Source organism: Natrialbaceae archaeon AArc-T1-2, from assembly GCF_030273315.1.
In the GTDB taxonomy this organism is placed as follows: domain Archaea; phylum Halobacteriota; class Halobacteria; order Halobacteriales; family Natrialbaceae; genus Tc-Br11-E2g1.
In genome coordinates, this window is the sequence record NZ_CP127175.1 from 1 (window position 1) to 115343 (window position 115343).

Consider the following 115343-nt stretch of genomic DNA (forward strand, 5'->3'; position numbering starts at 1 on the left):
AATTTCTTCGATGGTTACTGATCGTGATTGCATGGTTCGACTAGCGGGCCAGGACCGCCAAATCATGACACTCAATATACCAGTAGATATTCCACCAATATAAAATTTCCCTAGTTTAGTGCTAGAATGTATCGATAGGGGATTTCTATAAGTAATGGGGTGTGGCAGTCGTGCTGAGTCACTTGAACGTTGTTGATCCGCGTTCTTCAGTGCCTTGCCGACCAGTCAGCGAGTCGACCTCAAACGCGTGCCAGGAAATCTCTCTGTCTGATCCCTCCTGACGAACAGGCGTGTCGGTCTGGGCAGCTTGATTAAAGTAGACTGCGGCTGCCCAGGTAGCGACTTCTTCGTCGGAAAGCGATACTAATGATCCTGTCGCGATGGCACTTTGCCAGTTATCGTTAGAATCGTAGTCGTAGGTGGTGAGCGTGACAGTCTCGCTCGTCTCGAAAAACGATCGTTTCTGGCTCTCTGGCTCGGAGACAAGCTGTATGACACACCGGCTGGTCGTCGGATCATACCCATACGAAATGGGAATTCCGTAGCCGGTGTTTTCGTCTGCGAGCGAAAGAACTCCATGCCCACGGCTCGCAAAGAACTGTTCAGCCATTTGTTCGGCCATGTCTTCACCTATATCTCCCATCGTAGCTCACCACGCATAACTGAAGATTCGCTGTGAATGTGTAGGTTTCCTGTAATGAATTCCTAGCGAGTGCCAGAATCGGTGGACAGTGGGTTGGGGGACGGGTTGAAACAGACACTCTGGTTGATATTATAGACTGTCCAACAATAAAGGTAGTGGCCAACTAGCCCTTCGTCTCTTGTCGTCGGGTAGATCTACAGAGAACAGAGCCAGCTCTGATTCGTCGACAAATCACGCTTCACCGCCAGTTAACTAAGGCTGATTTGTGAGGTACTGAGCATACCGGATGATGACCTGACAGGAGCAATTATCTACTAATGACTTTCTGAAGTGCTGAGGCTTCTGCACCACCGCCTAACAGCCGTTGCGAATACGGTGGTCAGGATTCGTCGGAGTCGGGACACTGACCGTCCGTCGGCCGGTCCTGGTCTCCCTTCTTGCGGACCTTCCGACCCTTCAGGACGAACTTGCTGGCTTTCTGGGTGAACTTCGTCCCCTTGGCCAACACGACCTTCGTGCCTTTCCCGAGCTTTACTGCTTTCCCCACCCGAAGAGCCTTCATCCCGCCGACGAGCGCTTTGCCGGTCTTCGCGGCCTTGAGAAAGGGGATGGTCAGAAGGATATCCACCCATCGGTCACGAAGGAACTCGCGGTAGGTTTCATAGAGGAAAAAGCTCAGCAGAATCTCGCTTACGAAGTACGCCAGCAGCAGGTACTGCAGGTGTGGCTTGAAAGCGTACAGCGGATTCGCACTCGAAGCGAGGAGCTCGAGATACAGGTACAGCGGGATGACCAACAGAACTACCACGAGTAGGTCATCGACGCGTTTTTTCACCGAGTAGACCCTCGAATCCTCCAGCTCTCCTACGTCGGCGGCGTCAGTCGTCACATTGTTCCCTTCTATCGGCGTCTTCTGTCCCCAGAAATGATAAGGTTGCTCCATCGAAGCGATCTAGTCCAAGCTTCAACCCCACGAGGGTTCGGCCGTCGGGGTGATTTCTGATTCCATTGCTCTGTTGAATAGCGATCTAATCCGCCGATATCACTAGCTTAGAAGGATGAAGCCGAGGAATTCGATTCTGCCTATGGAAATCGATATTCTCGACTTCGTTGAGCAGTGTCGTGACCTAGCTAAACAAGCGTTGGGGAAGCACGCGGGCGAGCCCGCCAGCGGCGGGTTCGCCCGCTGGGTCCATGTCGTCCTACACTGTTTTCGGCTCGAAGAGGGCCACAGCTACCGTGAAACGCCGAATCGGCTGAAGTATATGGCCGAGGTTCGTGACGTACTCGGTCTCGATCAAGAGGATCTCCCTGACTATAGCACGATCTACAAATCGTTCGACCGGCTGAAAATGTGAGTGTGGCGGGCGTTGCTGCGCGTTTAATGCGTGAGATATCTTTTGTAAGTTGATGCTCGTGATAGGACAATGGGAAACAGTCGTCGAAAAGACATAGCCTATCACCTTCCTGAGGAACGGATCGATGAGTTACATCGTGAAGCTGAAGATGAACACCGGCTACGACGGCTTGGGTTTCTGAAGAACCTCTACCAAGGAGACACAATTCCGGAGGCCGCCGACCGGAAGGGCGGTCGGCAGCCACCGGTGATCGGTGGGCAGAGTCGTGAAATGAAGGGGGTCTGGAGGCACTTATGCCGAGTTTCGGGGGCGGACGACCCCCGAAACTCGACGAAGACGAACAAGACGAGTTGGTTGAACTTCTCCGCGAAGGACAACCGTGGAAATCCCAGGAGATCCAGCACTTACTCAAGGAAGAATTCGATGTTGAGTATCACCCGGATTACCTCGGAACATTCCTCCGTGGCCTCGGATTGTCCTACGCGAAACCACGGCCAAAGCGTCCATATCGTCCGGAGAACCCAGAAGGGATTCTCGACGAGCGCGTCCGCGACGCGCTCGACGAGGATCCAGATGACGACCCACACAACAAACGCGAGGGAGACGACGAAGAAGGCTGGGTCGTTGACGATGATGTCTGCACAGACGGTGGCACCGTCGTTGGATTTCTCGATGCATCACAGCCACAGCCGTACGATAATTCGCGGCGTGTCTGGTACGTTGACGATCCGCACGTGGAGCGGCCGTTAGTGAAGACCGAAGACTCTGCGGTTGGATTCTACGCGCTGAATGGTGAGAGCCTGGTGAAATGGACCGAGGATGAGACGAAAGAACGGATTTGCGGCGTGTTAGAGAAGATCCGCGAGCAGAATCCCGGCAAGCGGATTCTGCTCGTCTTGGACAAGCACGGATCACACGTCTGTGAATACACGCGCAGGCGCGCCCATCAACTCGGCATCGATCTCGTGTTCCTTCCATCCGGGTCGCCGCATCTCAACCCGATCGAATAGGTTTGGAAGCATCTGAAGTGGACAATGTCACCGATCATCGTCCAAGACGAAGACGAGTTTCACGAACTCGTCAAGGACGTGTTCGAACAAGTGACACAACGGGTCAGCTTAGCCAAGAAGTGGGCAAGAGACTTTCTTGACTTTCAAAAGTTATCTTGATCATTACGCTCGCGCAACTCATCATGAGGGAAACGCTCTTTGAATCCGATCAACAATCACTGAATCCGGTGGGGAGTAGTCACACTATCCACCGGATTTCTCTGACTGGTAGTCTCAACGATATCTAATCAGACAACGGTACACTCTGCTAAACTAGAACGGATGCACATTTTACAGATGGCACATTGACCGCTCAAACATCCACGGGGAGTCTATTGGATATCTGTCATTGCGACGAGCGGAACGACGAGTTGCTCTCTACAGGAGCGGACTGCCCGCGTGCTCGCATCGATCGGTGCGCTATCAACGTGGTCGGTTGCGTGGCTGGCGTTGGAATAGCTGTTCAAAAGCAACGCTTCGGCTGATCAAACGACCCAGGTTATAGGATATCCAACGTGCAAAGCCGAGTATGTTCGAAGACTTCGAGGAGACGCGTATCGACGTTGGCGAGGCAGAGATTCACGTTCGTAAGGGCGGCGACGGACCCCCATTGCTGTTGCTTCACGGATACCCACAGACACACGTGGCTTGGCACAAGATCGCACCGAAACTGGCCGAAGACTACACGGTTGTGGCGCCCGATCTCCGCGGGTACGGGGACAGTACAGGGCCACCCGATCCCGAGACGAGTCAGTACTCCAATCGGGTGATGGCTGAGGATATAGTCGTAGTCATGGAATCACTGGAATTTGGTGAGTACCGAATAACCGGCCACGACCGCGGTGCCCGCGTCGGCTATCGGTTCGCACTCGACCATCCCGAGCGAGTGGAGAAGTTGGCGCTGCTCGACATCATCTCGACGCTCGAAACGGCCGAACGAATGGACTACGAATACGCTCACGCTATGTATCACTGGCTGTTCCTGGCCCAACCACATCCGACCCCGGAAACGTTGCTCGCCAACGAACCGTCCTTCTACGTCGACCACCTGATAGACAACTGGGCGGTGTACCCTGAGCGCCTCAATCCGGAGGCGGTCGCTGAGTACCACCGTTGTTTCGAGAACGAACGGGTCATCCGGGCGAGTTGTGAGGACTACCGGGCCGGGCTGAGCGTCGATCTCAAGCACGACCGAGCTTCACGGGAGGCTGGCGACCAGATCGAGTGCCCGGTGCTGGCGCTCTGGGGCGACGCCTCGGGAACCGTCGACTTCGATCCGCTCGACATCTGGAAGCGGTGGGCCACCGACGTCAGCGGCCGAGGGCTGTCGTGTGGCCACTTCCTGATGGAAGAAGCCCCCGAGACGACCCTCGCGGAACTCGAGTCGTTCCTGAAACGGTGACCGTGTCGCTACTCTGGAACGTTACTTCGAGGCCTCCAGTTTCTGTAGGACGATCGATCTTTATGTGGGTTGGTAACATAGAATGTTGGTATGCCATCCCGGATCGAGCCAATAAGCCCTGGTGAGTCGGACGACGAAGACGTCAACGAGATCCTCCGGGCGAGTGAAACCGGCTGGTACAGGGACTCCGCGTACTTTGGTGCAGTTGCTCATCAGCCACGACTGCTAAAACGGCTCGTGGAGACGTTCCGGCTCTTCCCTCGGAGCGACTCGATCGATGCAGAGACACTGGAACTGATGCGGCTGCGGGTTGCTGCCGTCCATCGGTGTGCCTACTGTGGCACCGTTCGTACCTGGGACGTGAAAGATGCAGTCGAGCCGAAAGAGGACGCAGTTTTCTCCGAGGAAATCGACACGAGCACACTCACACGGCGTGAGGAGCTCGCGGTTCGCGTGGCAGACTACATGTCTCGAGATCCACAGGAGATACCTGACGAGTTCTTCGGTGAACTGAGCGAGGAATACAGCGACGAGACTATCATCGAACTCCTGTTGTTTGCCGGACTCGAGGTTGGGCTCGACAGGTTCTGTATCGCATTACGGCTAGATACCACCGAAACAAGTCCGTATCCGACCGGACTCGAGTATCCGCTCGAGCGAGAGACGTAGTCTCGAATCGACGGTTTCAGGCCCACGGCCAGAAGCCGGCCGCCATCAGATAGCCGGCTGCGCCGGTAACGATTCCGACGAGCGCGGTGAACCACGCAATCGGGCTGGTATACTTCTGCATTTCCAGCCCCAGCAGCACCCAGAAGGTTGCCCAGAGGACCGCCCAAGTCCACCAGAGACCGGCAAGCCCGAGGTCACCGTCGAGAAACACCAGGTACCCTGTCGGGATGGCAAGCACGGTGACGAGGATGCAGTACCAGCCAAACGATCGCTGATCACCGATGCCACGGATTGCGTTCGCCCCGATCCACAAGTACGTAAACGAAAACAGTAACGTTCCAGCTGCTACGAACGCATCTCCGGACTCGTATTCGCCGAACGCCCACAGCTCACCGAACGCCCACCACATCGCGATGATGAACGTGAGTATCCCGACGAAGAAATTCAGTATCGCGACGTCGCTGTCCGTCCCTTTGCCGAGCAGCCATATCCCGTTCACTACTAGCACGGCACCGACGAAAATCAGCCCCATGCCCAGGATCATGTACAGTGACATTAGCGTTCACCGTTATTGCGTGTTATTACCACGCAAATCCCACTTCACCGGACGAAATAATAGTTCTGACCACAGGACTCGTGAAATATCACCGGTTGAACACTGTCTCGGACTGATAGACGAGCGAAGAGAACACCAAACTTCGACGAACGACTACTGGCCACATGCAACGGTTATGTGTGAGGATATAGTTGAGACGGTCACGGATGTCGAAGGATACGATCAATCCTAACACAGAGAGAGACAGGCTGTCACCACAGATGCTCACTGACCGGTTCGACAGTCTCAGCGTCGGTGACGAGATTAGCTTCAACGATCGAGACACGGTGTACGAGGTCGTCGAGACGGACAAGTACTCGGTAACGGTCGCCGATCCGAACGACAACCATATCAGGCTCTCACAGAACCTACAGACCGGTGGCTGGGTCGCCCACGAGGAGATCTGGTGGATTGATTCCAAACAGGAGTAACCCGTCTCGCATCGAACGGCAACATCCGAGAGTGTTGGCGTGGCACGGATTTCGGATCCTCGATTGATCAGACGGTCTGCAGAAACAACCGAAACTCGAGATCGTCTTTGGACGTCCCGACGACGTCGGAAAACCCCTTTTCGAACGACCGTTCGAGGATGGTCCGATCGGTGATATCGGGAGTGCACAGGTGGTCTGCGATCCGCTGAACGTGGTCGGCGTGCACTCCCGAAGCCCGCAGTACGATTCCCGCGACAGAGTCGTCCCGGGTGAGCGCGGTCGCTGCCGTCGTCGCGACGGACTCGACGTCGTCGTGGTCGAAGACGAAGACGCTCACGAAGTTCTCCTCGTCTCGTCTCAACAGTTCCACGTTCGATCCGTCGGTTCCCGGTTGGCGATCCGTTGCTTGGTCCGTGACTAGCCGATGGAACGTCTCGGCCCGTTCGGCGATGTGTTCTCGCCATCGCGTGGGACTCTCGTCCGGGAAACAGCGAATGCGGTACCGCTCGTCGTCTATTCGGTCGATGAGGCCGTACGCAACGAGAAGGGTAAGACGGTACTCGACGTCGGACGCGGACGGTTCGTCGTCCACGTGATCGGCGAGATTGACTGCCGAGAACGGGTTGTCACCGAATGAAGCGTATGCCGCGAGGTACGTCTCGATGCAGTCGTCGATCGCTGGAAGTGAACCGAGCGTCGCCATTGAATCTGTACCGTACTCGGCGACGGGTGGACAAAAAACAGTGTCGGGTACTCTCGGTTATCGAACCGTATCGAACGCCTAAACGATTCCGCACCGAAGTGCTGTGCGATCAGTTCACGACGCTCGATTAATGCCACTTAGACCCCATTGTAATAATTAGTTTGATCCAACCCATCAAACAGTTATAAATACTATTGCGTTGGGCGTCAACACGTACCATGCCCGAAACGATATTCGAGGTCGATGTCGATGCCTCCATCGACGACCAACCGGATCCGATAGTGAACCGCTGGCACCCGGACGTGCCACCGGTGGCGACGATCGAACCCGGTGAGAAGGTCCGGATCGAATGTCTCGACTGGACGGGGAATCAGGTGAAAAACGACGACAGCGCGAACGACATCCGGGACATGCGGCTTGACCCCAACCACCACCTGAGCGGCCCCTTCGAGGTCGACGGCGCCGAACCCGGTGACGTGCTCGTGATCGATATCTTGGATCTCGGGCCGTTCCCGGACAACGAGTGGGGGTTCACCGGCATCTTCGAACAGGATAACGGTGGCGGCTTTCTCACCGATCACTTCCCGGAAGCCCGCAAGGCGATCTGGGATGTCGACGGCGTGATGACTCACTCGCGTCACATCGACGACGTCAGGTTCCCCGGCTGTGTCCATCCCGGCATCGTCGGGACTGCGCCATCGCACGAACTGCTCGAGCGGTGGAACGAACGTGAGCAGGCACTCATCGAACGGGGTGCGGACGCCGAAACTGCAGTCAATCACGAAACTCGAGAAGACGATCCGCCGCTTGCCCTGCCACCGGAACCGAACGAGGTGTTACTCGGGGACATGGACGAGGAAGACGTCGAGGAAGCAGCGGCAGAAGCCGCCCGAACGATCCCGCCCCGGGAGAACGCAGGCAACTGCGACATCAAGAACCTCGGTCGCGGCTCCCGGGTCTATCTTCCCGTCTTCGTTGACGGTGCGAACTTCATCACCGGGGATCTGCATTTCTCCCAGGGTGACGGAGAGATCACCTTCTGTGGGGCCATCGAGATCGCCGGCTGGATCGACATGAAGGTGGACATCATCAAGAACGGGATGGAGCAGTTGGGAACCGACTACGCGATGTTCAAACCCGGATACCAGGACCCCGACTTCTCGAACTACGTCGTCTTCGAGGGCTACTCCGTCGACGAGGACGGGACCCAACACTACAAGAACGCGAATGTCGGTATGCGCCGGGCGTGTCTGGACGCCATCGACTACCTGACGAACTTTGGCTACACCGAGGAGCAGGCGTACATGCTCCTCAGTACGATTCCCGTCGAGAGCCGCATCGCAGGAATCGTCGACCTGCCGAACACCTGTGTGACGGTGTCGGTCCCCAACGAAGCCTTCGACATCGACATCGATCCAGATACGCTTACCGACGAGTACGCGTCCGTCGGCGGCAAGGGCGACGTTGCCAAGCCCTCCTGACAATACCTCTTATCGTTTCACCGATACACTTCCTTTCCCAAGGAAACCGGTGGGGAACTCCGCTGGGTCGAACGCCGGGTCAGTGCCCCATCGAGTGGCCAACGGCCCACGGGTATCCGTCGGTACTTTCGACGACACCACCCGGACCGTGCTCGTGGTCGTGGTCGTGTTCACCTGCGTCCTCCTCATGAGACACCGCGACGACCTCGTCGACGCGGACGAGCAGATTCGCGGCCTCGGTCGCGCTGGTGATCGCCCGCTCGGTGACCGCGAGGGGTTCGAGGATCCCACCCTCGACCACGTCGCCGATCCGACCCGACTCTTCCTCGAGTCGTAATCCTGTCGCGTGATCGCCGTCGTGATGTCTCGCTCGTAACTCAACGACGACATCGATCGGACTCATGCCCGCCGACGCGGCGAGAGTCCGGGGGATCTCTTCCAGGGCGTCCGCGAACGCCTCGACGGCGAGTTGTTTCTTCCCGGGGACGTTCGACGCGCTCTTGCGGAGATCCCTCGCGAGATGGATCTCCGTTGCACCCCCACCGGGGACGACGACGCCGTCTTCGATCGCACGTGCAAGGACGTGAAAACAGCCGTCGACGACTCGCTTCGTCTCGTCGGCGACCTGCTGTGTCCCACCCCGGAGGAGCAACGACACCTGATCGCCGCCTGTTCCGCCGTCGACGATCGCGACCTCGGTCGGGCCGAGATCACGGCGCTCGACGCGCTGTGCCAGTCCGGTATCCGCAGCCGTCAGATCGTCGACCGGGCCGACCGGATTCGCTCCTGTCGCACGACCGACCTTCTCGAGTTCGTCCCGGCGTGTTCGTTCGACGGCGAGAACGCCAGCCTTCGTCAACAAGTACTGGATCATATCGTCGATCGACTGCTGGCAGAAGAGGACGTCTGCACCCGCGTCAGTGATCCGGTCGACGTACCCCTCGTAGACCTCCCGCTCGTACGCTTTGAGATCGCGTAGATCCGCCGGAGACTCGAGGGTGACCGCACCCTGCCCAGTCGCCGTTTCAATCGTCAGCTGGTCATCGACAAGGGCGACGGTGGCTGATTCGAACACGTCCGGGAGGCCGAGCTCGGGCGACACCGGTGTCGTGGACGACGATTCCATGTCGATGACGAGCCCCTCGACGACCGCCGAGTCGTAGTAGGAACGCCCCGGGATCGCCTTGCGCGTGATGCGTTTCAGATCGACGGTCCCGTCCTGTTCGATCGACTGGACTGCGTCGACCGTTTTTTCCGCCAGGAACTCACTCGCTTGGCGATCCCACTTCCCCGTGACCGACGTCCGTGCGACGGTTCGAAGCCGAGAGCGGTCGTCGGGGTCGACCGGAATCGCCCGTTCGCGTAGCGTCTCACGTGCACGTTCAGCAGCGAGGGTGTATCCCCGCGCGATGGTCGTCTCGTGGAGCCCCATCTCGAGCAGCGACTCGGCCTCCTCGAGCAACTCACCGACGAGTACGAGCGCTGACGTTGTCCCGTCACCCACCTGTGAATTCTGTTGTGCCGCGATTTCGACGATCGATCGTGCGGCAGGATGGCTGATATCCATCCGATCGACGATACTTGCCCCATCGTTGGTCACCACGATCGTTCCGTCCGAGCTTATGAGGAGTTTGTCCAGTCCCTTTGGACCGAGCGTCGTCTTTATCGCCTTCGAAAGCGCTTTCGCAGCCGCGACGTTGTCCGACTGTGCATCGCGTCCGTCGAGCCATTGAAACTCGCTGCCCCGAGAGAGTACCTGGTATGAATTGGTACCGTTTGTCATGGACTAATTCGAATGTGCCTCTCACCAAGTGCGACCAAAAAGCTACTGCGGACTTGCAGTACGTGTTCCGTGTCGTGTCATCGTCCCCCAGGCGTTCGGTTTGAGCTTCGAGTTCATCCCGGACGACGTCGTAGTCGAGGCCGGCCTGCACGAGCATATTCATGTCCTCGATATCGTCGTCGCGGCCTGCGACCAGTTTGAACAGGAAGATATCCTCGTTGCTGACTAACCGGATCGTCAATCGATCCGTGTTGAGGAACGGCTCGCTGCGCTCTTGCATGCCGTCGGTGAGGACGAGCTTGTTCGCGACCTGCTGGTTGAAGATGTCGAGGCGACACCCATCGGCGTTCTTGACGCAGCTCGTCGCACCTAATGCCCGGTAATCTGGATCCAACGACTGCACTTCCGCATACCCGAGGTCCAGCAGGACGGCCCACAGCTGTCCGTACGCGTCGCCATCCGGGACGACCAGGTCGATATCTTTCGTCGCCCCCTTTTTGAGGTCGCGCAGCGACATCGCGCCACCACCGATCAGGCAGACTAGAAGTTTCGAGTAGTGTTACAGTCAGCAGGCACGGGAGTCGCCCCATCGTTTTAACCAACAAAACTATGGATTAGCAGGTTGTGTTGGTTAACACGAGAGCAGCCGATGTCCTACGAACCCCCGACCCCACCGGCGAACCTCCCGACGGAGATCGTCAACACGCTCAACGAGTCGACTCCGGAACGGCTCCGAGACGTTGCGACGTACGCCGAAGCACTATCCGAGCACAAGGAACGTGAGGCGCGTCTCGAGGAGTCGGCTGACGAGGAAGCAGTAGAGGAGCGACCAGACGACCTCCCGGACGATGTCCCTGCCAAGGCAACGATCACGATCAAGGAGATCAACGACAATCGCTACTACTACTGGCAGTGGCGAGATGGAGAGAAGATTCGCCCACAGTACAAAGGCCCGGTTAACCCGGACGAGTAAAACTCGAGGAGGCAGGACACCCACCCCACGTTTCCGTCGTATCGAGGAATACACTCGTGACCAGGGGTGTGCGAAGCCCTGAAACGTGAGCTAGGCCAAATCCTCCAGCCGGCTGTCCCGAAGTACGGATTTCAACACGATGCCAGTATCCTGAACCAGTCGATGCTCGAGATAACTGCCTTCACCCCGGCCACCACCAGTTCGAGTTGATTCTACGACGCCGAGGAACGCCTGCTCTTTCAACAGCTCGTAGACACGGTGCTCGCTGAGAGTCTTCGCATCAGCCTTCTCTGTCGTCGCCTTATAGCGTTCGTAAATGCGGTTAGTCGAGAACCCCTCCTCGTTCGGATTCTCCTCAGTGAGCAGCGCGAGTGAATAGAGGATCAGTACTTCACAAAGCCGCTTAGTTAGAACGTCTGCTTGCTGTGAATGTGCCTAGCAAACAGCAGCAAGCAGACAGTGAAATGCACGAGGACCAGCTCCTTAACTTTCTCGTCAACGTTCTCACCGGCGCATTTACCCTAACCTCGGAGAGAACGCTGAAATCGACCCAGAGGACATTTTCGAGGTCCTCGTCGGCGCGACCGCCGACGGGACCTCGATCTCTTCACTCTGCGAGAAGAGCGAAGACGCACCCTCTGGCAACGATGTTCTCTATCACCTGCGCACCAAGTTCGACCTCGAAACTGTCGAATCAACCGGGAACACGCTTCTCCAGCAAGACGTCCTCGAAACGCTCCCCCAGCAGGTGGAGGTCCGCGACGACCTCCACCTGCGGCCCTACTACGGTGACGAAGACGAGACTGACGGCCTCTACTACAGCGAGACCAAAGCAGGAACGACTGCGTTCCACGCTTACACCACACTCTACGCCCGCGTGAACAACAAGCGATACACCTTGGCGGTGCGCCGTCTTACCGACGGCGACACCGCCAGCGACGTCCTCGCTGAGTTCCTTGGATTGCTCGAAAACTTCGAGTTCGACATCAAAGCGGTCTATCTCGACAGCGGTTTCTACGACGGCAAGTGTCTCACGTTGCTCCAGGCCCACAATTTCGCGTACATCGTTCCTGTGATCAAGTGGGGCAGCAAGATCAAGAACGAACTCAGCACCGGTTGGAGTCGTGAGATCACTCCCGATCTCACGACATCCTACGGCGAGAACGAGTGGACCGTCGAGTTTCCAGTGATGATCGACTGTACCTACAAGAACGGGCGATACGGTGAGCACGGGGTGGCGCGTCACGGCTACGCCGTCGACGCGCCGTTCGTCGATGAACCTCGACAAGCCCGATCCCACTACAGCAAACGGTTCGGGATCGAAGCGAGCTACCGGCTCTCCGAGTCAACGATCATCTCGACGACGACGCAAGATCCAACGAGACGGCTGTTGTTCGTCGTGCTCAGCCTGCTGATTCAGAACGTCTGGCGGTACTTGCAGTGGGAGTATGTGGCGACGCCCCGCCGAGGCGGGCGTCGCCTCTGGTGGTGGCCCTTCGAAGAGTTCGTCGACATGGTGACTCGGGCCACCCGTTATCGCTTTAGCTCCAGATGGTTGACCGAGTCGGCAGTTTGAGTTCAAGCACTGCTGTTGAATTGCGAGACGTAACACACGCCAGATCGACGGCGTTGCCACTCACCGCTGATGCCGCCGGCCCGGCTGAGTCCGTCAGCCGGGCCGGATCGTTGCTAGTTCGCCGTCGTTGGTCAGGTTCGGATCGACACTGCCGTGAGCCACGCGCTCGGTCAGCGCGTGGCGATCTACGTTCGGATCAATCGCCCCTTCCAGAATCACCAGCCCGACATCGTCCCACGGATAGCCCAGTTGTTCGGCCATCGTCTCCAGGAGATTCCCGTTGAACTGCTGAAGGCGCTTCGAGAACCGCCTTGGTTGCACTCCGGTCGTTTCCTCAACGGAGTCGGAGTCGGCGGGTCCGAGCCGTGCTCGGACTCGCCGCAACAGATACCGGCTCAGCAACAGCATCAGAACTGCAGCCAAGAGAAAACAGTTAACTGCGGCTTCCCGGCGAACCGGAATTACCTCCAGCCCGAACACCTCCTTGAGTTCTTGGATAACCGTCTCGACACTCCATCTGTTGCTGTACAGCGCCGCGATTTCTCGCGGCGCGAACCTGTCTCTCGGGAGATTCGTCGCGTAGAGGTGGTACTTGTGGTCGGCTTCGACATCGTCACGATACGCGGGAGCGTCCTCATCGTCCTCGTGGCGAACGCCGATGACTCGGAGGTCGTAGGGAAGGTGCGGATCGTCCTGATCCGCACCGACCCGTGCCGTGACATCGGTGGTTTGCCGGTAAAGGTCGGGCAGCACCTCTTGGAGGTGCGTGCCCTCCAGATCGATCGAGTTCCCACGCACGGTTCGTGGTTCCTTGATAACGTGCGGATTCGCATCGGCGTTGAGTCGGGAGACGAACCAGCCGTCGTTGTCCTCAATGCGTCCTAACCGCTCGTAGTCGAGGTAGCCGAGATCGAACAACGTGAGCGAGTCTTCAACCCAGGTGTCAATCTCAAGCTGGGTGGTTTCCTGGGTTCGAGCACTCGTGATAGAGTCAAGGAACGGTGCGACCGATGCAAGTGATTCGACCACGTGGAGCTTCGCTCCAGCGTGGTCGTTCCCATAGCCAGGGAAAGCGTCGATCGCTTCCGGCGAAAGCGTGCAGATAGTCGCATCCGCGATGAAGACGTCCTGGAAGCGACTGAACCGCCCACCAAGCGAGGACTCGGTTCGGCCGAGTTCGACGCTGACGTAGTTGACGAGATCAGTGAGAAGCTCGGTCAGCTCGGGGGTGATCCACTGCTGGATCGACGAGTAGGCGACATCGTCGCCAGTGAACGTCTTGTAGTAGTCGTGAGCGGCACTGACCGAGCCGTTGGGCTCGGTCGTGCCGACCAAGAAGCTCCAGAGAAACGGCGTCGGGTTGATGTGGCGACTCCGTTCGATGAGGCCGGTGGCGCGACTGTGGTCGCGCACCGGCTGGGGAGGAATCAGATTGTTCAGCTCTTGGCAGATACGGTGAAGCCATCGATCCATGTCTCCGCGTGTACGCGGGCGAGAGTTGCAACTACCGTTTGCGCTGAATCCTTAAGCGATAACGGGTGGTGCGAAGCAGGGTTCGTCGGTCGGTTCGTTGATACCTATTTTCTTTCATTCACGACCCCTCAATTCGGTAGAGGGTATCGGTCCCGTTGGTCAGTAACACGTCGTCGATGACGGCGACGTCGACGCCCGACCACCCGTCGAGTTGAGTGTCGTACACGACCGTCCCGTCGACAACTGCAAGCGCCGAGAGCATATCTGTGTTATCGCTTACCCAGACGCGGTTACCATCTGGAACTGGCGGGTTCGAGATCGTCGCGTCGAGTCTGGTCTGCCAGCGAGTTAAGCCAGTTTCAGCATCGAGGGCGACGACGTAGCCGGCATCAGTGCCAACGAAGACCGTTTCGCTGCCGATCGCGAGCCCACCGCTTGGCTCTAAATCGAACGGCTCTCGCCACCGCTCGGACCCGTCAGCCATCTCGAGGGCGATGAGTTCGCCAGGGACCTGCCGATCGTAGCCCACGAATAGTTCGTCGTCGGCGACACTGCCCGTGAATCCGAGGTGGATGTCTAGTTTGTCGACGACGTCTCCGGTCGCCAGTTCGTATACGTATACGTGATTGCCGACGCCAGCGTACACTCGCTCGTCGGTGCTTCCGGCTTCGAAGACGAACGCCTCGGTGTATTCGTGTTCCCACCGCTGTTGCCCGCTTTCGGCCTCGAGAGCACGAATCACCGAATCTTGGTCGTCGTCGGAGCCAGAGGTATCGCTTCCGTACACGATGGCTCCGTCGGCGAGGGTTACGTGCTGAATCCGCGTTCTGGTCCCCGTAGAGTCGGTTTCTTCGACCCATCGTTCGGTGCCGTCGCTTGCATCGAACGCGTATAGCCGCGCGTCGTCTCCGTCGTTGTTTCTGGATCCGACGTAAAGACGCTCGCCGTCGCTTGTGAGCGTTTGACCCGGATTCAGTCGGTACTCCTCCGGTAGCTCGACCAACCACCGCTGGCTCCCGTCCGGGTCGCGCACCGAGACGCCATCGAACCCTCGGGTCAAGAAGACTCCATCCGTCTCGCCGACACTCCGGGGTGCTCGCTCGAGGGTCGTCATCTCCGAGAGACTGAGTTCGTCGATCTCGTCGACCGGCGGAGGATTCGACGCTTCGTTGTCATCGTCTACGCTGTCATCGTCTGCGCTGTCGCCATTGTCTCCCGCACTGGCCCCATCGCCGCTTCCGGCCTCAAGATTCAGACAGCCGGCCGTCGCAAACCCCACGCCAGTCACACAGAACAGCCGCCGGGAGACTGATCCAAGCGCTCGAGAGGTGGTCGACTCGTCGACGTTGCCTGTCATCGTTCGATCGAGTACGTGATCGGTTCGGCCTCGGTTGCGAGCACACCATCGGTCACCGCAAGCTGGAGCTCACCCTCGTCGTAGTCCGGAGTGAGCGTCCGATGGTGGCGAATGTCTCCGTCTCTTTCCTCAAGCGCATACAGGTCCTGTTGTTCGTCTGTGACCCAGACCAGTCCATCTTCAGCAACAGGTCCGGTGGCGACCGATCCCTCGAGACGTGTTTCCCAGCGTGTGTCTCCGGTCTCGCGATCGTAGGCCAGCACGTAGCCTGCCTCGGCACCGACACAGACCACCTCGATACCGACTGTCGGCCGACTCTCGATGTCCTGTACAGTTTCCGTCGACCAGCGCTGTTCCCCTCGATTCATATCGAACCGAGTAAGTGCGTTCCCAAAATCGTCTGCAACATACAGTTCCGAGCCCTCGTACGCGAGGGCATCGAACGTTGGTGTTACTGAATACGTCTCGAGTTTGTCACCGCTGGCCAGGTCGTATGCGATCAATTCGTTCGAAGCTGCCGTGTAGACGGTACCGTCGTAGACCGCGAGGCCGGTAACGAACCCCTCGTCAAACTGGTGGTCCCACAACTCGGTCCCTGAAGCGTCGAGTGCGCCCACACGCGGCTGCTGATCACTGCCGGAGCCATGACTCCCAACGCCGTAGACGACGCCGTCGTCGCTCGCAGTAAGCTCCCAGACGACATCTTCGTGTCCGGTTTCAGCAGCGTCGTAGTGCCACTCCGACTGACCCGATTCGAAATCGAACGCATAGAGACGCCCACCATCTTGGTCGGTGTGGTACGAATCGGCACCGACGTAAACCAGCGATCCATCAGTGTCGATCGGTCCATCGACCAGCAGTTCGTACTCGTCCCGACTCACTCGTTCACTCTCCCAGTCGACGGTCCCGTCGATGTCGACTCGGTTTACCCAGCCCTCTCCGTCTGGAGGGGCTTCCTCCTGGAAATAAAACTCATCATCGACCGCCGTTACCCAGCGTAAACTTCCGGCGGTATCGATCGTAGCTGACTCAGTGAGTGACACGTCATCGACGTGGACCGTTTGTTCTTCATCCGCTGTCTGTTCGTCGCTGTCGCCATCTGCTTGATCACTTTCGTCCTCTTCGCCCGCCTCAAGTAGGGGCTGGAGACATCCGCTTAATCCACCCAACCCACCAGCGAACGCAGCCGAGAGGACGGTTCGTCGCCGCCTCTGTGACCGGCTTGACCCCATGTACTAAATATCAAAAATCGGTATATTATTATATTTTCGGATATACCAACCTGACGGAGATTGCACGGCCAAAAATCATTAAATGTTGAAGTTCAAATTTGGTGACTGATAGGTTCTGCACCGCTCAGCATCGTCCGTTACGGGTTCTATTCAATCTTCGACCCGTCAGAGATTGTCTCCAGCCGGTCGGCGGTCTATGTGCGGACGCGACGGGGCCGACTTAGAGAGTCGGTTAGGTTGATTGCGTTTTATTTCTTGAACCTGTTTTTGTACGCGGTTCCGCTTACGTACGCAGGATTCGGTGCGACGGGAGAGCTTCAACCCCACGAGGGTTCGGCTGAAACACGTTTGTACACCTCCGAAAACGGAGTTTATAAAGGCTTCAACCCCACGAGGGTTCGGCTGAAACAGTCCACAAACGCAGCCACATCGCGTTCATGACCTCGCTTCAACCCCACGAGGGTTCGGCTGAAACGATCGAAGCCTCGAATCCCTCGCGCTTTCATCGGCCGCTTCAACCCCACGAGGGTTCGGCTGAAACACGTGGAAAAAGCGGTTATGTCGGAAGCCTTCGAGCTTCAACCCCACGAGGGTTCGGCTGAAACTTTCGGTACGATTATGCCGTCGATTATCAACTAAGAGCTTCAACCCCACGAGGGTTCGGCTGAAACCGGTACCGGAAAGATCACCGGGATTAAATCTGTCCATGCTTCAACCCCACGAGGGTTCGGCTGAAACGGGAATAATCGGTATCAAAAACCGGATGGATCATTTGGCTTCAACCCCACGAGGGTTCGGCTGAAACTCGTCCCAGACTCCATGTGTGCGTTCTCCAGAGACCGCTTCAACCCCACGAGGGTTCGGCTGAAACACCCCCACGACTCGATACGGTCGATCTCCTCAGCCCGCTTCAACCCCACGAGGGTTCGGCTGAAACGCGTCTACGCGACGAAAGAGTGGGTCAACGACGGCGGCTTCAACCCCACGAGGGTTCGGCTGAAACGATTGGTCAGACATGTTTTTCTTCCACCTCCAGTTGCTTCAACCCCACGAGGGTTCGGCTGAAACTCGGCCTTCAAGAGGCGTTGCGTTATCGCTGGCAGCCGCTTCAACCCCACGAGGGTTCGGCTGAAACCGGCGTACTTGGTGTATGTAACCTCGTCGACGCTCGCTTCAACCCCACGAGGGTTCGGCTGAAACCCTTCGAGGAGATGACCGTCACCAACGACATCGACGGCTTCAACCCCACGAGGGTTCGGCTGAAACTTGGTCAAATGGGGGATCGAACACGACCGTATCGAACGCTTCAACCCCACGAGGGTTCGGCTGAAACCGTACGTCGTCGGCGAGGAGGACTACACGGCCGACGCTTCAACCCCACGAGGGTTCGGCTGAAACTACGTTAAAATATCACTTCTGCGATAACAGACCAAAAGCTTCAACCCCACGAGGGTTCGGCTGAAACAGTCCATCAAGATGGAAACGCTCCAAGGGCTTGGAGAGCTTCAACCCCACGAGGGTTCGGCTGAAACGCTGGACGCTTGAGGAGTCGCTTGACGATCCAGTGGCTTCAACCCCACGAGGGTTCGGCTGAAACGAGCTGTTCGCTCGGAGAGCCGCCGAGGATGTGAACCGCTTCAACCCCACGAGGGTTCGGCTGAAACACAACCGGCAGCGAGAACGGCCACAGCGGACCCGAGCTTCAACCCCACGAGGGTTCGGCTGAAACTCGCTCGAGATCGTGCTGACGACCTTCGCGAGTGGGTGCTTCAACCCCACGAGGGTTCGGCTGAAACAAGCGATGGTAGAGGCACTCCGTCAGACCAAACTCCGCTTCAACCCCACGAGGGTTCGGCTGAAACCATGGAGCGGGACAGTCTGACAATCAACCTCAACGCTTCAACCCCACGAGGGTTCGGCTGAAACCTTCGGTGGCATGGATGCCGGTATTGATGCTCGGGAAGCTTCAACCCCACGAGGGTTCGGCTGAAACAATTTATCAGGTTTATGGACCTGATAAATGGGTTGATGCTTCAACCCCACGAGGGTTCGGCTGAAACGGGACTGATTAGCAGATCGGGAGTGAGACAATAATGAGCTTCAACCCCACGAGGGTTCGGCTGAAACTAGTGTGAACGCTTCCGGCCTAATCAACCAGTTGGTGGCTTCAACCCCACGAGGGTTCGGCTGAAACTGTTCGTCGTTGATTTCTCCGGTACGGCGTTCACTCGCTTCAACCCCACGAGGGTTCGGCTGAAACATTTGGAAGGACTCACAGACGGAATGCGTTTTAAGCGTGCTTCAACCCCACGAGGGTTCGGCTGAAACGCGACAAGCACCGTTCAATCTAGTCCCGCGAGAGTCTGCTTCAACCCCACGAGGGTTCGGCTGAAACGTGGGGTATGTCAGACGATATATGCGGCCACACTAAGCTTCAACCCCACGAGGGTTCGGCTGAAACCACTTTATCGTCCGCGTCAAAACCTGTGCCGACGCTTCAACCCCACGAGGGTTCGGCTGAAACCGAGATCCGGAATCGGAGCGCCGAAAGCGCTGCCGACGCTTCAACCCCACGAGGGTTCGGCTGAAACGAGGACTACGAAACCGACGGCGTGGCGACGGCGACCGCTTCAACCCCACGAGGGTTCGGCTGAAACCGTCGGATCTCGAAACCCTCCCTGGTGAGCCAGGCGCTTCAACCCCACGAGGGTTCGGCTGAAACGCCTTCGTCAGCTAATGCTGTCCCGGAGTTTGATCCGCTTCAACCCCACGAGGGTTCGGCTGAAACACGTTCGTGATTTCCTTACTCATGGTTTATCGGACGGCTTCAACCCCACGAGGGTTCGGCTGAAACTATCGAGATACGCGAAATCGTGGTGACCTAGATATGGCTTCAACCCCACGAGGGTTCGGCTGAAACTTCAAAAATCACTTCTATATCACTCCGCCCTACGTCAGCTTCAACCCCACGAGGGTTCGGCTGAAACATTCCTCCATTCCCTCAAGGTCGCTTTGCGTCTCGGCTTCAACCCCACGAGGGTTCGGCTGAAACGGTTGGCCGTGGGACTAGTGGAGAACGATTTGACGCTTCAACCCCACGAGGGTTCGGCTGAAACGTTCTCGAGGAGTTGCTCGCGGACGCACCACCCGAGCTTCAACCCCACGAGGGTTCGGCTGAAACCCGAAGCGGACGTGCTCGCCGTCGACGTCGAACCAGCTTCAACCCCACGAGGGTTCGGCTGAAACTAGCCGCCAGCCGAGCCGTACTGTCCCGGCGTCGCTTCAACCCCACGAGGGTTCGGCTGAAACGTCGGCGGGCAGGTCGTCCCCGCCGGCGTGCTCGAGCTTCAACCCCACGAGGGTTCGGCTGAAACCTCCTCGAAGTACCGTTCGTCAAGGATTTCGACGCGCTTCAACCCCACGAGGGTTCGGCTGAAACTCGTCGGGATGGGTATCGGTGGCTGACATGGGTGGAGCTTCAACCCCACGAGGGTTCGGCTGAAACTCGCCCCAACCGTACTACACGCATTTCGACGGCTGGCTTCAACCCCACGAGGGTTCGGCTGAAACAAACTGCTGACGCAACATCATGACAGACGTAACGAGGCTTCAACCCCACGAGGGTTCGGCTGAAACTCGACGTCGAAGCGGCAGAGATCGGTTTTGTTCTGGCTTCAACCCCACGAGGGTTCGGCTGAAACCATTATCCCGAAAAGTGCCAATGCTGCGGTTCAAAGGCTTCAACCCCACGAGGGTTCGGCTGAAACATCCTCGAAACCACATCACTAAATTGGTAATTAGGGAGCTTCAACCCCACGAGGGTTCGGCTGAAACCGTCCGTGGGATCTCGTGCCAGTCGGGCCGGTGGCCGCTTCAACCCCACGAGGGTTCGGCTGAAACATTCTCTCACTGTTCTCTCACTGTTATGGGACAGTGCTTCAACCCCACGAGGGTTCGGCTGAAACCATCGCCCGCACGCGGTCGTTCTTGAACGCTTGCGGCTTCAACCCCACGAGGGTTCGGCTGAAACACAGTACTCCTCAAAGTTCGGCAAGTCCGTCGATCGGGCTTCAACCCCACGAGGGTTCGGCTGAAACGACGTGAAAACCGACGGTACCGGCTGGCACGCCCGTGCTTCAACCCCACGAGGGTTCGGCTGAAACGCGCGCTCAAACTGTCGGTACGGATCGACGGTGCTTCAACCCCACGAGGGTTCGGCTGAAACCTGTCCGGGCTGACCCTCGGTCACACGCCCGCGGATGCTTCAACCCCACGAGGGTTCGGCTGAAACATGCGACACTCGAGGCGTTCGGGCTGACGCCGGCGGCTTCAACCCCACGAGGGTTCGGCTGAAACGAACCGCCGCGAAATCCGAACGCGAGCGGAACGGATGCTTCAACCCCACGAGGGTTCGGCTGAAACCAGCACGAACTCAAAGACAAGATTCTAGCTGCGAGCGCTTCAACCCCACGAGGGTTCGGCTGAAACCAGCGACCCCCACAGTCAACGCACTGCTGTACCGGCTTCAACCCCACGAGGGTTCGGCTGAAACGGTCGTCCCGCCATCGGTGTAGGTCACGTCGGCGGTGCTTCAACCCCACGAGGGTTCGGCTGAAACTCGCGGAGGAGGCCGACGTCTCACAGCCGCTTATCGCGCTTCAACCCCACGAGGGTTCGGCTGAAACGATACGGCGGTGTTGCCCGAGCGGTACCTGGAGATCGCTTCAACCCCACGAGGGTTCGGCTGAAACCGATCCCTGTGCGGTCGTCTGTTCGGCCTGTGGCGCTTCAACCCCACGAGGGTTCGGCTGAAACACCCGCGACAGGCCGGGATCGAAGCGGTCAACCTCCGCTTCAACCCCACGAGGGTTCGGCTGAAACGCGAAGGTCGCGTGGGCTCGAGCACGCCGGACAGGCGCTTCAACCCCACGAGGGTTCGGCTGAAACGCGAAGGTCGCGTGGGCTCGAGCACGCCGGACAGGCGCTTCAACCCCACGAGGGTTCGGCTGAAACGATATTCACCAACCGATCGATTTGCCGAAACGCCAGCTTCAACCCCACGAGGGTTCGGCTGAAACCCTCGAGTGCCGCCGAAACCCGTTCCGCCCCGAGTGCTTCAACCCCACGAGGGTTCGGCTGAAACCATGCCCGGTTTCCGGGCTACAGGCCCTACATGGCACGACTACACCAAAGAACTTCCGTCGACCTCCAATAACCAGTCACCCCCCTGAGGTCGACGGTAGCGCTCTCTCACAGAAACCGCTGGTCTTCTGTAGGGTCTTCACCATAGACCGTTCGATTGAGAAGTGTATCGGACGACAGCTCGTAGATGATCGTCGATTCACCAGGCTCGAGTAGCTCGTCGATCTCCCCACGCAGATTCTCGAGGTCGCCTTCCGAGATCTCGCCCTCAAGGACGGAGTTCTGGACGTGGGTCAGGTAGCGACGTCCGATCTTCAGTGCTTTGTGTGTGCGTTCTGCTCGGAGATCGTACACCATAATCACGTACATATTACCACCATCGCTTGAACGAATCGTAGGATTCACCGGTCAACAGGTGCTTTTTGAGTTTATACGCCTCGAGTCGGAGCAGGTACTGGTAGCTAACCTTTCTGTTCAGCTCCGGATGCTCTACGGTTCGTTCGAGCGTCTCTTCGAACGCTTTCGAGTAAGTTTGTCGGCCCCGTTCGTTCAGTAGACACGAACCGAGTTCGGTCTCGAAGTCGTCTCGATCAATCTGTCCGCGATTGACGAGACGGAACAGTACGCGGTCGGCCAGAATTGGCTTAAAGAGATCGGCGAGATCCAGGGACAGCGAGTAGCGCCGTTCACCGGGTTCGTGGAGGTAGCTGATGGTCGGATCGAGTGCAGTCGCTCGAATTGCGGAGACACAGTTCGCGTAGACTAGCGAGTTGCCAAAGGAGATCAGACTGTTGACCTCGTTCGGCGGCGGGTTGTACTCCCGTCTCGAGAGCCGGAACTCTTCGGGGAGGATTTCGTTGAACGATCGGTAGTACGCTTTCCGAGCGCTCGCCTCGACCCCCATCAGTTCGTCGACGGGAAGCTCGTCGTCAACGCGAGCAGCGGCTGCCTCGAGGTCGGCGATCTCGGCCTCAAGGTCGCGGTCGCGGCCGTCGTAGTAGACGGCGTTCGTTCGCATGTTGTGGATGCTTCCAGCGACGATCGATGCGGCGAGTCGTCGCCGATGGTTCTCGTTCTCGTAGGCTCTGACCTGTGAGACGACCGTTCGTCCCGAGGTCTGGCCTCGCTCTGGCATGATCGAGCCGGAGTAATAGTCTTCCCAGCCAAACACGTGCATGGCGACGCCCTGATCGTTCAGAAACGACATCAGGCGCGTGTTGAAATCGATCTGCCCGTGGAGAAATAGTGCCTCGGCGTTCTCGACTGGGACGTACTTCTTCTCACCGTCGTCGGTGACGACCCGGACCGTATCGTCTTTGCGTTCGATGCGACCGTCCGAAAACACGTGGTAGTTCCTATCCATGGGTCAACACCAGCAAAAGTCGTGGTACGCACAGGCATCGCAGAACGGCTTTTCCTCCGCGGGCGGTGGCGACTCTCGAGTCACCACGTCGTAGATTCCGCGGATGGCGTCCTCGACTTTCTCCGCACGTTCCCCGGTGAGTTTGATCGGCTCCCGCTTTCGTTCGCGGGGATGGGCAAGCACACCGTCCCGCTCGACGTCGGCGACGTGCTCGAGATACCAGAGGTAGTACGACAGCTGCATTTTGGCGGGTTCAGTGAGCGTCGAGGATGGTTTGACCTCGACGACACGACCGTCCTCCAAGACGTCGAGCGAGATCATCCCGAGGTGGAGGTTGCGGCGTTTCTCGCTGTAGGCGGTGTCGTCGACGTGAGTACCCCGGACGACCGTAGGGTTCTCGCGATCGATCTCGAGGTTGCGCGACTCGAACCAGAGTTCGCGCTTACAGACGTGGTAGTACTGCATCATCACGCCGGTGACGCGAAACGGCTCGTCAACGGGGTTCCCGCGAGCGGTCTCGAGAAGACGGGAGACGGGATCGGGGTCGGTCACAGGAACCTCCGTTCGACGGTGTTGTCCGGGACGACGAAGCCGGTCGTCGGATCGAAGAAGTCCACGAACTCTGGCCTCGAGGGATCGACGTACCGAACGTCCGCTTTGGGATGAACCGGTGGGAGGTCTCCGAGTTCTCGTGCTTCCTTCGAATCGGCACTGTAGAACGGAACCGATACCTGTCTCGTCCGGAGGTCGTCCATTTGCCGGTTGACCTCGTCGAACTCGTAGCGATCTACAGCATCCTGAATAGCCTCTACGGCCGCCCGTTCCTCGTCCGTTCGACATACGACGACGTCGATGGCGTTTCGCTGGTCGATGAGCGAAAGCCCCTCGAGTTCGTCGCCCCGGGCCTCGTCGACGTAGCTCGCGTACGTCTCTTTACCGACGTTTTTCTGCTGATGAAGTGCCTCGTAGTATTTTTCGACAGCGTCCTTTGCGACCGTGGTTTCCTCGAGGAACCTCCCGTCGCCACGAACGGACTCGAGGGTCCGCGCGGCGACGGGCAGGAGTGAGACACCGCGATTGTACACGGCTTCTGCAGGGGTCTTCTCCTGCTCTTCGGGCGCGTCGAGCCACCAGACGGTGACCTCTCCCCGATCCCGTTCGAACGACCGGTTACACCTTCCGGCGGCTTGGACGATGCTGTCGATGGGCGCAAGATCGCGGTAGACGCGGTCGAAACTGATGTCGACGCCAGCTTCGACGAGCTGGGTCGAGACTGTGAGAAGCGGGTGGCCGCGTCCGGTCAATTCCTTCGCCGCCTCGATCAGGGTGAGCCGATCGATCGGGCGAAGCCGAGTCGAGAGATGCAGGAGAGACCGGTCCCCAGCGGTTTCGGCCCGTTTGGCAACCGCCGCTGGATCGACAGTCTCCGGATCACCCACGGCCTCGAGTTCGGCGGCGTAGATCTCTCCGATATCTACCAGCCTGGGAGATCGTTCCGCCACGAGCTCGGTCAGTTTTCTCGCGCTGTCGATCGTGTTACAGACCGTGAGCGTGGCGTCGCCCCCCTCAAGGGTCTCAAGCAGTTCCGTGGCTGCGTCGTCGTAGGACTTCGCGCCGTCTTGTTCGTCGATGTACCGTTCCGTCGACGGATCGAGGCGATACCGGACGCGTTCGGTCGCCTCGAAGTACGCAGTCGGCTCGTCGACGAGTTCGACCGCGCCGTCGAACAGCTGTGGCTGTGTCGCGGTCATCGCGATGACCGTCGCGTCGTATCGTTCCGTTAGCATCGTCACGAGACGGGGAACGAGTTTCCACCAGTCGAGCGGAAGGCTCTGTGGCTCGTCGAGGACGACGACGCTGTTTCGGAGCGCAGGAATCTTCATCGACTGTTTGTTCGCCGGACCTGCCAGACTCTCGAACAGCTGGACAAACGTCGTCACGGTCAGGCCGGCCCGCCAGCTCTCGGCGAGCATTCCGGCGACGTCGTCATTTAAGTCCGCATCGTCGGCGCCACCATCGTCTACGTCTCGAATCGTCGTCTCTGCGAGATGGTGATGGGCAGTGAGCAGACGGCCCGCAGTATTGGTCTCGTAGATGTCCTGGGCTTCGTCGACCACCTGATCGATGATACTGGTAAACGGGAGCGCGTAAACGATCCGTTCGCCACCGATTCGGTCCCGGGTCGTGAGTGCCGCTGACAGCCCGGCGAGCGTCTTTCCCATGCCTGTTGGCAACGTAATCGTCGCGACGCCACCGCCGTCGTCGGCGAACAACTCCGCGTTCTCGAGGACGGTCGACTGTGCCCGCGAACGGTAGTGGTTCAGCCGTTCGCTCCGTGTTCCCTCCGGGTCAGCGCACGCGTCAGCCTCGAGGTCGTCGATGTACTCGTCCAGTCGCTCGAGGGTCGGTTTCTCGGGTCCATAGGTGTCCTCGGAGAGTTCCGACTCCTTCGAGGCCGAGGCAGCGCTCGTCTTGTCGGCGAGCACGAGCGAGCCCCAGCACTCGAGGACGAGTGCGTAACATGACTCCGACAGCGATTCCCGGTCGACGCCGACGCCGGTTCCGGAGGCTGCGACGGCTGACTCAATCCCACCGAGCAACTCGAGGAATCCGTCGTGGAACTCCTCCCACGAGCCGTTCCCGTCGGTCGCCTTTTCGAACACCGTCTCCCCAAGTTTGGGAGTGTTGTCGTCGATGTCCTGAAGTTGCATCGCGATCGCCCCCTGTTGTTGCTCGTTGGCGTTCTGGGTGCCCCTCGAGACGCCGTCACGTCGGTGTGACCGCTCGAAGACGTATTCGGCGACGTCCGGCAGGGTTCCGTGGTGTTTCCCGACGGCGACAAAGCCCGCGAGACAGGTCTCGGTGTCATATCCACGGGCATCCAGTGCGTAGTAGGCGGCGAACGCTCCGATCGGGGCATGATACCGACAGCGAGTGTCCGGCGGCGTCCCCGATTCCATACCGAGGTACTGCTGGAAATACGTCGTTGCCTTCCCGAAGTCGTGGACGTACGCAAGCGTCTCGACAACGTCTCTCACTGGTTCTCCCGCCGACGTCCGGGCGTCCGCCGGCACCACGTATCGGACGCGTTCGGCCACGTCCTCGAGATGATCTCGGAGAAAGACGCCATCGTGACCTTCCTCCGGTGGATGGGAGTACCGAATCGTCATCTCAGACGAACACCACGGTTCGCCCGTCGACGCGGGACGGCTCGACGTTTTTGACCGTGAGAGAACCGGCGTCTGGATTGTACGTATAGGCCGTAAAGCCGGCAGTCGTCCGACCCCCGGAATCAGCGGTCATGAACGCAGGTGACTCTTCGACCTGACACCGCGTCCCGGGCTCGAGTACGACATCCTCGACGGCGTCGGGGACCGCTGAATCTACCTCGACCGAATCGCCGCTCGGCCCGGGTTCCATCTCGAACTCGCCGTGGTACTCAATCTCTGCGAGGTGCTCCGAGAGGCCGAGACTGGGGACGTAGTGACTCTTGCCGGCCTCGAGTGTTTCCCGAAGTTCTCGATACCGCTCTTCGTCAGATAGCCAGACGTCGATGCGATAGGCTGGATCGACGAGAACCTCGTAGTTGTGTTGCTGGCGAAGCGTCGTCGGATCGGGGAGCTTCATGCTGAGTTTTCCCCGGCCGTTGAGCGACTGGAGGTTCCCGTCAGCTGTCGAGAGCGTGTTCATCGGCATGTTGATCGTCCGGATCTCGCTGACGGGCTCGATCGCCACCGCGGACTCGTCGGGCGCGAACAGGTCGTAGTACCCATCGCGTTCGATACCGAGGACGGCGGCGAACAGTCCGGCGACAGTGGTCCGCGGGATGATCCGGTAGGTCTGTTTGACGACGTTCCCCTCGATCCGCCGAAAGTGACCCCACGACCCACGGACGGTGACGGAGAGACAGCGTTCGGGTGAGACGGCATCACCACTCTCTGTGTTATCCTCGTCGTCTCCTGCCCACTGTTCGAGCGATTCCTGTCCCATCGTCACTCGGCGTTCGGCAGCGTCGTGGTGTGTTCCTCGTAGACGTCAACGACCTCGACGGTCCCCGAACCGAGCGCGTCCTCGAGTGCGTCGTACAGCACCTTGGGACCGCCGACCTCGTCGTCGTGGGATAGCTCGAGGACATCACTCGCGACCATGCGCACGCGCTCGATACGTCCGCTCGCGTTCGCCAGCCGATCGACGAAGCCGTCGACCTCGAGGGTCAGATCCCGGACTGTCCGGAGTTCCTCTTCGGGCTCTGAGCGTTCCTCGTCTAGCTCGAGGTCCCGATCGAGGCCGCCGAGATGGAAGCTTTCCTCGGCGTACTCGACGCGACAGTACAGCCGCGGTTCCTGGCCGACCTTGCTTCGGCTAATAGTCTGGTTCTTTATCGCCCGCCAGCAGAGCGTGTCGAGTCGTTTGACGTCATCTGCGGTGAGCTTCGTGTCCTCGGCCCCGTGTTCGTCCACGAGCCCGTGGAATCGGATGAGCCCGTACTGGATTCGGTGGTCGTCGAGATCGAACCCACCCTGTTCTTTCCCTTCCTGGGTCGCGATTACGCTCGTTAAGCTGTCGTACTCCTCGTTTTCGTTGACGGCGTGGATCGACTTTCCAGGCGAGAACTGAACGGGTCCGGTGAAGTGATCGGGAAGGTGTTTCGCGTACTCGTCGTCGGTGTCGACTGACATCGTTGCGCCGAAATAGCGAACGTCAACGCTGTTCTCGAGGAACTCGCCGAAGACGTCCTCGCGGAACTGATCGGCTTCCTCGTCGTCCCCGAGGTCGTACTCATCGTAGTCGACGGCTTTCAGCCGGTCCTCGAGGAGTTCCCCGCGGGTGTACTGGGTCCCCTCCTCGTTGACGTTCCGGATGTAGACGCCGTGACCATCGTCGTCGAGCTGGTCACGCAGGTAGCGTTTCAGACGGACGTCGGTGACGATCGCCTGCTGGGTCTGGGGGTCGATCCGGGGTCGGTTCGCGCCGCTAAGGGGGTTACCGTTCGGGTTCGCGTCAACGGCGTCGTACAGGAAGACGATTTCGGAGCGGTTCTCTACGGTGTCGGATGCGTCTGTCATCTTAGTGTTCCTCCTTGAGGTCGGGTTGGTCGTCGGACTCTACGTTGTCCCAGTCTGGGTGGTCGTTCATGCCGTAAGTAATCCCGAGCGCGTAGTAGAATCGGAGATCGTCAGTGTCGATCTCCCACTCGTCAGGATCGGGATCAAGGATCGTCTCCCGGAGTCGATCGACGATGTAGTCCGCCTTGGTTCCGGGATAGGATCTCCCCTCTTTCTTTTCCTGACGCGTGTAGGTGAGCGTCTTCGCGATCGTCTCCTGGGTCACCTTCTTGATCCGTGAGCGGGTGATCGATTTCACGGGATACTGATCGACCAGCGTCGTCGACCGATCTTCGCTGTACTCCTGGTAGCTCCCGATGTCGCCGACGAGTGCGCCGAGCAAGAACGCGCCTCGACGTTCGGCGGTGACAGACGGCCCGTCGGAATTGGGTGCGAGTGCTGGAGTTTCCTGGATGAACGATTCGAGTTTCGCGTCCGCGGGGTGTCCCCCGTCGGTGGCTAATATCTCTGTTACTGTTGGCATCGTATCTACGTCGTCGTAGGTCGGTTCGTACGTGATCGGTTCTTTCTCCGGGTCGGACGTGGTGAGTAACTCGAGGTCGCCGTCGGCGAGTGCACACAGCTGGGCGAACTGGCTTGCGACCAGAAACGACGGGAACCCGTCGTACTCGTCGTCGGTCTCCTCGCTGCTGATGCGGGAGACGAACTCCTCGAGCAGTACGTCGACGGCGATCGGTTCGCCGCTCAGGACGTTGACCAGCGCCTGGATACGCGGATCGTCCGCGTCGGCGTCGGTGTCATCTCGTCCGGCGAACGTCTGGTAGAAGTACCAGCCCGTCGAGACCGCGTGGAGCCGGTTGTCGTCACCCGCGAGCAGTTCCCATTTCTCGTTCGTCGGCATCGGTGCCGTCCAGTCGTCGCCTTCCTCAGTCGCGAACGCCGAGGCGTTCTCGACCAGTCGATTGTGCGTAAACGCAAGTTGCTTCGGGTAGTGCAACTGGCCGTTCAGCGTCTCTCCGAAGACGTCATAGCGGGACATCTGGTGGGGCATCACGGCCGAAATGTAGAACCGGAGATAGTCTTCGTCGAACAACTCTTCCCGGTTCTCGTAGGCCCGCTCGACCGGCGTCAGGTCATCGTCTGTACTGGCGGCATCGTGGAGAACCCGGTATAGATCACGGGCTTTCTCCGGTGTCGGTCGACCGAAGAAGTACGGCAGGTAGTACACCTTCGCACCAAACGTCCGATACGTACAGGCCTCGACGAACACCCCCGCGTTCATCACCGTCACAGCGGCATCCTCGGAAATCGGGTGGGATCGCCACGCCTCCTCGATGTCCAGCCCTGGGAACTTCTCGAGTTGCTTGCCGAGGAAGTAGTTCTGTGGGTCTTCCGAGGTCCCCACCGTCCGGGACGGCTCTCGCGTGACGAGGTCTGTCGCGTCCCCGGAGGAGTCGTCGGCCTTGTTCTTCGTGACGAGTTTCGAGAGCTTCCGTCGGCGCATCGCCTCGAGGAAGACGTCGATCTCGCCGGGCCAGCGGTACTCGCCGTCCGACTCGGTCTTCACCTGGACGGTCAGGAGGGCTGTCGCGGATTCGCCGCCGAGACTTTTCTTCACACCCTCTTCGATAGTCTCGAGGGCGTCTTCGCTGAGTTCGGCGAGTCGTTCGACGATCCAGCCGTCTTCGTGGGCGTCCGCGGCCTCCCTTACCACACCGTCGGTAGCCCACTTGGTCAACCGTTCTTTGGCGTAGCGGGCAAGCTTCTCGGGATCGCTGTTGCGGCCGGCCTGGTGGGTAACGCTGTGGTCGATCCCGCGTGCAGCCGGGTATTTACAATGGCTGACCTGCTGGACCAGCCCTTCGGTATACCGAGTTAACCAGACCGGTCCGAGGTGATCGTCGGCGAGCCGTGGCTCCGGCCCCGAGATGTCGACGCGGACGACGATCAGGCTGTCGTCCGTGTCGATCAGATCGCCTGCGGCATCGGGCGTCAGGTACGGCGCGTACTCCCCGCCTCCGGTAGTGGCGAGCGTGTAGAGTTTCCCATAGAGGTACTGTAAGTCCCGAAGCGAGCCGGTCGGGGAGTCCGGCAGCTCCTCGGCTAACTCCTCGTCGTCGTAGGCGTCGCGAAACGCCTCAGGCGAAAGCATCCTCTCCCTCGAGTTCGCTTTCCCCCGGCCGGGTTCGGTCCGTGACGTTCACGAACCCCAGCCCGAGCGAGTTTCGTTCTCCGAGTCCGACGTCCAGCGCGAGGTTGAGATGCCTACGGTGGTGGTCGTCTCGGACGCTGTATTCGAACCGCCACTTGCTCAGCACGTAGGTCATCTCCTGGCCTTCGGTCACCGTTACCGGCACGGCAAACGTCTTGATCAACTCATAGCCGTCGAACAGGTCGCCGTCGACCTCGCTCGGCCCCGGAAGGTACTCCGGCGCGAACAGCCGGTGTTTCTTGTCGAGGTTCGCCTCGAGTTGCTCCACCAGCGGCTCGGTCGTGTGCTCGGGTCGCCAGAAGACGGCCGTATCGCCGCCTGGATGACTAATGCCGTACTCCTCGCACTTCCAGGGTGGAATCCGCACCAACAACCCGGTCCCCGTCTCGAGAACGCCCCGCGTCCCCGGTTCGCCGACGTCAGGCTCGAGGGAGCTCACGTCCTCGACGCGAAACGGCATCTCGCCGATATTCAGTTCCCGGTTCACGAGCAAATCCTCGGCGACGTGTGCGAGCAACTCCTCGTCGTGTGAGGCCACGAGCAGCGTTCGCTCGTCATCCTCGCGCATATCCCGGGGCGGAAAAGGATTCGACATCACAAATCCTGGTGGATCGTCCGTGTCGTGGATACCATCGTAGCCAGTCCCCTCAAGCGCCCGCCAGATCCGCCCCCGAAGCTTGTGGTGATAGGTATCGTCGTAGGCAGCGTCCGCTCGAGCGGACAGATGTGCCATAATACGCATTGTTAACCCCCACCATTATCTGCTATCTTCATAATGTCCTGATTGTTCATCGGAACATCATAAAGCTACTGCCCTCCCCCACCCCAACAATCGACTCACGGATAGAAGAAAAAAGATGTCTTCATCCTCAAGCAGACGCCCATGACCAACCACGATCCTGACGCCCAATCACGCAAAACAACAGCCTGCCCGGTCTGTGGAACCGATGACACGACCCTCGAGCACCCCGACACTACCGACGACGTCTTCGTCTGGAAGTGCACCGCGTGCGACCCGCTCGTCGAAGAACACCCTGACAGCGACGAGCTAGTCGCCCCGCCGGAGTCACGACTGCGGGCCGGCGGGCTACTCCTCCTCCTCGAGATCCCCGTCGGCACCGCTCGTCTGGATCCGTCAGGAATTCGATTCGGAAAGCTGCAGTCACAGTCCAAGAGGGGGATGGGGAATGTGAATGGGTATGGGAGGCACTCCCCAATCCCGAATATAACCTTGCCAGTCTAATACCTTCACAGAAATAACAAGTTTTGCGCGAAGAGGTATTCACTCCAGACATGAAGAGGGGGAGGAAGACGAAATCCCTTCGCCACCCGGGAAGCGACGAAGGCGATCCCATGGGAAGGTGCATCCGCGATCCGGGAGCATACCCACCCGAGGCAGTTCGGGTCGAACCGCGGAACGTTCTCCCCACAGTGAGAAGCTTCTGGTTGAACCTATACCTGACGGAGACGGTGAAACAAGGCAGGTAGTTGTGAGATCGCGGCTCTCTGCGTGAGTGATACAGAGCGGGTCTCTTGTGTTCTGGTTCCGACTGGAGTCCGACGTATTCGTCCCTAGATCACTGGGCGAATACGATACGAGTACACAATTGCATCGCGGGGATTCCCACGCAACGGAGGGGCGATACCTTCGTTATCGAGGAGGCGATTTTCGAGGTCACGAACGCGAGCACCGACGGTTGGGTGAGCTCACCGACGAGGATGCCCGCACAGAGGGATCGTCGAACCTCGAGGCGTACAAAGCGCCGCATCGAAGCGACACACGACACCGAGCGGGACGACGAGAGCGAGACGGTGTGACACGAGTTCGAGCACTCCTATAACCTGTCGTGTTGAAGAGCGCTCTCTGAGAGCGAATTCACGAAACTGAATTAAGGATCAGCACCAAGAAGCCATGAACGACTCTGTCTGAGGAAGTGGCTGGACTCAAACGCCGCTCTTCAACAGAGCACTTGTCTTGAGTTCGTTGTGTAGCGGAACGGTCACACGTCGTTGATCGTCCGGGTTCGTCGGATGGCGATAGTACAGTTGTGCATGATCTCCTGTCGTTCGTCGCCATTCGAACCCACCAACGTTGACAAGTACTTTGACGACCTCTCGTCCGGAGCACGTCCGTCGTCCCATCCCTACTTCAGCGTATCTGGCAGCTCCTGGTCACCAGTTGTGTTCGACTCGGGATCGATACCGAACTCTCGAAGCTCCTCGTCGGTTGGCTCACCTCCAATTTCATCGTTATGAAGCGCAACAGCCTCGTCGAGGTTCTCGAGCGCTGCTCTTCGTGACTGTCCCTGCGTCGTGACACCGGTATCAATGTCTTTAGCGATCCACCAGTCACCTTCACGCCACAGATGGATTTCATCCTCGTGAGCGTTTCCGCCGTTTACAGAGCTAGCCATCCTACTGTGCGCAGGTTGTCCGACAAGCAGTATAAACATTCGGCCGGGAGGGAACTCGAATCGAGAGATATCCCAGAGACACCTGTCGTCTCCAGACGTTCCGTCGAACCCTGTCCGTCGTACTGACCACCGACGACCACTCGAGGAGGACACCCGAAGCTACCCAACCCTGCACCCACCCGCGGTCGTGAGATGGATTCGTTCGTTCCCTGAGATGTTCGACCTCTCGTCTCACCTCGAGTGGAGTCCGCTGTTGTACCTCGAGTCGAGGTCGTGGTTTCTCCCGGAATTTCGACGTCCGCCGGGAAGACGAGGCGGCGTTCGGTGTACTCGAGACCGTTCTTTCGTTCGGTGCGTTACTATCGTTCGCCTCGCGAGTCGAATATCAAAATTCCTCAAAAAGAGCATCCTCATCGGCAGCCGAAAACCGATACCCATCGGAACGGCGGAGTTCGTCGCGTATCGCCGCGAGTTCGTCGGCAGTTTCGATCGCGTCGACCCGGATTGCTGCTTTCAGAAACAGTGTGAGGTCCCAGATCGGTATCCCTCGCTGTTGACCGATCGTCCCGACGTGAGCGTCATCAGTAACGAGTCGACGATTCCGTTCGGCTGCGATCGCGAGACACTGCGCATCGGTCATCGACAGCGCATGATCCTGAACGTCTTCGGCCAATTGCAGTTCCGGCTGTGTCGGGGTGAGGATAGTCAGCCAGCCACCGTTGTAGGATTTCACCTCGTCGATACGGGTGACGAACTCGTACCCGACCGCTTTTGCACGGTTGAGCTCAGAAATAACTGCTGTCGGCGTTCCAATCGCGTCAAACACCTCCGGTAGCAACTGTAGTTGATCGATCTTTGCCAGCGCGCTCAACACGTTGTTGTCGACGACCGTCATCAGTACGTCATCCTCTCACCCATCGAACTCGTCGAGTTCACGTTCCCGGTCAGCAGCATCCAGAAACCCGGCGGTCCGACTAATCCCGCGGTCAGCGAGTTCGTCCTTGAAACTCTCGGCCGACATCCCTGCCAATTCGGCACCACGGTTTAGGCTGACAGCACCCGTTCGGTACTTTTCGATCGCAAGCGACGTCCGCAGTTCCGGCCGTCGTCGTAACAGTTCACGCACCGCCTCCTCGAGGACGTCATCGGCGTCCTCGTAGCCGCCAACGGCCGCAATCGTTTCGACGTCGTTCGCGAAGGTCGTCATTAGTCCGTGGTACGGCTGAATCAGTGATAAACACTGGGGCGCATCGATTTCGTCCGGGACCAACCGGGGACACCTGTCGTCTCCAGACCCTTCTTCGAACCCCGTCCGCCGTGCTGACCACCGACGACCACTCGAGGGAGACACCCACAGCTACCCGACCCTGCACCACCCGCGGTCGTGAGATGGATTCGTTCGGTCCCTGAGACGTTCGGGCTCTCTCGAGGTCGCTGTCTCCCCCCTGTCCCCGGTTATCCGAGGACGTCAGCTGTCACCGGCACTCCCGTCACTGGTCTGTGGATCCCGTTGTCTCCCCAGGGATATCCACATCCGCCGGCAGGACGATCCGGCGTTCGGTGTACTCGAGGCCGTTCTTTCGCTCGGTACGCCTTCTGATGGCGAGGCGGTTCCTCGAGAGATCGAGCAACGGATCGATCATCCGCGAGACCAGCTTCTTCGCGTAGGCGTCACTGATGCCGGGTTCCTGTCTGCGGATCCAGTGTTTGAGATCGCTGGCCGTGACGTACGCCTTGATCCCAGCGCCGCCAGGTTCCCAGGGATCGTCGCCGACGCTCGCGTCCGTCCGTGCCTTCCAGAGTTTCGCGGCCAGTCTCGTCGGCAGGGCACTGGTCGTCGACCGAAGCATCTCCTCGTCCATCCGGGCCAGTTGCTGGATCGGCAGCAGGTCGCCGTAGGCGAGGGTCACCTCACCACCGCGTGCGAGTGGGTCGGCCTGCTCGGGCAGGCGATAATAGGTGTGGCCGTCGGCTTTCGTGATCCGCTCGAGTGTGCCCCCGGCGACCTCGAGTTCGGTTTCGTCGACGGTGTCGGCCCGGAGATGCGCCCCCTTCTCGAGTTCGCGGGCCTGGAGCTCGCGGACGCGGTCGTTGGTCGCCTCGAGCTTTCGCTCGTGGGCCTCGAGGCGCGCCTCGATCCGGGCGTCTCTCGTCTCGAGATCGTCCTCTACGTCCTCGACGTGTGCCTCGAGGTCCGCGACGCGTGCGTCCAGGCGTTCGTTTTCGGCCGTGGTCTCCTCGAGGTCGGCCTCGAGGGCCGCGATCCGCTCGTCTTTCGCCGCGAGCTCGGCCTCGAGGTCGTCGATATGGGACTCGAGAGCGGTCAGGCGGGCCTCGAGGTCTCTCGTCGGGTCCCGGCTCTGGCGCTCGAGCGCCGTCGCGCCGTCAGTTCCCATCGTCTGCACCCCCATCGGCTCCGAGTTCGTCCGTACACCCGTCTCGATCGTCCGTACACCCGTCTCGAGACGCGACCACTCCCGGCTTCGGGCCGAGCCACGACGTCGACGCGACGCCTCGAGCCCGGACCATCCCATCGTCGTCCGACAGCGCCCGGCGTGCACACTCGACTTCCGCACGGATCTCCCGGCAATGGCGCGTGAACTCGCGGCGCTCGTCGTCACTTCGGCTGGCGCTCTCGAGGAGAGCGGCCGCGAGGCGGTCGATGGCCTCGAGGCGGGCTTCGTCGGTGAGGGCGTTCGGGTCTGGTATGTGGTGGTCGGATGTGTGGTGGTCAGTCGTCTGGTCGTCGGTCGTTGCTTCGCGCGGTCGGTCGGGGTTTTTATGTCCCCGTGAATCCTCGTTCGACATGGCTTCCGTAGGGCGGATACGGGAGCTACTCGCGGACTCGGTGGGGCAAACACCGGTCCGCTATTCTGTGACTCAGCGCTTCAGAGAGCCACGTATAGCTTCCGTACTGAAGAACATACTCTCTATTGACATAAGTCTTGACAACGTTCGTCGATAGGAAAAAACAACGTTCGTATACAGTCCTTGGACAGATAGTGCTGACTTTTCTGTACCGCTGGCGCGAACTCACAAACAGATGGTAGAGCGGGTTCCCTGGATGGCTCCTGTCGACTACGAGATTATGCTCTTTTTCGATGAATACCCGATCTTGGTTTCCCCGAAAGTGCTCGCAGTGAATATCGAGTACGATCGTCAGTACGTGAGCAGACGATGTAGCGCACTCTCGGATGCGGAACTGTTGGAATCCGTCGACACCGGCCTGTATCAACTGACCGAGAAAGGACAGGCGTACCTTGAGGGCGAGCTCGATGTGAGTGAACTCGAGCAAGAGAAATAGGAGAGTATTCTCGAGAGAATAACACCTCGAAAGCCCCGAGTCGCTCGAGGGCTGCGACTCGCTGCGGTCCTCGCCTCGCTTCGCTCGGCTGTGGTCCTTACTCCGCGAGGCCTTCGGCCTCGCTGATCCCTCGCTCGCTCCGCTCGCGAGGACTTCGTCTCGCACCTCGAGCGCCTCGCCCCTTACAGTCCCACCCGTGGTGTAAGGTTAGGCGGCTATCGCCGGCGGATGCGTAGTCTGCGTTTAAATGGTCTCAATCAGATCGAGCGACGTTACCAGGTCAGTCCTTCGTAGGTGATTCCCTCCCGACGCTGGATGATCCGTCGTCCGTCGACGACCACCGGTGTCGCCATCGCATTGAACTCCTCGTCGAGCGTCGCGAACTCGTCCCAGTCGGTGACGATGACGGACCCATCGGCACCCTCGAGGGCGTCCGCTGCCGACTCCGTATACTCGACGTCGGGGAATCGTTCTTGCATTGGCTCGACCGCGACTGGATCGTAGGCCACGATCTCGGCTCCGCGGTCTTCGAGACGCTCGATCATCGGGATCGCACGCGAATTTCGGATGTCGTCTGTCCGGGGTTTGAACGAGAGTCCAAGGACCGCGATTCGAGCACCCTCGAGATCGACGTGTCCTTCGAGCAATTCGAGCATGCGTGCTGGCTGGCGGTCGTTGACCTCGACGGCGGCCTCGAGGACGGCCGGATCGTACCCTTCCTCGCGTGCGGCGGCGATGATCGCGTCGACGTCCTTCGGGAAACAGGAGCCACCCCAGCCGACGCCGCTTCGGAGGAACTGCTCGGAGATGCGGTCGTCGAGGCCGATCGCGCCCATCACCTCGTAGGCGTCGAGGCCGAACTCCTTGCAGATGTTTCCGAGATCGTTGACCAGGCTGATCTTCGAGGCGAGGAAGGCGTTGTTCGCATACTTGATCATCGACGCCGTCTGCGGGTCGGTCTCGACGACTGCCGTGTCTTCGTCAGTTAGTGGCTCGAAGACGTTCTCGAGGCGCTCCGTTGCCCACTCGGAGTTCGTACCGAAGACGAGCTTATCCGGATTCTGGAAGTCGTCGACAGCGCTTCCTTCCCGGAGGAACTCGGGATTCATTCCCACCTCGACGGCATCGTTTCCGTCCGCACCGTTTCGGACCGCCGGCCCGAGGACGTCCGTAATACTCGGTGGCGTCACCGTGCTCTTGATCACGACCAGGTGGCGCTCGTCTTTGTCGGCGAGAGCTTCGCCGGTGGCTTCCGCGGCCGCGCTCAGTGCGGTGAGGTCGATACTGCCGTCGTCGTTCGATGGCGTCCCGATCGCGAGGAAGGTGACGTCCGATTGGGGAACGGCGTCGTAGGAGGTGGTGGCCTCGAGGCGGCCGCCGATGTTGGCTTCGATGAGTTCCTCGAGACCGGGTTCGGAGATGGGGGCTCGGCCGTCGTTGAGTGTGTCGACGATCTCTTCGTCGATGTCGATCGCCGTTACCTCGTGGCCGATATCCGCGAAACAGGCTGCGATCGTCGTCCCGACATAGCCGCTTCCGATAACCGAGATGTGCATTGGTGGGGATGCTCGGGGCGACTGGTATGAACGTTATGATATTCAAATTGAAGATTATCGATAATCAGAAAGTCTTTGTAGAGGTATCCACTAAACTGTTAGCTATGCAAGCAGTCGTTCTCGCGGCAGGTGAAGGAACGCGACTTCGCCCGCTCACGGAAGACAAACCGAAAGGGATGGTAGAAGTCGACGGACAGCCGATTCTCACCCACTGTTTCGACCAGCTGGTCGACCTCGGTGCAGACGAACTCGTCGTCGTCGTCGGCTACCTCAAAGAGAAGATCATCGATCACTACGGCGACGAGTATCGCGGCGTCCCGATCACCTACACCCATCAGCGCGAGCAAGCCGGCCTGGCACACGCGCTATTGACCGTCGAGGAACACATCGACGACGACTTCATGTTGATCCTCGGGGATAACGTGTTCCATGCGAACCTCGAGGACGTCGTTCGGCGTCAGAAAGAAGATCGAGCGGACGCCGCGTTCCTCGTCGAGGAAGTCCCATGGGAGGAAGCCTCTCGATATGGTGTCTGTGACACCAACCACTACGGCGAGATCACGGATGTCGTCGAGAAGCCGGAAGACCCGCCATCGAATCTCGTCATGACCGGCTTCTATACGTTCACGCCGGCGATCTTCCACGCCTGCCATCTCGTCCAGCCCTCCAATCGCGGCGAATACGAGATCAGCGAGGCGATCGACCTGCTGATTCAGAGTGGCCGGACGATCGACGCGATCGGCCTCGAGGGATGGCGAATTGACGTCGGCTATCCCGAAGATCGGGACGAAGCCGAGGGGCGGCTGCAGGACAATGAGCAGGTTGCGCTCGAGGCTACCTCGGACTGACGATCGGATCGCGTCCGGCATTTTTTCACGCTAGGGGTGGTTCAGAGGCCTTTATAGGCTCTGTGCTGCCCGATCTAGTCACCACTACAAGTGGAATTTCCATCTTTAAATCTACTGAGTCAGGGCTTGAGACTCGTTCTGCACCACCACCATACTATATACTCCAGGACCCGGTTTGCTTAACATTCTCTGATCTAAGACGGAGCAAGGGCGGCTAATCTACTAAATCTCCGGTAGTGATCGTTAAGGAAATCACGACCAGAAATATATGTTATACTTCAACTAGCTCTTGGACCTTCATACTATGCAATTTCGCTTGAATTGGTGTTACATCATCATCTTCCCAGAGAATGATTGCACAAGACCCACGCCGAAAGTATCTTGAAAAATCAATATCTTTCAGCAATACTTCACCATCAACCTTCAGTATGAATTCATTCTCGATCGATTGTATCACGACATGATGTTCTTCATTGTTAGACATTACACAAGGCGTTTTATTTAGACTATTATGGAAATCACCATTTAGAACAATATCATAATGGAAATGATTGTCTTGGTGACGGAACCGATAACGGTTATAAAAGTCATGATATCTAAAACCAAATTGTAACTCTTTGAACTGTGACTCTCTTGAAACTACAAATTCCCATTGGAAATTACGCCACGAGTGCTCTACGCGATCAAGGTACAAGTACACCCACCTATCTTCTTTCCCTGCAGGAACATCAACCGAGAAGGCATCATCACCGTCCCATGTCAATCGCTCTTTAGGATGTTGCGTATTATCTAGGACTGTCAACGAGCGACCTTCTCGTAAAGCGCGACGATGCTCCCACCGATTGACCACTCGTTCCCAATCTTCAGTATGATATGTCCAATTGGGGTCCTGGTTTTCAAGTGGATACAGAGTCTTACCAACTGTCCATTTACTCTCACTCTTGAGACGTTTATGGAAATTTTTTCTTATAGAGTATGCATTTCGTTTTACCGTCCTTGCCCCGAACCGAAGCCCAGCTCGAAATAAGGATTTCTCCTTATCTTTACGAACTTCGTTTGCGCGGCCAATTATCTTATTCATATGAACCGACTATTTCTTGATGTAACTTAATCATACCTCTTCTAGTGTTGTTTCAAGCATGACGTGATACCGTTAAGCTACCGTACGGCCTCTAGAACAGCCTTATGGGAGGAAAGAAGTATATCGTTGATCCATCTGTGTTCGGTTAAGGCCAAACCTCCGTGATGAAGGCTTGAGCCACTCGTTTATCTAAGGTGAGGCGTGATCTCTCTGGTTGGCGAGCCTCACGACGCCAATTCGGGAAGGTTCGGTGGTGGATGTCCCAGAGCAAGTGCGAGCTCTGCAAGCACTGGCTGGGCGGCCGACCGAACGTTGCATCGGCGATCATCGTATCGCGGAACTGGGTGAGTTGCGGTGCGATGGTGTGCGGAACCGCGACCTCCTTATACTATCGGCTAAAAGTTTTTCAAGAAAGAGAGACATTGATCGAATATGAACTCTCTCGACAACGTCTCTACTGAAGACCTCCGCCAGGTCTTGGCGGAGGTCGAGGGAAAGAAGCCAGCGCAGCGGCTGATGGCGGCAATCAATTACCTCGAAGAAGACGACGCGACGTTAGAAGAGGTCGCTGAACGCTATGGATATACCGCTGGTTGGCTCTCGCGGTGGCTTGATCGACTCGAACGGCTCTCCGACGAGCCGTTCGAGGAGGTCGTCTACGACGAACAACGCTCAGGAAGGCCCTCAGAACTCTCCGACGAAGAGTACGAACGGTTCGTTGAAGCACTCCACAAGTCACCGGAGGACGTTGGAATTGACGCGCCTGCGTGGTCTGTTCCACTAGCTCGTCACTATCTCTCCGAGAAATTCGGCGTTGAGTACTGTGAGCGCCACGTTCGACGGTTGATGGCCGAGGCCGGGCTGTCCTGGAAGACAGCCCGGCCGGAGTTTCACAAGTCCGACGAACGAGCCCAAGAGGCCTGGGAAGAAGGGTTCAAAAAAAGCTCGACAACTTGGACGACGAATACACAATCCTGACCATCGATCAGACGCGTCAGGTTCTCTCGACGCTGATCTACGCATGGTTTCCAGAAGGGGAGCGCCCGTCACTGCCGGTGACGGGCGCGTGGGACAGCATCAAACTCCTCGGGGCAGTCAGCGACAGCGTATGAGTGTTGGAGAGAGTTCAGGTATTACAAGATCTCTCTACGCGGTTTCTGAAGATAAGCTCATCAAGACGCTGGCGTCTGTCGGTTTCGCTCCTTAACCGAACACGGATGGGTCGAATACATAAGACTTAATTATCTCCTAAATGATATTAGTGACCACTATAAAGATAATGAAAAACGAACTCAACAAGGCTGGATTTGGTGCTGCACTTGGTAGCCGGTTGGCTTTAGATCGGCTGAAAGGTAATGGGACGGCAAGAACTTCCAATGATTGTGAGAATATTGTAATTGTTGGTGGTGATCTCTGTAACAAAGGTGCACAGGCAATGACATACACTTTAGTTGATCAGTTATCTAGACGCTTTCCACAAAAAGAGATATACCTGTTTTCGTCTCGAGATTATTATAGGGACACCGATCAGAATAGAAAATTCACATTCAATATACTACCTTGGGGTGTGGAGTATCGATCGAAAATCCTGGCTAGAAAACTCCCATCGAATGTGGAATTAGAAGAGTATGAAGAAATAAAGAGAGTTCTAAATGATTGTAAATTCATGATAGATATTAACGGATATGCTTTATCATCTCAGAGAGGGTTTGCCCGTTCTCTTTTATATATGTCAAATATTTCTGTTTGTAAAAGTTTATCTATCCCTATGTATATTTTCCCGCAATCAATTGGACCATTTGATTATGGCATGGGAAAAAGCAATATAATGGATGCATTTTTAAATTTGTATTTAGACTATCCTCAAAAGATATATTCTAGAGAGCAAGAAGGCGTTACCTATGCGAAAAAATACACGAACAATGATGTTGAGAAGAGCTTTGATATCGTATTACAATTTGACGAATATCAGACTGGAAATATATTTAAGAACCCTCCAGACCTACGAAAAATCGAAATAGCTGATAATGCAGCTGGTATTATTCCAAATTCTAAAGTAAAAGATCGGATGAATGAAAAAGAATTTTATAATATGAACAAAGAAATTGTGAATAATCTTCTGGATAAAGGAAAAGATGTATATATAATACGTCATGCGGAAGGTGATAAAGAGATTTGCCAAACGATATCACAAATATTTTCCTCAGTAGATGGAGTTCACACGTTAAGTCAAGATTATGACCCAATTACATTAGAGACTATTATTGGTGATTTAGATTACATAATTGGTTCGCGGTATCATTCGCTTATTCACGCATATAAAAACAGTGTGCCTGCTGTTGCGATTGGATGGGCAACAAAATATCGCGAGCTCCTTAGTGAGTTTGATCAGCTTGAGTACTTTTTCGAATCAAGATATAGCATTGATATTAAGACTCTTGGTGATGCTATAGAGAAGATGGAATCAAATTACAAGAATGAAAGTGAAATTATAGCGAAGAAAAGGAAAGAGATACAGAGTCAAAATATACTGAGTGAACTTCCTAGTTAGACATAGCCTATTGCACCTTCAATATTAGCTGGGTATCAGTAGCTATATCTGTACACTGATGGTAGGATTTGTACAGCAAAAGCGGCGAAATAGGGGTTGGATCCGCACTAATTTTGAAGACGTGCAACGGGCTATGAACAGGTGGAGTCAGGCGAGTTCTGGTAACGAACTCGCCTGACGAGACGGGCTGGATCGCCCGGACTGGTCAGCGACGGCTCTAGAACGGGGCGCACTCACGACCGCGAGTGCGCCGCCTTCGACGGGAGACATGACCAAGAACCGGCTGGTTTGCTGGAACAGCAGCTATCTCGGAATGATCGCGGTCAGACTCAACGCAATTTCGGCGTGATCGCCGTCTCAGTCAGCCGCTAAGCTAGAACGGATGCCTTGTAACCAATCAGACTCGTTAAGTATATCCGAATCCCCTGTAACACCTAACTAATGGGGTTGATTGAAAGGCTAGGAAAGAGATTTAGAGCAGAATTTATAAGTCGAATAGTCACAGTCATTGCTGGAGGTGCTCTACTTGTTATATTAGCTCGTTTATTAGATCCAGATAACTATGGTCTTCTTTTCCTTGCAATCTCTATACTTGAGGTTACAAAATACATAAGTAGATTAGGTATTGGAAGCTCTGCTGCAAGATATATTGCTGAGTATAAGGAAACAAATCCAGGTCAACTTCCGCACATTCTGCGATTCTCGTTCTTATTAAACATAATATCTATAATTGTGGTATGTTTTATACTATTTTCAACCCATGAAAAGATTGCTATTTTAATAGGTGAATCTGATCTTATCCCTCTCTTACTTATTGGGATTCTATTTGTTGCTTTCGCCACCATTTTAAGATATGTTCGGAAAACACTGCAAGGGTTTGAATCAATCGAAGCCAGTGCTGTCTTATATTCAACAAACTCTATAATTCGATTTTTACTTGCAGTTGGGCTTGTGATGCTCGGATATGGTGCGATCGGTGCCCTTATTGGATATATAGTTGCCTTTGCAGTGACTTCTCTAGTTGGCCTGATGTATCTATACATACACCACTACCGAAATACTGAATCAGAATGTCGAGAGCCTAATCTACGGCGGCGGATTGCAGAATATACCATTCCACTAACCGCAACAGACACAGCAACAGTTATTGACAACCGTTTTGATATACTTCTAGTTGGGTATTTTCTCGGTCCCCTCGCTGTAGCTTATTATACAATCGGGAAGCAGATCGTTACTTTTCTTGAGGCACCGATGTCAGCACTGGGCTTTACTCTTTCTCCTTCTTTCGAGGTTCAAAAAGAAAAAGGAAATGTAGAGAAGGCGGCTCGGTTGTACGAACAAGCACTCACACATAGTTTACTGCTATACATTCCTGCTGCTGCGGGACTGATACTTGTTGCAGAACCAATGTTAGAGATTGTATTTGGTGAAACGTATACAGGAGCAGCACCCGTTTTGCAAGTGCTAGCGATCTATGCAGTACTCCAAGCAGTGACAAAACTAACAAGTGATAGTTTAAACTTCCTTGGCCGGGCACGGTCACGAGCTATTGCGAAGGGAATAACCGCATTTGCAAATGTTATTATGAATATCCTTCTAATTCCATTAATAGGGGTTGTTGGGGCAGCAGTTGCAACTGTAATTAGTTATTCGTTCTACACTCTTGCAAACGTATACATTATGCAGTTGGAATTTGACATTCGAATCGATTGGCTACTCCACCAATTCATGATCATAATTATAATAACTGTGGCAATGTCCGTACCAGTCTATCTAACTGTTAGTTACATTTCGGGGTTTGTATCATTATTTTTGGTAGTGATTATAGGTATAGTGATGTGGTTGGTGCTAGTGATTGGAAGTGGAATGGTTGACCTTCGACGCGCTGTTTCAATATTGAAATAATCTCCTCCGACAACCATAAAAAGTGAATTAATAATAAATTGCAATTGACATTTCAACCGATTGGTATCGCCGGCCCAAGTCATTACAATGATATAGTGATTCGGTAAAATATGATGAATGGATGATGGGTGGTGTCTCCAGACCTATTCATCTTGGGTCGACACCAACCCCTCGTACATCGTAATTACAGCGTTTATTTATTTTCGCTCACCATACTCTATCCAACGATGCAGGTACGATCAGTTCTCCTCGAGTTCTTCGGGCCACCCGGTGTAGGAAAGTCGACAATTGCGAGAGAGGCAGAAGCGCGATTGCGCCAACGAGGATATCGTACGACAAATGTGATCTGCGATAATTCAAGAATAGATAATCCAATCCACAGAAATATAGACAAGCTCAAATATATTTTACTTTCCCATAGTAGAGGAATAACTAGTTCGAAAGGGTTGTATGATGTTTTGAAAGTAAGTAATCAAACTGAACGAGGTCGATTCTGGAACCTGTACTTGTACAGTCATTTCATACGAGGTGTGAAACAGTCCGTTCACGGGACTCGCGGCGTTCATCTCCTCGATCAAGGCGTACTACAATTCTGTTGGGCACTTCAGTACTCTGGTCGAAAGAACGTCTCTCCCGCCGAGCTCGTGGAGTACTATCCTACGTTCGATGAACACGTAGTCGTCTTCGTCTCGGCGGACACCGAGACACTGTATCAACGCCTGGAGGGACGAGATATCGGACGGTCAAAGGTAGAGGACGAGGAAGTGACCAAACCCAAGATCGAGGCGATCAAACACGATATGAGCGCTTTGTTTGACTTTGTCGAGTCTGAACGTAGAATGACCAGTATTCGACTGGACAATGATAAGCCTGTAGATGTAGTCGCCGAGTCGCTAATAGGGAAACTGAAAAGCCAGAGCGAAGTTGAATAGCCGTGCTCTCCACAACATGTTAAAATGAAACCAATGTATTGACTGCCATGCTCATCGGCTGTTGATCGGTGTCCTACTATCACAGTATTTATAATTCCGCGTGAATTCTATCTGGGTGATGGGAAAAGCCGTTTCAGAGGACTTTCGGTTACCGCTTATCATTGCTTTTCTCGGCATAGCGGGGATGTTTTTTGCCGGCCACCAGACGGGGCGCATCTACCCAGCTGTGCTATTCATTTTCTTCGGTACCGTTGTACTTCTACTCGGTATTGCGCTCTTCGGAGGGTCGCTTTTCGGCACCGTCTCTGGAGCGATACTCGTAGCGATTGGATACCGATTGTCGATATTACACGTCCCAGCCACGACTATTGGTGAGGCAACTACTCGAAACGCTGTTTGGATGGAGGATGTCGTTAGCGAGGGAACAACCGCGGTGATCCCTTCGCCCTTTTATCGTGAAGCACCTCTACATATCCTCCACTCGTCGGCTTCAGCGATGATTCTCGATATTCACTCCCAGCAGACGTTTTATATATATGCTATCCTTCTCGCGATAGCACTCCCGTTAGTGGCCATCATCTTGGCCCGGTCGATCGGCGTCACTCAACGGCGTGCACTTGCTGCGGCCGCTCTTCTCGCTATCGCAACTACGGAAGGTATTCGACGGTCGTACTGGGTTATCCCGCAAGCCCATGCAGCGGTCTGGTACTGGCTGATTCTACTCTTCCTGATGAAGATGGTCACTAAACCAGACAAACGCTTTTACGAGATTATTCTCGTTTTGACTGTTGCTATTGCGTTTACGCATAAATTACCGTTATTACTGATTGCACTGATATTTGTCGCACTGTTAGGCTTGTACTTTACCGATCGACTGATTTGGAAAGACATTGCGGGGCTCACCCCTACACAGCAGGTCCTCTCACTGGGTGCGCTGATAGGGAGTGTGACGTTAGCCCAGTGGCTGTATATCGGCGGACATATAAATCATGTCGTCGCTCGCGTACTGAGACTATTCAGAACTGATGGGCCTGTAGGTAGCAGTGGATTTGAACCTACTGCGGCTACGGAAGCTCGTACAGGAATACTCGCAAATTTTTACGAATATCCCACTTGGATGATTCTCTACGTCGAACGCCTGCATATCTTCTGGATCCTCTTAATTGGTGGAATAACATGGTTGTGTCTCCTGGTATACACGAGCGACGATCGGCATCGGCCGGAGATTTACGTCTTACTAGCAGGAGCGGCTGCTAGTGTGGTACTCATTCCGATCAGTGTGGCAACTGTCGACGCTCTCAATCCGACTCGTCTGCTTATGTTGGGAGAGCCCATTTTGATCGTATTAGCCGTCGGTATGGTAGCAAAGGCAGTCGAGATCGCACCGGACAACGTCCCCTGGGTCAAACTCTTTTTCGTGTTTATTCTCGCAACACAGGTGTTCGCTGCCTCTGCTGCGCCGGATTACGAGAATACACCGCGGTATTATCTCGACAGTACCGAGGCCCATTCAAAGACGATGCTCTGTGAGTACAGTGAAGGACCAGTATATACCGATCAAAACTATCACCGGGTAGAGGGAATCGATCGCGAAAACTGTGGTATCTTCGATCGATATTCGCGAGAGCCAACGGATGCGTTATATAACGCCAACGTGACACCATCAGAGCATCCGACGATCGCCTATAGACATGATCTTGATCTATATCAAGGGTATAACTCCAGATGGCACCTCACGTGGAATCCCGAACGGGAGTTCTCCGCCAACTACAGCAGCATATATAGCAACGAGGACGTCACGGTCTTCCACAACACTAGACAGTGATTATCGCGCCTGAAACGCTATCGGTTCGAACATACCGAAATTAGCGTATATCATCGACACTCGTTGAATACTGAAGTCAACTCTCGAGTGAGTTGTTTTCTCGTATATTGATCACGACTACTATCGGAACCAAGTTCGTCTGGTGCCAAATCAAGCAATTTCTCCAACCGTGATGTGATCTCCGTCACATCATCGTGGTTGGCAGTATATGCGTGATCGAATGGTTCAAGAATCTGCGCCAGTGCACCACCCTCTGGTGTAATTGCTAAAACTGGAATATCACATGCAATATAATCGTAGGTCTTCGCAGGAACGTGAGTCGGGTCATTTTTGCGGGTTATGATCAAACCTATGTCAGAGTTCTTAATGTTTTTAACGACGGTTGGAAAGTCTGCATAGCCGCGTTTATCAATCAGTTCGTCAAGGTCCATTCGTTGTGCCTGTTCAAAGAAGGCTCGAGTGTGTTTCCTATTCTTGTCTCCGAAATGTAATAGCGTAATGTCGTTCGAATCAGATACCGCCTTAAGAGCTTTGAGAAGCCCGTTCGTGTTGTCCCGGAACCGACCTGGATAAATTATTCGCGTCTCATCGGCTTCATCGATTGAAGAGGGAGAGACAGTATAATCGTCCGGATCATATCCGTTTGTAATCGTAGTAAACGAATCTACATACTCAGGATAAGTACTCGAGTAAAGCGCTTCCATCTCAGGCGTGTTGAGGATTACTTTGTCTGCGTACTTGACCACTATCTGTTCAGCCTTCTGATTAACCCATCTCCAGATCGGGTTTTTGACAGATTTTATACTAGAGAAGATGTCATCGTTTATATACCAGGGGTCACGGAAGTCAACGAAGTATGGGACGTCAACGCGGCGTTTCACCCATGCGACAGCTGGAAGTGAGTAAAACGGTGGCGCGGTCTGATAGACGGCGTCGATGTCGTATTCTTCAACCAGTTCCGGAATCTTCTTCGCTAAAATGGGGAGGCGTCGTGTATCACCAAGTGATCTGTCGATCGAAGATATCGGGACGTCAACATAGATGCGCTCCTCGGGAATGTCTGCTATCGAGGCATACTGGTTGTGGTTCACGTCGTCGGCCACAAATTGTTTCTGACGCTCGTGAGGAAGAGAAACGACGTACGGCTTCCATCCGTACTCGGGTAGATACTTCACGAATTTCGCGGAACGGAATGCACCGACTCCGCCGCCTGGTGGAAAATACCTTGAGACAATAAGTACGTTTCCGGTCATTAGTGGATCAAAAGTTCAAGGTCGAAATCAGTATTTCTATTTTATATACCGTGGTACAGATTCGGAGACGAATCCGTCGCTACCGCTTCGGTTCCCCACAGATCTTCTTTAGCTGGGCTGTTGTACGTTCGACTGTTTTCTGCCAAGAGTGGTTACTTAAAACTCGCTGACGTCCTTTCTCTCCCATTTGTTCACGTAGCTCTTCATCCATGATCAACTTTTCAATGCTTTGAGCGAGTGCATCTGCATCTCTCAAGGGGACGAGTGATGCGGCATCACCAACGTGCTCTTCAGACACCTCCGGAATATTTGACATTACGACTGGCGTTTCACAAGCCCAGGCTTCCATGGCAACACGGGGTACAGCAGCTTCGGTCAGCGTTGGAGAAGCCAGAATCTTACTCTCATTATATACTTGTGGCATCTCTGAATACGATAGTTCGCCGGTGAAGGTAACTCGATCAAATATTCCGTGTTCTTTACACTGTTCTATCAAGTCCGCCTTCAATGAGCCGTATCCAACTATTTTTAGGTTGAGGTCAGGATGGTTGTCAGCGACTGAATTAAACGCCTCGATTAAATAAGACGGACCTTTTCCTTGCTCCAGCCGGCCAACGAAGAGGATCTGGTCTTTTTCTTCAATCTCGGGATCCGGCTTGAACATCTCACAGTCAATTCCGTTTGAAATCACAGAGACGGGTGCCGATACACCTCGGTCTCGGAGTTCCTGTTTTGCCAAATCTGTGTAGCAGAACACGCGATCCGCAGTATTTAGTGTTGGACGAGCTACTGTCGGAATGAATACCTTTTGCAACAATTCTGGAGCAGTCTGTGAAAATAGCCCATGATTAGTTACTGCTAACGGAATATCTGTGAATTTACCAAATAGTGCAGCCATATTTGATGAAAAGTACAGGTGAGAATGTGCATGGACCACGTCGTACTTGGGTATTAGTTTTCGAAGTGAGTTAAGAATCCCCGGGATGATACTGTTCCCAGCTGGCCGAACGATCTGTCGATGGCGGATAATTGAGTATCCGTCCCTTTCTTCATACTTTGGGAGCGAGCGGTCACCATTATCAGATGTGAGAATTGTCACATCGTGACCCATACCCGCTTGCATACTAGACATCTGATGGACATGTAGACCAACGCCTCCGGGTTTTTCTGGATGGAGGCTACTTGCAACTCGTAGTATTTTCATAGTATCTGACCTTTAATCTTTCACTTGAACTTCTTTGCTCTCATTTACCTGCATGTCAAACAGCATGGCAAACATCACGAACATGCTGCCCATCGTGAACAGCATCATGCTGACCGACGCCCGGATGAACAGCCCACTCCCGAGCACGAGCGTCGCGTACAGTGACCACAATCCACCAAGAATACCCAGCCCCGCCGTCGCCGCCCCGAACAGGTAAAACAGCGCGAGCGGGTGGAAATCCAGCACGAGGTACTTCACCTTCAGTCGCCAGAAGAAGTTCCGGAGCAACATCCCCGACACCTTCCGGATGTAGGTCGTGTAGTCGATCGAGGACTCCTCGTCGCCGTACACCGCCGGTATCGCGACGTCGGCCACCCGCATCCCCTTGGCGTTGAGTTTTACGAGGATGTCGTTACAGTAGCCGTAGTACTCGTACATGTTCTCGATCCCGACGTTCGCCAGCGCGTAGTGCGAGATCGCCGTGTACCCGTTCTGTGGGTCCATTGTCTTCCAGTAGCCGGAGGCGATCTTCGTCAGGAACGTCAGGATGGAGTTGCCGAAAAACCGGAACGGTGGCATATCCGACCGGAACTCCTTGTACAGCAACCGGTTGCCCTTCGCGTAATCGGCCTCGTCCTCAACGATCGGATCCAGCAGTTTCGGCAGCTGCGAGAGGTCCATCTGGCCGTCGCCGTCCACGGTGGGGACGATATCGACCCTGTCGGCCAGCGCTGCCAGGTAGCCCGTCTTGATCGCCCCGCCGGCACCCAGGTTCTCGCGGTGCTGGATCGGGACGACCCGGCCGACGGCGTCATGGACGACTGCTCGTTGCTCGAGCATACTCGCCCCGCTGTCAGGAACGGCGCTATCACCGCCGCCGCCGTCGGCCACGACTTCGGCCGTCAACGCACCCTCGTCGAACTCGAGTTCCGTCTTCTCGGCGTCTTTTTCGGCGGCCTCGAGGATCTCCTCCCACGTGCCGTCGGTCGAGCAGTCGTCGATGAGGTACATCCGGTCGACGTACTCGGGCATCTCGCGGATGACGTCGCCCACGAAGCCCTCCTCGTTGTACGCCGGAACGACGACGCCGACGCTATGTTCCCGATACATTACAGTTTCCGGTACGTAAATCCGTTCTCGAGCGCGGCCGTTTCGAACGTCCCATCGACGTCGACCAGCACCGGATCGGAACGCATGTCGTAGCGCAGGTCGGCGAAGTTCAGGCCGTGGAACTCGCTGTGTGGCGTCCCGATGACGAGCCCGTCGAAGCCGTCGACGTCGAGTTCTTGCTGGACCTCGATCCCGAACTCCGCGCGCATCTGGTCGTCGTCGGCGTGGGGATCGAAACCGACGACCTCGACGTCGTACTCCCTGAGGTGATCGATGACGCCGTCGATCGCCGACGTTCGGATATCGTCGACGTCGGGTTTGTAGGCCAGTCCGAGCACGAGCACGCGGCTGTCCTTGAGGACCTTCCCGCTCTCGTTGAGCGCCTTGATCGTCTGTTTGGCGACGTGGGTCGGGACGTACTCGTTGACCTCCCGGGCTTTCTCGATCAGCTCGGGTTCGAACCCGTTCTGTTTGCTCTCGTAGATCAGGTAGAACGGATCGACGGGAATGCAGTGACCCCCGACCAGCCCGGGCCGATAGTCGTGGAAGTTCCACTTCGTGCCGGCGGCCTCGAGGACGGCCTCCGTATCCAGATCAAGGTGATCGCACGCGATGGCGAGCTCGTTCACCAGCGCGATGTTCAGATCTCGCTGGGTGTTCTCGACGCACTTCGCCGCCTCGGCGGCCTCGATCGTCGGCGCACGGTGGACGCCGGCGTCGACGACCGTCTCGTAGAGCGAAGCGAGGTCCTCGAGGGTCTCCTCGTCGAGCCCGCTGACGATCTTCACGACGTTACGCAGGCCGTGTTCCTCGTCGCCCGGCACCATTCGCTCGGGCGAGTAGCCGACGCCGAACTCCTCACCGGCCGCCAGTCCCGAGGCCTCCTCGATCGCCGGCACGAACACCTCCCTGGTCGCACCCGGATAGACTGTCGACTCGAGGACGACCGTCGTCCCCGGCTCGATCTGCTCCCCGACCGTCCGGCCGGCGCTTTCGACGAGCCCCAGGTCGGGTTTCTCGAGGTCGTCGACGGGCGTCGGCACGGCGACGATGACGTACTCGGCCTCGGAAATCGCGGCCGCGTCTGTCGTGAACTCGATCGCGCTGCTCGCGATCGCTTCGTCGCCGACGTCGCCCGTCGGATCGGTGCCGTCCTCGAGCGTCTCTACTTTCTCCGGGTCGACGTCGATTCCCCTGACGTCGTAGCCTTCTCCGTCGAACGCGTGAGCCAGTGGAAGCCCCACGTAGCCGAGACCAACGACGCAGATAGTAGCTGATATCGAAACACTCGGATCGTCGTACAGTCGCTTGCTCATTGAATCATCCCCGTAATTGTTCGGTGCCGGATCCCTAACCACCGAGTCGCGGACAGCCCCTGGTTGATCCGTGGCAGTCTTTCGCCCCTCAACCCTGCCACCATCACCCTCGCTGACACCTTGGCTGGCGGTAATTTCCGAGTCAAGTGATATATATCTACTGGCTCAGTGGTCACCGTCTCGAGGGATCTATCGCGTGAGCTGACCCGAGCGAGCCCATCTCCTCAAAGTATTTATTAGTTTTTACAGGCGTTTTGACGCCAATGGGAGAGATGGAGGCGGTTCACGCCGAGAAGGCGTGTGCTTACGTTACGCGAAACGGCACCGAATTGTTAGTTTTTGAAGGGCCGGAACACGACGGACTTCAGGTACCGAAAGGGACGATCGAATCCGATGAAACACCGCGGGAGGCCGTCGTCCGCGAAATTCGAGAGGAAAGCGGTCTCACGGACCCTCGGTCGATTCGACACCTCACCACCGACGTCTGGACGCGCCGACGAACGCCGCCGAAGCGCTACCGGCGACACTTCTTTCACGTGGCTGTTGACGAGAATCGCGAGTCGTGGACCCACGTCGTGACCGGCACTGGCGCGGAGCAGGGACTCGAGTTCGAGTACATCTGGATCGAGGTACCGACCGATGGTCGTTCGCCCTGGCATTGGACGCCCATATCGATACGTTGCCCGGTGTTGCCGCCGAACGTCACGGCTGAGGAGGTCGTGTCCGGATCCGGCTTAGCCGACCCGACCGAGACCGGGAGCGCCCTCGAGCAGCCAGACCCCAAGCGCGACGACGAGGACGGTCCAGTTCACGGCCAGCGAGTACTGCGGGGGCACCCACAGCCCGCCCTCCCACACCGACCACGGGCCGAGCGGCCAGAACAGAAACGTCGTCGAGCCAGACGCAAGCACGGCGGTGTAGGCGTCGGCAGCGATGTGTGACAGATACCCAAGCGAGAACGCCGCGCCGGCGTCGACGCGGTCGTACTCGGCGGCGATCGGCATCACGAGCAGGATGACGACGGTCGCAGTCAAAAGCGAGTGACCGAGCGACCGCCCGGACGCGAGGATACCGAGCTCCCACGCCAGTGGCTTGTCGACGAGGTCGGGAAACAGCGCACCGACACAGACCGCGAGGATCACGAGTCGATCCGGTCGGACCCAGCCGACGACGCGACGGAACGCCGCATACACGAGGTAGCCGACGCCGAGGTGGCCGCTGACGAGCACGATTTGCCGTACGGAATCTACATACTAACGCTCATCTGTAGAAGTCAGTACTTAGGATTTTCTCGAACCACCGGTCTGTGTTGAGTGTAAGGCTGAAGAAGTTCAAATAGCCCTGTAAGTGGTGTTTTGAGACGCCTCGGAACCTTCGCAACCAGTTGCGAAGGAAGCTGTGACGGTTCTCACAGCTGTTGACGTAAGCATCACCAACGACGTAGTGTTCATCGTGATTGATGGCGAGATGGCCATCAATCTCGTCGTACTCGTCGATTCCGTCGTAGATGCTGTACTGGTCTGTGCAGAGGATCGCCGGGTCGTCTTCATCACCGTATTCGACGATGTCCTCGTCTACATCTTCGAGATCCTCACGAACGAGGAACCGAACTCGTCCGTCGGAGCGACGGACGAGTGTCACGACTGGCGGTTTGTCTGACTCGAAGGTTCCGCGTCCTTTTTTGAGCCCGCGATCACGCGGCTCATCTTGATCAAGACCTTTCTCACCAGCCACGACGTAGATCTCGTCAGCTTCGCAGACACCAGTGAGATCAAACTCTGGATCGTCGTCAAGAGCGTCTTGGACTTCATGAACGAAGTCCAAGACCGTCTTGTATGTTCGGTCAAGTTCCTGAGTTATCTCTGATGTCTTATCTTCTTCCATTCCTCGAATGATATGGAACATCTCCGGGAGAGAAAGCTTGTGCTCGGAAAATATGGTCTCGGTAAGATCATTGAAAATGCTGTCACAGTTGTGACAACGATAGCGTTGAGCGCCCTTTCTCGTCGTCCCTTTCTTGATCGTGTCCGCACTCTCGCAGTGCGGACACGTTACCTCATCTGGCCATCGCTGATCACGGAGATATTCCAGACAATCGTCCTTGTCAGGCAGAAATACCTCGTCTACGCTCTCTCTGCTGACCATCTTGAGGCCAGTTACGAACTCCACTCACAAGGAAGTATTCACTGCTACAGATGAGTGACTCACCTAATTGCGAGGCGGAGGCCCCGTCCTCAAGGAGCAACGCAGCGACCAGAAGGGAGCGAGTAGCGCAGTAGGGCGGGGAGGAGCCGACGACACTGCTTCCTACCACGTACAGTAGCAGGCCGACTCCCAAAAACCCAAACCTAATAAAGAAATAGTCCAATATGTGAAATAGGGATGGAGGTCATCCGCACCGTCAAGGTCAAACTCAACGTACCCGACCAGCGACGGGCCGACCTTCATCAAACCGCTGAGCAGTTCCGCTACTGCGCCAATCAAACCAGCGAGTGGGCCTGGCGCGACTCCTCGAACGAATACTGCGTTACCAGTAAATCAAAGGCCGAAGACGCACTCTACGACCGTCTTCGAGACGAAACCGACCTCACTTCCAACCTCGTCCAGAAGGGGATTCGGCGTGGTATTGAAGCGGTCAAAAGCGGTGTCGAAGCATGGAAACGAGGCGACCGCACCAGCCAACCATACTTCGACGCGTGGAGTATTGTCTACGACAAGCGGAGCGCCACGTTCCACCGCGACCACGTATCCCTCTCGACCGTGAGTGGACGCGTCGAATGCGAGTACGTCCTCCCCGACAACACCGAGGGAACACCGATTGGTGACTACCTACTGAACGAAGACTTCGAGTTCCGAATGTCCACGCTTCAGTACGACCGATTCGAGGGCGCGTTCTACCTCCACGCCCGAATGAAACGCACCATACAAGACGGCGAAGACGAGCGTTCGAGTTCGGACACGCACAGCGAGAACTCAACAGTTCTCGGCGTGGACTTGAACGTTGACGGCTACTTTGCCGTCACCAGCACAGGTGCGTTCATCGAATCAGCAGACTACATCAATCACCGTCGGCGTGAGTTCGAGAAAACACGCGGAAGTCTCCAAAAGACGGGCACGCGGTCGGCACATCTGACCATCCAGCAGATGAGCGACCGCGAACACCGCTGGATACAGGATGTCCTTCACTCGATTGCAAATGATATCCTCAGTGAAGCCCGTCGAGTGGACACAACCCACATCGCGTTCGAGAACCTGACGGGCATTCGAGACCGTATGGCGAACGCCAAGCGGTTCCACGCGTGGGCGTTCCGCCAACTCTACGACTACGTCGAGTACAAAGGCGAAGCTGAGGGAGTAACGGTTGAGCAGGTGAGTCCCGCGTACACGAGTCAGCGGTGTTCGAAGTGCGGGTGTACGCTGGAGGAGAATCGCCCGTCGAAACACGAGTTCTGCTGTCAAAAGTGCGGGTATGAACTCAACGCCGACTACAACGCGAGCAAGAATATTGCTCGCAAGCTCGCCAAGCGTCTCCACTCGGGGCAGAAGTCTCCGAGTGGAGGAGCCGCCTATCAACTGGCTCTAACGTCGGGGACGCTGACCCTGAACGGCGATTTCCATACCTCCGACCGTGTGTCGGCAGAAGGGGAGTCCACCGACAAACCCCACCCTCAACGAGCGAGGTCGTCAGACCGAGCGAAGTAGGGTGGGGTAGTTGATAGTCGCCGTTGGAAAACCGCGGACGAAAACGAACCTGGGCCAGATATTTGGATTGGGGGCAAATTTATTGGATTAGGCTGTGTACCATCGGTATGGACGACTCACCCCGCGGCGTGAAAGCCTGGACGGAACAGACGACGGCCTTCGATCGAGTGCGTGCAATCGCACAGGCGATTGACCAGCCTCGAACGGCGGCGTACATCGCAACGGAGGCCGCAGTCTCGGAGACGACAGCACACGATCATCTCAAACGCCTCGTCGAGATGAGCGTCGTTCGAACGGTCTCGGGTGAGGATGCAACGCTGTACGAGCCCGATCCCCTTTATGCTCGGTTTCGGACACTACGCCGCCTCATTGACGAACACAGTCACGCAGAACTGCTCGAGTTGAAGGCGGACGTACAACAGCAGATAGAGGCGTTCGAACAGCAGTACGACGTGACCTCCCCTACCGAACTCCGGGAACAGGCAGCAGACGTAGCGACACCGGCGGAGACGATGCAACTCATGGAGGATGCGAGTGACTGGGAATTGAGCCACTACCATCTCTCCGTCGTCAATGACGCAATCGACAACTACAGCGAGTATACTGGGTTGGACAGCCGCGTTCGCGTCTAGTATGTATGCGTTCGACGGTGGCCACGAACCGCGCCGCGTGGCTCACGAAGCTTTACGACAGATTCGGACGGAACTCTCCCGCCATCCCGCGATCACTGGTGTCGAAGGACTCCCACACGATACGCTTCACAAGGAGTTGCGAGCAACCGTCGATCCAGCATTTATCGGGGCAGATACACCGAAGGGGACGTTGACCGTCCGATGGATCGTGGGCGATCCTGCTGATCCACCCCGGTTCATATTCCATTTTTCAGATGAGTCGGGTTTCGACTGTGGGTGGCATCACCACGAGCAGGATCATGTTGATGGCTGGGGGCACTTCCAAGAGCGAGAACACGAGCAAGACGAGTACACCTATCGGGCGTTCCAGTTCGGTAGCACGGAGCCCTCACGAGTCGTTTGGGAAGTCCTCGACGAACTCCAGACCGTTCTTCAAGAGTGACCTGCTCGCCTGTCACTCCCGACGTCAGCCCCGATACGCACAGACGCCGGTCCGCGGGGAGTTGACGTTCGGGAGGTATTGCGGGCGCTCACAGTCGTCTTCGTGGTCGGTCGCACACGCGTCACACATCCAGGCGCCTGGCCCGCGTTGCCACAGACAGGTCTGACAGACCGTCGTCGCCGGCTCCCCGCAGTTTCCACACTCGATCTCTGGGGGACTGTTTCGTGCCAGGAGCGTCAGCTACCAACGGCTGAAGCCGTTGGCTTGTCGGTGGACTCCCGTTCTGCCGACACGTAGGCGTCGGACGCCACTTCAGTAGCGTTCACGGTCATCGTCCCCGACTTCAGGGCGTACTGACAGAACGCCCCTCCAGCGGGGGACTTCTGCCCTCGCTGGAGTTTGAGTGCGAGTTTCCGGGCAACGTTTTTCGCTGCGTTGTAGTCGGCGTTCACCGAGTACGAACAGTCGAGACACTGGAAGTGCTGGCCGTCACGATTCTCTTCGAGCGTACAGCCACACTTCGAGCATTGTTGGCTGGTGTAGGATGGGTCGACTGTTTCGACCACGATGCCAGCCAATTCTGCCTTGTATTCGGTCTGTTCTTGCAGTTCGCGGAACGCCCACTGCTGAAACTTCTTGCCGTCGCTGATACGCGCTCGAATCTGCTCCAAGTCTTCGAAGGCGATGTGCGTACAGCCGTGGCGCTTGGCTTCCGCGACGATCTCTTTGGAACACTGGTGTAGGTAGTCTCTACTCCAGCGACCGAACCTGTCGTCAATGCGCTGGAACGTTAGGTGGGCACTCCGTGTCCCAGTCTGTTGCAGGCTGGCCCGCCGTTTCTCGAACTCGCGGCGCTGGTGGTTGAGGTAGTCGGCGTTCCCGACGAATGCACCCGTTGAGGTCACTGCAATGTGGTCATCAACGTTGCAGTCCACGCCAAGCACTCTCGAATGCTCGGCTTTCTCAGGACTGCTCACGTCGAGTTCCCGTTCCATTGCAGCGTGCAGGTAGAACTCGTCGGCTTCGCTGTCGTAGTGGACGGTGCTGGTCGAAAAGGAGTAGTCGTCGTTCAGCAAGTACTCGCCGTGTGGTGTCCCGGCAGGGTCGTCAGGTAGGTCGTATTCGCATTCGACTCTGCCGTTGACGGTGGCGAGACTTATTTTGTCGCGGTAGTAGGTGGCGGCTCGCTTGTCGTAGACAATGCTGAACGTGTCGTACTCTGGCTTGCTGGTGTTCTCGCCGTCAGCAAGCCGGTCAACGCAGTTGTCGATGTCGTCGGTGGCGCGTTTGATAGCCTTCTGGACGAGGTTCGCGTGCAGGTAGTCTGTTTCTTCACGAAGGTCGTCGTAGATGGCGTCTTCGGCTTCGCTCTTGCTGGTCACGCAGTCCTCGTCGGGGTAGCGCCACGCCCAGTCTGCGGTGCGGTTCGCGCAGTACTGGAATTTGTCGTTGGTGGCGTGGAGGTCACTCTTGCGGTCGTCAGGTACGTCCAGACGGACGCGAACCGTTCGAGTCACCTCCCACGCCATGTACGTCACAGTAATGGCTACTCTTTATTAATATTTACCACAGCGTTAGGGAGTCGGCAATGCTGTGTTCGGTGGATCGTTTCGCGGAGCTTACGCGCTTCCTCCCACCGCTAAAGCGGCTGTCTCTTACCCATAAGTTCGTCGAGTCCCAAACGGCTGTTTCAGACTCTGCCGAACCCGATATTCAATCTGAAGATCGATGCGAGGAGAGATTCAGGCGCTGATATCGGCGGTGGGAGGCTACTGAATGCTGGTAAGCGAGATCACCAAAATCGTTTCACAAGCGTGTTGCATCTGTAGATATCAGGATTTTCGGTCGGTTTCATCGATCTCGATACCGACTCAATTTGTGGGTAAGAGACAGCGCTAAAGCGGGTGGGCTTCCGCGCTGTTACCGCTGTGACCCCCTCCACTCCCGTCTCGACGGCGTCGGTTCCCCGCTTCTCGAGGCTCTCGATCGACCAGTCGCCGATGTCGACGACCCGGATCTCGAGTGCCGTCGTCGAGCCGAAGTCGTACTCGTAGGAAAACTCCTCGCCGGTCGTCGCCTCGAGGACGGATTCAATAGCGACGTCCATCGAGTGTCGCCCACCGCCGATCCCGTAGGCCGGCGTCTGGTCGTCGTAGGGCTTCTCGTATCGCGTGTTCTCGATCGTGAACGCGCTCATGTGGCCACAGCACTCGAGCCAGAACGCCCGGAGGAACGCATCGAGACTCGAGAGCGTCGTCTCCGCGTCGACCACGAGATGGAGCCAGTAGTCAGATCGTCGTGCGCCGGCGATCCGAAGGTGAAACGCCGTTCCGCTCCCGTCTCCCTCCGGCAGACACGTCCGGAGGTGGCGCGACATCCCGCGTTTCGTGTAGGTCTCTCCACAGAGGTAACAATCTCCGTCAGTCATGGGTTACCGAACTCGGACGTAACTCAGATCTCGAATGTGTCGGTTGAAGTACCGCCCGAGGGAATTGGCCGCCAGGAACTCGCGATAGATCTCCTCGGAGACGTCCCTGTACTGGTATATTCGTCCGTTCTGGAGTTCGACCTCCAGAACCTCTTCGTCCGGGTCGTAGCCGACGCTGTTGACCAGCGACGACGAGACCGATTCTCGGTCCATACGCGCGAATCCGTGAGCGGACCACTTAGTACGTCGCCCGTGTGCTCGAGGTCAAGTCCCGAAACCAGATTCCAGCGTGCTCGCCCTCTCATACGGATCGTTATAACGTTTTACCGGTGATCGCTTCCCCGTTCGAGCGATCACCGGTGAAGAATCATACCAGACCGTATCACAGCACGAGATCCCCGAGCGTCCACTCTTGGGGCAGTTCCGCCTCGAGGCCGACCTCGACGACCAGCTCTCGGAGTTGCTCGCGCACGTCGGGGTCCCACTCGAGTCCCGCTTCCCCGAGGTCGGGATACACCGCCTCCCAGTCCCAGTGATCGCCCGATTCGGGGTACCGGCTCCGTTCGACCGCACCGATACCACGCAATGCCGTGGCCGGATCGGAGACGACCCCAGCGGCGAACACCTCCTCGAGGAGTGTGACCGCCGCCCGCTGGTCGGCGTGGACGGCGTGTTCGACAGCACCGCCGAACCAGATGTCGTACTCGCCGTCGACGAGCGCCTGCAGGCTCGCCTCGACGGGATGGTCGGGGTGGCCGATCCCCCAGCCGTAGCTCATCGACTCGATCCAGGCACCGGTGTCGTCCGGACTGCGATGAAACGCGAGCTGGAACTCGAGTGCGCGTTCGGGAATTGCCTCGACGCCGTCCTCGAGTCGGGTTCGAACCAGTTGCTGGCCGGTGACGGTCGTGAGAACGTGGCCGATGTAGGGGTACTCTTCGACGTCACTGCGTTCTGGGTAGGCTCCGTCGGGGACGTCGGCGTAGGTCTCGAGGTCGAACGTGGCCGTCGGCCAGTACGCCTCGAGGACGTCGAGCAGGAACGGCCAGCCGTTCGCCTGGGTCGCTTCCTCGAGTGCGGTACCCGCCTGTTCGCCGAACACGCGGCGAAAGCCCTCGTAGTGGTCGTCCTCGCCGCGACGTCGGCTCTCCCACTCCTCGGCGAGGTGGCGCTCGTAGTAGGCGAGCGCCTCGTGGACGGCACCGAGGTTGGCCGCGCCGGCACGCTCGAGTGCGTCGGTCAGTTCCGCCGACGCCGCTCGCCTGGCCGCCAGATTCTCTTCGCGTTCGAGTTTTCGGATCCTGGCCATGTGCTCGTCCCGTTCTTTCTCCCACGCGCTCGCGGCGTCGTCCTCCTCGTCCGGACAGTCGTGCATCCGAAGTGCCGAGAGCGTCTCGAACGTTTCGCCACAGGCTTTACATGTTCGCGTCATTTGTTACTGTTGACACAGTCTCAAGAATATAATTTCAATTTTTGCCTTACTCGAATAGACTTGACGCCTGGCGGACGTATGCGTTTCCGTTCCAGCTTCGCTGCTCGGCAATCTCTTCGAGCATGGCCTTCGCCGCTGATTTCGATAGTTCACCGTGAACGACGAACGCTTTCAGAAGACGAGGCGTCGTAACGAGCTGCGCATTGGAGAGCGACGCATGAATGAGTGCGAGCTGGGTGTATTCGTCACAGTAAAAAAATGCTGCGTTGATCCGCTCAGCTAGTTGCACTGCTGCGTTTTCTCCGTCGTCGAGTGGGAAGTCCGGATCGAGGTCGACGGACCGAACTGTCAGCCGTTCGCGCTCGTCGAGTATCGTCTTTGCCGCTGTTCCGTGTCCATCTTCGTACTGTGCGGTCGTCTCGAGTTCGCCGAGTACTTCTTCGGGAACAGTGACGTCGTATCCGTCGAGAAGCGTCGGGAGGGCGATCCGACGTGCGTCCTCGGTACTCGCAATGCTGACGAGCGCGGACGTGTCTGCGACGAGGTTCATTCACTGAGTGCATCAGCGAGCTCGTCGCTGAGTTGCTCGTTCGTCAGCTGATGTTTGAGTAGTCGGAAGTTCTGGGCTGTCTCCACACCAACGATCGCTTTCACCTGATCGAACTCGAGTCGGTCCTCATAGTACGCGTTTGCAATCGCTTGCCGGACCCGTTCTTCGTCGCTCGCGTTCGCAAGGTACTCACGAAGGGCTTCGACGAGTACGTCCGTTCGGTTCTTCTCCTCTGCGATCGCGAGTGCATCGGCCTGCTCGATCAACCGTTCGGGCGCACGGAAATGGACGCGGGTACTCGAACTCATTACGCACACATTGTGCACACACACGCGTAATTCTGTCGGTATACCGTGTGCCCTCGCTGGGCCAATGCCACCGCGGTGAGAACACTGGGGACCGTGATAGCAGAAGAGACTCAGTATCCTGCCGTCTCGAGTTCGTCCAGAAACGCCGGTCGGTTCGCGTGTTTCTGTCGGAGATGCTCGACGAACGCCGCCAGCTCCTCGTCGAGCCCGAGCGCTTCCATCTCGTGCAAGTGCTCGATACCCGTCCGGTAGTGGTCACGTCCGGTGTCGTTCGCCAGGTACGGTTCCAGCAGATCCCGGTACGCCTCGAAGTACGCGTCCGGATCGGCAGCAGCGACGGGCTCACGGTACTGCCGGAGCGTCTCCAGATCGTCACTCTCTAGCACTCGTTCGAGGGCGTTCTCGAGGTCTCCTTCTCGAACCGAGAGCTCGATCAGTCGGTCGGGATCGAGCCGGCCGAGTTGGGTACGCAGCCCGTGCGAGATCGATTCCCACTCCTCGGCTGTACAGGCCGATCGCAGGTCGTCGTAGGCGTCCCAGTCCTCGAAGCGAACGAACAGCGTCCGCAGGCGCTCGCGATAGCGCTCGTCGTCGCGTCCCCGGTAGAACTCGGCTGCGAGCCGATGGACGTCCGGCGAGTGCGGGAACGCCTCCAGTCCCTCCTCGATGACCTCCTGCGCTCGTTCGTCCTGCCCGTCGGCTCGCAGCACGTCGACGTACTGGCGATAGAACGCGCTGTGTTCGGTGTAGACGTCCTCGAGGACGGCCTGTCGCTGCTCGCGGTCCTCGAGTTCCGAGAGAATCCATAGATACGTCGAGAGGAGCTGTTGCTCGCCCACGGAGAGCGCCGGCTGTTGCCCGCGTGCATCGACGGCTCGAGACGCGGTCGTCCCCGCGTCCGTTTCCGATTGCGCCTCCGTCTCCTCGAGGATCGTCGCGAGCGTCTCACCGACGAAGTCGGTCACCTCGAGCGGACCGACGTCGAGACGGTCGATATCCAGGTCGCCACCGGTGAACAGCTCGACCTCGAGACGCCACTGGGTCGGATCCGGACGTCTCTCACCTGTACCTGTATCGACCTCACCGTCGATATCCGCCTGCGACGTATCGTCCTCCGATCCGGACCCGGCTGCAGCGGCTTCTCCCGTCTCACCACCGACGATCCCCTCCAGCGCTGGAAGGTCCGCCTGGACGAGCGAGAGGAGAGACTCGAGGTCGGTGGCCGTGGTACACGCCTCACGGAGCGCGCCGTCGTAGTACTCCCGGACGAAGCGGAACTCGGCAGTCCTGTACTGCTCGTAGAGATACTCGAGGTGCTCACACACCGTTTCGTGATCGAACGACGCCTCGCGAACACACGCAGCGTAGGCATCGATAGCAGCCTCGAGCTGACGGCCGTAGTGGCCGCTGCTGTCGTCGATCCGTTCCAGGTTCTCGCGTATCGTCTCGGCCAGCGCCCGGTAGATCTCGAGTGCGCGCTCGTACTCGTCGTGTTGCCGGTACGTCTCCGCGAGGTCGTGGTACTTGGTGAACTCGAGATGGGTATCGTACGCGACGATCCCGCGGCGGTCGGCGGCGGTCTCGAACTCGCGGTCGAGATCGCGTTTGTAGTCGGCGACGCTCTTTTCAACCGGCCGGCCGACCGTCGCGAGAAACCGCTCTCGAAGAGCGTCGTCCTCTGTGAGAATCTCGCACAGAAAGTCCCGAAGCGTCCCCACGTCCGCGGACTCGAGTGCCGACTCGAGGTCGGTGCCCGCCGTCGAGGGCTCGAGAGAGGCGGACCCCGACTCACTCGAGGGTTCGTCCGGAGTTGCATCCGCCTGTGACTGCCCGATCATCTCGTCGTATCGCTCTCGCACGGCCAGCAACACGGCCACGATGTGTTTGCAGTCGCCAGCATAATCGTACGGACAGGAACACCAGCCGTCGAAGTCATCTGCAGAAAGATCCACTGTCGTGCGGTACTCCCGGCTCCCCCTAACCGTCGCGGTCACCTCGCGTCCCTCGACGGTCAGCTCCCGCACCCGTCCCTCCTCGACGTAGGAGACGCCGCGCTGGAACGTCTGGGCGGTACAGATATCCCGAATCGCGTCGCGGGTCAGCTTGCTGATCTCGTCGGCAGGCACGTCGGTGCTGGATGCGTCTCGACCTCCGGAGTCGGACGCCGTCGGGGACCACGACCAGTCCTCGAGTGGCACGCGGTCGGCGACTGCGGACAGCCCGTTCGCCTCGACCGCCTCGAGAAAACCGATGGCGGTTTCTTCAGGATCGACGTTCCCCCAGCCGTGGTGGGTGCCCCAGAACTCGGTCGCCCAGACGAGGTCGCCGCCGACGACGATGCCGACGTTCCCCACGATATCCTCCCGATCGCGATACCGCTTTGATGGTGGCCCACCGAGCCCATCCTGGAGTGGCTTGTTGTACGTGAAATCATCCCAAGCGTCCTCGAGCGAGCGGGTTTCGGTATCACCGACGAAATCCGCTGGCGGCGCGCGCTGTGGGTCGACCTGGACGACTTCGACCGGAATCGTATGCTCCTCGTGGATCGACTCGAGTAACTCGAGCGTCCGACGGTGGTCGACCCCGACGTCCGCCTCGGCGTAGTAGCGCAGTTTCATCCCTCGGTTCGGGTGCAGGTGCGAGAGCACAACACAAAACCGTCACGTCTTGCTCAAAGCACGGGGTCCTCGAGTGTCCACTCTGCAGGCAGTTTCCCTGCAAGCCCGACTCGACCACCAGCTCTCGGAGTTGCTCGCGCACGTCGGGGTCCCACTCGAGTCCCGCTTCCCCGAGGTCGGGATACACCGCTTCCCAGTTCCACTGATCGCCCGATTCGGGATACCGGCTCCGTTCGACCGCACTGATAGAGATACGAGCGCATACCCCCGTCTTCCCGTGAGTGACGAGTGTTCCGACGCTCTGTCGGAACCGAGGAGCGAACAGGCGGGGGTCGAGCGGACAGCATAGTGTGACAATCCACCGTTCTATTGCAGGACTGGATTTCCCACCGTTTCCACAAGATATTTGTCATTACATGACCATAGTGTGTAGCACGGATGAAGACCACACGGCATGCAACCTACAACCTCAACTACCACATAGTGTGGCTCCCGAAGTACCGCAACCCGGTACTGACGGGAGAGGTTGCCGACCGTGTTGAATCCATCCTCCACGAAATTGCCGACGAGAAAGGCTTGGACATTCAGAACCTGACGGTTCAGCCCGACCACGTTCACCTGTTCGTCAGTAGCCCGCCCAAACACAGCCCATCACTGCTCGCCAACTGGTTCAAGGGCATTTCCTCACGGAAATATAACCACCGCCACGCCGACCACGACGGCGAGAAAATCCGGTGGGCACGTGGCTACTACGCCGGAACAGCCGGGCACGTCTCCAGCGAAACTGTCGAGAACTACATCAACCGTTGCCAGAACTCATGAGTTCTGGCAGCCCGCCAGATGTAATCTGGCGACGACACAAGGAGGCCGAAGCGTGACCGAACTCACGAAAACGCTCGAACTGAAGCTTGTGGACCCGAATGTCCACAAGCGACAGAAGCTTCGTGAGACACGGAACGCTTACCAGCAGGCGCTTCAGGCCGCCTTCGCCGCTGGCTGTGACACACAGTCAGCGGCTAACGACGTGGTTGTCGAGTACGATCTGAGCGGCTACGCGAAAAACGCCCTCAAGAAGTACGTCCCGCAACTCTGTGGGAACAGCTACGACGCCGACGAACTTCACGACGACCACCCGGTGCGGTTCACCAACGAGGGACTGCAACTTGACCATCAGCCACAGAACGCTATCGAGTGGTACGTCAAAGTCCCCCACCACGAGGATTACCACCTCTGGATTCCGGCACGCGCCAATCCCGAACAGCGGGAGTGGCTCGAAGCGTTGTACGCAGACGACGCCGAGATGGGCGAGAGTCGGCTGTTCGAGCGGGACGGAACGTGGTATCTCCACGTTACCGCTACTCGCGACGTGGAGGACCAATCTGAGGCATCCGCCGACGAGCGGACGCAGCCAGACGAGTCTGGCGAGCCCTGTCTCGCCGGGCTCGACAGGACGCCGATTGGTGTGGACATCGGAGAAGCGAGTCTCGTCACGGTGTGTCACCGCGACGAGAGCGGTTCTCCTGTTCGCCCCCGACTCTGGGCCGACGACGGTAAGACCGTTCGTCGACTCCGCAAAACCTACTTCACCGCCAAGAGACGCCTTCAGAAGCGTGGCAGTGAGCGAATCGCAGAGTCCTACGGTGACGCACTGTGGGACCAGATTGACGATGTGTTCCACCGTGTGACCCGCGAGGTCGTGGCGTACGCCGAGTCCGTCGAGAACCCAGTGCTGGTGCTGGAAGACTTGACGTACATCCGCGAGAACATGGACTACGGCGAGTACATGAATCGTCGGTTGCACGGCTGGGGCTTTGCGAAGCTCCACGCACAGATTCGGTACAAAGCCGCCGAGAAGGGGATTCCCGTCGAGACGGTGAATCCCCGGAACACGTCGAAGGCGTGCCACGCCTGCGGTGAACACGGCTACCGGCCACGACAGGCGACGTTCAGATGCTCGAACGACGACTGCTGGCTCGGTGAGTACCAAGCTGACGTGAACGGGGCGATAAACATTGCAGACCGCTACCGTAGTGGAGAGAGTCACCGCCAAAGCGACCGGAGTTCCCGGCAGAAGGCCGGTGACGATGACTCGGCTACGGATGGGGCCTCTTTGACCGGGCCACAAGACAGCCAAGCCGATGCTGAAACCCAGCAGGTGACGCTTGGAACGTATGCGTCTTGAAACCAACAGGCCGCTTCGCTCGGCCTGAAATCCCGTGGCGGGATTCCTCCGCGTTCACGCGGAGGAGGAGGTCAAGCCACGCAATGCCGTGGGACCGGGTCGGAGACGACACCGGCGGCGAACACCTCCTTGAGGAGACCGACCGTCGCTCGCTGGTCGGCGTAGACGGCGTGTTCGATGGCTCTGACGAACCAGATGCCGTATCCTCGGTCGGCGATCGCCTGCAAATTCGCCTCGGCGGGATGGTCGGATGGTTGCCGACGGGCACCAAAATGTCTCCGACGACCACAACCGTTCTACCGACTCACAGATGCTCGAGCGGTGGCGTGCGACTAACTCGCCAACCTGCGACCGCGGCTGCGACCGTCCCGATGCAGATAGCGATTGCCAGCCCGCCGACGAAAAGCAGATCGACCGTCTGTACCAGCCCGTCGAAGCCGACCACGGCTGCCGCGAGCCGGTTGAGTGCCGAGACGGCTGGCGGCGTCAGCGCAACGCCGAGTCCGCCACCGATGAGGCCGATGGCAGTTCCCTGGCCGAGGACCGCCGCGACGAGCAGTGACGAGGAAACGCCCTGGGCCTTAAGCGCAGCCAGCTCCGACCGTTGCTGATAGACCACGAGCGAGAGCAGCGTAAACGTAAGTGCAATTCCAGCACCGATAGCGAGCACCACGAGCGTCGCGGCAGCCGCGAGCACGAGCACCTGTTCCTCGAGGACGGCCTCGAGCTGTTGCTGGTTCGACCGGATATCGTACTCCGGATACTCAGCCTGTAACTCCTGCTGAACGGTCGCCGTGTCCGCATCGTCCGGGACCGTGATCGTGATGAACGTCGCGGGCTCGGTCTGTGTCGTCCCGGTGACCTGGTGGAGTTCGCTTAGCGGCACCGTCACCGTCGGCGTCCCGAGCATCTGTTCGAACGTCGGCGAGACACCGACGACGGTAAACTCGTTGTTCCGGGCCGCAGCGAGGGACCCCCCGATCTGTAGCGTGTCGCCGACCTCGATATCGAGCGCGCGTGCCGTCTCCTCATCGACGAGGACCTCGTGAGTCATGTTCCCCTCGTAAGTCCCGTCGGCGTAGTGGGGATCGCCGGAGAGGCCGTCGCCCTCGGTCACCTGAACGGCCGCCCCACCGCCCGGAGCGCCCGTGCCGACGAACGTCCGAAAGTCGTCGTCCTCGTCGGCCCTGACGTAGACGGTCTCGAACGCCAGTGGAACCGCGTTGTGAACGCCGTCGTGGCGCTCCATCTCGTCTGCCACTGCTCGCGAGTCATGTAACGTGTTCTCGAAGCCGCCACCGCCTGCGGTCGTCAGCCGCGTCTCACCTGCCGTCACCCACAGGTCACGGTCGGCGGCGTCGAACTGCTGTTCGCCCGTCTCGAGGACGCCCATCCCGGCACCGGCGAGCAACGTCATCGCCAGCACGGCGAGTGCGACGCCGACGATCGCCAGCCCGAGTCGAAGCTTGTGATGGCGCAGCTGGGCGATCGTGAGCCCGATAGCCGCACGAAAGCGAGCGAGCGTCCGTCTGGTTCGATCGAACATTACGGAACACCTCCCGAGAGCCGTCTGGTCAAGACGAGGAGATACGGCAGCGACAGGAGTCCGATCAGAATCGCCACGAGGACGCCGTAGACCAGAAACACCGGGTGTGAGACAGCGATCGGCTCAGTCGTGATCGTCCGGACCGCAACCGTGTTGACGAGAGCGATCCCAGCGAGCCCGCCGACTGCACCAACCACGCCGCCAAGCACTGACATGACGAGCGTCTGAACGCCCACGAGACGCAACTGGCTGTGTGTCGAGAGCCCGATCGCGGCCATCGTCGCAAGCTGTTTCCGGTCGGCGACGAGCTCGAGGCCGGTCGTCGTGATCACGAACAGTGTGCCGATCGAGACGGCAACGACGAACGCCGTCAACGCAAGCGCAAGCGGAAGGTCGGAATCGATCGTCTGGCTTGCCGTCAGTCCGGCACGGGAGTGGACTGCCGACTGTGGGTACAGCTCCTCGAGATCGTCGCTGACCTCCGGGGAATCGGTCTGGACGACGAACTGATCGGCCTGGTCGTGTTCGCTCGCGCCGGTCAGGACCTGTAACTCGCCGAGTTGGACAAGCGCCGTCGGGATGTTCCCGACGTTCTCGCCGTCCCCGTCGTCGACTGCCGCAACGGTGAACGACTCGTTGCCGCCGACGGTCATCGGATCGCCGGCTGATGTCTCGAGCAACTCCGCGGCACCGCGAGAGAGGACGACCTCGCCCGTCCACTCGCCGTCGGCGTGATACGGATCACCGGTCGAGAGGCCGTCAGTAGCGATCCCGGAGACCCGGTCCATGCCCGGAGAGTTGATAATTCCAACGACGAGGACGTACTCGTCGCTGTCCTCGCTTTCGAGGCGCATCACCTGCGTTAGCACTGGCGTTGCCGACTGGACGTCGTCGCGTGCCTGTAACGTCTCGGTCGTCTCATGGACGGCCCCGAACTGCGGACCGTCGGTCGCGACCAACGGCGACCGGTCGCCGTCGTCCTCGGGGACGATCCAGTAATCGATGTCGTCGTCGTACACCGTCGTTCCCGTCGCGAGTCCGATACCGACGCCCGTGACGACGACGAGCAGCCCGATCGCGACGGCGACGCCGAGGATGCTGAACAGCACACGCTTCCGGGCAGTGTGTGTTGCCCGCGTGATCGTCTGTCGGACGCCGACCCGGATCAGTCCCAGCCATCGCGCGAGTCGATTCCGAAGCGTCATTCGTCGATCCCGACGATCTGTCCGTCACGCATCCGGATGACGCGATCTGCGATGGCGAGCGTTTGCCGGTCGTGTGATGCAAGGACCACTGCGCGATCGTCCGCCACCTCCTCGAACTCCGACAGCACCTGTCGACCCGTCTCCGTGTCCAGTTCGCCGGTCGGTTCGTCCGCGATCACCAGATCCGGATCGGTCGCGAGTGCCCGTGCGATTGCGACGCGCTGTTGCTCGCCACCGCTTAACTCCCCCGGTCGGTGCGTTACCCGGTCTTCGAGCCCGACCCGCTCGAGCAGGTCGGTCGCCCGCCGGCGCCGTTTCCGTTTCGAGACGCCGAGTTCGACGAGCGGCAACGCGACGTTGCCCCGAGCGGTCAGGGCCTCGAGGAGGTGAAAGTGCTGGAAGACGATCCCGACGTGCTCGAGTCGGAGCCGGGTTCGTTGCCGTTCCGACATCGCCGTCACGTCGTCGTCACGGACCGTAACGGTCCCCTCGGTCGGTCGTTCGAGGGCAGCAAGCAGGTGCAACAGCGTCGATTTGCCGCTCCCGCTCGGCCCCGAGAGGCCGACGATCTCGCCCGGGTGGACCTCGAGCGAGACGTCCTCGAGTGCCGTGACCGTTGGCGGGCTGGTCCCGTTGAACAGGCGGGAGAGTCGCCCGCCACCGGATCCTCTGGTGTAGATTTTCGTGACCTCGTTCGCACGGACGGCTGCTGGAGGGCGGTCACGTTCCGTGACTGACGCGGACCGTGTCGTCATTGTCGGAGAGAAATTTCAGACACAATTAAGTTTGCCGATGAAACCTCCGGCCGTCACTCGACAGTGACGCTTTTGGCCAGGTTTCGTGGTTTGTCTATCGAACGTCCCAGCCGATTTGCGACCCAGTACGAGACCAGCTGTAACTGGACGTTCGCGACGATCGGGCTGGCGATTCCGCCCGCGCCGGGGACCTCGAGCACGTGATCGGCGTACCGCTCGACCTCGGAGCGCCCGTCCGTGACGGCGACGACCGGTGCGTCCCGTGCCTCGACTTCCTTGACGTTCCCGATGGTCTTGTTCGCTCGCTCGTCGTCGCCGGTCACCAGCGCGAAGACGGGCGTGTTTTCGGTGACGAGTGCAAGCGGGCCGTGTTTGAGTTCGCCGGCGGCGAACCCTTCGGCGTGTTTGTACGTGATCTCTTTCATCTTCAGCGCGCCCTCGAGCGCGACGGGATACTGGTAACCACGGCCGATGAAAAAGTACGCGTCGGCGTCCTCGTAGGTCTCGGCAACCGCACGCGCGTTCGAGGTATCGAGCACGGTCTGGATCAGGTCCGGAACGTCCCGGAGCGCCTGGATCGTCTCACGCGAGATGTTCTCGGTGAGCTGGCAGGCGAGCATCGTCAGGGCGGCCTGCTGGCTGGCGAAGGTCTTTGTCGCCGCGACGCCGATCTCGGGGCCGGCACGGATGTACAACACGTGATCACACTCGCGGGCGGCTGAACTCCCGACGACGTTCGTCACGGCGATGGTCTTCGCACCCGCGCGGTTCGCCGCACGGAGCGCACGCATCGTGTCGGCGGTCTCGCCGCTCTGGGTGACGCCGACGACGACCGACTCGCCGCCGACGGGAATCGTCTCCTCGTCGTACTCGCTGGCCAGGAACGCCTGGGCGGACACGCCACGGTCGCGAAGCAGCCGTGCGCCGTACATCGCGGCGTGGTAGGACGTCCCACATGCGACGAACTGGATGGCCCCGGATGCCTGTATCGGTGGCACCGACTCGAGGTCGACGGTCCCCTCGAGTTCGTCGAGCCGACCGCGAAGACACTTCCGGAGTGCGTCGGGCTGTTCGTTGATCTCCTTGAGCATGTAGTGGTCGTAGCCGCTCTTGCCGGCGTCTTCGGGATCCCAGGAGATCGTCTCGATCGACGTCTCGACGACGGTGCCGTCGGCGTCGGTAACCACGACCTCGGATGGCGACAATCGTGCGAACTCGCCGTCGTCGAGGTAGATCACCCGGTCGGTGTACTCGATGAAGGCGGGCACGTCGCTCGCGAGATAGTAGCCGTCATTGCCGATCCCGAGCACGAGCGGCGAGTTGCGTCGGGCGGCGTAGATCGTATTCGTCCCCTCGAAGACGGCCGCGACAGCGTAGCTGCCCTCGATCCTATCGATCGCACGCCTGAAGGCCGTCTCCCGGTCGATGCCGTCTGCGAGATACGTGCTGATAAGGTGTGGGACGACTTCGGTGTCGGTGTCGCTCTCGAACTCGATACCGGCCGCGGTCAGTTCGTCACGCAACGACTGGTAGTTCTCGATGATGCCGTTGTGGACGACGGCGACCCGGTTCTGGTCGTCCGTGTGTGGATGAGCGTTCACGTCTGACGGGGGACCGTGGGTGCTCCAGCGCGTGTGACCGATCCCGACGGACTCGTTTTCGTACTCCGATTTCGGAAGCGCGGACTCGAGTGCTGACAGTTCGCCTTCCCGTTTGTGGACGTGGAGCGTCTGATTCGAGAGCGCGACGCCTGCGGAGTCATAGCCGCGGTACTCCAGTCCCGAGAGCCCATCCAGCAGGACGTCTATCGCGTCGCTGTCAGAACCGGCATAGCCGATGATTCCACACATCAACTACGCACCTCCGTTTCGGCGTCGACCGTTCCACGAACGGCCGAGCCAGTCCGGACGACGGCCTCCGGACCGACGATCGTTCCGGGTGCGTACGTCGACCCGCCCTCGTCGTGGACCCGGTCCGCAAGCACCGCGCCAAGTTGCTCGTCCTGATGAACCTGATCGCCGATTCGAACGTCACCCGGGCCGCCGACGACGGTCGTTCCGGGACCGACCGTGACCCCACGACCCGTCACGCAGTCCCGGAGCGTCGCGTTGTCCCCAACGCGTGTGTCTGCGTCGACGACGCTGTGTTCGACGACGGTGTTCGATCCGACCGTGACGTTTTCGCCCAGACAAACGTTCGGGCCGACGACGGCACCCGGACCGACGACACAATCCCGCTCGATTACGACCGGTTCGACGATCGTCGCCGCGTCGTGGATGCGTGCGGATGGCGACACCTGACTCGCGACTCTGGACTCGTGTGCCAGCAAGTCGTCGGCAACGCGCAACAGGTCCCACGGATAGGTCGCGTCCACCCAGAGTCCCTCGGAGACGACGCCATGAACCTCCCCGTCGCCGTCGATCAACTCCCGGATGCCATCGACGAGTGACTGTTCGCCCGCACACGGCGATGCGGAGCGAATCGCATCGAAGATCGACGTTTCAAACGCGTATACGCCCGCATTGAGCCGGTAACTCCGCTCATCACGGGGCTTCTCGACGATGTCGGTAACTTCCCCGCCATCGGCGAGAATAACGCCTCCGTACTCTTCGACGTCGTTTTGAACGAGTCCGAGCGTTGCGTCGGCACCATCGGTCGCCGTGGCGACGTCGTCGATGATTTGTCGGTCGACGAGCTGGTCGCCGTTGACGACCAGAACCGATCCGTCGACCTCCTCTTCGGCTGCAAGGAGTGCGTGACCGCTTCCCAGTTGCTTTTCTTGGGTGACGTAGGTAATCGGCACGTTTCGGTAGGTCGGCCCAAAGTGAGACTGCACGCGGTTGCGTCTATAGCCGACGACAACGGTGATGTCCGTGACCCCTGCCTCGATCAGCTCATCGAAGACATGCTCGAGAATGGGCTTCGTTGCCGCTGGCAACATCGGCTTCGGCCGATGTCGCGTGAGCGGACGAAGTCGAGATCCCTCTCCCGCCGCAAGAACGACTGCGGAACGGATTTCCATGAATTGACTGACAGTATTCCAGGGGTTTTATTCTTTTGGCCCTATGGATTCACATCAGATTATTTAGTTTATAAAGATTAAACTATATTATAATTAGAAAGAAATTATATGGCCGGGTTGTCCACGGAGGAACCGTTGAGCACCCCACAACCTTTCAGTCGTGTGGAGGACGTCAATCCTCGTCAGGCTCGGCCACGTCAACCCAGAGATGGACGTGATACTCGGTACTCTCCTGTGAGAGGTCCTCGGGAACTTCATCTGGATACAGTAGCCAGAGGATTCGGTTGTCCTCTCCAACCATCGTCGGCTCGAGGTCGTGTTCGTGGTGCCAGGTTTCGTTGTGCTCGAGTTGGGCCTCGAACCGATCGAGCTCACGCTGCTCGTGGACGACCGTCTCGTTGTCGACGACCTCGACATCCTGTTCGATGACGACGACGGTGTAGTCGACCGTCCGGTGTTCGTGGTTGTCGACGCCGACGATGATCTCCTCGCTTTCACCCTGCACGAACTCGGTTGGATAGCCGTCCGCGACGAGGTCACCATCGTCGTCCTCGGTCAGGATATATACTGCGGAGAACTGCTCGCCCTCCGGTGGCACGACGACCGCGTACGTGAGCGTGCCGACGGCGAGCACGATCGAGAGTACGAGCAACACGTTCAACACGGTATCCGCGCGTGAGTCGGGCTCGAGCACCTCCGCGCGACCTGCGGCGAGCCACTCCCGATAGGGGACGTGGAACCGTTCGTCTTCGGGGAGCTGTCGTCGCCGAACGGCTGCGATGGCCGTCGTAACGATCGTGAACGCGCTCACCGAGATCATGATCGGCACGAGCCGAATCCCCCATGGAGTGAAGTTCAATACGAGTCCGATGAGTGGGACGATCGCAATACTCAGCCCGAACGCGAGTGCGACGCGTTCGATGCCGTCGATCCCGGATCGGTTCGTAACGGTCCAGCGTTGTGCATCTTCGCTTTCATCGCCGTCGCTGTCGACGACATCGGCAGTTGCAGGCCCGTCACCATCCTCAGGGAACAGTGCAGCGATAAATGCGTAACCAGGAATGAAAAGGACGAAGGCGAGTCCAAGTGGCACCCGAAGGGGCGTCTCGCGAATCACCGGAGCGAAGACGGCGACGTTGACCAGTGCCGTCACTGCGAGTATCGCCGCCAGATCCGCCGGAAGCGTCCGGACCTGACGTGGCAGAAGCAACCAAAGCGATCGACCGTCGGCCATTCGACGCTATATCGACGAGCGGTGTGTAAAAGTCGGTCGATCGAAATTAATCATCGGCCACGCCCTGTGTGGACTCTGGTTCGGCACGCTCGCTCAACTGTCGTGCTCGAGCCAGGACATCGTCGGCCACGTCGGCAGGCACCGAATCGGGACCGAACGCGGCACGCTCGTATGCTTCGGTCACCGCTCGTAGCGAGTCCGTTTCGTCCGTGTCAGCACTCGCCTCGCAGTATTCCCGGTAAAGCTCCCAGTGGGTGAGCGTCCGACTGAGACGGGCCCGCGCTTCTATCCTCTGGCGAACAGCTGCGTATCCGGTTCGGACGGCGTCGTCCTGATTACCGTTTGCAAGTTGGTCTTGGGCATGTTGCAACAGGGCATTGACTGGATCGGCATCAGACATACCCCTGTCCGGTTCACTCGCGATCGTCGGACGACCAGCGTCGCTGTCTACGATGTCGGCTGCTCCCGACTGTCGTCGGTACCACCAGAACCCAGCCACGGTGGCGGCGATGATGGCTCCAGCCACGGCGATTGCCGGTCCATTCGACAGCGAAGAGTCACCAGTTTCGACCCCCTCCGACAACACGACGGTCTCTTCGGCTGTCGCATCGGCAAGGTTCGTCGTGTCTCCGTCGAAGACGGCATCCACTCGAACGTCGCCCGTCCCGTCCGGGATGGCCACGGTTGTCGAGAACGTTCCGTTCGTATCAGTTTCGACAATCGTAGCGGTTGTCCCGTCGATACTGAGTTGTACCAGCTGATCACTAATCCCGTCCCCACTATCCGTCGACAACGTGCCGGTTATCTGCAGTTCTCGGTCGTCGGCAGTCTCATTGTCAGCGTCGTTGACCTGCGTTTCGTCGATTGTCAGCGTTGTCTCGGTCTCCTGGACCGTTACCGGCGTCGTCGTCGATGTATTGGCGAGTGCCCGGTCCTCGAACGGAAGACGAACACGAAGTTCGCTGTCACCGTCCGGGACCGCGGCCGGAACGGTGACGCTGTCGTTTATTTCGCCGTCGGTCGGTCGCACCACACCCAAGCGCTCCCCCTCGACCGTCACGACGAGGGGGACGTCATCGACAGGGACGCCCTCGACGGTCAAATTCCCTGTGAGGGGGACTTCCTCGCCATATGCAACCGCTGTCGGTTCGTCGTGGATCGTTACCGTCGGTTCGGCCTGTTCGATCGAGACGTCCGTCTCCGCTTCGCTGCCGAGATATACTGATTCGCGTTCGGGGATATACGCCACCGGCAGCCGATCGGTCGACAACGGATCGGCGACCGGACGATACTCGAGTTCGAATCGACCTTCGTCGTCGATCTCGACATCCCTCGGCTCGCCGCCGACGATCAGTCGAACCGGGCCGTCAGGAACGGAGCCATCCGCCGCTTGCAGGTCGCCACTGATCCGTACCGGTTCGAGAAACGATCCGCTCTCGTGAGCGGTCTCGAGTTCCAGTGCCGTTTCGACGAAGGTTTGCTCGCGAACGATCTGTTGTTCGGTCTGTGTCTCGTTGTTGATCTGCTCTGTGGACTCGACGGCGTCCGAGAAGTCCGTCCCGGTTTCGTTCTCGAGGAAGCGATAGGTCGTGATCGCGTTTCGACTCGAGCCGTCGATCTCGGCGGCGAGCTCCTCGAGTTCACGCGCGAGTTCCCGGGCTCGCTCCTCCTCGCCTGCCTCGCGTGCTTCCTCGTAAGCCGCCTTCGTCTCGTTGTACTGCTCGAGGGTGTCGGCCAGCCGCTCTTGCTCGCTGGCTGCATCCTCGAATGCCTCGGCCGGGTTGTCGGGATCGACGTCGTCCTCCTCGTCTTCAGTGGCGTCGTCCTCCTCGTCGGCTACTGTATCCTCATCATCGTCGTCAGCGGCGTCATCATCGCGATCGTCGTCACCAGCCGTCTCTTCTTCTGTCTCACCACTGACCTCGACGTACTGACCGAGTCGGTCCCGATATTCCTCGTCGACGTGTGACCGCGCGAGGTCGTACTCGCCCTCGCTCAGAGCGACCTGGCTCTCCTGGAGCTGTTGGGAGAGTTGATCCGACAGCCACGACTGTACCCCGTCGGTGTCGCTGTCCTCGTCGTACTCGTCGGGATGTTCGTGGCGGACCGTTTCGTTCGTCCCGTCGTCGTCAGTCTCGTTTGTCGCCCCGACGATGGTGCGGTCCGTATCGGTTACGCCGGCCGCGAACATCCCACCGGTGGCTACAAGCGCCAGTGTAAGAATCGCCACCGCGAATACGCGCGAGCCCGACCCGTTCACGACCGAACAGTCCGCGCCTCACGACAAAAACAGTTCGCTTCCTGATATTGTTCAGCAACCAGTAGCTTCAACAGGACACCCGAAAACTCTCTCATATGCGACCCACTCGCCGGCTGTGGGCGACCGGTGCCCTCGCTGCCGTGTTCGCCGTACTCGCGGCCGTCTTCGCACGTCCGCTCTTGCTGGCGGCGACGGGGCTGATCGGCGCGTGGGTACTCGCTCGTCAGTACCTGTTCATTACGGAACTCGAGCGAACGAATCGGGTGCTGTCGGTATCCCAGGTCCCTGCCAGAACTTCGGTACGGACTGATGACGACACGCCAGTAACGATGTCTGCCACGCTCGAGGAGCCGCTGTCACTGGCACTGGCAATCGACGGTGGTCTTCCCACAGCGGCGGTCGAAGACGGGACGTTGCATCTCTCGCTCGAACCGGGGGCTACGGAGACGGACCGAACGATCGACGTTCGCTGGCCGGTCGCCGGCGTGCACCGGTTCACGCGGCCGACGGTGACAGCGACTGACGGCCTCTTTCGGGAGACTATTCCGACCGGCGAAGCACCGACGGTGACGGTCCAGCCACGCGAACCGCGGTCGATACACGTCGGGGAGGGTGGCGACCGGACCGCGGTGGCCTATGGAGAGCACGACACGGGACGACTCCAGTCGGGGCTCGAACCAAGCGAGATTCGGGAGTACGTGCCAGGTGATCGAGCACCTCGCATCGACTGGAAGTCGACCGCTCGCCTCGGGGAGTTGCACGTTCGGGAGTACGAGGGTGAGACGGACCGTACCACGTTGCTCGTCGTTGACCACCGACACAGCCTCGCGACGGGGCGTCCGGGAGAGACGAAACTTGCATACCTCCGTGAGGTGGCGATTGCGATGGCAGCGAATGCCAACCGACTCGGCGATCCACTCGGGCTGCTCACGGTCGGCGACGACGGCATTACGGCCCGTTTCGAGCCGAAGTTACAGCCCGAGTTGTACGAAACGATCCGTCGACGCCTGCTTGAACTGGAACCAACCCAGGAACGAGCAGAACGCCACCCGGAGGCGACAGTCGAGGCAACCGTTAGTTCCGTGTCGGAACGCGAGGGGGTTGCTCATACTGCCGGGAAAGCGCCACAGTCCCCTCGGACGGCGACCGGCATTCGGCGGTCGGCTGCGGCACTCGCGAACGACGACGATCCGTTCGCCCAGACGCTTCGTCCCTTCTATGCGGACCGACAGGGGTATCGTGAACGCATCGAGAGCGACCCACTGTACAGCGCCGTGCAAACGTCGCTCCGACGGCAGAACGAACGGGTCCTGACGGTCCTCTGTACCGACGACGCGAATCCAATAGAACTCCGCGAAACGGTCGAGATGGCACGCACACACGACAACGACGTTCTCGTCTTTCTCTCTCCGACGGTGCTGTTCGAATCCGGGACACTTGCAGACGCCGAGCAAACGTACGAGCGCTACGTTTCGTTCGAAGAGCTTCGCCGGTCGCTCACCCGAATGGAGCGTGTCACCGCACTCGAGGTCGCTCCGGAGGATCGATTGGCAGCCGTTCTCGCTGCGGGCCGGGGTGATCGCCGATGAGCAACCCGATTGAATCCGGTTCGGGCAGCCGTCTCGAGTCGCTGTGTCTCGAGCACGAAGGGACCAGCTGGCCCGCGTTCGTCACGGACGTACTGCTCCTCGTCGCGTTCGGCGCGAGTACCGTCGGCGTCTTCGCCGGCATTCTCGGCTTGGTCGCGGGTGCAACCGTGGTCGCCGTTCGACGCCTGGTCGGAACGCCGTACGCGCTTGCTGTCGGCCATCTCTGGCTCGTCGGACTCTTCCCCAACGCCATCGATCCGGTCTCGTTCCTGATCGTCGAGACCGCGTTCGTCGCAGTGTTACTCGCCCCGGCAACTCGAGCACGATCACCGGTTCGGTTCGCTGCCATGACCGCCGCTGCAGTCCTGACGTTTGCCGGGGTGGCATGGCTGACGCTCGAGTACGCTGCACAGCCGCTGTGGCTCGTCGCGATGACGCTGGCCGGCGCGGTGGCACTCGCCAGCTACGCCCTCCACCGATACGAACTCGTCGTTCTGGGGCTCGTCGACGAGGACGGACCGGATCACGAACCCGTTTCGTCGCGCTCCACCGATAGCACACCACCCACCGACACAACGGACGCAGCTGCACCCGACGACACATGAGTACGAGCGATACCGATATCGACGATGTCCGAGCCGAGACGGCGTCGGACGCCTCGCCGACCGACGACCCATCGGACGAGGAGCCCGACCGAACCGAACTGCTCGCGACGATCGAACTGTTACGGGAGGAGAACAGACGCTTGCGAAACGAGTACGCTCGCGCTCGCCAGTCACGCTACCGGAATACGGCGCTTGGTCTCGCCGCCCTCGGTATCGCGGCGGTTTTCGGCGCGGTCGTGTTCCCTGATACCAGGGGCGTCCTGATTGCACTCGGGGCGACGGGACTGTTCGGCGGGGTGCTCACGTACTACCTCACACCCGAACGCGTCGTCTCGGCGACGGTCGGGGAACGAGTGTACGCCGCTGCGGGTGCCAACGGCGATGCACTCGTCGACGAACTCGGACTTCGTGACGACCGGATCTACCTCCCGCCGGGTGATACGGACGCCGTCCGGCTGTACGTTCCTCGCTACGCCGACCCCGAACTTCCGGTCGATAGAACCGGGCCGATCGTTACCGACGAGTCGGGGCGTGGGCTGCTGTTCGAGCCCACCGGCAGACCGCTCTTTACGGAGTTCGAACGGACGACCGACCCTGCGGAGACACCTGTTGGCATCGCCACCCAGCTCGCCGACGCCCTCGTGGAAGCGTTCGAACTCGCCGACAGCGTCGATCCGGACGTCGACCGGGAACACGAGCGGATCACCTTCGCGGTATCCGGTAGCGCCTTCGGCGATCTCGATCGGTTCGATCATCCGATCCCCTCGTTCGTCGCGGTCGGTCTCGTGACCGTGCTCGAACGACCCGTTTCACTCTCGGTGACCGCGGGAGGCGAACGGGCCGATTGGCTCGTCACGTGCCAGCTCGAGGGCTGACATCCCCTCCCCTCCTCCTGGGCCGTGGTATTGCGCCTGCTCAGCCTATCAGTTGCTGTTCGACATCGGTCGCCGCTTCAACGAGTATCCGGCTACGGATCCGCGTCGTTCACTGCTTCCGGTCTGACGACTTCGGCACTCGGCGGCTCGGCCGCCTCGAGTATCGAGGAGACGACGTCGGTCGGGCTGACGTCGCCGAGTTCGGCTTCGGTGTTCAACACGAGCCGATGGGTCAACACCGGCTCGGCCAGCCCCTTCACGTCGTCCGGGATCACATACTCACGACCGCGGATCGCTGCACGTGCCTTCGCCGCATGGAGGAACGTCAGACTCGCGCGTGGGGACGCTCCCTGAGCGACGTCGGGATGAGAACGCGTTTCCGCGACGAGATTGAGAATATATGACTTGACTGGCGACGAGACGTGCACATCAGTAACAAGATCTCGAGCCGAGCGGATATCATCGGTGTTGACGACCTGTTCGGTGTCGTCCGGACCGAGGTCTGGATCGTCGTCGAATCGCTCGAGGAGTTCCCGTTCCGTCGATCTGTCGGGTAACTCGATCGTGAGTTTGAATTGGAAGCGGTCGCGCTGTGCTTCCGGCAGTTCGAACACCCCTTCCATCTCGATCGGGTTCTGCGTCGCGACGACCATGAACGGATCCGGAAGCTCGAGCGTCTCGGTCTCGATCGTGACGTGTCCTTCCTCCATCGCCTCGAGCAGTGCCGACTGCGTTTTCGGCGTTGCACGGTTGATCTCGTCGACGAGCACGAGGTTTGCAAAGATCGGACCGCGCTGGAGTTCGAACTCGCCGAGGTTTTCCCGGTAGATGGAGGTTCCAGTGACGTCTGCCGGAAGGGTGTCCGGTGTCATCTGGGTCCGGCTGTACTCGAGCCCTGTCGCGCGCGAGAAAAGTTTGACGAGCGTCGTCTTCGCGACACCCGGCACACCCTCGAGCAGAACGTGCCCACCGATCAGGAGTCCGATCGAGAGGTGCTCGATCGCCACCTCGTTTCCAACCAGTACGTTGCCGACCTCGTTTCGTACCCGTTCATGGACTGTCTCTGGGTCGACGGTTTGTCCGTCTGAGCCGACGGTTGATCCGCCACTCCTCTCGCTCATTCGTCATCCCGTTTCGACCCGTTCCGGTTAAGCGCTGCTATCACACGCTGGACACGTTCGTCGTCCCAGTCCGGGTGCCGACGTCGGATGTACGCCGCTCGCTCCGCGTCCGAAAGCGTCGCCGTCGGTTCGTCCTGGCTCCGGCCACGGTCCATGGGCGGTCCGAAGGCTCGAACGCGTGCGAGTCCGGCACGTAGCCACCGTGGGCGACTTGCCGTTGCGACCGCTGCGACGCCAAGGAGTCCGAGCAGCACCTGACCGACCGCCGAGCCACGAACGACCAGCAGTGCTCCAGTAAGCGGCGGAACGTCATCAGCGTGTGAGAGGTCGAATACGACACGCTCCTCGTCCTGATAGAGCCCCTCGAGCAGTGCTTGATTGTTGGGTTCGTCCAGCATAATATTGATCGCGATGCTTGGGTCGCCGACGGTTACCACCCGTCCGTCACCGACATCTTCGATCGTCGCGACGGGATACGAGTCGAGTTCCGCGTCGGATTCTTCGAGATCGGAGTCCGGATCGTCGACGAGATACGCGAACTCACTCGTCGAGACCAGCACTGTCGCCCCGTCAGGGTGTACTACCGTCCCGTGGTTGAGCGTGAGCTGGTCGACGTCTTCGGTGATCGAGTGGTTCGCGACGTCGGTAGCAATCGGCATCGCCGGTCCGCGATCGTTATACTGTTCGTCCCGGATGAGTCGCCCATCCGTTCGGGCGTCCGCGCCGACGTCCGCGAGCAGGGCGTTTCCGCTCTGGCCGACATTCTCGAGGACGACGAGGGTCCCACCGTCGTCGACGAACCCCCGAACGTGCTCGGCGTCGTCGCCGTATTGTTCCTCCGGTGCAACGACGAACGCGACCGTGCCGTTTCGCTCGAGGTCGTCGTACCGCGTTGCGTCGCGGACGATCTCGTGTTCGGCGTTGGGATCCGTCGCGACCGAATCCCGGAACTCGCTCGTCCCATCCCACGCCGGGTTGTACGCGCCAAACGCCGCCGTCGACGTGGCACCGGCGACGGCGATTGCAACGATGAGGGCAATCGCGAGTCCCGCAAGCACCACTCGTGGCCAGTCGGGGTCACGCCCGTCACGGAACCACTCGATCGGATTCACGGCGTCTCCCTCCCCCCCGTTTCACGGCGATCGGGGGACGTCGATCGACGTCCGGTCACCACGGCAACACCTCCGGCGGTAAGATCTCGAGGATCCGTCTGACGACGATGACCGCGAAGCCGATCAGGCCGAGCAGGATCAGCCACATCAGCCGTCGTCGCCACGCTGGCGTCACGTTCACCGGTGCCGTCAACTCGGTGACAATCAACAGTCCGATCAGCGAGAGCACGAAAAATAACTCGTAGGAGAGCGATCCGAGAGCTGTCAACACGAGGACAGTCGCGAGCATCCAGGCTAGCTGCCCCCGGACGAACCGCATCCGTCGCCGGGTCGCCATTACTCGAGTGCGGGTCGTGGGGCGACGTAAAGCCTCTGACTTTCTCGAGCACCTTCGCACCACCGTTCGTCCGGCCTCACGCCGGACAGTGTTCGATACTTCTAGACCTGTAGAGCGGAAAGACTTTAATCAATACGAACAGAGTCGGGATCATGCAACCCCGCTACATTCGGATCGCGCTTGTCGCGGTCATCGTTTTCGCCGCCGTTGCGTTTGCCGCAACGTCACCGGCACTCTCGGGTTCGGATTACGACATTGACGCTGATGACTCGATCGACACGCCGGAACGGACCGTTGAGATCGAAGGAGACGAATTCGACGTCAGTGCGATTGGGGCGATTGAACCCGGTGAGGAGATCGATATTTCTGTCACGTCCACCCAAGACTACAGAATTTATCTATACAATACGGATTCTCAAGATGAGTTCAGCGAGAACTTCGACGCCGATGAGAGCCACGTTACAATCGGGACGGCCGACGATGAGCTCGATACGAGCAACTTAGATGCCGGTACCTACATGCTGACGCTGAATGCTAGAGACGACGGAAGACAGGCTGTCCAACCGCTGGTCATTCAGGGCTATGACCTCTCGCTCGATCATCCCGAAAGCGGGACGACGGACGAAGCGATAGAACTCACTGCAACGGCAGAACCAGAGACAGTGTCGGATCAACCGGATACCGTGGAGGTTGCGATATGGGATGGGGATAACGATGTGACGGACGTGACGTTGGATCACACTGGAGACACGAGCTACGAGGCAACTCTCGATCTCGGTAACCTCGACGAAGGCGACTACGAAGTGTACGCCGCAGTTCCTGCAGACGAGGAAGCCCAAGGGTATCCGACTGCTCTCGCTGTCGATACTGGTGAGGCACTTACTGTAACCGAAGCATCCGACGATGGAGAAAGCGACGATGGTGCTGGTGGTGGCGGTGGTGACGACGACACGGGGACCGATGACCAGCAAACCGACGATAGTGGGGATGGCGCCGACGATGAAGGGACCGACGATACTGATGACGTCGATGATGGAATGACTGACGAACAGGACGATGAAGCCGGTAACGGAGAGGGCGATGATGCTGATAGTGCTGACAATGGAGACGAATCAGATGCCGATGATACTGATGGAGGTGCTGACGACACCGACGATGAGGTGATCGAACCGGGTGACGACGATGACAGAGATGATGACGAACCGTCTGACGGAGATCAGGATACGCTCGGGATCCCAGGACTATCACTACTTGTGGTTGTGGTGAGTTTCGCTTTGTCAGGCTATTTACTCGCACACCGGGACTGATCCAAAAACAGTCGGGATCATTACCTCATTCATCTGTCTAGTTCGCATCTTCGAAATTATTAACTACCCTGAATTAGACTGGTCAGTGTATGACCACTACGAAACGGTTCTCTCTCGTGACTTTCCTGGTCGCGGTTATGATTCTCGCACCGATTGCGGGAGTCATCGGGATGGGTGGCATCGGGGTCGCGGTTGCTAACGAAGAACCGCCAGAAGAAGAATTAGTAGACGTGACAGTTGATGGTGAAGATGTCACGATCTGGGACCGGTCGGTCCTTCCGTTACGGGCTGACACAGAAGACGGTGCCGTCACCGTCGACAACCTGTGGCTCGATGTTATCACGGCGGATGGAGAACGTGAGTCGGCAAACCGAGGTTCACTCGCTGTTTTCCAAGCTGGTGAGTCAGTAACGCTTACATTCGATGGCGAGGGTACCGCCGCGAACACGGACCATTATGCTGAGGAGGACGTGCAGGTACTCACCGGACAGGTTGACGAATCGATTGACGACCTGAGTGACGTCCCAACAAGCGGGGATGAGCTGATGGATGCGCTTTCCGAGGACGAACTTGACGATCTTAACGAGAACGTCGAATTTAACGATCCAGACGAGAGGGAGATAGAGAAAGACGGAACACTCGACTACGACTACCAGCCTGAATCCGGTATTCATCTCGCAGTTATCGCCACTGGGGACGACTCGCTCGACGTTGATGATGGCGATCTCGAGATAAGTGACGAAACGACGATCATCGGTACCGAAAGCCTCGTCGCTCACGAGGATTTCTCTGAAGTGAATGTCGGAACGGAAGCCGAACCCGGTGATGACATCACGTTTGACGTCAATGCCGACGAACTTCAGGGGGACGTCACACACTCCGTCGTCCTCTACGATGAAGATGCGTTCACTGGAAGCGAGATGAATATCAAGGCAGAGGAGGATCTAAGCAGTGACTTCTCATCCGAAGACGTAACGGTCCAACACGAGATCGAGTCGATAAATGGCGTTCAGAACGTCGAAGACGGCATAGAGGTTCTTGGTATCGAACTCGGCGAGCAGAGCCACACTGGCGTGACGGAACTTGCTGACATCGTCGGGTTCCTCGCAAGTGAAATCGACACTGACGAACCCGGAACCGAAGTAATCGGTGACGAGATCGAACTCGACACCTCGACAACTGTCGTTGACGACGTCGATCCGGATACCGAAATCACGGTCGAGACCCTTGAGGGCTGGAATGAAGGTGACTACCGGTGGGTTCACGTTGCTACCGGCTCCTCGAGCGACGAGATCCAGACCAACACTGGCGTCATGATGGTTGAGGACGAAGATCGAGACCCACCGCGACGACCAAGTGGTGGTGGAACTGGTGGTTCACCAACTGCCGTGTTCACGGCTGAGACTGATGCGCCTGCAGAGGTCGAAGTTGATGAGGACGCCCAACTCGACGTGACGATCTCGAACATTGGAACCGCGTCTGGGACGACCGACTACGAGGTCGTCATCGACGGTCAGACCGTCGATCAAGACGAGATCGAACTCGAAGTCGACGAAACAGTGACCAGGCACTATGACTTCGACACTACGGAAGCCGGCGATATCGACTGGTCAGTGACCGTCGACGCTGACGACGCTTCCGGCACCCTGACGGTTGTCGAAGACGATCCCGATCCGCCTGTGGACGATGACGTCGACGACGTTGACGATGACGTCGACGACGTTGACGATGACGTCGACGACGTTGACGACGAAGTCGACGATGACGACATCATTCCCGGCTTTGGTGTCGTGCTCGCCCTGATCGCAGTGCTGGCGGGTGCGGCGATTGCCATTCGCCGAGCTGACGGCTGACTCACCTCGAGGCCAACCCTCTCGAACAGCGGTTCGTTTTTGTCGCTACGAGTCTTGCTTTCCCGGCCGGAGTAGGAGTGACCGTACACTCGAGCGAGCCATCGACCAGTGATTTCTTGGTCGTGTCGCACACTACTTTCGAGGATCATTCTCGATAGGGAAGCGGATCCCGCCGATTTGGCGGGATATGCGCTCGTTTATCTAGAGTAGAGTCGTTTTTCAATGTCGTGGAGACGGAGACACTAGCGTTGTTTGAGCATCTCTCCTTCGAGTTTCTCGAAGAGTTCAACGTGTTCGCCCCGGCGTAATGACCGAGATAACTTTTAAAAGTTAAGAAAGTCCTTTACCCACTTCTTTGCGAAACTAATCCATTGTGTCATTTATTCGGATACGTCTTTGACGAGATCGTGGAACTCGTCTTCGTCCTGAACGATGATCGGTGACATTGTCCACTTCAGATGCTTCCAGACCTGTTCGGTTGGGTTAAGGTTCGGCAATCCGGACGGAAGAAACACGAGATCGATCCCAAGTTGATGGGGGCGTCTGCGCGTGTATTCTCAGACGTGTGACCCGTGCTTGTCCAAGACGAGCAGAATCCGCTTGCCGGGATTCTGCTTGCGGATCCTCTCTAACACCCCGCAATCCGTTCTTTCTTCTCATCCTCCGTCCATTTCGCCAGACTCTCACCGTTGGGTGCTCGCACCCAACTGCAGAATACTCGGTCTTCATCAATGGCCGTTCCACGTACGGATCATCAACGTACCAGACACGTCTCGAATTATCGTACGGCTGTGGCTGTGACGCATTAAGACCCGGTACGGATGGAGCCTCTTTGACCGGGCCGCAAGACAGTCAAGCCGATGCTGAAACCTAGCAGATGACACCTGGAACGTACGCGTCTTGAAACCAACAGGCCGCAACGCTGGGCCTGAAATCCCATGATGGGATTCCTCCGCATTCACGCGGAGGGGGAAATCAATCCGCCCACCGATCACCAGTGGCCACCGGCCGCCCCTCCCAGTCGGCGGCCTCCGGAATTGTGTCTCCTTGGTAGGGGTTTCAGAAATCCAAGCCGTCGTAGCTGGTGTTCATCTTCAGCCTTACGATGTAGCTCGCCGATTTATTTTACAGGAATTTGAGACTTTATGTCTTTCCGACGACCGTTTTCCATTGTCTTACACGAGCGATAACTTACAAAAGATTCCTCCTTCTATTAGCTCGATCCTGGCTCTCGCCGCGTCGAGGTATCTCCAGAGGCGATCTCACACTGTATCTCAGAGCGTTCAACTCCGGCGTCGTGTCTATCGAAAATCGGGAAATGCTCAAAACCAGCTCTGCGCTCTGAGTCGCCAATAATCTGGTCGTGTCCCAAACTCGTCTAGAGTCGTAACTGACTCCTGTGGAAACAGGGTCACCTCTGGTACCTACCCCGAAGTGACCCATGCACGCCACAATCGACGCGCAAGTCACGGTTAGCATCGACTTAGACAAAACGCTACCGCTTGCCACTCTCGCTGAATCTCTCACAGAGCTTCACCTCGAGGCGACGATCCTCGAGGAGCTTGTCAAAAGCCTCGACGAGCGCCTCGTCGAGGCGTACTGTGGGGAGAAACACGCGCGCGGAAACGGCGATCGCCGTTTCCAGCGCGCCGGAACCACAACACGAACAGCTGTGACAACCGCAGGAGAGCACGAATTTTCCCTTCATCACGTCAAAGACACCGCTGCCACCGGTGACGATCCTACCTACTTCCGCCCTCTCGAAGATCTCATCAAATTCGACGGGCAGCGCATCTATCAAGAGGATATTTCGCTCCAGAGTACCGAACTCGCTACGTCGCTCAGCTTTCGTGATGCCGTTGCCCACGGCGACGGCTTCACTCCGATGCCTTCGAGAACCACGATCAACCGCCGAGTCCGTGAGTACGGCAGCAAACTCGGTGACTTCGTTCGTGATCGGCTTCCTGGGACGAATGCAGACACTGTCGTTCCTGACGGAACGAAGTGTCATAGCCAGGACGATCACTGCACGTACCACGACGTCAACGTCACTCTCGGACAGATCACCGAAGACAACGCGGAAACCACGCTCTTAGACGTCAATGTCAACGAACCGTGGGACGATACAGCAGAAGATCTCGAAGAGAACGAGGCGATCACTGACGACGCGACGGTCGTCAGTGACGCCGAGGAATCCCTCGTCGACGCCTTCGAGACCAGCTATCGATCTCATCAGCTCGATCTCGTTCATGTCGGTCGAACGCTTGGATACAAGCTGTGGAAGGACGGTACCTTTTCGCTCGAAACGCGGAAAGCGATCGCCTCAGACGTCACAAACGACTTGTTCCATCTGAAAAACTCGGTTGCGCTCCATGCATCGAGGAATGAGCGTTTGGCGATCCGCGAGCGGATCGACCAAACGCTCGAGAACCTCACGAAGGAGGCGTGGCGCTTAGAGCAACAGGACTCTCCAAAAGCAGCGGCGTACCTCCGAAAATGGGCACAAGCAACCGTCACATTCGCCGAACTCGCACTCGAGGGACAAGAGGTTCTGTGGACATCGAACGTGGTTGAACGAGCCATGGGCGAAATCTCGAAGCGGTGTAAAAACCAGTGGATGAGATGGACAGAGTCCGGCTTAGAATCGCTCCTCTGGCTCAATCTCGTGAGATATGCCGATTCCGAGCAGTTCGCGGCGTTCGCCGACGAACTGCTCGAGCGTTCAGCCAAAACAGCCATGACATTGGAGGTGTCAGTTGACGCTACCAGAGGCGAACTCTAGACGAGTTTGTGACGGGACCAATAATCTACGTCACAAGAACGCTCTCAATAGCTGCCTTAGTTGATCACCGACTCACTGCGGCAGCGCAGACAGTGGAGAACCTTCGTGCCAGCGAATCTGTTGGAGTAGGTTCGCAGCACTCGCCCCCGAGCGAAGCAACTCAACTGGGAACATTGCATCCGGGTGATACTCACACGTCACCCCCTTGCCCGCTACACTTTCACAGCGCCAGATCCCTCCGACCCACGATCGGCTTCGGAAGAGCGTCCCCACTATAGCACAACTGAATCAACGAAATCGTGGCTTACAGCCTTCGCCGCTCTCCACAATGCGACGATCTAATGTTGATACCCCTTGAAATATCCGTCCCCGGCATGGAGTGATCCGACCGGATAGCCGACCCTCAATGGTTTGGGTTCGTATATTCGAGAGCTATCCTCTCAGCTCAGAGTTACACACATACGTCTGTAATCCCACTGCTGCAGCGCGAATTTGGAACGGACGACTCGCAACGGTCGTAACTGCGTGACGACGGATCTGAGAATCGACTGTATTCCGAAATTGCCCGAACCGAGCACGGTCCATCGCTGGTTCGATCTGGGCCGGTCAAGAGTAGTTGACGTTGACCTGGATAATATTGGCGAACTCCATCACCGCGTTCTGTATCTCCTGTCTGTAGCTCTCTTCTTTGGCCCGTGCCGTCGGGATACAGATACTCAACGCCGAAATACGATCGGACTGGCGGTTGTGAATCGGAGCACCGACACAGTAGAGGTCCTCGATTAGCTCCGACGTGTCGGTAGCGACCCCGGTCTCGCGAATCTCCTCAATTTCCGTTAGAAGGGTCTCACGGTCAGTGATCGTATTCGGCGTCATCTGCGGGAGGCCGTATCGGTCGAGAACAGCCGCAACTTCTTCGTCCCGCATAGCCGCTAGCATGGCTTTCCCGGGGGCGGTCGCGTGCATGTACATTTCGATACCGGGATAAGACCGGAAGGAAACGGAGTTTTCACCTTCCTCAACGTGTACCAGTACACATCGACCTCGCTCTTCTACGATGAGGCTAATGTGCTCGTCGGTCTTCGCCGCCAGGTCTTGCATGACCTCTTCGCCCTTTACGAACTCGTCGATTCGTCTCTTCTGGGCTTCGCCATACTTCAGGAACCGCAAGCTCGGTTGGTACATCTGGTTGATCCGCGTAACCATCCCCACCGTCTCGAGACTCTGGAGGTAATCGTGTGCGGTGCTGATGGGAACGTCGAGTTCCTCGGCTACCTGGGTCGCGGTCGCACCGTCGAGCGCGTCGAGTGTCCTGACGACATCCACGGTTTTTTCGACTGCACTGATTCGGACATCTGATGCCATGTTTCTACCAATGAATCGAACGACTAATAGCGTTCCGACAATACCCGATCCAAAATCCCTGTCAGAAGCATCGATCCGGTTGAAGGTAACGAACGGGACACTCGTTCGTTCGGCGTGATCGAGTAACGGCCAGCAATTCACTGCGGCGATATACGGGTCGACACCGCCACTCGAAAGTTTGTTTCTACCCAACTTTCCCATCATTATTTCCGCCGGCGACTGGTCATACTGTCGTACGCCCTGGTATGTTTGGTGTCCAGTGGCTCCTGCTGACTTCGGTTCCGGTCGTCGACGTACGCCGAATCCGGCTGTTCGGACATTGTCCTAACCGATCGAGCGGTCGTTCGGATCGACGGTTTCCAACCCAGCCACAAGAGCCAGTTCCGTGCGGAATGGTGATGGTTCTCCCATCCGTTTTGGGAGTCTCGACACATCCGTCAGAAGCTTATTATGTATATTCGGGTAATTTCGGAACGGGGGTCGGCAAAGCCTATTCGACCGTTCAGTATCGACGCCGCGCTGAAACCGTTCACCGGAGATCGGATCGAACCTGATCGGCCGTGATAGAACGATCGCCGGCACCAGCACAAGGTTTATTTCGACATGCCTCAAATTAGCTACCGTTCATGGGAACCAGCACAGATGATACTGTGGATCCCGAGGAAGCCCTAAAGTCGAAACTTGACGAGGGCCACATGATCGAGGATCCATCCGAGGCAACCGAGGTGTACCGAAAGGTGCTGACCGAGACGACGAACATTGCAGGTGACCTCGAGATGATGTCGTTCGTCATCTACTATCCGGCACTCTTGCAGGCACCCTCTATCGAGACGAAGATCCAGGCCGCCCAAGCTATCCATGACGAACTCGGACACGCAGTGTTGCAGTACGCCGTCGTCGAAGACTTCGGTGGCGACACGCAGGAACTCATCATGGACCGTGATCCCGAGGAATGGAAGACGTTTTTCATGACTGAATGGGCCAACGAGAGCTGGTACGAGTTCGCCGTGGCGCAGGCGCTTGGCGACCGTGCTGGCCGGATGACAACGGTCGATCTCGAAGAACATTGCTCGTATGCACCGTACTCCCGTTCGCTGCAGAAGGTCAACTTCGAACAGCAGTGGCACGTGAAAAACGGCGAACGAAACATGCGAAAACTCGTGGAGAGCGGAGAAGAGCACAAAGAGCGCATCCAGGAAGTGGTAGACTTTTTCTTCCCACTGGCCGCCGAGTGGTTCGGGACGACCGACGACAAGAAAAAGCGCTGGACGCAGTTGGACTACCACATCCGTGGCCACACCAACGACGAGATGCGCCAGAAGTGGCTCGCAGAAGTCGTGCCCATGTTGGAAGACATGGGTCTCGAGGTTCCCGCCCACTACGACGAGGATGCCGACGAGTACGTCCTCGAGTACGAGTATCCCGTCCTCTACGACTACGAACGGGGCGAATGGGACCTCGAGAACCACGCCACCTGGGAGGAGAAGTTCGAACAGTGGCGCCAGGGTGGCCCCGACAAGATAGGCGGGATCAGCCGACTCCAGGAGGAAGTCTGGGGAGAAGACCTCTGGCAGGCCAATGATGAGTGGGTGAGACAGTATCTGGGGGCTTGAGATGAGTGCAACTGACCACAGCTCGGCGACCGAACAGGCCATCGTCGACGCGTTGGAATCCGTAGAGGACCCTCACGTTCCGGTCAGCCTCCGGGAAATGGGAATGCTCGGCGACGTCGAGTTCGAAGACGGTCTCGCCTCAGTCGACATCGTCTTTCCCTGTTTGGGCTGTCCAGCCTACCAGATGATCATTGAAGACGTCGAGAATGCCCTCGAGACTGTCGACGGCGTGTCCGACACGGACGTCGGCGTCACCTGGGCAGAGTCCTGGTCGAAAGACCGTATGACTAAGAACGCACGAGAACGAATGCAGGACATCGGTATTCAACTGTAACACCAACAATGACGAAACAAGATTACGGCGCTCGGACGCGACGCACCTACGACGTCTTCGCCCGAGCCACTCACGACGAAAAACTCACCCGGTTGGGACGAGTCGATGCACCGAACGAGACGCTGGCGCGAGTTCGCGCTGTCACCGTCTACAACAGCAAAGACTGGCTCGAGATGCTGCTTTACCCGGCCGATACGGCCCTTGAGGTTAACACGGACGGGCAATCCCGTGACCTCTTGATGGCCTGATATCTATGACCTCACCAGACGAACTCTCTGACGACGCGCTCGAAACGCTCACCGACGAGTTGCTTTGTATCGCTGATACGAAGCGAGTACTCGGCAACTGGCACATCCTAGTCCTTCCCAATGGTCGGTCCATCACCGACTTCAACGCGATCAGTGCTCTCACACAGGAGGAACTCGGTCACACTCGATCGCTGTACCAGTTACTCGAGGACAGCGACACCGGTCTCGACGCCCACCAGCTGGACGTCGGCAGAGATACAGACGAGATCCGATACGCGAAAACGCTCACCGAACCACCGCAGTCCTGGGTGGACTACATCGTAACGAGCTATCTGGTCGAACACGCCGTCTGGAATCTCTTGCGTACCTTCGAGGATTCGGCCTTCGCGGAACTGGCCGGCCTCGTCCAGAAGATCGGCGAGGAAGAGCGCTACCACCAGATGTACGCTGAAGGATGGCTGGAAGTCCTCGTCGAGGAGGAATCCGAAGAGGTAACCCAACGGTTCGCGGAACGGCTTCCAGCGATGTATCAGTGGCTGCTCACCGGCGACAGCGGCCCACTCGTCGACGCCGGAGTGCGTACGGCTGACGTCGCCGACGCCCGCGAGGCCTTCAAGTCGTCCGTTACGCCGTTTCTGGCCAACCAGGGTGTAGACGTTTCCGGTTTGCTGACAGACATCGAAGTGCCCGACAGCTGGGACGCGAGTTCCCGGCGGCCAGGCCACGAGGAACCGACCGGTCGCCTCCAGCAGCTCCTGGCGACGGAGAACACCGAGATCGCGAGGGCCATCCAGTGACGTCGGAGACGGACATCTTCGCCCGGAACCTCGACGAGATCGAGTGTCCGTTCTGTGGGTGCCCGGATACCGAGCTAACCGCTCCGTTCGGCGCCAGCCTCTCGGACGAGACGTTTCGCTGTCGGGGCTGTAACTCCGTGTTCAACTGGCTGAAATGGGACGGCGACCGCCCCGAGGACTAACCCGGTCGGCACTTCCTCGGCCGTCGGTCGCTCGCCTATTCGCTGTTCGCTGTCAACCACGACCTGAACAGTACAGCGAGCCGCCCGACCGCCGTGGTCAGAGCGGATAGCGCCGGGGCTGGCGCTGGACGGAGATCCACTTGCTCTCGGTTAGTACCTCGATGAACTGTTCGCCGTGGAACTTTCCGAGACCGGAGGCTTTCGTGCCGCCGAAGGGGATATGCGGTTCTTCGTTGATGGGCTGATCGTTGATGTGGACGCTGCCCGCCTCGATATCCGCTGCGATAGCCTCCGCCTGAGCCAGGTCGGTCGACTGGACCGCTGCGGCGAGGCCGTACTCGGTATCGTTGGCCAGTTCCACCGCCTCTGAATCGTTGCTGTAGGGAACGATCGGTGCCACTGGACCGAAGTGTTCCGTACAGGCTGCTGCCGTGTCGTTCGTCGCATCCGAAAGGACGGTCGGGGCGATGAACCGACCCTCTCTGGCTCCACCTGTCTCGAGCGTAGCACCGCCGTTGATGGATTTTTTGATGAGCGTGGCGATCTCTTCGTACTGCTTGTCGGTAATGACTGGGCCGATATCAGTTTCGCGCTCGAGCGGATCCCCGACTACGAGCTCACTAGCTCGATCGGCCAGCCGACCGACGTACTCATCGTAGACGTCCTCATGGACGAGATGACGGTTGATAGAGATACAGACCTGTCCTTGGTGGAGAAAGGAGCCATAGACGCCGGCGTCGATAGCCGCATCGAGGTCCGCGTGTTCGGTGACGACGTAGGGGTTGTTTCCACCCAGTTCCATGACCGGTGTCGCGAGGTGTCCCGCTGTAGTCGACGCCACGTGCTTGCCGACGTCGGTCGACCCGGTGAACGCGACGACCGAGGCGTCGGGATGAGCAGCCAGACGGTCTCCAACGGTCGAGCCGGGGCCGGTGACGACGTTCAGCAGACCATCCGGGAGGCCGGTCTCCTCGAAGATACGGGCCAACAGCAGACCGCCGGTGATAGCCGTCGGGGAAGCGGGTTTGAGCACTACGGCATTGCCCAGTGCAAGTGCGGGTGCGACGGCGCGCATCGAAAGGTGGAGCGGAAAATTCCAGGGAGAGATGACGCCTACGACGCCGGCCGGCTCGCGGACGACGCGGTTTTCCTTGCCGGGAATGAGCGACTCTTCTGTCGAGCCCTTCACCTGAAACGGCAAGCCTCTGGACTCTTTCATCATCCCTTTTGCCGTCGTAAGTTCGATCTGGGCCTTCAGGCTTGTCGCTCCCGACTCGACGGTTAAGAGTTCTTTCGCGGCCGCCCAATACTTGTCGAGAATGTCGATCGCATCGTCGATTATCGCGGAGCGCTCCTGGGGCGACCGCTCGGCCCAATCGTTCTGTGCGGCCGCTGCCGCCTCGAACGCCCGGTCGACGTCTGCTGCCGTTCCGATCACGACGTCGGTTAGTTTCTCGTCGGTGGTGGGGTTTAGGACGGGTTCAGTCTCACGGTCAACCGGCGTCTCCCAGGTCCCGTCAAAGTACAGTGTCGTCCAGCCCGTCTCCGGGGTGAGGTCGTTGCTGGAGATCTCGTAGCCGCTCGAGGGAAGGTCAACCTCTGGCATGACAACCTACTCGTTTCCGGGGCACGAGTAAATATCTATTGGGCTGCCACACGAATCGTGACGCCGGAGCGTGACTAACCGGAACACCCGCGGGAACGTGCGTCGGACCGACGCTCGCGGAGCCTTGCCGTAGCCTTGCCGTATACGGCAGGAGGATATCACGCCCCGATGGCGTTGTTGGGGAGCGTCGACGAGAACGACTTCGGTCCCGGGTTGCTGGGTTCCCTACGGGCGGCTGGTATCCTCGTCACTACCGACCGTCATCACAACCTCTCGAGGTTGTGGTCGACGTTCGAATTGTCACTAGCTGTACTCACGGTCGTAGTCCGGTTTCTCGGCAGTTCCGAACGCGTCAACGGCAGCGTGATGTTCCGGATCGTTCACACAGTTCCACTGATATTCGATAGCTCGCTCGCTGTAGTCTTCGAACGATCGCTGGGGATCGATAAGCTGTTTCGTCTGCTGAACAGCAAGGCGGGGTAAATCGCGAATGTCTTCGGCCATTGCCGTCGCCGCTGCTACCGTGTCCTCAGCGACGTCGACGACTAAGCCCATTTCTTCGGCGGCCTCCGCGTCGATGTCTTTACCGGTCAGCAGGTACTCGCGAGCTTTCGATTCGCCAACTAGACGCGGCAGGAGCCAGCCGCCGCCGTCGCCGGGGATGAGGCCTACGCGGACGAATCCCTCGCGGAAAAACGCCGACGGTGCGACGTACCGCATATCGCAGGCAAGCGCGAAGTCACACCCCGCACCCACCGCCGGTCCGTTTACCGCGGCGACGCTCGGCGTCGGGATAGTCCGAAGCTGTCGGACGACGTTCTGGACGCCCCAGAGAAAGCCCGCGTACTCCTCTTTGCTCATCTCGTCCCAGTCGGGCATGCTGTCGACGTCTGCGCCGGTACAGAAGCCGTCGCCGGCTCCGGTCAACACGATGGCGTAGACGCCGTCGTCCTCGTCAGCAGTTCGGATCGCCTCGTTGAGTTCAGCCACCGTGTTCGCCGTGAAGGCGTTGTACTTTTCGGGCCGATCGATGGTAATAGTCGCAATTCCTTCTCTCGTCTCGTAGTTGATATCGTCGTACATCCGTCTGTCGTCTCCGCTCGAAGATTAGTCGCAGCCGGCCTAAAGGTTTCGTGGAGTCACGTCATTGGTGCTCGTCCGCTCCCGTCGGGAAGTCAGGCGATTCACCGTCTCGAAAGGCCCGCACGCCGGCTTCGTGGTCGGGGAGGTGCTGGGTCAATCCCTCGAGCATCAGCCCCTCGCGGAGAGCCAGGGTCGTTCCCATCTCGATCCACTTGTTTAACGCGACCTTCGTGTACCGAATAGCCGGCTGCGAACCGTCGAGCAACTCCTCAACGAAGCTGTCGACTCGCTCGTCCAGCAGATTCGGTGGCACCGCATGATTGACCAGACCCAACTCCACAGCCTCGTCGGCGTCGACAGCTCGTCCAGTCATCATGAGTTCTTTCGCCGTATGAATATCCGTCAACAGTGGCCAGATCGCCGCGCCGCCGTCACCCGCGGCGAGGCCGACGGCGACGTGAGTGTCACCAAGTGCAGCGTCCTCGCTCATGAAGACGACATCGGCGTACAGAGCCAGCGTCGCGCCGAGACCCATCGCGTCGCCCTGAACCTTCGCAATCAGTGGCTTTCGTAGATCGAGGATAGCCTTCACGATGGCCTCTCCTTCGTGAAGAACCGTCCGGAACTGCTCCGAGTCGGCCAGACAATCGGCCATCCAGTCGATGTCGCCGCCAGCCGAGAATGCGTCGCCAGTGCCTGTCAGGACCACTACATCACCCTCGCGGTTGGCGACGTCACGGAAGACTCGTGAGAGCTCCGCATGCATATCGCCGTCGACGGCGTTGAGTGTTGCAGGTCGGTCAAGTGCAACTCGGATGACGCGCCCATCACTGTCTACGTTGAGATGTTTGTAATCGGACTTCACACCGTACTGTGACGGGGTAGTCGGCAAATAGCTTTCGAGGACTGTCAATGATCGTGTGTGACTCGCTAACCAGAAACTATAAGATTCTTCATCAGCGTTTATCCTCCGGGGTACGCTAATCCATGCACACACGACGCCTCGTAACCAACGGTGTCTATCTCGTACTGGTAGCAGTCTTCCTGTTTCCGGGAAGCATCGCCGCGCAGAACATCCAGGTGGAGATCCTCGGTTGGCCATTTTTCGCCTTCTGGACGGTAATCCTGGGGCCGATGGCTTTCGTGGCTTTCTACCTCGTCGCACCATTGTTTGAACGGCGAATCGATCCCCCGTCACTCACTTCGGAGGGAAGATAAATGGCATTTAACGAGATTCTCTCAACCGGGATAATTCTGTTGTACCTGATAATCAGCGTCGGCGTCGGGCTCGTCGCCTGGCGAATTCAGCCTTCGACGAGTCTCGAAGACTACTCGCTCGCGAACCGATCGATTCACTGGTTCACGGGCTTTTTCTCGATGCTTGCCAGCCAGATTAGCGCGCTGGCGATGCTGGGATTTGCGGCCTTTTACTTCCTTCAGGGGATGGCGGCCTATCTCGCCATCGTGACAAGTATCGTCGTCTCGGTGGCGGGTGCGTTCCGATTCATCGGGCCGAAAGTCTGGAAGATTGGCCGCCAGACTGGCCAGGTAACGCCCAGCGACACACTTCGAGAGTACTTCGATAGCCCGACGCTTGGTTACGTCGTCGCTGCAGGGATGATTCTCGGGCTAGTCCCTTACCTCCAGCTCCAGTTTATGGGTCTCGGCATCGTCCTAGATCTCGGGACGGGTGGGCTCATCTCCCAGCAGGTTGGTGTCATCGTCATCGCTACTGCCATCGTGATCTATACCTGGCTCGGCGGGATGAAGTCAGTCACCTGGGTCGACACGATGCAAGGAATCATGCTCTTTCTCGGCTCGTTCGTGGCCGGACTCTTCCTGGTGCTCACGCTCGGCGGCGGATTCGAGCCGACGTTCAACAATATCCTAGAGGCCCAGCCCGCTTTCCTCGAACCCATCGCACCGGAGCCACCCTACAATAATTGGGTGACGGTTCTCAGCTTCGGTCTCATCGCGATGCTAGGACTCGGACTGGCTCCGCATATGTGGATCCGGCTCCACTACTTCGAGGAGGGACGCTCACTGGAGCGCCTTCCTGGCGTCTATTCGCTGGTATTCTGGTTGACACAAGTCGGCGTCTTCTCTGCCGTTCTCGCGGGCGTCCTTTTGCTACCGGACGCACCACCGGACCAGTACATCCCGCTGCTCTATCGTGAGTACTTCCCGACGCCGGTGTTCGCACTCATCATGTCGGCTATTCTCGCCGCAGTCATGTCAAGCGCGAGCAGCATGTGTCACGCCATCGGCATCATTGGGAGCCGCGACATCACGAAACAGATCCGACCCGAGTGGAGCGAGGACAGTCACCTGCTCGCTGCTCGAGTCATCACACTGGTCGCCGTAGTCGCTGCAGTCATCCTGACGTTCCTGGGCGTCGATTTCATCCTCACCAGCGGGGCAGCCGCCGGCGCGCTCATCGTTTCAATCACCGTCCCCCAGCTCATATCCGCCGTCTACACAGCTGAGTGGCCGACTCGAGAAGGGGCTGTCTTAGCCGCCATTGCCGGCGGCACGGTGTCGTTAGCCGGCACCGTCGGTTTCTTCAACGACCCGATGGGCTTTTACCCCGGCACGTTCGGTTTCGTCGTCAACGTCGTCGTCTTCGTCGGCGTCAGCCTCGTCACCTCGGGAACGCCCGACGAGTCCCGCATCAGCGACTGGCGGAACCTGCTCGAGCAATCCTACACCGACTTGGACGCAGAGTACCGCAACCAGACGCCGACAGAGGTGACCGCGGACGCCAGCGACGACGACTAAACACTGCAGTTCGTCACAACTGATTTTCTCACTACACCAGTAAGTTAATACCCGTTCCCGTCGTTCAGCCGATATGGAGCGGATAGCCGTCGACGACGTAGAGATATTCATGAGCGCAGCTAGCGAGTGCCGGCCCCTGTCACGAGCACTCGAGACCACCGATGTCGCCATCAATCACTACGTCGTGGAACCGGGCGAGGCTTTCTCGGCCGGCTTTCACACCCACGACGATCAGGAGGAAATCTTTTACATTATACGCGGTGAGGCGACCTTCGACACCGAAGAGGGTACCGTGACGCTCGGACCCGACGAGGCCATCCGTTTTAGCCCAGGAGACTTCCAGCACGGGTACAACGAAGGCGACGAGCCTGTCCAAGCGCTCGCACTCGGCGCACCCCGAGAAACTGAGACAGGCTACATCCTCTGTGAAACCTGCGACGATATCGGGGAGATCGAGATGAATATGACCGAGACGCGTGATGCCATCGTCGTCTCCTGTAGCAATTGCGGCACAGCGATCGATCGGTTCGATTAGGCAAACCGCACCGATTCAAGCTACTCCAGAATACGCTCGAGGAGCTTCGACTTCTGGACTTTCATTCCTGCAGAACGAGGGAACTCTTCCATGAATCGCACACCTTTCGGGCACTCGTATCCCGCGAGGTCACGACGCTCGTCGGCCCACGCCAGAAGTTCGTCTTCGGATAAGCTCGAGGCCGCTGCCGGCACGATGCAAGCGACGACGCGTTCGCCCCAGCGATCGTCCGGAACGCCGACGACGGCTACCTCCGCAACGTCTTCGTGCTCGCTCAACACGTTCTCAACGTGGACGTCGGAGACGTTCTCGCCGCCGGTGTTGATGATGTGTTTCTTTCGTCCCTCTGGCCAGAACAATCCATCTTCGCCAATATAACCGGCGTCGCCGGTGTAGTACCAACCGTCCTGGAAACTCTTCTCGTTCTCTTCAGGCAGACCCAGGTACTTGTCCATGAGAAACGGTGATTTCACGATGAGTTCGCCCGTTACGCCTCGATCAACCTCATCTGTGGGGGCGCCACCGAATTCGACGACACGGATCTCGGCGTTGGGGAAGGCAGTGCCCGGAGATTCGGCGGTGTCCGGGCGGATCGTCACGTCGTTCGTGAGGATATTGAACCCCTCCGAAGAGCCCAGCCAGTTGCCGAAGTAGTCCGGGTCGAAAGCCTCGAGCACCTCGCGAGCTAACCGCGGCGAGACGGCCGCGGCCATCGTCATGATGGTCTGAACCGACCCGACGTCGTAGCGTTCGGGTTCGACCTCGAGCAAACTTTTCCACATCGTCGGCACCGCGAAGGTGTGGCTAATGGCTTCTTCTTCGATGATCCGCAAGACCTGCGTTGGATCGAAGTCAGCGAGTGTCACCGTGGTGCCGCCGTAGAGCAGCGTCGGTATCCCTTGTTCCCACGCGCCGGCGATGTGAGCCTGGGGCGCCACGACGAGCGTTCGGGCACGGTCGGTGATGCGCGTCTCGCACATCGTGACATAGGTGTGCTCCATTAGGGGACCGACCTGGTGAAGACAGCCCTTGGGTAGTCCAGTCGTCCCGGATGTGTATATGAGATAGCAGTGGTCCTCAGGCGCTACGTCGACGGAGTCCGGTTCTTCACCGGCGTGAGCGTCGACGTGATCCCAATACGACTCGGCGTAGTCCGGAACGTCCTCGCCGGTGTAGAGGAACGTCTTCACCGTGTCGAGATCCTTGTGGAGACGATCTACCTTGTCGCGGTTAGCTGGATCGAACACCAGCACCTCCGCTTTGGAGTCGGTTACGATGTGCTCGATACCGTCGAGTGATTGACGGTAGTTCACCGTGTTCACGATAGCGCCGATGCGACTCGCAACGAGGATCGAACTGGTAATCTCGACACCGTTCGTCAGAAGCGTCGCGAATGTGTCCTGATGACCGACACCCTGTGCCTGTAAGACGGCACCCAGCGCCTTCGCGTGCGATTCGAGTTCGGTGTAGGTGTATCGTAGCCCACGGCTGCCGTCGACCAGCGCCTCCTTGTCCGGCGTGGTCGCGACTGTACGCTGGAACATTGTCCACGGAGTGCTCGTTACCATCGTGCGTAGTGAGGCAACTACTCTCACTTAGGCCTTCCGAGAAATCGAGGGAGGCGACCGGTCAAGAGCTAGTCCTGAACGACGAGCACGGGAACCGTTGCCGTCCGAACCGTCTTCTCCGTGACGCTACCCAGCAGTGTTCGTTCGAGACCGCTTCGGCCGCGCGTCCCCATGACTACGAGGTCTATCTCGTTCTCAGCCGCGTAATCGTTGATAGCCTCGTGAGGGACCCCCTCGACGACTTCGGAGGTGACCGGTATGCTGGCATCCTCGACGACAGCTGCCGTCTCGGCGGTCGTATCACTCGCTCGCTCTTTATATATCTCGATGAGTTGCTCCCGGTTGGCTTCCGGCGGGAACAACATCGTCTCGTCTGTGTTCACTACGCGGACGACGAAGACAGTCGCGTCGTTTCGAGTTGCTATTTCGACTGCTTCTTCCATAGCGGCTATACTACCCGCGCTCCCGTCTGTCGGAACGAGTATTCGATCGTAACTGCTCATCGTTTGACGATCGAATATTTCATCCGAGCATACAAATAGTTTCGCTCGAACACCGTGCATCGGATCGCATTCGACCCTTCACGCAGTCTCGCGTTGTTGGAGATATATGAGTACACCACGGATGTGCATCTTCATGGCTGCTCGTACCGCGGGCTGCTCAATGTCTTTGCCGTGTTTCTCGAGCTGGGCCTCAAGTACCGCTGCTTCGTCCCCGTGACGTTTCCACTCGGTCTCGATTTCGTCGACCCATCGCTCGACGATGTCGATATCCTCGGCCAGTTGCTCAGATGCGTCGTGTGACACTCCAAAGTGACAGTACAGAAGCGTTGCCGTCTCGTACTCTTGAAACCGCTCTAGGCTTTCGACCGTTTTCTCGAGATCGAAATTCGGCGGGGAGGCGTTCGGCATCGAGTGGCCGTGAATGTGTACGGCACCCTCGTCGATGAGAAATAAGGCATCGGCCGCCCGATCGTAGAGGCTGAAGTGGTGTGGTGCATGGCCATCCGCGGGGATCACGTCAACAACCGTATCGCCCAAGTCGATTTTATCTCCGTCTTCGACGGTTTCGATACGTCCTTCGGGCACGGTTCCGCTGGCATCGTAAGCTGAGGCCATCTCGCCGACGGCGGCATGAGAACTCTCAACGAGATCGGTCAGTTTCGCTTCGTCAGTGAGATAGGTGGCGGTGAGCGGGTGACAGAGAACGGTGGCATTTTTGCAGATCTCAACCAGTCGGCCAGCGCCACCGGCGTGGTCAAGGTGGAGGTGAGTAACGACGAGGTATTCGATGGTCGCTGGATCGACATCGAGAGTCGCCAGTGCGTCGAGGATCTCGTCTACGGTCGTCGCCGAGCCGGCGTCGATGAGCATTCTCTGTTCCCGATCGATGAAGAAGGAAGCACAGAAGCCGGATGTCTCGGCCAGCATCGTGTCGACGAGGTACACACCGTCTGCATTCGCTACGTCCCTAACTGGCATATCCAGGGGGAGGCCGAGACCATCCTTTAATCTGTCGACCCGAATGAGAGATCGATCCCGACAGGAACACTGTTAATGCCCGGCGGTGATACGCTGAGACAGATGTCATCAGATACCGTGGATCTCAGTCTGACAGACGGAGTCGCGTACATAACACTCTCTCGACCAGAGCGCAAAAACGCGCTCTCCGACGAGATGGCAGTCGGCGTCGTCAACACCATCGATCAAGCCGTCGAGAACGGCGCTCGATGCATCGTTGTTCGCGGCTCCGAGGGAGCCTTCTCGGCGGGCGGCGACCTCGAGAAGATGACCGAGCGCCTCGAAGGGGATCAGACCACCGCAGAGAAGGTCCGTTCACTCAGGGAGACGACCAACGCTGCAGTAGCGGCCGTCGCAACTTGCCGTCTCCCGACGATCGCGGCCGTCGACGGTCCTGCGGTTGGTGCGGGTGCGAACCTGGCTATCGCCTGTGATATCGTACTCGCCAGCGAGACAACCCGAATCGGCTTTGGCTTCCGGAACGTCGGCCTGACCGTCGACTCCGGCACCTCGGTGCTGTTGCCACGCATGGTTGGCGAACACGTCGCAAAGGAACTGGTATATACCGGGGAGCTGGTCGAGGCCGAACGCGCCGCCGAATTAGGTCTCGTAAACCACATCTATCCGAGCGACGAATTCAAATCTGAGGTCGAGTCGTTTGCAGCCACTATCGCAGAGGGACCGACCGCTGCCCTTGAATTCGCCAAGCACCGCATTGAGCGCGGCGGCGGTGAACCGCTCGAGCCGGCACTCAGAGACGAGGCGCTCGCCCAAGGCGTCGCCTTCGAGACCCGCGACCACGCCGAAGCCGTCCGTGCCCTCGAGGACGAGCAAGAACTCTCGTTTGAAGGGCACTGATTTCAGCGTTCTCACTGAGGTCAAGCGAAAACGCGCCGGTGAGAGCGGTGACGAGAGAAAGTTAAGGAGCTGCTCTGCGTAGATTTCACCGTCCGCTTGCTTTGCTTGCTTGGACACAACTCAGCAAGCGGACTTCTCAATTAACGAGTTTGTCAATAACCCCGACCTCAAGGGTCGGGGCTTGTCAGTGGACTCCCGTTCTGCCGCAACTAGGCGGAGGCGCTGAACTCGCCGTTCACGTTCAACGTCCCTGACTTCAGGGCTGATTGACAGCCAGCCCATCCACCGCGAGACTTCTGCCCACGATGGATATATCCGCAATACCGCACAGCAATGTTCTTCGCTGCGTTGTAATCCGCGTTCACCTCATACCCACATTTCTGACACACGAACGCCTTGTCGTTCCGATTGTCCTCGTGGGTAAACCCACAGCACGAGCACCGCTGCGAGGTGTACGCTGGACTCACGAAATCCACGAACAACTCGCGGTCTTCGACCTTGTACTCCGCGAGTTCCACGAACTTCGCGTAGGCCCACTGCTGGAATTTCGACCCGTTCGCAATGTTCTCACGGATGTGTTTCAGGTTTTCGAATATAATGCCGTCGGCGTTCACACGTTCGGCTTCTTCGAGCAACTCGTTCACGCGGTTGTGGAGCCAGTCCAGCGACCAATCTGAGAACCGACTCCCGATGGATTTGATGGTCAAGTGCGCCGAGCGCGTACCTGTCTGTTGGAGGTGACCTCGGCGTTTCTCGAATTTGTTGCGTTTGTGGGTGAGGTAGTCTGCACTACCGATGAATTTGCCCGTTGAGGTGACGGCGAACGCGCCAGTCACGTTCAGGTCAACGCCGAGAACCACTCCGTTCTCGGTACCCTCACCACGTGACGTGGCTTCTTGGTGTTCTTCGTCACTATCGGACTGTTTCACCGTGACGTGCAGGTAAAACTCGTCTGTGCCCTCGTCATACTGGAGCGTGGCGTGAGATGCGTCCCACTCGTCGCTCTCATAGTAGCGACTGAACGGCGTCTCTTCTCGTTTGTCTTCGGGTGGCAACACGTAGTCTGCTTTGAGTCTACCGTTAATCGTGGAGAGTGTCGCGTGGTCAGCGTTGAACGTTGCACTCCGCTTATCGTACACGACGCTCCACGACTCGAACACGGGTTGACTCGTCTTCTTGCCCTTCTTCAGCTTGTCAACGCCCGATTCAACGGCTTCGATGGCGCGTCGAATCGCTTTCTGGACGAGGTTAGCCGTGAGGTCGTGTTCGGTTTTCAGGTCGTCGTAGAGTGCTTTCTCGGCTTTATTTTTCGACGTGATGTAGTAATCGTCGTATCGCCACGCCCAGTCACTCGTCTGATTGGCACAGTCGAGGAATTGGTTTTTAGTGTGGTGGAGGTCGGCTTCGCGGTCGCTGGGCACGTCGATTTTGATAGGTACCGTGCGGCGCGGCGCGTCGTCCACCATCTACATCACATTATGGAGTATTGTCTAATAAAAGTCCGTGTTTCCGTTGGGAGTCGGGTTGTCTTTGCTGTATGGATTGATTCCCACGTGTCGGCTTCCTCCCCGAGGTCAAGCCTCGGGGCATCCGCCTCGACAGCCTGTGAAGTACTGAATCTGAACCGGCTACTGTTCATCTTCGAACACCTCTGTATTGTCTTCGGCCAGCTCGCTTGCGTCGATGTGCGAGTACATCTCTGAGGTCGTTTGCGGGTCGGCGTGGCGCAACGTCCGTTGTGCCCGTGCGGCCCCGCGTTCACGATAGAGGGTTTCGCCGACGCCGCGACGCGCTCCGTGCAACGTGAGATATTCGCCGTCCTCGAGCCCCGGAATCGGAACCGTATCGGAGAGTCGTCGCATGATCGACCGGCCACCTTCCGTAGTGATCGACGGCGGTTCGGCTTCGGCCTCGAGCGCGACGACCCAGTAGCCACGGACTTTGGTCCGCCGGTCGCGTTCCTCTGTCCCGATCGCCGTCCCGAGCCGCCGGGAGAGCGTCGGGACGTGCATCGACGGAAATACCGGCCAGTCGTCACTCGGCGGGTCGTAGGCGTTGTACCACCGCTCGAGCGGGTGAGCGGCCTGGTCGGGAAGCTGGGCCGGTTCGCGGTCTTGATTCTTCCCGAGAATCCACATGGTACCGTCCTCGAGATTCACGTCTGTCCACCGGAGGCCGCTGCGACGCGGGTCGTTCGGATCGTTCAGGATCTCTCCACCGCGGACCCCGGAGTAGGCGATCGTGGCGACAAAGGCCCAGTTGCGGAGGCGTTTGTGGCAAATCGAGGGCGGGGCAGTCGGGTCGACGTAGGCGCTGTCGACACGGCGACGAACGAACTCGAGGACGGCCTGGCGCTGTTCGGGCTGCCAGTACTGGCGGTCATACTCCCCACTCGAGGGGCGATCAGGCATACTCTCGCGGGGTCTACCCTTTGCAGCCGGGTTCTCGGCGAGGTAGTTCCACTTCACGGCCCACGCCAGGAACGACGAGACGTAATCGTAGTACGTCCACGCCGTTGAGGCGGTGATCCCGCTGTCGACGTCCCCGGACGTGCCGGCTTCGACGCGACGGGCGAGGTGGCCGGCGTAGGCCGCGAGATGGCGCTCGGTGACCTCCTCAACGCACTCGAGGCCGCGGTCAGCACAGAACCCAATCCAGTCGGTGACAACGCGCTCGAGGTTCTGGCGGTAGTTCGGCGATTTGTTCTGTTTGCTCTCGAGACACTCTGCAAGGGCGTCTTCGAGACACGTCCCCTGGGGTTCAACCCCGGAATCGCTGGTTTCCATCGGCTTGGATGACCGTACGGCGTGACGGACTGTAAATCTACTTGTGATTACTGGACTAATGCAAAGTGATTTGTGTATCACCTCTACGGGATGATTCAAGCCGTCTCGAGAGCTGTCCGCCGAGAATCGTATGTTGTAAATTAAATATCGCTATATCATTTTCCACCAGTGCCTTCCAGCCGTTCGTCGAGTGACCGACCTCGTTGTCGATATCCAGGATCGCGTCCTGGCGTTGCAGAACCGGCGTGTCGACGTGCGTCGTTACCTCCTGGAAGCCGTCGCCGAATCCACCAACTCGAGCGCCCTGGTCGGCGAGGATGGCACCGAACAGTGTCCCGATCTCCTTCAGTCAGAGCGTGCTGTGCCGAGAGATAGGCAACGTAAATGGCTCCTCTTCGTCCTTTCTCGTTAGAGGGTTACTTTTATCTGTGCTAAATATATAGTTTAACCTAAGATAGATAAGATGAGAATATCATTGTGTTAAATCCTCCTCAGATGCAAAATTCATATAATATGTATCAATTAAGCTTGAATCCGAAATCCGATCATACTCAACCATCCCGTTGTAAAAAATAGGAATTGAAACCAACCCGACGATACCCATCACGGTGTTTGAACTATATATGAGAACACCAGAGGTGGGCAGTGATGTAGGCTCGCCGTGGTCTCCCCACGGGTGTGCAGGTCAAAACTCGATGCGAGTCATCGAGATCAGATATCCGCGCCCCACTCGCGGAGGATGTCCTCGGCGTCGTCGAGGTTCGCCATCCCGGCTCGGTAGATCGCCTCACGAAGGTCGAGTTTGTACACGTCGTTCTCGAAACGGTCCTCGAGTTCCCGTCGTGCCTCTTTCTCGAGTTTAGCCGTATCCTCGTAGACGAACAATTGGTGAACGTCGTCGCGGTCCTCTTTGACCTTCTGTCGAGTAATGATTCTCGGTAAGTCTGACCGGTCAATCTGTCTGGTATTACTCGTAGACTGCGCAGGGGTATCGGACTCAACTGTCAGTTCATCCAGCTGGTCAGACTCGTCAGTCTGACTGGATTGTTCAACTGGTTTGACCTCTTGTTCATCCTCTTCGTCAACATCATCGTCGTCAGCGAACGGATCGGTCGCGCCAGATTTCATGCTCTCACCTCTGGATTCTGGAACTGTTCGGTGATGTATGCCGCGAGCTCGTCGAACTTCTCGAGTGTCGGCTGTTCGTAATCGCGGAGGTCGCGGTACGAGTCGTTCTCGTCCAGTTCGTAGATCGTGACCTGATTGTCCCACGCGTCCCCGAGCATCGAACCGCGCTCGCCGATCGATACCGGAGCGATCGGTAAGTCTTCTTGCTCGAGGGCGTCGAGATACTTCGAATTCACGTTCGTTCCCTTGACTTTGTTCGGCACCGCACCGAGGACGCCGACGTCGATGTCTCCGAGTTCGTCCTCAAGTCCGTTCACCACGTCTCGAAGACCCTGGATGCTTCGCTCGCCCTTCGGCGACGGTTCGAACGGGATGAGAAGATTCGACGTGGCATAGACCGCGTTGTAGAGGTGCTGGCCTTCTGAAGCAGGCGGATCGATAATCAGGACGTCGTAGGTCGACGGGACATCGGCGTCAACGAGCACACGCCGGAGTTGTTTCTCCTTCTCGAACTCGTAGTTCGGATCAGGATTCGTATCCTCCTCGAGTTCGGCCGCTTTCGAGAGTAAGTCAGCGAGCGTCCCGAGCATGTTGTGACTCGGAACGACGTCGACGCCTTCACTCGAACGGACGAGATCGGCGAAGTCCCCGCGTGGCCGCCCAATCATGTGCAACACGAGGTTATCCGCTTCACCGTCGGCCTTCCGGTCATCGAGACCGAAGTGATGGGTCAGGCCGCCGTCCTGTGGGTCCATGTCGATTACGAGGACGTCTTGGCCGTGGTTGGCATGCGCTCGCGCCAGCGTCGTCGCCAACGTTGTCTTCCCAACGCCGCCCGCTTCGGACCAAACCGTGTACGGTATCATACAGTCCTATAATTCGGTTTTCTCTATAAAAATACTCTGCAGAGAAGTTAGGCAATCTGACCAATGTTACTGTTCAGTATGTTTGCTCAGTTTTTGTAGCCAGTATTACTCATCAGTAAAACTAGATAGTTGTGCGGTGGCTCACCGGGAGTGAGGAGTATCCGTCTTCACCTATGGGAATTCTGCCACCTGAACAAACCACCGTTGGCGACATAATATTCTGGACTGCCGGGCTGGTAGTGTTCAGATAAGCTGATTCCATGCGAAGGCGAAAGGTCGAAGCTAATCATCTGCTGTCTCTGCTTTGGTGTAATAATCAAGATAACTTTTGCAAATATAGGCTGAGGAACTGATCGATCCAGGACTTGGCGAATCCAAGTCGCTCAGTGAGGGTGTTGAAGAGACGGCGAGCGAGAGTGCGGAACGCGCTCTCGCTCGCCACGACGATTGGCGAGGCATTGCGTTTGAGCACTTTCCAGACCTGCTCGATTGGGTTGGGATGCGGTGAGCCAACCGGAGGAAAAACGAGATCGCTACCGAGTTGATGTGCGCGCTTGCGCGTGTGTTCACAGATGTGAGAAGAGAAGTTGTCCAAGACGAGCAGAATCCGCGTTCCCGGATTCTGCTCGCGGACCTCCTCCAGTAGCGCACAGATGCTCTCTTTCGATTGATCATCAGGGAACGTCAGGACACTTTCGCCGTTGAGCGTATAGCATCCGACCGCTGGTTCGTCAAGCTTCACCAGCGGTCGTTCCAGTGTCGGGTCATCGACGTACCACAGTCGATGTGAATTGTCGTATGGTTGCGGATGCGAAGCGTCACAAAAACCGACGACAGTCCCCCCATCTGTACAGATATCGTCGTCGAGAACCCAGCCTTCGTCCTCATCATCAGGACGCTTGTTATGTGCTGTCTCTGTTTCCTCGTCGAACGCGTCTGCGACGCGTTCTTCGAGGATTTCATCTGCATTTTCTGGCCGTGAAGGACGTTTTGGACGTGGTTTAGCGTAGGACAGTCCGAGATTCCGGAGGAATCGACCGAGATAATCCAGATGGTACTCAACATCGAACTCCTCGTCTAAGAGCTGATGAACTTCCTGTGCTTTCCAGGGCTGTCCCTCTCTGAGGAGTTCTAGAAGACGCTCTTGTTCCTCTTCACCGAGCTTCGGGGGCCTTCCGCCCCCGAAGTTCGGTGTCAACTGACCAAGTCCGCCATCATTCCATCGACGTGCCCAGCGACTTCCAGTTGAGGCAGGTTTGCCAACATCGTCGGCTGCTTCCTCGTACGTTGCGCCCTTGTAGAGACGTTTGACAAAGGTAAGCCGTTGATGACCTTTGGATCGTCTGCTTCGTCCAGCAGACGATCCAACTCCTCATCACTCAGATGACGAACGAGTTCTCCCCGCCGGTCTCCTCCCATCACTCCCCCATCTCAGTCCATGCCCATAACTTCCGTCACTCATTATGCCAAAGCAGTTTGAAGACGAAGAGGTACGACGTTTTACCTCATAGAAAACATATTCGGCTCTGTTTCGGTATCCGTGGCGTTCGTATCTGAAATAGAGGTCGTGTCGCAAGCCAGCGTCTTTCAGCGAGTGTGAGCATCGATGAGAAACACAGCGTCGTCAACGTCGTGTTTCTTTCGGAGTTCAGCAAAGAAAGAAGGAGCAATCACCTTGTTTGATGTCGGTTCAAGCTTTGTATAGAGTAATTCGCTTGTCTCGGCATCAACAGCGGCGTACTGCCAGTATTGCTCGTCATTGAGTCGGATCACAGTCTCATCGACCGCAACGTGATCCGGACTGCATCCATCTTCGGGCTGTAAACCATATTTATAAACCTAATTATGAATAGTTGATCGGGCTCGTTTGACACCAAATATCTCAAGTATAGAAACAGTATTCAAAGATGATAGTACAGCAAGATGCAACTGAATACTGAGCTTCATCAGAAACCATGGTGTGGCTTCTCATTCAACAAATCCTAAGTCATCTGTTCAATATAACCGTTGAAGAGGCACTGTCTAGTTGAGGGCGTTTGAGAAGCGAGCAGGTCGTAGCGAGAAGTGTCCATGCAACTCGCAGACCTGCTCAGAAAAACGTTAGACGTGGACTGTGATGAGGTTTGGGAATGAGCGTACCCCGACACCCGTGCGGGTGTTCGGGGTACGTCTTCATTCGATGGGGCTGTCGCTTCGAGAAGTCGAAGCTGTCCTTGGGTGGCTCGGCGTGGATCGGTGCCATCAGGCGATTTGGAACTGGACTCATACGCTTTCAGAATCACAGGAAGGCCCACCCACGGCGGAGCCGTCGCGGGTCGCTGTTGACGAGACACAGATCGAAGTTGACGGTGAAGAGAAGTGGTTGTACGCTGCGATCGACACGGAGTCAAAGCTGCTCTTGGAAGCTGACGTGTACAGCCGCCGCGGGCGTGACCCCGCGGCGTTAACGAGAGCGACGCTCTCGTTCGCACATCAGAAATCTTTGATTTCTGAGGACGGCGTTCCTTCACCGACTCACTGAGAAACACGACGTCTCTGAAACCGAATTTTTGGTTGACGGCGGTGGATATCTAACTGCCCTGCTTCGCCACGAGTTGAACGGTCACCTCAACTACAGCGAGCGGAACCACATCGAGAAATGGTTCCAAACTGTCTCAATGCGGATAGACCGCTTTCATTCCTTCTGGCGGGGCAGTTCAGCCAGTGTTCGTCGCTGGTTGAGACGCTTCAGACACCACTATAACTGTGATCGGCCGAATCAGGCGTTAGATGGACGGACGCCTGCCGAGGAGGTGTGGAACTAGACAGTGCCGTTGAAGATAGCGTTTTCCGACATGGACACTCAGAAAACGCCACGGCTCACTTTTCAATCCTTATCTGAACACCGCCGCACCGACCACACTTGACGACATCGAACCGCCGAACGTCCTTACGTACTTATGCCCTTGAATATCAGACACCGATTCCCTAACTACAGTAGCCGATAATCAACCGAGAATTAGCTTCAGCCCTTCGCCGCAATCCACAATGCTATGCTCCAAAACACCCCCCTCACTCTGAAGCTCCACACGAATAAATCGCGGAGTATTAACGTCTCGCCTTACTATGTGTCTGTGTATGAATGACGTGCGAGTAGCTGGTGTTGGCCTCACGCCGTTCGGCAGTTTCGCCGAACGGACGGGCCGGGACCTCTTCGGCGAGGCGAGCATCGAGGCGTTCGACGATTCCGGAGTTCCCCGAGAGGACGTCGAGGGCGTTCTCTACGGCAACTTCATGGGCGAACTATCCGAACACCAGGGTCACCAGGGGCCGCTGATGGCGGAAGCCGCAGGCGTACGGGCTCCGGCGACGCGATACGAGTCGGCGTGTGCTTCCGGCGGGACGGCCGTCCGTGAAGCGGCCATGCGCATCCGCAACGGCGAGAACGACGTCTTGCTCGTCGGCGGTGCCGAACGGATGACGAACCTCGGCACCGCGGGTGCGACCGAGGCGCTCGCGATCGCCGCCGACGATCTCTGGGAGGTACGCGCAGGGATGACCTTCCCTGGCGCGTACGCACTGATGGCTCAGGCGTACTTCGAACAGTTCGGCGGCGACCGCGAGGACCTCGCACACGTCGCGGTCAAGAATCACGAGAACGCCCTCGAGAACGAGAAGGCCCAGTACCAGCAGGCGATCGACGTCGCAGACGTCCTCGAGGCGCCGCTGGTCTCCTCGCCGCTCGGGCTGTACGACTCCTGTCCGATCTCTGATGGGGCGGCGGCGGTCGTGCTCGCGAGCGAGTCCTACGTCGAGGCCCACGACCTGGACGCGCCGGTCGCGATCACCGGTACCGGCCAGGGCGGGGACAATATCGCCCTGCACGATCGCGAACACCTCGCCCGCTCGCCTGCTGCACGCGAAGCAGGTGAAGAGGCCTATGCAGACGCCGGCCTCGAAGCGAGCGACGTCGACCTCGCCGAGGTCCACGACTGCTTTACGATCGCCGAGGTGCTCGCCCTCGAGGCGCTCGAGCTCGAGCCGGTCGGCGAGGGGGTCTCGGCGGCTCGAGCGGGGCGGACGACCGCCGACGGCGAGACGCCGGTCAATCTCTCCGGCGGGCTCAAAGCGAAAGGCCACCCCGTCGGCGCGACCGGCGTCTCCCAGATCGCCGAGATGGCGTCGCTGCTGCGTGGCGATCACGTCAACAGCGACGCCGTGTCCGACGCGACGACCGGCCTCACCCACAACGCGGGTGGCACGGTCGCGAGTGCGACGGTTCACGTACTGGAGGTGGTCGCATGAGCGACGTGAAAGCGACTACGCCAGTGCTTGCTCTGGAGGTGGTCGCATGAGCGACGAACCGCGAGACGGTGCCTTCGACGAATGGCTCGACGCCCTCGAGGACGACGAGCCGTACTACCTCGAGTGTCCCGAGGGACACGGTTCCCTACCGCCCCGCCGGGTCTGTCCGGACTGTGGCGCGACCGACCTCGAGCAACGACCGTTGCCGGCAGGCGGCGAGATCGAGACGTTCACGATCACGCACGTCCCGACGCCGGCGTTCGAAGAGGACGCCCCCTACGCGACCGCGGTCGCGGACTTCGGCCCCGTTCGCGTGACCGGTCAGGTCGCTGGCGTCGACCTCGAAGAGATCGAGAACGGGCTCACAGTCGAGCCCGCAGTCGGCGTCTCCGAGACGACCGACGAACGGGTGCTTACGCTCCGGCCGCGGTAGTGGCAAGCCACCAATTATTTCACAAATATTTGATTATTCATTCTACTTCGAAGCCTGATGGAACGGAAGCCTGCCTTTAACACATGCGTGTTTAGTCAAGCCCGTCGGTGATATTTGAACCCAGGTTATGCACACCAGTATCAGAGACGAGAGAATTTACGGCTCGGACTCTGGTGTTGCCGACGTCGGTCGATACGTACTCCTTGCAAACGCCATTTTTCACTCGTAGTCGGCTTGAGATGGTCGAATCTGGACAGAAAACGAGGCTGCTTAGTATTAACTAAAGACGAATTGGTTGGACACCTTCTCCAAGTATACTTCCATTTTAGCCAGGTGTAATTAACCAAAATGAAGTAGTAGGTGGTATGGTTCTTGCTTATTATTACTTCATGGTGACAGTTACTGGAATATCGGAGTTTAGTAGGACTGATTGGGTTGTACTACCAAACAATACTTTTCCAACCGGTGTTCGTTTTCGTCCAGACATCACGATTCTGTCGGCTTTAATCTCTTCAGCGATGTCGACGATAATTTCCGAGGGGTTAGCATGTTCCCGACGCAAATTAACGGAGACCCCATTACTTTCCAAGTAATCTTTCGTCTGCTCCATCGAATCAGGAAAATCATCCTCGTCGTACCAGTCACTCGAGTCCGCATGACCTTCTCCGTCGGATACATTGACGTTCGGTTGCACGTTCAATATCGTCACCTCAACTTTTTCCGTTGACTCAGGTAACGAGACAACTGCTTCTGCTGACTTTAGCGCTCGTTCTTCGCCGGTGTCAACTGGTAGTAAAACTCGGAACATGTATATGTTCTAGGACCGAACTAATAAAAAGGTACCCATATATTATTCTGTCGGGTATCCTTACTGCGTCCCGGGGTATCAAGACTAGATCATGGCATTGTGGAGACCGGAGAAGGAGTCAGTCATGATCTGGTTGACTCGTACTAGAATAGGAAATCGGTATCAGAAGTGTCTGGCTTGGTGATTGAAACCCCACACCAGGAATCAATTGGCGAGCGGTTTTCCTAAGTTTCGCGCTCGTAATGATTGTTAGTACCACGTTGTGCCGGCATCGACGTTCAGATCTTGAGCAGTGATGTGTCGTGCTCGATCACTGGCGAGGAAGGCGACCATCTCGGTGATATCTTTGGGGTCAACGAGCTGTCCCAGAGCTGTGTCGTTGGTGAAGACCTCGCGCTTCGCAGTCTCATAGTCAACGCTCCTTGAGGCCGCTTGCTTCTCGATAACATTCTCTATCCGTGGTCCTCTCGTCGCGCCTGGACAGACTGCATTAACGGTGACATCGTCGTCGCCGAGCTCGAAAGCAAGTGTCCGAGTGAGCCCAATTACGGCCATTTTTGAGGCCGTGTATGGCGTCCGGCTCTTCAGAGGTCGCTTGCCGGAGATCGATGAAATGTTCACGACAGTGCCTTGGTCGCTCTCCCGCAGATGAGGTGCGGCATTTTTTGTTGTCAGAAACATCCCAGTGACGTTGACGTTCATTGTCCGTTCCCACTCCTCACGGTCGATCTGCTCGATCGGTGCGGTTGGGCCCGCAATGCCAGCGTTGTTTACGAGACAATCGAGGCCACCGAATGTAGCGACAGTTTCCTCGATCGCCGCTTGGACTGAGGCTTCGTTGGTGACATCTGTTTTGATGGCGAGGGTACAGTCTGGCGCATCAATCAGGGACTTGGCCTCGTAGATTCCGTCTCCCCGCGCGGCGAGCGCAACATTCGCACCCCGTTCGGCGAGCGTCTGCGCGATTTCGCGGCCGATACCTTGGCTAGCTCCAGTGACGAATGCTGTACCCGTTACCATACGATTTCAGTTCAGAGTCGGGGACTATATCTGTTACGGAGACTACTAGCAGGGATGTCAACCTTAGCGTGAAGGAAGCGGCCGAGCTCGGGTACGGTGGTGAGTTAAACATGCTCGACCACATGGTTGAGGAGGCCCGCCAGCAGGAAGTATTTTGCCGTGAGGACACGCCGCTCGTCGGCGTGTCCTCACGGCGTTTCTGTACCACGCTGGACTGTCGTATCGCCGAACCGAACCGTTCGTTGATCGATCCTACGAGGCGATTCGGCAGTGGTTCCACCAACTCAAGCACCTGTTCGAACCTGATCGCCGAGATCGCTAAGAGGTCACCGTCGACGAGACGAAAGTCGAAGTCGACGGCGAGGAAGGCGGCAGTCGATTGTGATACGCTGGAAGGAGCGTATCATAGAATCTATCTCATAGCATCTCACAGCCCGGATCGTTTCCTCGTTCGTAGTTGGTGATAGCAACGACGAGCCGTAGGCAGAGCGCTACGACACTTCTGTTCGTGCGTGGACGCGGCCTCGGGCGCAGACGTGCCCGAGGCCGCAGTCTTTGACTGCGTCGTTGGTTCGTTCGACGCCTGTCCGGTTGTTGTACGTCTCGTCCAAGATGGATTGTTTCAGCTGAACATCCTCGCTGTGTTCCTTGATTCGGTCTTCGACCCTGAACTCGATGTCTTTCGGCCGTCAGTGTTTCTTGGATTGTACGGAGCGATTGGCACAACCCCTGCAGCCAGCAGGTGGTTGTGCCAATCGAGGATGTCGTAGGCGCTGTCTCCAAGCATCCAGATTGGGGTCTCGACGGCGAGCCCGTCACGCGCGACGCGCATCGCCGTTTCTTGAGATGCTTGCTTGGCTTGAGTGAACTCCGCCGCAGTTGGGATCTTTGAACCGGTTGAAACGATCGTACAACCAAACCCGTAGTAGTACTCCTCGGCTGTTGGATCGTAGTTCCACGAGGCAGCGTCGTTGTACTGGGTCGCCTCGACGTGGGTCGAATCGATGGAGTATGTCGAGTCGAGCAGGCCGCGGGTGGCGGCCTACTCGACGAGTCTGTTGAAAACATCGTCGACGACGTGTTCGAGGTCGGTGAGAAAGCGGTCAACCGTGTCTCTAGATGGCGGTTTGTCGAATCCGCAGTAGTACCAGACAAGGCCGTGCTGGAGTTCTCGTGCAACCTGACGTGTGCCGTAGATGTCCTTGTAGTAGCAGTGCAGAAAGCCGCGAAAGAGGTCTGGTGGATAGTTAACTCGTGTTCGCCCCCGCTTCGAGGGGGCGAACACCTCGTACTCCAGCAGAAGACTGAATCAACGTGATCGTGGCTCACAGCCTTCGCCGCTCTCCACAATGCGACGTTCTAACCTTGATATCCTCAAACACATACCATCAGATCTCATCCCACCAGTTCCTTGTAAGGACAGTGGATCACCGCAACTCTTACATTCTCCTTTCCTAAGAATTATATAGTTGTGAACTTTCACGTGACGTTGTGGACGTGAAGCAGTCAATCCAGTTTGTAATACCAAATAAAAATCGAGATCGAACTTTGGTGACTAGGTGTTGAAAGGACGTTGGTCCGCACTTGGCATTATGTTAGTGATTCAAATTGTCGGAAGCCTATCATTTCTTGCTATAACTGCATTAACTCCATTTATCAAGACAGAGTTTGGGCTTTCTCCATCCAATGTTGGACTTCTAGTTGTTATTATGTACCTCGGGTATTTTCTCACACTCATCCCAGGTGGTGTACTGACAGATATATTTGGAGAACGATTAATGATTGGTATTGGTTTGGGTTGTATGGGGTTTTTTAGCGCCATAATCG

Annotated in this window: 95 protein-coding genes, 17 pseudogenes and 1 CRISPR repeat array (1 of these 113 running past the window's edge); of the genes and pseudogenes, 42 read left to right on the forward strand and 70 right to left on the reverse strand. The window is 57.9% G+C overall.

Annotated features, from left to right (window positions below):
- Positions 1-178 precede the first annotated feature (178 nt).
- Positions 179-643, reverse strand: coding sequence for a pyridoxamine 5'-phosphate oxidase family protein (locus tag QQ977_RS15925; RefSeq protein ID WP_285928859.1), 465 nt, complete (start codon positions 641-643; stop codon positions 179-181).
- A 379-nt stretch (positions 644-1022) separates the two neighbouring features.
- Positions 1023-1532, reverse strand: a complete 510-nt coding sequence (locus QQ977_RS15930) for a hypothetical protein (protein WP_285928861.1) — start codon at positions 1530-1532, stop codon at positions 1023-1025.
- Between the two features lie 196 nt (positions 1533-1728).
- Here QQ977_RS15930 and QQ977_RS15935 point away from each other — a divergent pair.
- The 4 genes and pseudogenes from QQ977_RS15935 to QQ977_RS15950 all read left to right on the forward strand — a co-directional run.
- A pseudogene (locus QQ977_RS15935) lies at positions 1729-1998 on the forward strand (IS5/IS1182 family transposase); the annotation flags it as partial.
- A 72-nt stretch (positions 1999-2070) separates the two neighbouring features.
- A pseudogene (locus QQ977_RS15940) lies at positions 2071-3170 on the forward strand (IS630 family transposase).
- A gap of 409 nt (positions 3171-3579) precedes the next feature.
- Complete coding sequence (locus QQ977_RS15945) at positions 3580-4452, forward strand: alpha/beta fold hydrolase (RefSeq protein WP_285928862.1); 873 nt, start codon at positions 3580-3582, stop codon at positions 4450-4452.
- A 90-nt stretch (positions 4453-4542) separates the two neighbouring features.
- Complete coding sequence (locus QQ977_RS15950; RefSeq protein ID WP_285928863.1) at positions 4543-5121, forward strand: carboxymuconolactone decarboxylase family protein; 579 nt, start codon at positions 4543-4545, stop codon at positions 5119-5121.
- Between the two features lie 16 nt (positions 5122-5137).
- Here QQ977_RS15950 and QQ977_RS15955 read toward each other — a convergent pair whose 3' ends face one another.
- Complete coding sequence (locus tag QQ977_RS15955; RefSeq protein ID WP_285928864.1) at positions 5138-5677, reverse strand: AmiS/UreI family transporter; 540 nt, start codon at positions 5675-5677, stop codon at positions 5138-5140.
- Between the two features lie 206 nt (positions 5678-5883).
- Between QQ977_RS15955 and QQ977_RS15960 the strand changes: the two genes are divergently transcribed.
- Positions 5884-6147, forward strand: coding sequence for a transcriptional regulator (locus QQ977_RS15960; protein ID WP_285928865.1), 264 nt, complete (start codon positions 5884-5886; stop codon positions 6145-6147).
- Between the two features lie 67 nt (positions 6148-6214).
- Here QQ977_RS15960 and QQ977_RS15965 read toward each other — a convergent pair whose 3' ends face one another.
- On the reverse strand, positions 6215-6850 hold the full coding sequence (locus tag QQ977_RS15965) for a hypothetical protein (RefSeq protein WP_285928866.1): 636 nt from the start codon (positions 6848-6850) through the stop codon (positions 6215-6217).
- A 218-nt stretch (positions 6851-7068) separates the two neighbouring features.
- Between QQ977_RS15965 and fmdA the strand changes: the two genes are divergently transcribed.
- The gene (gene fmdA / locus QQ977_RS15970; RefSeq protein WP_285928867.1) at positions 7069-8331 is read left to right on the forward strand and encodes a formamidase; all 1263 of its coding nucleotides are present in this window, start codon (positions 7069-7071) and stop codon (positions 8329-8331) included.
- A 79-nt stretch (positions 8332-8410) separates the two neighbouring features.
- On the opposite strand, the gene thsA is transcribed toward fmdA, so the two are convergent.
- Together thsA and QQ977_RS17300 are read right to left on the reverse strand one after the other, a co-directional pair.
- Positions 8411-10114 (reverse strand): thermosome subunit alpha, encoded by a 1704-nt coding sequence (gene thsA, locus QQ977_RS15975; RefSeq protein ID WP_285928868.1) that lies wholly within the window; start codon positions 10112-10114, stop codon positions 8411-8413.
- Positions 10115-10193: 79 nt separating this feature from the next.
- A pseudogene (locus QQ977_RS17300) lies at positions 10194-10661 on the reverse strand (DUF6036 family nucleotidyltransferase); the annotation flags it as partial.
- 102 nt (positions 10662-10763) lie between these two features.
- On the opposite strand from QQ977_RS17300, the gene QQ977_RS15985 reads away from it, so the two are divergent.
- Complete coding sequence (locus tag QQ977_RS15985) at positions 10764-11087, forward strand: hypothetical protein (RefSeq protein WP_285928870.1); 324 nt, start codon at positions 10764-10766, stop codon at positions 11085-11087.
- Between the two features lie 90 nt (positions 11088-11177).
- On the opposite strand, the pseudogene QQ977_RS15990 reads toward QQ977_RS15985, so the two are convergent.
- Positions 11178-11471, reverse strand: a pseudogene (locus tag QQ977_RS15990) (cell division control protein Cdc6); the annotation flags it as partial.
- 80 nt (positions 11472-11551) lie between these two features.
- Here QQ977_RS15990 and QQ977_RS15995 point away from each other — a divergent pair.
- Positions 11552-12663, forward strand: a pseudogene (locus QQ977_RS15995) (ISH3 family transposase).
- A gap of 93 nt (positions 12664-12756) precedes the next feature.
- Here QQ977_RS15995 and QQ977_RS16000 read toward each other — a convergent pair.
- The 11 genes from QQ977_RS16000 to cas6 all read right to left on the reverse strand — a co-directional run bounded on the left by QQ977_RS16000 (position 12757) and on the right by cas6 (position 31241).
- Positions 12757-14136: an IS4 family transposase gene (locus QQ977_RS16000; protein WP_285928871.1), complete on the reverse strand. Its 1380-nt coding sequence runs from the start codon at positions 14134-14136 to the stop codon at positions 12757-12759.
- 118 nt (positions 14137-14254) lie between these two features.
- Entirely contained in the window at positions 14255-15493 is a 1239-nt protein-coding gene (locus QQ977_RS16005) for a PQQ-binding-like beta-propeller repeat protein (protein WP_285928872.1), read from the reverse strand.
- Entirely contained in the window at positions 15490-16725 is a 1236-nt protein-coding gene (locus QQ977_RS16010; RefSeq protein ID WP_285928873.1) for a PQQ-binding-like beta-propeller repeat protein, read from the reverse strand. Before QQ977_RS16010 ends, QQ977_RS16005 begins: the two co-directional genes overlap by 4 nt.
- 314 nt (positions 16726-17039) lie before the next feature.
- Positions 17040-21868: direct repeats of the CRISPR family, unit length 30 nt; unit sequence GCTTCAACCCCACGAGGGTTCGGCTGAAAC.
- A 107-nt stretch (positions 21869-21975) separates the two neighbouring features.
- Positions 21976-22236 (reverse strand): CRISPR-associated endonuclease Cas2, encoded by a 261-nt coding sequence (gene cas2, locus QQ977_RS16015; RefSeq protein WP_285928874.1) that lies wholly within the window; start codon positions 22234-22236, stop codon positions 21976-21978.
- Position 22237: 1 nt separating this feature from the next.
- Positions 22238-23230, reverse strand: coding sequence for a type I-B CRISPR-associated endonuclease Cas1b (gene cas1b, locus QQ977_RS16020; RefSeq protein WP_285928875.1), 993 nt, complete (start codon positions 23228-23230; stop codon positions 22238-22240).
- 3 nt (positions 23231-23233) lie between these two features.
- On the reverse strand, positions 23234-23782 hold the full coding sequence (locus QQ977_RS16025) for a CRISPR-associated protein Cas4 (RefSeq protein WP_285928876.1): 549 nt from the start codon (positions 23780-23782) through the stop codon (positions 23234-23236).
- Entirely contained in the window at positions 23779-26400 is a 2622-nt protein-coding gene (locus tag QQ977_RS16030) for a CRISPR-associated endonuclease Cas3'' (RefSeq protein WP_285928877.1), read from the reverse strand. Before QQ977_RS16030 ends, QQ977_RS16025 begins: the two co-directional genes overlap by 4 nt.
- A gap of 1 nt (position 26401) precedes the next feature.
- Positions 26402-27220: a type I-B CRISPR-associated protein Cas5b gene (gene cas5b / locus QQ977_RS16035; protein ID WP_285928878.1), complete on the reverse strand. Its 819-nt coding sequence runs from the start codon at positions 27218-27220 to the stop codon at positions 26402-26404.
- Positions 27221-27222: 2 nt separating this feature from the next.
- The gene (gene cas7b / locus QQ977_RS16040; RefSeq protein ID WP_285928879.1) at positions 27223-28296 is read right to left on the reverse strand and encodes a type I-B CRISPR-associated protein Cas7/Csh2; all 1074 of its coding nucleotides are present in this window, start codon (positions 28294-28296) and stop codon (positions 27223-27225) included.
- A 1-nt stretch (position 28297) separates the two neighbouring features.
- A complete protein-coding gene (cas8b, locus tag QQ977_RS16045) occupies positions 28298-30448 on the reverse strand; it encodes a type I-B CRISPR-associated protein Cas8b/Csh1 (protein ID WP_285928881.1) in 2151 nt (716 codons plus the stop codon).
- Entirely contained in the window at positions 30435-31241 is an 807-nt protein-coding gene (cas6, locus tag QQ977_RS16050) for a CRISPR-associated endoribonuclease Cas6 (RefSeq protein WP_285928882.1), read from the reverse strand. The genes cas8b and cas6 overlap by 14 nt, the downstream gene beginning before the upstream one ends.
- A 150-nt stretch (positions 31242-31391) precedes the next feature.
- Between cas6 and QQ977_RS16055 the strand changes: the two genes are divergently transcribed.
- Positions 31392-31751, forward strand: coding sequence for a hypothetical protein (locus tag QQ977_RS16055; protein WP_285928884.1), 360 nt, complete (start codon positions 31392-31394; stop codon positions 31749-31751).
- Between the two features lie 719 nt (positions 31752-32470).
- Here QQ977_RS16055 and QQ977_RS16060 read toward each other — a convergent pair.
- The 6 genes and pseudogenes from QQ977_RS16060 to QQ977_RS16085 form a co-directional block, all read right to left on the reverse strand.
- Positions 32471-32650: pseudogene (locus tag QQ977_RS16060) on the reverse strand (type II toxin-antitoxin system HicA family toxin); the annotation flags it as partial.
- A 2-nt stretch (positions 32651-32652) separates the two neighbouring features.
- Positions 32653-32922, reverse strand: a complete 270-nt coding sequence (locus QQ977_RS16065; protein ID WP_285928949.1) for a type II toxin-antitoxin system HicB family antitoxin — start codon at positions 32920-32922, stop codon at positions 32653-32655.
- A 385-nt stretch (positions 32923-33307) separates the two neighbouring features.
- On the reverse strand, positions 33308-33817 hold the full coding sequence (locus QQ977_RS16070; RefSeq protein ID WP_285928885.1) for a hypothetical protein: 510 nt from the start codon (positions 33815-33817) through the stop codon (positions 33308-33310).
- 15 nt (positions 33818-33832) lie between these two features.
- The gene (locus tag QQ977_RS16075; protein WP_285928886.1) at positions 33833-34129 is read right to left on the reverse strand and encodes a UPF0175 family protein; all 297 of its coding nucleotides are present in this window, start codon (positions 34127-34129) and stop codon (positions 33833-33835) included.
- Between the two features lie 283 nt (positions 34130-34412).
- Positions 34413-35318: a hypothetical protein gene (locus tag QQ977_RS16080; RefSeq protein ID WP_285928887.1), complete on the reverse strand. Its 906-nt coding sequence runs from the start codon at positions 35316-35318 to the stop codon at positions 34413-34415.
- A complete protein-coding gene (locus tag QQ977_RS16085) occupies positions 35308-35730 on the reverse strand; it encodes a hypothetical protein (protein WP_285928889.1) in 423 nt (140 codons plus the stop codon). The genes QQ977_RS16080 and QQ977_RS16085 overlap by 11 nt, the downstream gene beginning before the upstream one ends.
- Positions 35731-35965: 235 nt before the next feature.
- Between QQ977_RS16085 and QQ977_RS16090 the strand changes: the two genes are divergently transcribed.
- A complete protein-coding gene (locus tag QQ977_RS16090) occupies positions 35966-36226 on the forward strand; it encodes a MarR family transcriptional regulator (RefSeq protein WP_285928890.1) in 261 nt (86 codons plus the stop codon).
- Between the two features lie 272 nt (positions 36227-36498).
- On the opposite strand, the gene aglM is transcribed toward QQ977_RS16090, so the two are convergent.
- Complete coding sequence (aglM, locus tag QQ977_RS16095; protein WP_285928891.1) at positions 36499-37782, reverse strand: UDP-glucose 6-dehydrogenase AglM; 1284 nt, start codon at positions 37780-37782, stop codon at positions 36499-36501.
- 104 nt (positions 37783-37886) lie between these two features.
- Here aglM and aglF point away from each other — a divergent pair, with 104 nt between their 5' ends.
- The gene (gene aglF, locus QQ977_RS16100) at positions 37887-38630 is read left to right on the forward strand and encodes a UTP--glucose-1-phosphate uridylyltransferase AglF (RefSeq protein ID WP_285928893.1); all 744 of its coding nucleotides are present in this window, start codon (positions 37887-37889) and stop codon (positions 38628-38630) included.
- A gap of 271 nt (positions 38631-38901) precedes the next feature.
- On the opposite strand, the gene QQ977_RS16105 is transcribed toward aglF, so the two are convergent.
- Both QQ977_RS16105 and QQ977_RS16110 read right to left on the reverse strand, forming a co-directional pair.
- Positions 38902-39711: a hypothetical protein gene (locus QQ977_RS16105; RefSeq protein ID WP_285928894.1), complete on the reverse strand. Its 810-nt coding sequence runs from the start codon at positions 39709-39711 to the stop codon at positions 38902-38904.
- A gap of 145 nt (positions 39712-39856) precedes the next feature.
- A pseudogene (locus QQ977_RS16110) lies at positions 39857-40019 on the reverse strand (IS4 family transposase); the annotation flags it as partial.
- A 124-nt stretch (positions 40020-40143) separates the two neighbouring features.
- Here QQ977_RS16110 and QQ977_RS16115 point away from each other — a divergent pair.
- From QQ977_RS16115 to QQ977_RS16135, 5 genes and pseudogenes are all read left to right on the forward strand, one after another.
- Positions 40144-40817: pseudogene (locus QQ977_RS16115) on the forward strand (IS630 family transposase); the annotation flags it as partial.
- Between the two features lie 173 nt (positions 40818-40990).
- Positions 40991-42262: a polysaccharide pyruvyl transferase family protein gene (locus tag QQ977_RS16120; RefSeq protein ID WP_285928896.1), complete on the forward strand. Its 1272-nt coding sequence runs from the start codon at positions 40991-40993 to the stop codon at positions 42260-42262.
- 441 nt (positions 42263-42703) lie between these two features.
- Entirely contained in the window at positions 42704-44167 is a 1464-nt protein-coding gene (locus QQ977_RS16125; RefSeq protein ID WP_285928897.1) for a flippase, read from the forward strand.
- Positions 44168-44697: 530 nt separating this feature from the next.
- On the forward strand, positions 44698-45099 hold the full coding sequence (locus QQ977_RS16130; protein WP_285928898.1) for a hypothetical protein: 402 nt from the start codon (positions 44698-44700) through the stop codon (positions 45097-45099).
- 118 nt (positions 45100-45217) lie between these two features.
- Positions 45218-46924 (forward strand): hypothetical protein, encoded by a 1707-nt coding sequence (locus tag QQ977_RS16135; protein WP_285928899.1) that lies wholly within the window; start codon positions 45218-45220, stop codon positions 46922-46924.
- A 50-nt stretch (positions 46925-46974) separates the two neighbouring features.
- Here the strand turns inward: QQ977_RS16135 and QQ977_RS16140 are convergent, their stop codons facing one another.
- The 4 genes from QQ977_RS16140 to QQ977_RS16155 all read right to left on the reverse strand — a co-directional run bounded on the left by QQ977_RS16140 (position 46975) and on the right by QQ977_RS16155 (position 51807).
- Positions 46975-48177, reverse strand: a complete 1203-nt coding sequence (locus tag QQ977_RS16140) for a glycosyltransferase (RefSeq protein ID WP_285928900.1) — start codon at positions 48175-48177, stop codon at positions 46975-46977.
- Between the two features lie 79 nt (positions 48178-48256).
- Positions 48257-49381: a glycosyltransferase family 4 protein gene (locus tag QQ977_RS16145; protein ID WP_285928901.1), complete on the reverse strand. Its 1125-nt coding sequence runs from the start codon at positions 49379-49381 to the stop codon at positions 48257-48259.
- Positions 49382-49393: 12 nt separating this feature from the next.
- Positions 49394-50491, reverse strand: a complete 1098-nt coding sequence (locus QQ977_RS16150) for a glycosyltransferase family 2 protein (RefSeq protein WP_285928902.1) — start codon at positions 50489-50491, stop codon at positions 49394-49396.
- Positions 50491-51807: a nucleotide sugar dehydrogenase gene (locus QQ977_RS16155; protein WP_285928904.1), complete on the reverse strand. Its 1317-nt coding sequence runs from the start codon at positions 51805-51807 to the stop codon at positions 50491-50493. The genes QQ977_RS16150 and QQ977_RS16155 overlap by 1 nt, the downstream gene beginning before the upstream one ends.
- Before the next feature lie 263 nt (positions 51808-52070).
- Between QQ977_RS16155 and QQ977_RS16160 the strand changes: the two are divergent.
- Positions 52071-52519 (forward strand): annotated as a pseudogene (locus QQ977_RS16160) (NUDIX hydrolase).
- A gap of 22 nt (positions 52520-52541) precedes the next feature.
- Here the strand turns inward: QQ977_RS16160 and QQ977_RS16165 are convergent.
- Together QQ977_RS16165 and QQ977_RS16170 are read right to left on the reverse strand one after the other, a co-directional pair.
- Complete coding sequence (locus QQ977_RS16165; RefSeq protein ID WP_285928905.1) at positions 52542-53036, reverse strand: metal-dependent hydrolase; 495 nt, start codon at positions 53034-53036, stop codon at positions 52542-52544.
- A 31-nt stretch (positions 53037-53067) separates the two neighbouring features.
- Positions 53068-53952: an IS1595 family transposase gene (locus QQ977_RS16170; protein ID WP_285928950.1), complete on the reverse strand. Its 885-nt coding sequence runs from the start codon at positions 53950-53952 to the stop codon at positions 53068-53070.
- A gap of 237 nt (positions 53953-54189) precedes the next feature.
- Here QQ977_RS16170 and QQ977_RS16175 point away from each other — a divergent pair, with 237 nt between their 5' ends.
- From QQ977_RS16175 to QQ977_RS16185, 3 genes are all read left to right on the forward strand, one after another.
- Entirely contained in the window at positions 54190-55509 is a 1320-nt protein-coding gene (locus tag QQ977_RS16175) for an RNA-guided endonuclease InsQ/TnpB family protein (protein WP_285928906.1), read from the forward strand.
- Between the two features lie 107 nt (positions 55510-55616).
- Complete coding sequence (locus QQ977_RS16180; protein WP_285928907.1) at positions 55617-56141, forward strand: DUF7342 family protein; 525 nt, start codon at positions 55617-55619, stop codon at positions 56139-56141.
- Between the two features lies 1 nt (position 56142).
- Positions 56143-56583, forward strand: a complete 441-nt coding sequence (locus QQ977_RS16185) for a hypothetical protein (protein WP_285928908.1) — start codon at positions 56143-56145, stop codon at positions 56581-56583.
- A 236-nt stretch (positions 56584-56819) separates the two neighbouring features.
- Here the strand turns inward: QQ977_RS16185 and QQ977_RS16190 are convergent, their stop codons facing one another.
- The 7 genes from QQ977_RS16190 to QQ977_RS16220 form a co-directional block, all read right to left on the reverse strand.
- Positions 56820-58112, reverse strand: coding sequence for an RNA-guided endonuclease InsQ/TnpB family protein (locus tag QQ977_RS16190; protein WP_285928909.1), 1293 nt, complete (start codon positions 58110-58112; stop codon positions 56820-56822).
- A 263-nt stretch (positions 58113-58375) separates the two neighbouring features.
- Complete coding sequence (locus QQ977_RS16195; protein WP_285928910.1) at positions 58376-59011, reverse strand: IS1096 element passenger TnpR family protein; 636 nt, start codon at positions 59009-59011, stop codon at positions 58376-58378.
- A 3-nt stretch (positions 59012-59014) separates the two neighbouring features.
- Complete coding sequence (locus tag QQ977_RS16200; RefSeq protein ID WP_285928911.1) at positions 59015-59224, reverse strand: KTSC domain-containing protein; 210 nt, start codon at positions 59222-59224, stop codon at positions 59015-59017.
- 169 nt (positions 59225-59393) lie between these two features.
- Positions 59394-60443 carry a hypothetical protein gene (locus QQ977_RS16205; protein WP_285928912.1) on the reverse strand — a complete coding sequence of 350 codons (1050 nt, stop codon included), beginning with the start codon at positions 60441-60443 and terminating at the stop codon, positions 59394-59396.
- A 46-nt stretch (positions 60444-60489) separates the two neighbouring features.
- On the reverse strand, positions 60490-60993 hold the full coding sequence (locus QQ977_RS16210) for a hypothetical protein (protein ID WP_285928913.1): 504 nt from the start codon (positions 60991-60993) through the stop codon (positions 60490-60492).
- Positions 60990-61301: a hypothetical protein gene (locus QQ977_RS16215; protein ID WP_285928914.1), complete on the reverse strand. Its 312-nt coding sequence runs from the start codon at positions 61299-61301 to the stop codon at positions 60990-60992. The genes QQ977_RS16210 and QQ977_RS16215 overlap by 4 nt, the downstream gene beginning before the upstream one ends.
- 110 nt (positions 61302-61411) lie before the next feature.
- Positions 61412-63919 (reverse strand): SWIM zinc finger family protein, encoded by a 2508-nt coding sequence (locus QQ977_RS16220; RefSeq protein ID WP_285928915.1) that lies wholly within the window; start codon positions 63917-63919, stop codon positions 61412-61414.
- A 438-nt stretch (positions 63920-64357) separates the two neighbouring features.
- Between QQ977_RS16220 and tnpA the strand changes: the two genes are divergently transcribed.
- Positions 64358-64741, forward strand: a complete 384-nt coding sequence (gene tnpA, locus QQ977_RS16225) for an IS200/IS605 family transposase (RefSeq protein WP_285928916.1) — start codon at positions 64358-64360, stop codon at positions 64739-64741.
- 52 nt (positions 64742-64793) lie between these two features.
- The gene (locus tag QQ977_RS16230; RefSeq protein ID WP_285928917.1) at positions 64794-66101 is read left to right on the forward strand and encodes an RNA-guided endonuclease InsQ/TnpB family protein; all 1308 of its coding nucleotides are present in this window, start codon (positions 64794-64796) and stop codon (positions 66099-66101) included.
- Positions 66102-66172: 71 nt separating this feature from the next.
- Here QQ977_RS16230 and QQ977_RS16235 read toward each other — a convergent pair whose 3' ends face one another.
- The 8 genes from QQ977_RS16235 to QQ977_RS16270 form a co-directional block, all read right to left on the reverse strand.
- Positions 66173-66328 carry a hypothetical protein gene (locus tag QQ977_RS16235; RefSeq protein ID WP_285928918.1) on the reverse strand — a complete coding sequence of 52 codons (156 nt, stop codon included), beginning with the start codon at positions 66326-66328 and terminating at the stop codon, positions 66173-66175.
- 77 nt (positions 66329-66405) lie between these two features.
- Entirely contained in the window at positions 66406-67647 is a 1242-nt protein-coding gene (locus QQ977_RS16240) for an ABC transporter permease (RefSeq protein WP_285928920.1), read from the reverse strand.
- Positions 67647-68852, reverse strand: a complete 1206-nt coding sequence (locus QQ977_RS16245) for an ABC transporter permease (RefSeq protein WP_285928922.1) — start codon at positions 68850-68852, stop codon at positions 67647-67649. Before QQ977_RS16245 ends, QQ977_RS16240 begins: the two co-directional genes overlap by 1 nt.
- Positions 68849-69607 (reverse strand): ABC transporter ATP-binding protein, encoded by a 759-nt coding sequence (locus QQ977_RS16250; RefSeq protein ID WP_285928923.1) that lies wholly within the window; start codon positions 69605-69607, stop codon positions 68849-68851. Before QQ977_RS16250 ends, QQ977_RS16245 begins: the two co-directional genes overlap by 4 nt.
- Before the next feature lie 53 nt (positions 69608-69660).
- Positions 69661-71457: a glutamine--fructose-6-phosphate transaminase (isomerizing) gene (gene glmS, locus QQ977_RS16255; protein ID WP_285928924.1), complete on the reverse strand. Its 1797-nt coding sequence runs from the start codon at positions 71455-71457 to the stop codon at positions 69661-69663.
- Entirely contained in the window at positions 71457-72629 is a 1173-nt protein-coding gene (locus QQ977_RS16260) for a sugar phosphate nucleotidyltransferase (RefSeq protein WP_285928925.1), read from the reverse strand. The genes glmS and QQ977_RS16260 overlap by 1 nt, the downstream gene beginning before the upstream one ends.
- Positions 72630-72801: 172 nt before the next feature.
- A complete protein-coding gene (locus QQ977_RS16265; RefSeq protein WP_285928926.1) occupies positions 72802-73863 on the reverse strand; it encodes a DUF1616 domain-containing protein in 1062 nt (353 codons plus the stop codon).
- Between the two features lie 46 nt (positions 73864-73909).
- Positions 73910-76093, reverse strand: a complete 2184-nt coding sequence (locus QQ977_RS16270) for a hypothetical protein (RefSeq protein ID WP_285928927.1) — start codon at positions 76091-76093, stop codon at positions 73910-73912.
- A gap of 125 nt (positions 76094-76218) precedes the next feature.
- Here QQ977_RS16270 and QQ977_RS16275 point away from each other — a divergent pair, with 125 nt between their 5' ends.
- From QQ977_RS16275 to QQ977_RS16285, 3 genes are read left to right on the forward strand one after another with little or no spacing between them, the layout of a single operon-like run.
- On the forward strand, positions 76219-77712 hold the full coding sequence (locus QQ977_RS16275) for a DUF58 domain-containing protein (protein WP_285928928.1): 1494 nt from the start codon (positions 76219-76221) through the stop codon (positions 77710-77712).
- Positions 77709-78317, forward strand: a complete 609-nt coding sequence (locus tag QQ977_RS16280) for a hypothetical protein (RefSeq protein WP_285928930.1) — start codon at positions 77709-77711, stop codon at positions 78315-78317. Before QQ977_RS16275 ends, QQ977_RS16280 begins: the two co-directional genes overlap by 4 nt.
- The gene (locus QQ977_RS16285; protein WP_285928932.1) at positions 78314-79192 is read left to right on the forward strand and encodes a hypothetical protein; all 879 of its coding nucleotides are present in this window, start codon (positions 78314-78316) and stop codon (positions 79190-79192) included. Before QQ977_RS16280 ends, QQ977_RS16285 begins: the two co-directional genes overlap by 4 nt.
- A gap of 92 nt (positions 79193-79284) precedes the next feature.
- Here QQ977_RS16285 and QQ977_RS16290 read toward each other — a convergent pair whose 3' ends face one another.
- The 3 genes from QQ977_RS16290 to QQ977_RS16300 are packed head-to-tail and all read right to left on the reverse strand — an operon-like array spanning position 79285 to position 81744.
- Positions 79285-80313: an AAA family ATPase gene (locus tag QQ977_RS16290; protein ID WP_285928933.1), complete on the reverse strand. Its 1029-nt coding sequence runs from the start codon at positions 80311-80313 to the stop codon at positions 79285-79287.
- Positions 80310-81425: a DUF4350 domain-containing protein gene (locus QQ977_RS16295; RefSeq protein ID WP_285928935.1), complete on the reverse strand. Its 1116-nt coding sequence runs from the start codon at positions 81423-81425 to the stop codon at positions 80310-80312. Before QQ977_RS16295 ends, QQ977_RS16290 begins: the two co-directional genes overlap by 4 nt.
- A gap of 55 nt (positions 81426-81480) precedes the next feature.
- Positions 81481-81744 carry a hypothetical protein gene (locus QQ977_RS16300; protein ID WP_285928952.1) on the reverse strand — a complete coding sequence of 88 codons (264 nt, stop codon included), beginning with the start codon at positions 81742-81744 and terminating at the stop codon, positions 81481-81483.
- Positions 81745-81914: 170 nt separating this feature from the next.
- On the opposite strand from QQ977_RS16300, the gene QQ977_RS16305 reads away from it, so the two are divergent.
- From QQ977_RS16305 to QQ977_RS16315, 3 genes and pseudogenes are all read left to right on the forward strand, one after another.
- Positions 81915-83069, forward strand: a complete 1155-nt coding sequence (locus tag QQ977_RS16305) for a hypothetical protein (RefSeq protein ID WP_285928937.1) — start codon at positions 81915-81917, stop codon at positions 83067-83069.
- Between the two features lie 89 nt (positions 83070-83158).
- Positions 83159-84922 (forward strand): CARDB domain-containing protein, encoded by a 1764-nt coding sequence (locus QQ977_RS16310; protein ID WP_285928938.1) that lies wholly within the window; start codon positions 83159-83161, stop codon positions 84920-84922.
- 185 nt (positions 84923-85107) lie between these two features.
- Positions 85108-85227 (forward strand): annotated as a pseudogene (locus QQ977_RS16315) (IS5/IS1182 family transposase); the annotation flags it as partial.
- 78 nt (positions 85228-85305) lie between these two features.
- Here QQ977_RS16315 and QQ977_RS16320 read toward each other — a convergent pair.
- Together QQ977_RS16320 and QQ977_RS16325 are read right to left on the reverse strand one after the other, a co-directional pair.
- Positions 85306-85729 (reverse strand): annotated as a pseudogene (locus QQ977_RS16320) (IS630 family transposase); the annotation flags it as partial.
- 174 nt (positions 85730-85903) lie between these two features.
- Positions 85904-86042, reverse strand: a pseudogene (locus tag QQ977_RS16325) (IS630 family transposase); the annotation flags it as partial.
- 321 nt (positions 86043-86363) lie between these two features.
- Here QQ977_RS16325 and QQ977_RS16330 point away from each other — a divergent pair.
- On the forward strand, positions 86364-87704 hold the full coding sequence (locus QQ977_RS16330) for an ISH6 family transposase (protein WP_285926620.1): 1341 nt from the start codon (positions 86364-86366) through the stop codon (positions 87702-87704).
- Between the two features lie 62 nt (positions 87705-87766).
- On the opposite strand, the pseudogene QQ977_RS16335 reads toward QQ977_RS16330, so the two are convergent.
- Both QQ977_RS16335 and QQ977_RS16340 read right to left on the reverse strand, forming a co-directional pair.
- Positions 87767-87878 (reverse strand): annotated as a pseudogene (locus QQ977_RS16335) (IS1595 family transposase); the annotation flags it as partial.
- Positions 87879-88310: 432 nt separating this feature from the next.
- A complete protein-coding gene (locus QQ977_RS16340) occupies positions 88311-89273 on the reverse strand; it encodes an IclR family transcriptional regulator (RefSeq protein WP_285928939.1) in 963 nt (320 codons plus the stop codon).
- Between the two features lie 422 nt (positions 89274-89695).
- Here QQ977_RS16340 and QQ977_RS16345 point away from each other — a divergent pair, with 422 nt between their 5' ends.
- From QQ977_RS16345 to QQ977_RS16365, 5 genes are read left to right on the forward strand one after another with little or no spacing between them, the layout of a single operon-like run.
- Entirely contained in the window at positions 89696-90682 is a 987-nt protein-coding gene (locus tag QQ977_RS16345) for a 1,2-phenylacetyl-CoA epoxidase subunit PaaC (RefSeq protein ID WP_285928940.1), read from the forward strand.
- 1 nt (position 90683) lies between these two features.
- A complete protein-coding gene (locus QQ977_RS16350; protein ID WP_285928941.1) occupies positions 90684-91016 on the forward strand; it encodes a metal-sulfur cluster assembly factor in 333 nt (110 codons plus the stop codon).
- A gap of 8 nt (positions 91017-91024) precedes the next feature.
- Positions 91025-91264 carry a hypothetical protein gene (locus QQ977_RS16355; RefSeq protein ID WP_285928942.1) on the forward strand — a complete coding sequence of 80 codons (240 nt, stop codon included), beginning with the start codon at positions 91025-91027 and terminating at the stop codon, positions 91262-91264.
- 5 nt (positions 91265-91269) lie between these two features.
- Positions 91270-92061: a Phenylacetic acid catabolic protein gene (locus QQ977_RS16360; RefSeq protein ID WP_285928943.1), complete on the forward strand. Its 792-nt coding sequence runs from the start codon at positions 91270-91272 to the stop codon at positions 92059-92061.
- Positions 92058-92243, forward strand: coding sequence for a hypothetical protein (locus QQ977_RS16365; RefSeq protein WP_285928944.1), 186 nt, complete (start codon positions 92058-92060; stop codon positions 92241-92243). The genes QQ977_RS16360 and QQ977_RS16365 overlap by 4 nt, the downstream gene beginning before the upstream one ends.
- Before the next feature lie 97 nt (positions 92244-92340).
- On the opposite strand, the gene QQ977_RS16370 is transcribed toward QQ977_RS16365, so the two are convergent.
- From QQ977_RS16370 to QQ977_RS16380, 3 genes are all read right to left on the reverse strand, one after another.
- A complete protein-coding gene (locus QQ977_RS16370) occupies positions 92341-93849 on the reverse strand; it encodes an aldehyde dehydrogenase family protein (RefSeq protein ID WP_285928946.1) in 1509 nt (502 codons plus the stop codon).
- Positions 93850-94152: 303 nt separating this feature from the next.
- Positions 94153-94932, reverse strand: coding sequence for an enoyl-CoA hydratase/isomerase family protein (locus QQ977_RS16375; protein WP_285928947.1), 780 nt, complete (start codon positions 94930-94932; stop codon positions 94153-94155).
- Positions 94933-94993: 61 nt separating this feature from the next.
- The gene (locus QQ977_RS16380) at positions 94994-95845 is read right to left on the reverse strand and encodes an enoyl-CoA hydratase/isomerase family protein (protein ID WP_285928948.1); all 852 of its coding nucleotides are present in this window, start codon (positions 95843-95845) and stop codon (positions 94994-94996) included.
- 305 nt (positions 95846-96150) lie between these two features.
- Here QQ977_RS16380 and QQ977_RS16385 point away from each other — a divergent pair, with 305 nt between their 5' ends.
- Positions 96151-97710 (forward strand): sodium:solute symporter family protein, encoded by a 1560-nt coding sequence (locus tag QQ977_RS16385; protein WP_285928773.1) that lies wholly within the window; start codon positions 96151-96153, stop codon positions 97708-97710.
- A gap of 73 nt (positions 97711-97783) precedes the next feature.
- Complete coding sequence (locus tag QQ977_RS16390) at positions 97784-98245, forward strand: cupin domain-containing protein (RefSeq protein ID WP_285928774.1); 462 nt, start codon at positions 97784-97786, stop codon at positions 98243-98245.
- 20 nt (positions 98246-98265) lie between these two features.
- Here QQ977_RS16390 and QQ977_RS16395 read toward each other — a convergent pair whose 3' ends face one another.
- The 3 genes from QQ977_RS16395 to QQ977_RS16405 all read right to left on the reverse strand — a co-directional run bounded on the left by QQ977_RS16395 (position 98266) and on the right by QQ977_RS16405 (position 101261).
- Positions 98266-99789, reverse strand: coding sequence for a class I adenylate-forming enzyme family protein (locus QQ977_RS16395; protein ID WP_285928776.1), 1524 nt, complete (start codon positions 99787-99789; stop codon positions 98266-98268).
- Between the two features lie 92 nt (positions 99790-99881).
- The gene (locus QQ977_RS16400; protein WP_285928777.1) at positions 99882-100316 is read right to left on the reverse strand and encodes a universal stress protein; all 435 of its coding nucleotides are present in this window, start codon (positions 100314-100316) and stop codon (positions 99882-99884) included.
- 78 nt (positions 100317-100394) lie between these two features.
- Complete coding sequence (locus tag QQ977_RS16405; protein WP_285928778.1) at positions 100395-101261, reverse strand: MBL fold metallo-hydrolase; 867 nt, start codon at positions 101259-101261, stop codon at positions 100395-100397.
- A gap of 135 nt (positions 101262-101396) precedes the next feature.
- Between QQ977_RS16405 and QQ977_RS16410 the strand changes: the two genes are divergently transcribed.
- Complete coding sequence (locus QQ977_RS16410; protein ID WP_285928779.1) at positions 101397-102191, forward strand: enoyl-CoA hydratase/isomerase family protein; 795 nt, start codon at positions 101397-101399, stop codon at positions 102189-102191.
- 209 nt (positions 102192-102400) lie between these two features.
- On the opposite strand, the gene QQ977_RS16415 is transcribed toward QQ977_RS16410, so the two are convergent.
- The gene (locus QQ977_RS16415; RefSeq protein ID WP_345783366.1) at positions 102401-103654 is read right to left on the reverse strand and encodes an RNA-guided endonuclease InsQ/TnpB family protein; all 1254 of its coding nucleotides are present in this window, start codon (positions 103652-103654) and stop codon (positions 102401-102403) included.
- Between the two features lie 165 nt (positions 103655-103819).
- A complete protein-coding gene (locus tag QQ977_RS16420; protein ID WP_285928782.1) occupies positions 103820-104977 on the reverse strand; it encodes a tyrosine-type recombinase/integrase in 1158 nt (385 codons plus the stop codon).
- A gap of 190 nt (positions 104978-105167) precedes the next feature.
- Between QQ977_RS16420 and QQ977_RS16425 the strand changes: the two genes are divergently transcribed.
- A complete protein-coding gene (locus QQ977_RS16425; RefSeq protein WP_285928783.1) occupies positions 105168-105389 on the forward strand; it encodes a hypothetical protein in 222 nt (73 codons plus the stop codon).
- A 299-nt stretch (positions 105390-105688) separates the two neighbouring features.
- Here the strand turns inward: QQ977_RS16425 and QQ977_RS16430 are convergent, their stop codons facing one another.
- From QQ977_RS16430 to QQ977_RS16445, 4 genes and pseudogenes are all read right to left on the reverse strand, one after another.
- Positions 105689-105862, reverse strand: coding sequence for a hypothetical protein (locus QQ977_RS16430; protein WP_285928784.1), 174 nt, complete (start codon positions 105860-105862; stop codon positions 105689-105691).
- A 239-nt stretch (positions 105863-106101) separates the two neighbouring features.
- Complete coding sequence (locus QQ977_RS16435; protein ID WP_285928785.1) at positions 106102-106971, reverse strand: ParA family protein; 870 nt, start codon at positions 106969-106971, stop codon at positions 106102-106104.
- 316 nt (positions 106972-107287) lie between these two features.
- Positions 107288-108390, reverse strand: a pseudogene (locus QQ977_RS16440) (IS630 family transposase).
- Positions 108347-108960: pseudogene (locus QQ977_RS16445) on the reverse strand (IS6 family transposase); the annotation flags it as partial. The pseudogenes QQ977_RS16445 and QQ977_RS16440, both read right to left, overlap by 44 nt.
- 81 nt (positions 108961-109041) lie before the next feature.
- Here QQ977_RS16445 and QQ977_RS16450 point away from each other — a divergent pair.
- From QQ977_RS16450 to QQ977_RS16460, 3 genes and pseudogenes are all read left to right on the forward strand, one after another.
- Positions 109042-109775 (forward strand): annotated as a pseudogene (locus tag QQ977_RS16450) (IS6 family transposase).
- A gap of 313 nt (positions 109776-110088) precedes the next feature.
- Positions 110089-111255 (forward strand): thiolase domain-containing protein, encoded by a 1167-nt coding sequence (locus QQ977_RS16455; RefSeq protein WP_285928786.1) that lies wholly within the window; start codon positions 110089-110091, stop codon positions 111253-111255.
- 46 nt (positions 111256-111301) lie between these two features.
- Positions 111302-111688 (forward strand): Zn-ribbon domain-containing OB-fold protein, encoded by a 387-nt coding sequence (locus tag QQ977_RS16460; RefSeq protein WP_285928787.1) that lies wholly within the window; start codon positions 111302-111304, stop codon positions 111686-111688.
- A gap of 382 nt (positions 111689-112070) precedes the next feature.
- On the opposite strand, the gene QQ977_RS16465 is transcribed toward QQ977_RS16460, so the two are convergent.
- The 3 genes and pseudogenes from QQ977_RS16465 to QQ977_RS16475 all read right to left on the reverse strand — a co-directional run.
- Positions 112071-112496 carry a universal stress protein gene (locus tag QQ977_RS16465; protein ID WP_285928788.1) on the reverse strand — a complete coding sequence of 142 codons (426 nt, stop codon included), beginning with the start codon at positions 112494-112496 and terminating at the stop codon, positions 112071-112073.
- A 249-nt stretch (positions 112497-112745) separates the two neighbouring features.
- Positions 112746-113516, reverse strand: coding sequence for an SDR family NAD(P)-dependent oxidoreductase (locus tag QQ977_RS16470; RefSeq protein ID WP_285928789.1), 771 nt, complete (start codon positions 113514-113516; stop codon positions 112746-112748).
- Between the two features lie 417 nt (positions 113517-113933).
- A pseudogene (locus tag QQ977_RS16475) lies at positions 113934-114825 on the reverse strand (transposase); the annotation flags it as partial.
- A 283-nt stretch (positions 114826-115108) separates the two neighbouring features.
- Here QQ977_RS16475 and QQ977_RS16480 point away from each other — a divergent pair.
- A protein-coding gene (locus QQ977_RS16480) for an MFS transporter (RefSeq protein WP_285928790.1) crosses the window boundary here: on the forward strand, positions 115109-115343 show its beginning. 944 nt of this gene lie beyond the right edge of the window; only the first 235 of its 1179 coding nucleotides appear in the window; it begins with the start codon at positions 115109-115111; the stop codon falls past the right edge of the window.

What these genes read in the sequence shown, in the direction of transcription:
- QQ977_RS15925 (WP_285928859.1), bottom strand. Translation starts at nt 643, where the DNA reads ATGGGAGATATAGGTGAAGACATGGCCGAACAAATGGCTGAACAGTTC.
- QQ977_RS15945 (WP_285928862.1), top strand. Translation starts at nt 3,580, where the DNA reads ATGTTCGAAGACTTCGAGGAGACGCGTATCGACGTTGGCGAGGCAGAG.
- QQ977_RS15950 (WP_285928863.1), top strand. Translation starts at nt 4,543, where the DNA reads ATGCCATCCCGGATCGAGCCAATAAGCCCTGGTGAGTCGGACGACGAA.
- QQ977_RS15955 (WP_285928864.1), bottom strand. Translation starts at nt 5,677, where the DNA reads ATGTCACTGTACATGATCCTGGGCATGGGGCTGATTTTCGTCGGTGCC.
- QQ977_RS15960 (WP_285928865.1), top strand. Translation starts at nt 5,884, where the DNA reads ATGTCGAAGGATACGATCAATCCTAACACAGAGAGAGACAGGCTGTCA.
- QQ977_RS15965 (WP_285928866.1), bottom strand. Translation starts at nt 6,850, where the DNA reads ATGGCGACGCTCGGTTCACTTCCAGCGATCGACGACTGCATCGAGACG.
- fmdA (WP_285928867.1), top strand. Translation starts at nt 7,069, where the DNA reads ATGCCCGAAACGATATTCGAGGTCGATGTCGATGCCTCCATCGACGAC.
- thsA (WP_285928868.1), bottom strand. Translation starts at nt 10,114, where the DNA reads ATGACAAACGGTACCAATTCATACCAGGTACTCTCTCGGGGCAGCGAG.
- QQ977_RS15985 (WP_285928870.1), top strand. Translation starts at nt 10,764, where the DNA reads ATGTCCTACGAACCCCCGACCCCACCGGCGAACCTCCCGACGGAGATC.
- QQ977_RS16000 (WP_285928871.1), bottom strand. Translation starts at nt 14,136, where the DNA reads ATGGATCGATGGCTTCACCGTATCTGCCAAGAGCTGAACAATCTGATT.
- QQ977_RS16005 (WP_285928872.1), bottom strand. Translation starts at nt 15,493, where the DNA reads ATGACAGGCAACGTCGACGAGTCGACCACCTCTCGAGCGCTTGGATCA.
- QQ977_RS16010 (WP_285928873.1), bottom strand. Translation starts at nt 16,725, where the DNA reads ATGGGGTCAAGCCGGTCACAGAGGCGGCGACGAACCGTCCTCTCGGCT.
- cas2 (WP_285928874.1), bottom strand. Translation starts at nt 22,236, where the DNA reads ATGTACGTGATTATGGTGTACGATCTCCGAGCAGAACGCACACACAAA.
- cas1b (WP_285928875.1), bottom strand. Translation starts at nt 23,230, where the DNA reads ATGGATAGGAACTACCACGTGTTTTCGGACGGTCGCATCGAACGCAAA.
- QQ977_RS16030 (WP_285928877.1), bottom strand. Translation starts at nt 26,400, where the DNA reads ATGACGATTCGGTACTCCCATCCACCGGAGGAAGGTCACGATGGCGTC.
- cas5b (WP_285928878.1), bottom strand. Translation starts at nt 27,220, where the DNA reads ATGGGACAGGAATCGCTCGAACAGTGGGCAGGAGACGACGAGGATAAC.
- cas7b (WP_285928879.1), bottom strand. Translation starts at nt 28,296, where the DNA reads ATGACAGACGCATCCGACACCGTAGAGAACCGCTCCGAAATCGTCTTC.
- cas8b (WP_285928881.1), bottom strand. Translation starts at nt 30,448, where the DNA reads ATGCTTTCGCCTGAGGCGTTTCGCGACGCCTACGACGACGAGGAGTTA.
- cas6 (WP_285928882.1), bottom strand. Translation starts at nt 31,241, where the DNA reads ATGGCACATCTGTCCGCTCGAGCGGACGCTGCCTACGACGATACCTAT.
- QQ977_RS16055 (WP_285928884.1), top strand. Translation starts at nt 31,392, where the DNA reads ATGACCAACCACGATCCTGACGCCCAATCACGCAAAACAACAGCCTGC.
- QQ977_RS16065 (WP_285928949.1), bottom strand. Translation starts at nt 32,922, where the DNA reads ATGGCTAGCTCTGTAAACGGCGGAAACGCTCACGAGGATGAAATCCAT.
- QQ977_RS16070 (WP_285928885.1), bottom strand. Translation starts at nt 33,817, where the DNA reads ATGACGGTCGTCGACAACAACGTGTTGAGCGCGCTGGCAAAGATCGAT.
- QQ977_RS16075 (WP_285928886.1), bottom strand. Translation starts at nt 34,129, where the DNA reads ATGACGACCTTCGCGAACGACGTCGAAACGATTGCGGCCGTTGGCGGC.
- QQ977_RS16080 (WP_285928887.1), bottom strand. Translation starts at nt 35,318, where the DNA reads ATGGGAACTGACGGCGCGACGGCGCTCGAGCGCCAGAGCCGGGACCCG.
- QQ977_RS16085 (WP_285928889.1), bottom strand. Translation starts at nt 35,730, where the DNA reads ATGTCGAACGAGGATTCACGGGGACATAAAAACCCCGACCGACCGCGC.
- QQ977_RS16090 (WP_285928890.1), top strand. Translation starts at nt 35,966, where the DNA reads ATGGTAGAGCGGGTTCCCTGGATGGCTCCTGTCGACTACGAGATTATG.
- aglM (WP_285928891.1), bottom strand. Translation starts at nt 37,782, where the DNA reads ATGCACATCTCGGTTATCGGAAGCGGCTATGTCGGGACGACGATCGCA.
- aglF (WP_285928893.1), top strand. Translation starts at nt 37,887, where the DNA reads ATGCAAGCAGTCGTTCTCGCGGCAGGTGAAGGAACGCGACTTCGCCCG.
- QQ977_RS16105 (WP_285928894.1), bottom strand. Translation starts at nt 39,711, where the DNA reads ATGAATAAGATAATTGGCCGCGCAAACGAAGTTCGTAAAGATAAGGAG.
- QQ977_RS16120 (WP_285928896.1), top strand. Translation starts at nt 40,991, where the DNA reads ATGAAAAACGAACTCAACAAGGCTGGATTTGGTGCTGCACTTGGTAGC.
- QQ977_RS16125 (WP_285928897.1), top strand. Translation starts at nt 42,704, where the DNA reads ATGGGGTTGATTGAAAGGCTAGGAAAGAGATTTAGAGCAGAATTTATA.
- QQ977_RS16135 (WP_285928899.1), top strand. Translation starts at nt 45,218, where the DNA reads ATGGGAAAAGCCGTTTCAGAGGACTTTCGGTTACCGCTTATCATTGCT.
- QQ977_RS16140 (WP_285928900.1), bottom strand. Translation starts at nt 48,177, where the DNA reads ATGACCGGAAACGTACTTATTGTCTCAAGGTATTTTCCACCAGGCGGC.
- QQ977_RS16145 (WP_285928901.1), bottom strand. Translation starts at nt 49,381, where the DNA reads ATGAAAATACTACGAGTTGCAAGTAGCCTCCATCCAGAAAAACCCGGA.
- QQ977_RS16150 (WP_285928902.1), bottom strand. Translation starts at nt 50,491, where the DNA reads ATGTATCGGGAACATAGCGTCGGCGTCGTCGTTCCGGCGTACAACGAG.
- QQ977_RS16155 (WP_285928904.1), bottom strand. Translation starts at nt 51,807, where the DNA reads ATGAGCAAGCGACTGTACGACGATCCGAGTGTTTCGATATCAGCTACT.
- QQ977_RS16170 (WP_285928950.1), bottom strand. Translation starts at nt 53,952, where the DNA reads ATGGTCAGCAGAGAGAGCGTAGACGAGGTATTTCTGCCTGACAAGGAC.
- QQ977_RS16175 (WP_285928906.1), top strand. Translation starts at nt 54,190, where the DNA reads ATGGAGGTCATCCGCACCGTCAAGGTCAAACTCAACGTACCCGACCAG.
- QQ977_RS16180 (WP_285928907.1), top strand. Translation starts at nt 55,617, where the DNA reads ATGGACGACTCACCCCGCGGCGTGAAAGCCTGGACGGAACAGACGACG.
- QQ977_RS16185 (WP_285928908.1), top strand. Translation starts at nt 56,143, where the DNA reads ATGTATGCGTTCGACGGTGGCCACGAACCGCGCCGCGTGGCTCACGAA.
- QQ977_RS16190 (WP_285928909.1), bottom strand. Translation starts at nt 58,112, where the DNA reads ATGGCGTGGGAGGTGACTCGAACGGTTCGCGTCCGTCTGGACGTACCT.
- QQ977_RS16195 (WP_285928910.1), bottom strand. Translation starts at nt 59,011, where the DNA reads ATGACTGACGGAGATTGTTACCTCTGTGGAGAGACCTACACGAAACGC.
- QQ977_RS16200 (WP_285928911.1), bottom strand. Translation starts at nt 59,224, where the DNA reads ATGGACCGAGAATCGGTCTCGTCGTCGCTGGTCAACAGCGTCGGCTAC.
- QQ977_RS16205 (WP_285928912.1), bottom strand. Translation starts at nt 60,443, where the DNA reads ATGACGCGAACATGTAAAGCCTGTGGCGAAACGTTCGAGACGCTCTCG.
- QQ977_RS16210 (WP_285928913.1), bottom strand. Translation starts at nt 60,993, where the DNA reads ATGAACCTCGTCGCAGACACGTCCGCGCTCGTCAGCATTGCGAGTACC.
- QQ977_RS16215 (WP_285928914.1), bottom strand. Translation starts at nt 61,301, where the DNA reads ATGAGTTCGAGTACCCGCGTCCATTTCCGTGCGCCCGAACGGTTGATC.
- QQ977_RS16220 (WP_285928915.1), bottom strand. Translation starts at nt 63,919, where the DNA reads ATGAAACTGCGCTACTACGCCGAGGCGGACGTCGGGGTCGACCACCGT.
- tnpA (WP_285928916.1), top strand. Translation starts at nt 64,358, where the DNA reads ATGAAGACCACACGGCATGCAACCTACAACCTCAACTACCACATAGTG.
- QQ977_RS16240 (WP_285928920.1), bottom strand. Translation starts at nt 67,647, where the DNA reads ATGTTCGATCGAACCAGACGGACGCTCGCTCGCTTTCGTGCGGCTATC.
- QQ977_RS16245 (WP_285928922.1), bottom strand. Translation starts at nt 68,852, where the DNA reads ATGACGCTTCGGAATCGACTCGCGCGATGGCTGGGACTGATCCGGGTC.
- QQ977_RS16250 (WP_285928923.1), bottom strand. Translation starts at nt 69,607, where the DNA reads ATGACGACACGGTCCGCGTCAGTCACGGAACGTGACCGCCCTCCAGCA.
- glmS (WP_285928924.1), bottom strand. Translation starts at nt 71,457, where the DNA reads ATGTGTGGAATCATCGGCTATGCCGGTTCTGACAGCGACGCGATAGAC.
- QQ977_RS16260 (WP_285928925.1), bottom strand. Translation starts at nt 72,629, where the DNA reads ATGGAAATCCGTTCCGCAGTCGTTCTTGCGGCGGGAGAGGGATCTCGA.
- QQ977_RS16265 (WP_285928926.1), bottom strand. Translation starts at nt 73,863, where the DNA reads ATGGCCGACGGTCGATCGCTTTGGTTGCTTCTGCCACGTCAGGTCCGG.
- QQ977_RS16275 (WP_285928928.1), top strand. Translation starts at nt 76,219, where the DNA reads ATGCGACCCACTCGCCGGCTGTGGGCGACCGGTGCCCTCGCTGCCGTG.
- QQ977_RS16280 (WP_285928930.1), top strand. Translation starts at nt 77,709, where the DNA reads ATGAGCAACCCGATTGAATCCGGTTCGGGCAGCCGTCTCGAGTCGCTG.
- QQ977_RS16285 (WP_285928932.1), top strand. Translation starts at nt 78,314, where the DNA reads ATGAGTACGAGCGATACCGATATCGACGATGTCCGAGCCGAGACGGCG.
- QQ977_RS16290 (WP_285928933.1), bottom strand. Translation starts at nt 80,313, where the DNA reads ATGAGCGAGAGGAGTGGCGGATCAACCGTCGGCTCAGACGGACAAACC.
- QQ977_RS16300 (WP_285928952.1), bottom strand. Translation starts at nt 81,744, where the DNA reads ATGCGGTTCGTCCGGGGGCAGCTAGCCTGGATGCTCGCGACTGTCCTC.
- QQ977_RS16305 (WP_285928937.1), top strand. Translation starts at nt 81,915, where the DNA reads ATGCAACCCCGCTACATTCGGATCGCGCTTGTCGCGGTCATCGTTTTC.
- QQ977_RS16310 (WP_285928938.1), top strand. Translation starts at nt 83,159, where the DNA reads ATGACCACTACGAAACGGTTCTCTCTCGTGACTTTCCTGGTCGCGGTT.
- QQ977_RS16330 (WP_285926620.1), top strand. Translation starts at nt 86,364, where the DNA reads ATGCACGCCACAATCGACGCGCAAGTCACGGTTAGCATCGACTTAGAC.
- QQ977_RS16340 (WP_285928939.1), bottom strand. Translation starts at nt 89,273, where the DNA reads ATGATGGGAAAGTTGGGTAGAAACAAACTTTCGAGTGGCGGTGTCGAC.
- QQ977_RS16345 (WP_285928940.1), top strand. Translation starts at nt 89,696, where the DNA reads ATGGGAACCAGCACAGATGATACTGTGGATCCCGAGGAAGCCCTAAAG.
- QQ977_RS16350 (WP_285928941.1), top strand. Translation starts at nt 90,684, where the DNA reads ATGAGTGCAACTGACCACAGCTCGGCGACCGAACAGGCCATCGTCGAC.
- QQ977_RS16355 (WP_285928942.1), top strand. Translation starts at nt 91,025, where the DNA reads ATGACGAAACAAGATTACGGCGCTCGGACGCGACGCACCTACGACGTC.
- QQ977_RS16360 (WP_285928943.1), top strand. Translation starts at nt 91,270, where the DNA reads ATGACCTCACCAGACGAACTCTCTGACGACGCGCTCGAAACGCTCACC.
- QQ977_RS16370 (WP_285928946.1), bottom strand. Translation starts at nt 93,849, where the DNA reads ATGCCAGAGGTTGACCTTCCCTCGAGCGGCTACGAGATCTCCAGCAAC.
- QQ977_RS16375 (WP_285928947.1), bottom strand. Translation starts at nt 94,932, where the DNA reads ATGTACGACGATATCAACTACGAGACGAGAGAAGGAATTGCGACTATT.
- QQ977_RS16385 (WP_285928773.1), top strand. Translation starts at nt 96,151, where the DNA reads ATGGCATTTAACGAGATTCTCTCAACCGGGATAATTCTGTTGTACCTG.
- QQ977_RS16390 (WP_285928774.1), top strand. Translation starts at nt 97,784, where the DNA reads ATGGAGCGGATAGCCGTCGACGACGTAGAGATATTCATGAGCGCAGCT.
- QQ977_RS16395 (WP_285928776.1), bottom strand. Translation starts at nt 99,789, where the DNA reads ATGTTCCAGCGTACAGTCGCGACCACGCCGGACAAGGAGGCGCTGGTC.
- QQ977_RS16400 (WP_285928777.1), bottom strand. Translation starts at nt 100,316, where the DNA reads ATGAGCAGTTACGATCGAATACTCGTTCCGACAGACGGGAGCGCGGGT.
- QQ977_RS16410 (WP_285928779.1), top strand. Translation starts at nt 101,397, where the DNA reads ATGTCATCAGATACCGTGGATCTCAGTCTGACAGACGGAGTCGCGTAC.
- QQ977_RS16420 (WP_285928782.1), bottom strand. Translation starts at nt 104,977, where the DNA reads ATGGAAACCAGCGATTCCGGGGTTGAACCCCAGGGGACGTGTCTCGAA.
- QQ977_RS16435 (WP_285928785.1), bottom strand. Translation starts at nt 106,971, where the DNA reads ATGATACCGTACACGGTTTGGTCCGAAGCGGGCGGCGTTGGGAAGACA.
- QQ977_RS16455 (WP_285928786.1), top strand. Translation starts at nt 110,089, where the DNA reads ATGAATGACGTGCGAGTAGCTGGTGTTGGCCTCACGCCGTTCGGCAGT.
- QQ977_RS16460 (WP_285928787.1), top strand. Translation starts at nt 111,302, where the DNA reads ATGAGCGACGAACCGCGAGACGGTGCCTTCGACGAATGGCTCGACGCC.
- QQ977_RS16465 (WP_285928788.1), bottom strand. Translation starts at nt 112,496, where the DNA reads ATGTTCCGAGTTTTACTACCAGTTGACACCGGCGAAGAACGAGCGCTA.
- QQ977_RS16470 (WP_285928789.1), bottom strand. Translation starts at nt 113,516, where the DNA reads ATGGTAACGGGTACAGCATTCGTCACTGGAGCTAGCCAAGGTATCGGC.